Consider the following 115,343-nt stretch of genomic DNA (forward strand, 5'->3'; position numbering starts at 1 on the left):
GCGGGATATCAGTGGTTTCGCGTGCCCTCGGCGCGGGACCGGCGTGATCCACCGGGCATGGTCGGCCGGAGTGAGGGTAGGTGGGCATCCGAGACGAGGTGAGGTGGGACGATGGCGGGATCCTGGTTGCTGGGCCCGGAGGCCAGCGCTGCGGGGGAAAATCCCACGGCGGTCCTGGTGGCGGTACGCGACGACGGCGTGGCCGACAGCGGGCCCGGCTCCCAGACCTCCCTGACCGAGCTGCGCCGGCTCGCCGCGACCGACGGGCTGACCGTCGCGGACGAGGTGGTGCAGAGCCGTCCACACCCCGACCCGGCGACCTACGTCGGCTCCGGCAAGGTCGACGAACTGGCGGCGCTTGCCGAACGAGCGCACGCCGACCTGGTGATCGCCGACGGTGAACTGACCCCGGGGCAGGTGCGCAACCTGGAGGAGCGGGTCGGCCTACGCGTCGTGGACCGCACCGCGTTGATCCTGGACATCTTCGCCGAGCACGCCCGAACCAGCGAGGGCCGGGTGCAGGTGGAGCTGGCGCAGATCGCGTACCAGCTGCCCCGCCTGCGCGGTGGCGGGCGGACGATGTCGCGCGTCGGGGGTGGACGAACGGCCGGAGGAACCGGCACCGGGGTGCGGGGTCCCGGTGAGATGCGGCTGGAGACCCAGCGCCGCACGCTGCGGCAGCGGGCGACCCGACTGCGCCGTAGCGCCTCGGAACTCGCCAGGCGCCGCGAGAGGACCCGCAGCCGGCGCGCCCGCAACCAGGTGCCCTCGGTCTCGATCACCGGATACACCAACGCGGGCAAGTCGGCCTTACTCAACCGGCTGACCGGCGCCGACGCCCAAGTCCAGGACGTGCTGTTCGCCACCCTGGACCCGACAGTCCGCCGGATCAGCACCGGCGATCTGACCTACACCGTCACCGACACCGTCGGCTTCGTGCGGCACCTGCCACACCAGCTCGTCGACGCTTTCCGCTCGACGTTGGAGGAAGTCACCCGCAGCGACCTGGCCCTGCACGTGGTCGACGCCTCCGCACCCGACGCGCTGGACCAGATCACCACCGTGCACGGCGTACTGCACGAGATAGGTGCACGCGACGTTCCCGAGCTCCTGGTCCTCAACAAGATCGACGTAGCGCCCGGGGAGTGGGTCGACGCGCTGTGTCGGGTCCACCCCGACGCCGTCCCGGTCTCCGCGCGCACGGGAGCCGGCATCGACCGCCTCCGCGACGAGCTCGAAGGCCGGGTTCTTCACCGCTGACGACCCCTCCCGCTTCCTTGACGACGCCGTGATCGTCCTGGCCCCTGGCCGAACGGCGACCAGGGGTGCCTGGCCTGGGGGAACATGGCCGGGTGGGCGACGATCGAGGAGGTGCTGCGGGGGGCGGCCGGGAGAGCGCCGGCCAGTCCAACTTCCTCGAGTTGTTCTTCGATCTGGTGTTGGTGTTCGCGCTCAACGGAGTGGTCAGCCGGATCGTGCCGTCGCTGACCAGCGATGACGTCAGCGTCCGTTGGGCGTCGCTGTACGAGACCGTGATCCTGGCGCTTCCGTTGCTCTGGCTCTGGACCACCACCGGCCACATCACCAGCCGCTTCGACCCTCGGCAACGGTTGATCCAGCTGATGGTGCTTGCGAGTGCCTTCGGCATCCTGATCATGTCGACATCCCTGCCGTACGCCTTCTACGGGCGCGGCCTGGCCTTCGCCCTGCCGTACGTACTCCTCCAGGTCGTCCGGCCCCTGCTGCTCATCCGCACGCTGCCGGCCGGTGACACCGTCCGGTCGCTCTACACACGGGCGGCGATCTGGAGTGCGGGTTCGGCGATCCTGTGGATCGGCGGAGGGATCACGAAGGAGCAGTGGCGGGTGACGCTGTGGGGCCTCGCGATAGCCGTCGACCTCATCGGTGCCCGGCTCGGTTGGCCAGTGTGGGGGATGCGGCGCCGCTTCGCGAGCGCGTGGGCTGTCGAACGTGGGCGGCACCTGCCGGAGCGGTATCAGCAGTTGCTGCTCATCGCCCTCGGTGAGAGCGTCCTGGCTCTCGGCATCAGCTACACCGCCGCGTCGGTGACTGTCGCGACGACCATCGGGCTGGTGACGGCGTTCGTCACCACCGTCCTGCTGTGGCGGGTCTACTTCCACCGCTCGGGGGAGATGCTCGGCGAGACGCTGGAGGCGGTGACCGACCGGGTCGCGCTCGGCCGGGTCGCCGGGGCCGCGCACCTTGTCATGGTGTTCGGCATCATCGCGACAACCATCGGCTACGAGATCGTGCAGCAACACTCCCTCGGCCGGCCGTACCCCATGTGGGTGGTGGTGATCCTGGGCGGTCCGACGCTGTTCCTCTTCGGCCGGATCCGGTTGGAGTGGGTGGTGTTCAACAGGGTCTCCCGCCGTCGCATCGTCGGGATCGTGGTCCTGGTGGCGCTCATGGTGCCGCTCGCGTTCACCGGCGCGCTGATCGCCTCCCTGGTCGCCGCCGCCGTCCTGTTCGGCATCGCCGTGGCCGATGCCCGCCACTCAGCCGGACACCCGCCGGAGAGACCGTCCCCTCCCGTGTGAGCGGACGGCACCAGGTAAGGGGCTGCGGTAGAGGACGGCTGGCGGGGGAGCGACGGCGTCATGTCACCCGATCGCGCAGTTTCTCCCCGTTCGATGCCTCACCCGCCGGACGACTCTCTCGCGTCCATGTCGAATGCCTCCGCTGTGATCAGCACTACCCGGGGCCGCTGTGGCGAGACGATCAGCGGGCCGGCTCGACGTACGCTGGCCGGCGGCGGTTCGTCCGTCGGCCACATAGGGTGAGCGGGATCGTCGGCGTGGGGAGGCTGTTGTGGATTTGTCGTTGTCGGTCCGTCCGGGCCGCGGCTGCACAGTGCTCGAGGTGCGCGGCGAGCTGGACATGGCGACGTCCCCGCAGTTGCGCCAAGGGCTGCAACGGCTTGTCGACGCCGGTGACCGTCAGGTGGTCGTGGACCTGGCCGGGGTGGGTTTCATGGACTCCAGCGCGCTGGGCATGCTGGTGGTGATGTTCAAGGCGTTTCGGGAGGCCGGCGGCCGGCTGAGCCTCGCCTCGGCGCAGCCCGCCGTGCAGACCGTCCTGACCGTCACATCTGTGGACCGGGTCATCCGCGTCTATGAGAGTGCGGAGGCGGCCGAAGCCGATGGGGCGGACGAACCGGCAGGCAGGTGATCAGTCGGGCAGTGCGAGGCTGGCGCGCGCCTGGTCGGCGCCGGCAATGGTACGCCGGTCCTCGCTGTGCCCGCCGTGCCAGTCGAGGATGAACAGGGTGGCGTCGTCGGCGAGAGTCGGGCCGCTGACCTCGAGGACCGCGTCGGCCAGGGCCCGGACGGCCTCGCGCGGGTGCAGGCCGCCTGTCGACCGCAACGCTTCCGACAGGTCCAGGCTGGCGGCGTTGCGTTCCCGCACGCCGTCGGTCACCACCACCAGGCGGTCGCCGGGCCGTAGCGTGATCTCGCCCGCGCGGTAGTCGGCCTCGGCGAACATCCCCAGGGGGAAGCCTGCCGGTAGCGGCAGTGCCTCGGTGCCCCCGTCGCGCATGAGCATCGGCGGCACGTGCCCGGCGTTGAGCAGTGCGCACACCCCGGTGCGGAGGTCGAGGCGACCGAGGACCGCGGTGATGTAGCTGCCGGGCACTGTGGCGTTGTTCACCAGGTCGGCGTTCGCGGCGTCGGCCTGCTCCACCAGACCAACCCCGCGGCGGCGGCTGTTGCGCAGGCTGCCCACGCCCAGCGTGGCCGTCAGCGCGCTGGCCACCCCGTGGCCCATCGCGTCGGTGACGCTGAAGTGCAGCACGTCGCGGGCGAGGCTGTAGTCGAAGGTGTCGCCACCGATGCTGGCGGCCGGTTCGAGCCAGCCGGAGAGGGTGAACGCACTGCCCTCGCACGTGAACGAGCCCGGCAGCAGGCGGCGCTGAATCTCCCCGGACAGGGTGAACGGGGTCGTGCGCTGCCCCCACTCGAACAGGTCGGTGTACCGCCGGTTGGCGATCACCACGAACGCCAACGCGTGGGCCGTGCGGCCGATCTCCTCGAGCGTGGGCGCGGTGGGTTCGTCCGGCAGGATCATCTCGAGCAGGCCGATCGCCTCACCGCGGTCGGTCACCGGCGCCAACACCACCCACCCGTCGGGCTGCGGGACGACCTGCGTCGTCTGGGTCCGGAGCGCCTGCTCGGCGGGGCCGCCGTCGAACGGCATCACTACTGCGACCTCGTCAACGTCCCGGCGCCCCACACCGGCGCCGTCGGTCGGCACGTGGGCCAACCGGACCAGCGCCCGACCGCTGAGGTCCGCGATCAGGAACGCGACGCTGTGCGCCCCCAACGTCCTGCCGAGCGCACGGGTGACCGCCTCAACCGCCTCGACCGGCGATGCGTTCTCCGCTGCTTCCAGGACATCAGCCATGATCCGCCCTCGTCTGCTCGTCACTGTTGGAGCCTACGAGACCCGGACGATCATCGCCGGGCCTGAGGACCAGAGCCAGTGGCAGCCGCCAGTGCCGTGTTAGCGCGAACTGCCTTCGCCGAGCCGCTACGGCCCTTCCTGCTGATCGGGCATGAATCGGCATGTTATCGATAACCTGCTATGTTTGCCCGGGGAGTGAAGGGCACACTCCCGGTCACCTGAGCCTGCCGGCGATGACGTGTCGAGGGACGCCGACCCTCCACCGCCTACCGGTCGGTGACCAGTCCGGGCCACTCCGTCGATGCCGGCGACCCCCCTTGGTCGCCGGGCGACGTCGCTTCGGCCGCATGCCCCAGCTTCCGACGCCCCGCCGTGGGGCAGCACTCCTCGGCGTGACCAGGCATCCGGGTCCAGGTGGCCGCAGGCGACAGGCACCGCACCCCCACCACCTGACGCCCAATCGCAAGGAGTCACGCAATGCCGAAACGAAGGCATCTCCTCACATCCATTGCTGCCGCGGCGGTCCTGCTCGCGGCCACCGCCGGCGGAGCGCTGAACGGCGGCCTCCGTGAGGCGGTCGCGGCGACGAACGGCACCCTCGCGGCGACCGCCGGCTGCGGCAAGGCCCCCACGCTGGCCAGCGGCACACGCACCATCCAGAGCAGCGGACAGAGCCGTACCTACAACCTGCGGATCCCGGACGGGTACGACCGCAACCACCCGTACCGCCTGGTCTTCGCCTTCCACTGGTTGAACGGCTCGGCCAACAACGTCACCTCGGCGGGCTACTACGGGCTCCAGCCGCTGTCGAACAACAGCACGATCTTCGTGGCGCCGCAGGGTCTCAACGCCGGCTGGGCCAACACCAACGGTCGGGACCTGACCCTCTTCGACGACATCTCCCGGCAGATCGAGAACGACCTCTGCGTGGACACGACCCAGCGTTTCGCCCTGGGCTGGAGCTACGGCGGAGCCATGAGCTACGCCGTGGCCTGCGCCCGGCCCGACATCATCCGCGCGGTGACAGTCCTGTCCGGCGCCAACCTCAGCGGGTGCAACGGCGGTACGCAGCCCGTTGCCTACTTCGGCATCCACGGCATCTACGACAGCGTGCTGAACATCTCCCAGGGCCGGCAGCTGCGCGACACGTTCGTCAGGAACAACGGCTGCACCGCACAGAGCCCGCGCGAGCCGAGCCGGGGCAGCCTGACCCACATCACCACTACCTACTCGGGCTGCCGGGCCGGTTACCCGGTGCAGTGGGCGGCGTTCGATGGCGACCACACGCCCAGCCCGGTCGACGGGTCCGGCAGCCCCAACGACTCCCGGACCTGGACCTCGGGGGAGATCTGGAGGTTCTTCAGCCAGTTCCAGTCGACCACGCCTCCGACGACCCCGCCGCCCACCACCCCGCCGCCCACGACGCCGCCGCCGACTGGTGAGCCGGGCAGCTGCGCCGCCACCTACCGGACGATCAACACCTGGCCCGGCGGCTTCCAGGGCGAGGTGACAGTGGCCAACACCACCGCCACGACCCTGAGCGGCTGGACCGTGGGTCTGACCCTCGCCAGCGGCCAGGCCGTCAGCAGCCTCTGGAGTGGAACCAACACGGGCACCACCGGCAGCGTCACCGTCCGCAACGCCGCGTACAACGGCAACCTGGCGGCGAACGCCTCGACCACGTTCGGCTTCACCGCCACCGGCGACGGCGCCACGGCACCAGGCAACATCACCTGCACCAGCCCCTGAGCGGGCACTGGCCGGGTCCGGAGTCGGTTGGCTCCGGACCCGGCGGGATGGCAGGGGAGGCCTGAACCGCCGGGATGTGGTCCAAGAAAACTAGGTCGTTGCGCCTAGACATCTTCGACGGTCTGGCATACTGTTCTTCGAGTCGAGAGTAAAGATCCGTCAAGACATGGACGGGCCGTCCGGCCGTGAGGTCACGACGGGCGGTTCGGAAGGAACGATCTTGATCGTCCCTTCCGAAAGGTAGGAGCACGACCAGCCCGACGGAACACGCGTCGGAGCGCAGGTGGGGCCGAGGCGGTTTCGGGGCTCCACCTGATGTTCGCCGTAAGAGTGGGAGCCATGAAGTCGCGTGGGCTCCGACGCCGGCGGACCGCACGACCGCAAGGGAAGAAGAAGCAGAGGAAAGGGAGGGCCGTACACCGTTGGATCGCCCGCCGTCGGCCGTCATGTCAGGCCGGGCGGACACCGCAGTTTCCATCGAACGAGAGGTGGTCTCCGGTCACGCATATGCGATCCTCGCACCCGAAGCCGCCGGTTGCGGCTGGTGCGGATACGAAGAGCCGACGAACCTGTCGGCAAATGGTGTTCTGACCCGTAACCCTGGGCCCCGGCGCTTCGGCGCCGGGGCCCTCGACGTGGAGGTGACATGGCGCAGGGTCCCGACGATATATTCGGCGACGAGAACTACCCGGCCTACCCGATCGGCCAGGCCGCGGAGATGCTCAGCACGACGCAGGACTTCCTGCGCCGCCTGGACGAGGCGAAACTGATCAACCCCCACCGCTCCGGCGGCGGGCACCGCCGCTACTCCCGTTACCAGCTGCGCCTGGCGGCCCGGGTCCGCGAGATGGTCGATCAGGGCACCGCTCTGGAGGCGGCCTGCCGGATCGTCATCCTCGAGGACCAACTCGAGGAAGCCCTGCGGCAGAACCAGAGTCGGCAGCCCGGCACACCGCAACGCGACTGACCGGCTGCCTTCCACCGAGACCGTCGCACCCAGGAGTCGACAAGTCAGGCTGTACGGGCCGCCGAGGGCGGTCAGTCGGCGACGACGAAGCGCCTGGCTGAGGCGACCTCCATCCTCGTACGCAGCCATTGAGCCCCCTCGCGCCGCCGTACGACCGCGAGCAGCTCGCCGTCGCGGGCGCCGTAGGCGGCCTGGCAGGCGACCCTCGAAGAGGGGTTTCAGGCGCCGCTCGTCGAGGCCGAGGGTGTGCGCGTCGACGTAGTCGCGGTCGTACCAGCCGCGCCTGATCGTCGTACCCGTCGATGGATGCGACATCTTCGGCGACACCGGTGTGCCCGGTGATCGGTCGTGAGTCAGGTGCCTCGAACGACCTGCGTGAATGCCTTGGCAGCGACGTGCGCCTCCGCTACCGTCATGGGAACGCTCCCACGCACTTAGATACGTCAATGTGATCAGGAGGAAACACGTCGTGGCTATCCTCTCCCCCCGGCGCCGCAGATCAACGGCCATCAGTATGTCGGCCATCGCCGGTATCGCCGCCGCCGGCGTCTGCTTCGCCGTCGGTGGCGCGTCCGCCGGCACGGTGTCCGGTTCGCTCTACCGCGACCCGAGTTCGGCAGTCGTCCGCTGGGTCGCCGCCAACCCCGGCGACTCGCGTGCCGCAGTCATCCGCGACAAGATCGCGAGTCAGCCGCAGGCCCGCTGGTTCGCCAACTTCAACCCGTCGACAGTGCAGTCCGAGGTCTCCGAGTTCATCGGCGCCGCCAACGCGGCCCAGCAGATCCCGGTGGTGGCGGTGTACGAGATCACCAACCGGGACTGCGGTGGCGCCAGCGCCGGTGGAGCCCCTGACCTCAACCAGTACCAGACCTGGGTGTCGAACTTCGCCAGAGGGCTGGGCAACCGGACGGTCCTGATCATCCTGGAGACCGACTCGCTCGCCCTCCAGACGTGCTTGAGCGGAGCCGAACTCAACGCGCGCAACCAGGCGATCTCGACGGCCACCCAGACCATCAAGTCGGCCAACCCCAACGCCAAGGTGTACCTCGACGGCGGCCACTCCACCTGGAACAGCGCCAGTGAGACGGCCAACCGGCTCCGGGCAGCCGGCGTGCAGTACGCCGACGGCTTCTTCACAAACGTGTCGAACTACAACTCCACCTCCGGTGAGGCGAACTTCGGCCGCTCGGTCATCTCCGCCCTGAACGGCATGGGCATCTCGGGCAAGCGCCAGATCATCGACACCAGCCGCAATGGCGGCGCCAGCGGGGACTGGTGCGGCGACGACAACACCGACCGGCGCATCGGGACGTACCCGACGACCAACACCGGCGACAGCAACATCGACGCGTACCTCTGGGTGAAGCCGCCGGGGGAGGCGGACGGCTGCCGCTACACGGCCGGGTCCTTCCAGCCCGACCTGGCCTACAGCCTGGCCAACGGCGCGCCCAACCCGCCCACCACCGCACCGCCGACCACCACGCCGCCGACGACGACGCCTCCGACGACCACCCCGCCGACGACCACCCCACCGACCACCCCTCCGAACAGCTCGCCGCCGGCCGGTGACGGCTGCTACGCGGAGGTGGCGCTAAACCAGTGGGCCGAGGGCTTCACAGCGAACGTGACGGTCACCGCCGGCAAGTCGGACATCAACGGCTGGACCGTGACGATCGAACTGCCCGCCGGGGCCGCAGTCACCGGCACCTGGAACGCCCAGGCCACCGGCAGCAGCGGAACCGTCCGGTTCACCAACGTGGGCTACAACGGTCGGATCCTCGGCCGGCAGTCGACCACCTTCGGCTTCCAGGGCACCGGCAGGGGCCCGGGCGTGTTGGCGAACTGCGTGACCTCCTGACCCATCTGATGCCGCGGCCCGGCGTGGAGACCACTCTCCGCGCCGGGCCCGTCTCCGTCCTGCGTGCGGGCCGCACCCTTCCCCGGGCTCTCGGTGGCTTCGGCGGCGTCAAGAGCCGTGTTGAAAGACTCTGCTGGTACCCCATTTCGCAGAAACTCCGTGAAACCGGCGCGCTGATGTTTGCTGAGGCCAGGCCGGGTACGTCTTCGGCCAGCGCGGAACGGGACCCTCATCCCGAAGCCTGATCCATCCGGCCCCGCAGTCCGCAGGGAAAGCTTGGTTCCCCAACGCACACGACACGGAGGAAACACCATGCGTACCGCGAAGCTCGGTGAACTCGAGGTCGCCCGGATCGGCCTCGGCACGATGGGGATGTCGCACGGCTACAGCGGCGCCGGCAGCGACGACGCCGAATCGATCCGCACCATTCATCGGGCCATCGACCTCGGAGTCGCCCTCATCGACACCGCCGAGGTGTACGGCCCGTACGTCAACGAGGAACTGGTCGCCAAGGCGCTGCACGGCCGCCGCGACCAGGTCGTGCTGGCCACCAAGTTCGGCCTTGTCTCGCACACCGGCCGCGGCCCCGGGAAGCCCGACAGCAGCCCGGACAGCATCCGCAGCGCGGTCGACGGCTCGCTCAAGCGGCTCGGCGTCGACCACATCGACCTGTACTACCAGCACCGCGTCGACCCGGACACCCCGATCGAGGACACCATGGGCGTCCTCGCGCAGCTCGTGCGGGACGGCAAGATCCGGTACGTCGGCCTGTCCGAGGCCTGGGTCGACACCATCCGCCGCGCGCATGCCGTGCACCCGGTGACCGCGCTGCAGTCGGAGTACTCGCTGTGGACCCGCGACCAGGAGGAGATCCTGCCGGTGCTGCGCGAGCTCGGCATCGGCCTGGTCGCCTACTCTCCGCTCGGCCGAGGCTTCCTCGCCGGCACCCTACGCACGCCCGCCGACGTCGAGTCGCTTGACGACAGCGACTTCCGCAAGAACCACCCGCGTTTCACAGGCGAGAACTTCCAGCGCAATCTGCGCCTCGCCGACCAGGTGCAGATGATCGCCGATCGGGTGGGCGCGACCTCGGCGCAGGTGGCGCTGGCCTGGCTGCTCGCCCAGGGTGATGACATCGTCCCCATCCCCGGCACCAAGCGGGTGGCCCGCGTCGAGGAGAACGTCACGGCCGACACCGTCACGCTGACGGCCGAACAGATCGCCACCCTCACTGCGCTGCCCGTGGCCGAGGGCGGCCACCACACCGACGAGCAGATGCGGCTGATCGAACGTTGACCCGCCGGGGCACGGCCCTGTGGTGTTGGCTGTATTTCCGAACGTGGTCCTGGGCTGGGCGAACGGGCGTGTGGGTGACAGGGGTGGGCCACTCCATGCCACCCCTGGCGAACACCCGGTCGCGAGACTGGTCCCTCGCGCCCTCGTAGCTCCGGGGATAGATCACCGACACGTCGTACGAGTTATTAGGACCTCTAAGTGGCGAGCCCGATATGACTTAGGTGTCCGCGTCTAACAGGCGGCGCGCGGCGGTGCGAGCATCGCGGGCCGGCTCGGCGCTGCCGGTGATGGCGGCGGTGACCATCGCGCCGTTGGCGAGCAGGGCAAGCTGCGCGGCGAGCGCCGGTGGCCGGTCGGCGGCCGCGACCAGCGCCGCGAGGTGGTGGGTGAAAGCCTGCTTGTGGGTACGCACGATGTCGGCCACACCGGGCGAGGTGCCGCCCAGTTCGGCGAAGGAGTTGATGAAGGAACACCCGCGGTAGTCGGGCTGGCCGAACCAGTCGTGCAGGTAGTCGAAGACCGCCAGCACGCGCTCCACCGGGGTCGATCCTGCTGAGGTGTACGCCGACAGTGCGTCCCGGATCGCCTGGTCGCGTCGATGCAGTACCGCCTCGGTCAGGTGCTCCTTCGACGGGAAGAGCTGGTAGGTGCGTTTGAGCGAGACGCCGGAGGCGGCTCGGATCGCGTCCATCCCGACGGCCTGGATACCGCGCTCGTAGAAGAGCGTGTCAGCCGCTTCGAGCAGCCGAGCCTCGGCTGTCGTGTGGTCCATGTCAAATTCCCCTTGCCATGAGAACCATCGTTCTCCTATCGTATCAATCAGCCGGAGAACGATCGTTCTCACGAGTCTGAGGGGTATCCATGTCTTCCTTCGTCACCCGTCACCGCACCGTCACCGTCGCCGGCCAGCAGGTCTTCTACCGGGAGGCCGGCGACCCGTCGCGTCCCACATTGGTGCTGCTGCACGGGTTCCCCACCAGCTCCCACATGTTCCGCAACCTGCTCCCCGCGCTGGCCCGCGAGTACCACCTCGTCGCCCCTGACCACGTCGGCTTCGGCAACTCCTCCGCCCCGCCGGTCGGTGACTTCGACTACAGCTTCGAGCGGCTCACTGAGATCACCCTCGGCCTGCTCGATGCCCTCGGCGTCGACCGGTTCGCTCTCTACGTTCACGACTACGGCGCCCCGATCGGCCTGCGCATCGCCAGCCGGCAACCACAGCGGATCACCGCGCTGATCACCCAGAGCGGGAACGCGTACACCGAAGGGTTCACGCCCTTCTGGGACCTGCTTTTCGCACACGCCAAGGACCGGACCAGCCACGAGCCGGAGGTCCGCAAGCTGCTGGAGATCGAGGCCACCCGCTGGCAGTACACCCACGGCGTGCCGGCCGAGCGGCTCGAGCGCGTCGCCCCGGAGACGTGGCGCCTCGACCAAGCCGGCCTCGACCGGACAGGCAACAAGGAGATCCAGCTCCAGCTGTTCTGGGACTACCAGTTCAACCTCGACCTGTACCCCAATTTCCAGCGCTACTTCCGCGACCACCAGCCGCCGACCCTGATCACCTGGGGCCGCCACGACGAGATCTTCGGCGCCGCTGGCGCCGAGGCGTACGCGCGGGACCTTCCCGACGCCGAGATCCACCTGCTGGACACCGGCCACTTCGCGCTGGAAACCCACGGCGACGAGATCGCCGAGCTGATCCGCACCTTCCTGCGCCGGGTCCGGTAGCCGTGGCCTCGACGACCCCCGGTTCGCCGGCGCTACCCCGGCGGGCCGCCCAGGCCGGCGCGCTCGCCGCCGGTGCGGTACTACTCGGTGCGATGAGCACACTGGCCGCGGTGGAGGTGCTGACCCGGCAGGACGTGTTCGCCCTGCCGTTCGTCGCCTCGGCAGCGGTGGTCGCCATGGCACCCCGGGCACCGCTGGCCCGACCTGCAGCGGTGCTCATCGGGTACGCAGCCAGCGCCCTCATCGCGGTCGGGATCACCACCGCAGCTGGACCGTCGGCGGTATCGGCCACCGCCGCAGCGGTGGGCTCGCTCGTCGTCATGCTGCTGCTGACCGCGCCGCACGCACCGGCCGTCGTGTGCGCCGCCTTCATCGGCATGACCGGCCCCGGCGTCCTGCACCTGCTGCTCGCCGTAGGCCTGGCGGTGTTGATCGTGCTCGGCACGGCTCTGCTCGCCGGCCGTCTTGTGCCGCACTACGGCTACCCGGCGTCTTGGCGCTGACCCGTCCAGCTGCAGTCGTCGGGTGCCTTCACCGGCAGATGGTCAAACGACACCACGGCACGCGGCCGCAAGACCGTCAACCTCACCTCGCGCAGCTGACGGGCGTGAGGCGCGGGCTGACACGCCACGACTCTCGCCAGTTCTCGATCGGCGCTGGCGCAGTGGCGCGCCATGGTGTCCGGCGGCCCGCATCGCGCTGACCCTTGATGCTCGGCGTGGGTGCGGGCCGCGCCGCAAGCGCTCAAGCGGCGGCGATGGCGCTCCCGCAGGGGGCCCGGCGGTAGCACTCGCTGCGCTGTGGTCAGCAGCACAGCCGTGGGACGCCGACCACGGAATCGTCAATTGCGCCCTATCGGGAGTGGCTGCGCCGCACCCTCGGGTCAGCCTCCCGGCGACCGGGCTGGAGATCGTGGCGGAGCCCGCCGAGACGGGCGACGAGGACACCACGGACCCGTTCTGCCGCTGGGTCGAATAAGGAAACCTGAGCCGGTCACCGGATCGAGACACCGACTCCGCCAGACCGGCGCCGAGCGCCGACCACGCTTCTCTGGGGCAGATCAGTGCACGCCGGCAGGGCGGCGAACCGCTGAACGGCGGGCGACCCGCACGACCGAAAAGAACCGGCAGTGCGAGCCGCCCGCCGCGTGCTCAGGCTTTGATCACGTCGTAGAGGGCGGTCCAGCCGCGGGTCCCGTGACCGGCGGCGATGGCTCGGTCGTAGTGCGACTTGACGGCCGCCGGCAGCGCGCGGTCGACGCCGGCCTGGTCGCTGGTCCGCAGAATATGCTCGGCGGTGGCCCCCATCATCAGGACGGTGCTGAGGTCGCCGGGGTGTTTCCCGGCGGCGATCTCGGCGGCGATCTCGGTGCCGCTGCCGACCATCGCCGGGACGGCGGTGAGCATCGCCATCGCGTCGGGCAGGAAGTCGCCCGCCGGTGTGCCGGCCGCGGTCACCATCGCGGTGGAGTGCAGCAGACCGGACAGCGTGGTGAGGAAGACGTTCAGATAGGCCTGGTAGAACAGCTGGGCCAGTCCTGGATCGCCGCCGAGGTAGCGCGGATCGCCGATCAACCGCAGTGCCGGTTCGTGGGCGGCGAAGACCTCGCCCGGGCCGCTGTAGTAGACGTACGCACCGGGGCCGCCGACCGCCGGGGCCGGCACCATGATGCCGCCGGTGACGAAGCGCGCGCCCCGGTCGGCCGCCCAGGCCGCGGCCTCTCGGGACGCGTCGGGTGTATCGGAGCTGAGGTTGACCAGATCACGGCCGACCAGGAAGTCCGGGTGCTCGCCCAGGATCTGGTACATCGCCGCGTAGTCGGTGAGGCTGAGAATGGTCAGCGGGCTCGCGGTGACCGCCTCCGCCGGGGTGGCCGCCAGGGTGGCACCGGCTTCGACCAGGCCGTCGGCGCGTCCGGGCGTACGGTTCCAGACGGTGACCGGGTGGCCGCCGAGCAGGAGGGCGCCGGCCATGGCCCGGCCCATCGGACCAAGGCCGATCACGGTGACAGGTTCGTGGCTCATCGGGCGATCCTCAGCTCTTCGAACATGCGGGCGGTGTCAAGGTCGCCATGACCGGCAGCGATCTGCCGGCGGACGAGGTCGTGCACGGGCTGCAGCAACTCGGTCGAGACGCCCTGGCCGGTGGTCGCGCGCAGCAGGGCGGCCAAGGCCGCCTCGGTGAACCGTAGGCTCTGGCCCTCGCCGGCGTACTCCCCGGCGTCGACCGCCGCCGCGTAGCCGGCGAACCCGCCGGTCATGGCGGCCAGGAACGGCGCCTGCCGCCGGGCGAACTCGGCCGCCGGGATACCCTCGGCGGCCAGCATCGCCGCGCCGTGCAGGAAACCGGCGACCATCGTGTACATGCCGGTCAGCATCGCCATGTCGTAGACCGAGGCGAGCCCGGCGTCGGCACCGAAGAAGGTGCTCTCGCCCCACCGGTCGAGCAAGTCGCGGTGCTCGGCGAAAACGGCCTCCGAGCCGCTATAGAAGATCGCTGACCCGGGACCGCCGATCATGTCGGGGACGGCCAGGATGGCGCCGTCGAGGTAGGCGATGCGGTGGCCGGCGGCCCAGGCGGCCAGCTCCCGGGACTCGGCAGGCGTCGTCGTGGTCAGGTTGATCACGGTACGGCCGGACAGGGCGGCGGCGACCGGGTCCAGGACATCGTGGACCGAGCGGTGGTCGAACAGGCAGACGATGACCGGCCCGTCACCGGCGACGGCCTTGTCGACGGTGTCGGCGACGACCCCGCCGCGACCGGCCAAGGGCTCCGCCCGCCGCGGGTCGCGGTTCCACCCGACCGCGGGAAGGCCGGCGTCCAGCAGGGTCGCGGCCAGGGCTGTACCCATCGCGCCCAGACCCAAAAATGTGGTCATGAAGTGGTGGTCCTCAACAGACTGGAAGGAACAGATGAGCGGCGCGCCGGTCACCATGGTTTCCCAGTACAGTCGTGTCAGCAAGTAGCCACTATTTGGTGCGGTACTCACCTTTTCGTAAGTATGGAGGGGTCGGATGACAGCCGGTGCGAGGCGGGGGCCGTACATCTGCGGCATCGACGCCGGGATGGACGTGGTGACCGGCAAGTGGAAGTCGCTGATCCTCTGGGAGCTACACAACTACGGCACCCGGCGCTTCGGTGAGCTGCGGCGGGGCCTGCCGGGGGTGAGCGAGAAGATGCTCGTCCAGCACCTGCGCGAGATGGAGGAGGATGGGCTGCTTGATCGGGAGATCTACCGCGAGGTGCCGCCCCGGGTGGAGTACTCGCTGACTCCGCACGGCATCTCCCTCAACGAGGCCCTCGGCGCACTCGGCTCTTGGGGTCAGCAACGGGTCAAGCGCCTCGCCGCCGAGGGCAGCCTTATCGAGGTTCCGCCTCCAGCCTGAGCACATTTCGAGGCAGCCAGCAGTCACCGCGTACCGGTCGGCCGAGGTAACGCCTGCGGCGGGGCGAAGGTACGCCCACGAATCCGCTCAGTGCGGATCGCGCACGCTGCTCGGCCTTTCTCCGGCTCGAGGTCGGTCGCCCGCGAGCAGCGCGAACAACGCCAATGCGACGGCCAGCAGGGCCGCTACCGAAATGACGAAGCCACGATCCATGCCGCGTGGAGCCAGCGTCACCCCAGCGATCAGGACCACTACGGCGGCGGCAGCCATCGCGCGGCGGATGGCAAGCTGCGGCGCCTTGGTTCGGTTGCTCGCGGCGGCACCGTCCGGTCCGGAGTCCATGCGGACGCCTGCACTTTCCCGCATGTCGGCGCCGGTCTCCCCGCGTTGCGCACGCCAGACGGATACAGCGATGACTGCGGCGCCTATACCGCCGGCGGTGCCGGCGACGATGAAGGGCACCGCCAGTCCGTACAGGCCTGGCGCCACGGTGCTGGCACCGGACAAGGCGAGCATCGCGAAGACTACAACTGCGATGCCGTGCAGGGCCGCGCTACGGCGCATCCGCCGCTGTTCGAGATTGGTCATCGCATTCTCTCCCGGCGTTGGTCGGCGTCATCATCCCATGAGGCGACACCCGTACGGCCCGACTGTCGTCGGGTCGGTGTGCTGCCTGCGGTCGTCGTTGGCGCGGTCGGCCGGCATTCCGCTCCGGTGGTCACGGAGAAAGAACAGCATTCGGATGTACGTGATACCGCACATCGGTGGCCGGCAGCTCTACAGCCTCGACACGTGCGTCGATCCACAACCTTGGGCGGACCCTCGCCGCTGAACTGCGCCGAAGCCTCGTACATCACCGGCCAAGACCTCGTCATCGACGGCGGCCTGGTCGCGGCGATTCCGCCGACCAGCCGCTGAAGCACCGGCCGGCCGCGTCGACGACAGAGACGCTCCCGCGAAGCCCGGAGACCGCCGCGCGGCTGGCCAGTCCGTACGCCTCGATTCCGGGACGTCATCTAATCAGCCCGAGCGTGGGTATCCCTGCGAGTGCTAGGCGCCGCCAGTCACCCATCACCAATGGCCTGGTTGGGTCCGCAGAGCAGCGCGATCGTCGCTGGTATGACATCAACCGCTCGGGAACGGCTCGTTCTGGCTGTTCTGCTCACCGCGAGTTTCACGCTCGCCGTCGACTTCTCCATTCTCAACGTGGCCCTGCCGGCAATCGGCGCGGAGGTCGGCTTCTCCCTGACCAGCCTTCAGTGGATCGCCACCTCGTTCGCTCTGTGCGCGGCCGGGTTCACTCTGCTGTTCGGCCGGGTCGGTGACCTGCTCGGCCCTCGTCGTCTCTTCCTCGGTGGTATCGCGCTGCTCGGTGTCTCGTCGCTGGTCGGAGGTGTCGCCGAGACGCCGCCGGTGCTGCTGGCCGCTCGTGTCGCGCAGGGCCTGGCCACAGCGGCAGTGATCCCGGCCGCGCTGTCGCTGCTGACCACGTCCTTCCCGGAGGGGCCGCGGCGGGACCGGGCGCTCGGGCTGAATGGCGCGCTCATGGCGGCCGGTTTCACCACCGGTGCGATCCTCGGCGGCCTGCTCACTGACCTGCTGTCCTGGCGGTGGGCGTTCTTCGTCAACGTCGTCGTCGCGGTGGCTGTTCTGGCCGTTGCCCCGTTCGTGCTGGCCGAGAGTCGGCCCGCGAGGCGGCCGCGGCTCGATCTGCCCGGGGCGGTCACGGTCACCGGTGGGTTGCTTTCGATGGTGTACGGGTTGACGAGCGCTGCCGAGCATTCGTGGACCGACCCGCGCACGCTCGTGGCCCTGCTCGCCGGTGTGGTGTTGCTCGTGGTGTTCTGGCAGGTGGAGAAGCACGTCGCCGAGCCGTTGGTGCCGGTGCCCGTGCTGCGCCGCCGTACCGTCGCCTGGGGCAACCTGGCTGGCCTGCTTGCGTTCGCCACCGAGACGTCGCTGGTGTTCCTGCTCACCATCTACCTGCAGTCGGTGCTGGGCTTCACGCCGCTGAGCGCCGGGGTTTCGTTCGCGGTCCTGGGGGCCGGTACCGTCATCGGCGGCATCGCCGGGCCGCGGGTGATCGCCCGGCTCGGCAACGTCCGGGCGCTGGTCACCGGTCTGCTGGTGCAGGCCGGTGCGACCCTGTCGCTGGTTGCCCTGGGCGACTCGGCGGGCTGGCTGCCGCTACTGCTCGTCGCCACGTTCGCCGGTGGTGTCGCCAACCTGGTGGCGATCGTGGGGTTCATGGTTACCGCGACCTCGGGGCTGCCTGACGAGGAGCAGGGCCTGGCCACCGGGCTGGCCACGATGAGCCAGCAGGTCGGTATCGCGATGGGCATCCCGGTGATGTCGGCGGTGGTCGGGCTGATCCTGCACGCGGTCGGCGACGACGGGGCAGCGGCCACGCTGATCGCGTTGCGGACGGCGATCGGGGTCAACGCCGCCCTGTGCGTCGCCGCGGCTGTCTTGGCTGGCGTCTTCCTGCGGGCACCGCGCCGGCGCAGCCTGGTACTGGCAGGGTCAGGCAACGCCGCGGCGACCGCGCGACACTGAACTCATGGTCAACGAGAACAGCCCGGGCGAACTCGGCGACTTCCTGCGAAGCCGCCGGGCCCGGGTGTCACCCGAGGAAGCCGGCGTCATCTCGTACGGGCGGCGCCGCGTCGCCGGCCTGCGGCGTGAGGAGCTCGCCCAATTGGCCGGCGTCAGCGCCACCTACTACACGCGGCTCGAGCAGGGGCAGAGCAGCAACGCGTCGGCGTCGGTGATCGACGCCATCGCGCGGGCTCTGCGTCTGGACGAGGACGAGCGCAACCACCTGTACGACCTGGCCCGGCCGCGGCGCACGAAGCGCCTGCGGCCGGCCCGCCCGGAGACCGTCCAGCCGGGCATGCGGCAGCTGCTCACGGCGATGACCGACGTCGCGGCGGTCGTGGTCGGCCGGCGAACCGAGGTGCTCGCCTGGAACCAGCTCGGGCACGCGCTGCTCGCCGGGCACTGCGACGCCGGCGCACCGGACCGGCCTGCCGACCGGCCGAATCTGACCCGGATGCTCTTCCTCGACCAGCACACCCGCGAGCTGTACGCGCGCCGCCCCGAAGAGGTGAACCGGGCGATCGCCTCGCTGCGGCTCGTCGCCGGCCGGCACGCGGACGATCCCGAGCTGGCCTCGCTGATCGGCGAGCTGTCGATGAAAAGCGCTGAGTTCGCCGGGCAGTGGTCCCGGCACCCGGTGCGGACCTGTACCTCCGGCAGCAAGCTGTTCCGCCATCCCGAAGTGGGCGATCTCCAGCTCGCGTTCGAGGTGCTGCACCTGCCGGGCGACGCCGGTCAGCGGCTGATCACCTACACCGCGGAACGCGGCAGCCCGTCAGAGGCGGCGCTGCAGCTGCTCAAAGTATCGTTCAGCGAGGGCCGGGACACCGCGCCAACGGGTTCGGGACATTCCGCCGTGCACCGCTGACCGTCCTCTGCTTGCGGCCTGCAGCGATCGTCCTGGCGGCCGATGCGGACCGGGACTCTGTTCCATCCGGTCCGCACCCCTCTTCCTCCAGACGCTCGACCGCCCGACTTCTTCAACGTGACGCGTACGGCCGGACCGGCTCGCGGACGCGGGTCAACAGGCCGAGAGTGGCATGTGACGGCGTTTCCGGCTCGGCGGTCACCATGACAAACTGCTGGCCTGCGTCGCCCGGAAGGTCCATGACCTCGTGCCGCAGCGTTATCTCCCCAACCACCGGGTGCCGATAACTCTCGGTCGAGAAGCCGCACTGCAGGACCGGATGGGACGACCAGAGCGCGCTGAACTCGGGGCTTCTCGAGGTCAGTTCGCCGACGAGCTCGCCCAGCCGGCGATCGCCGGGGTAGCGACTCGCCATACGCCGCAGGCACCCGACCGCGACACGGGTGCGGCTGGACCAATCCCGGTAAAGCAAGCGAGTCCGCGGGTCGAGGAAGAGCAAGCGCTGCAAGTTCGGCCGGTCGGCGCAGCCGTACGGCGCGTCGAAATCGACGTGTCCGGCCAGTAGCGCATGCGCCGGCGAGTTCCAGGCGAGCACGTCGGCATAGCGGTCGACCACGTACGCGGGCACGTCACTGATCGCCTCGACCATGCTTTGCAATTGTGGGCGCAACCGCTCGGGCCGGGGGTATGCGGGTGGCTCTCGGGTGATCCGGGCGAGGTCGTGTAGATGAGATCTTTCGGTCTCGTTGAGCCGTAAAGCACGCGCTATCGCGTCGAGCACGGCGTCGGAGACATTACGGCCCCGGCCCTGTTCGAGGCGCGTGTAGTACGCGACGCTGACTCCGGCTAGCTGAGCCAGCTCCTCACGTCGCAATCCGGGAACCCGCCGCCGGCCGGCGATAGGGGTCGTCACGACGTCCCGCGGTCGAAGTGCCGCCCGCCGGGTCCGTAGGAACGATCCCAGCTCGGCACTCTGATCCATGTACCGATTGTGCCGTACCTGCGGGGATGTTGCCTGACCCTGGCAGTAGTAGGCAGCGCAGGCGTATGCCCAAGGGGTCTCTGGCTCCGTCCGTCACGTCAGCCCATCGTCAATGCCGTCAACACAATCACGACGTGACGGAGAACGATGATCAACTCCTGGGGGTCCGGATCCTCGCCACTCGCCGGCAAACGGGTCCTGGTGGTCGGGACCGGGAAGATGGGCGTGGCGGCCGCCGCGCACGCCCGGGCACATGGCGCCGAGGTCACCCTGTCCAGCCGGTCCGAGCAACGGCTTGCCGAGGTCGGGCCGGCCCTACCCGGGGTCATGCTGGTAGCCGCCGACCCGGAAGACGCCGAGCAGGCGGTTGACCTTCTCGAACGACTCCAGCCGCTCGACCACGTAGCTGTCCTGGCCGGCGGCGCATCGGTCAGCCGGGCATACGGGATCGCGAACACGCCAGCGGGCGAAGCGCAGCGCTCGTTCGCCCGGTTCTGGTTGAGCTACCACCTGCTTCAAGCGGCCGGGGGACGGATCCGTCCCGGCGGCTCGGTCACTCTGCTGTCCGGCTCGAGCAGCCGCAGGCCTTCGGACGGCCGGGGCTTCTGGGGCACCCTGCACGGTGCGATCGAAGCGCTGGGCCGTAACGCCGCCTTCGAGCTCGCACCCGTGCGGGTCAACACGGTCAGCCCCGGCGGTATCGGTGTCACCCCGATGAATCGTCAACTTGTTCCCCACCGGGGACAACCGGACGACGTCGCGGCGATGGTGGTGTCTCTGATGGGCAACCCTGCCGTGACCGGAACCGTCGTCGACGTCGACGGCGGCGAGTTCCTCGGGACCTTCGAGTGACCGGCGCGAACCGCGTCCAGGCTCAGCAGCGGGCGAGTTTCGAGACGCGGCGCGGACTGTCACTGGCGGTACTGGCCGGCGCGCTGGGGCTCGACCTCAGCGGCCTGGGCTTGCTGAACGCGGCGCTGCCGTCGGTCGGCGCTGAGTTCGCTCTGGCCGATGCGACCCTGCAGTTGACTATGACGGCGTACGCAGTGACGTTCGCCGGTCTGTTGCTGCTCGCCGGCCGGTCTGCAGATGTGTTCGGCCACCGGACGGTGTTCAGCCTCGGGGTGGCCGCGTTCACCGTGGCGGCATTCGTGTGCGCTGTCGCGCCGACCGTGGAGGTGCTGATCGCTGCCCGTGCGGTTCAGGGCATCGGCGCTGCCCTTTCTGCGCCCGCCGCGCTGGCCCTGCTGGCAGCGGTCTTTCCGGAGGGCCCGGCACGGAACCGCGCGATGAGCGTCTACGCGTCCGTGGGTGCGGCGAGCTTCAGCGCGGGTGTCGTCCTCGGCGGCTTGCTGACCGGATTGTTCGGCTGGCGCTGGGTGCTGGTGTTCTCCGTCGTGGTGGGTGCCGTGGTGCTGGCCGGCATCGGCGCCTTTCTGCCCCCGGGCAATCGCCGTCGCCAGCAACTCGACCTGCCCGGGACGGCGCTGGTGACCGCAGGCCTGTTGCTGGCTGTCTTCGGTGTCAGCAACGGCGGGGCGAAGGGATGGACCGAACCCGTCACGGTGGGGACCCTGGCGCCGGCCGTGGTGCTGCTCGTGGCGTTCCTGCTCTGGGAGAGGCGTGCACCCGACCCGCTGCTCCCGCTGACGATCTTCCGATCGGTCCCGCTGCGAATCAGTGGCCTCGCGGCGCTGCTCAACTACACCGCCGGTGTCGGCCTGTTGTTCTTCGCGCCGCTTTACATGCAGGGGGTGCTCGGATACTCGGCCGCCGCGTCCGGTCTCGCCGTGGTGCCGTCATCGGTGATCCTCTTCCTTACGGCCACCTTCGTGACCGGAAGGATGCTGAGCCGGTGGGGACCGCGCCCGCCGATGATCGTCGGGCTGGCCCTGATCGGTACGGCGATGACCGCTTGGACCTTCACACCGGTCGACGGTGACTACTGGCGGCATTTGCTGCCCGGCCTGTTGCTGACGGGCGTGGGCCAGGGTTTGGTGTTCCCGGCCATGACCGTGGGCTCGCTCACCAGAGTCGCGACCCATCTGCACGGCGTCGCAGGAGCGCTGAACGTGACGGCGCAGCAGATCGGATCCAGCGTTGGCGTCGCGGCCCTCGTGGCGATCGCAGCGGTCGCTGCGGCGCCGGGCACCAACGGCGCGCTCGCCGGGTACCACGCGGCTTACCTCGCGGCGGCGGCCCTGTCCTTCGCCGGCGCGCTGGTGATCGCGTTCACCCGAAGCGGATGGGGTGCGGAACAATGACGAAAGCGACGCCGACGGGCGATACGATGCTGTCCTCGATCGATGGCCTGCTTCTGGATGCCGAGATACAGCAGCCGTCCTTAGCCGAGCGGCGGGGGACCGTGATCTACGCGCACGGCATCACGGCGGACAAGGACGAGTTCGGATTCGCTGCCACCGTGGCGGACCAGCTTCTCCGGGCAGGATTCTCGACACTGCGCTTCTCCTTCCGGGGCCACGGCCGAAGCGAGGGCACCCAGCGCGGCGTGACGATCGCTGGGGAGTTGCTGGACCTGCAGGCCGCTGTGAACTACGCGGTCGCCAAGCTGGACGGACCGTTGTCCGTCGTGGCATCAAGCTTCGGCGCGGTCAGCACCCTGCTGTCGCTTCCCTGGCTGGACGAGCGACTCCACCGGCTCGTGCTGTTGCGGCCTGTGCTCGACCTGCGTCGCACGTTCGTCGAACCGGAGACGCCGTGGGGCATCGAGCACTACTCGCCCGGGCGGCGCACGCTGCTGGACCAGCAAGGTTTCCTGCTGATCAACGGTACCTTCGAGCTCGGCCGCACCATGTTCGAGGAGATCAAGCACTACGATCCCGTCGCGCCGTTCCTGGCCAGCACCGTCCCCACCCTCATCGTGCAGGGCGACCGGGATTCCATCGTCTCCTACGAGGTCGCCCGCCAGACCGCGGACAGGCGCGTCGGCTGTCGTCTGCACACCGTCACGGGCGCCGACCACGGCTTCGACGATCACCAGGAGGAGGCCGTCGAGGCTGTCGTCTCCTGGCTGCGCATGCCCTTTCCGCTGACGTGGGAGGGGCATGCGGCGATAGATCCTCAGTAGCCGGAGGGCTGATCCGGGTCGGAGGAGTGCGTCTCGGTGCCGGTCAGTGGTGGGTTGAAGATGCAAATCAAGCGGATCCCCTGCGGTCACGCCACCAGGCGATGCTCCTCGCCCGGTCGGGATGCCGGTAAGAAACGCGTCACCAGCCGCAAACGAGGGCGATCTAGAGCTTTGGAACGCGGTGCGGCAGTTGGGTGCGGGTGCGGTCGGCGGCGAGGCCTTCGCGGGCGCCGGAGACGATGAGTTCGCGGATGGACTCGGCGAGGTTACCGGCACCAGTGTGCCTCCAGGTTGATCGCGTCGAGCACGGCCACGACTTGTTGTCGGGCAGGATGCGTTCGATGGCATACGGGCTGGTGGCGGCGACGGCGGCCGCACGGTCCGGGCGAGGGTGCTGCGGGCGGCGTGTCTATGTTGGCCGTACGAGCGCGGGCATGCACTGGTCGGCCTGCTCACCGGCGAACCGATGTGACCTGATCTTGCAGGTCAGTCGCAGAAGGCGCGGTCCAGCAGCGCGCCCACAGCATCTTCGGGATCGCCGGCGAAGTTCGGCGTGAGCGCCACCGTGACCTGCCGGTGACCATCCTCGGTGGAGAAGGACCACGACTGGTACGCCAGGGCATCGCCGTCGTGGCCGTACAACCGAATGCCACACGTGGTGTCGTGCCACCAAGCCAGCCCGAGTCCGTAACGTCCGCCCTCGAGACCCGGTGTCTTCATCTCGCGCAGCAGGTTACTGGGCAGGAGCTCGCCGCCGAGCAGCGCGGCGAAGAACCGGTTGAGGTCGGCTGTCGTGGAGATGATCTCGCCTCCAGCGCCCATGACGGTCGGGTTCATCAACGTGTAGTCGACGAGGTCGCGTACGCCATCCCGGTCGATCGGCACGTAGCCGTGTGGATGAGGTCCTGGAATGGAAGGGGAGCTTCCCGGCATCGAGGTGCCGCGCAGCCGCAACGGCTGGATGATGCGGCGCTCGACCTCCTGCCGGTAGGAGCGTCCGCTCGCCTTCTCGATGATCTGACCGAGCAACAGGTAACCGGTGTTCGAGTAGGCGAACGATGATCCCGGCGGCTCGAACGTCGGTGGATTGGCCAGCGCCCGGGCTGACAACTCGGCCGAGGACCAGGTGCGCCACCGATTGTCGAGAAACCACGGGCTGGGCGGAAGCGGCAGAGTGCGCAGGTAGTCGTACAAGCCGCCGGTGTGGTTCAACAGGTGACGTACGGTGATTCTCTGCCCGTTCGGAACGACCCCCGGCAGCCAGGACTCCACCGCGTCGTCGACCCGCAACCGGCCCTCGCCGGCCAGCTGCAAGGTGACGGTTGCGGTGAACGTCTTGGTGATGCTGCCGGCGCGGAACCGGCTCTCGGCCGAAACCCTCCGGGTGGTTCCCCGTTCGGCAACCCCACTCACCCCTTGCCACTCGCCGCGTTCGTCACGGAGCCGAGCCAGCGCGCCCACGGCCCCGGCCGACACGATCGCGTTCAACTGCTCCTGCAACTCGCGGCGATCAGCATCCGCGGGCTTGGCGACAGCAGCAGCGGGAACTGCCATGACAGCCAGCGCTGCAACCGCCGCGGCCAGGGCCGGATGGCGCCGCTGCTCCACACGCCTTCGACCGGCCCGCCGACGGACCAGCTCGAAGCCGGCCCCGACAGCGAATGACACACCTAGACCAGCGGCGAGACCAAGCAGCGGGTGCTCGACGAAGACGGCGCCGCCGAGATATCCCAGACCTGCGATGTACGTGGACCAGGCCAGCGCCGCAACCGCCGAGGCGGGACTGAACTGGGCCAGCGGCAACCGGGTCATGCCGCTTGCCGCGTTCATCGCTATCCGGCCACCCGGCAGGAATCGGGATGTGACGATCAGCGGGCCGGCGTGGCGATCAAGTCGCCGGCTCGCCGCGGCCACGGCCCGGCTCACGTGCCGGGACCGGCCGATCAGTCGCGGACCGAGGACGCTGCGGCTGAGCCCGTACGCCAGATGGTCGCCGGCGAAGACGCCGAGAGCGGTGGCGCAGATGACCAGCGGCAGGCTGAGCGTGCCCGTGTGAGCGAGGACGCCGGCCGCCAGAGCGGCCACCTCCGACGGAATCATCGGGAACACGCCGTCCAGCGCGGTTAGAGCCAGTAGCACCAGGTGAGACAGCGGCGACGCCGGCAGCGGATTGGCCAAAGCGAGTAAATCCATGCGTTGAGCGTGGTCGCGGCACACGGCTCAGCGCGTCCCTCGCCGGCGCGGTTGGCCGTCACTCCCGGGTACGGGGTCGTGTACATCCGCAGAGGGACGCCGCTTGCGGATCATGTGAGTATCGTCGCCGCGTGAGGGCACGTCAGCGATGGGATCAGGTGCGCGGACTACCGGTGGTCTCGCGCCTGCGCTCGCGCTTGCGGTCGTGGTGGCGGCTGCTCGCGCCGCTGGGCCCGCTCGTCGCGTGGGTCAGCGCGAAGCTCGACAGCTCCCGACAGCGTGTCTCGCTGCCAGGAGTCGACGGGAGTCGCCGTCCAATGCTGGCGTGGCTGCTGTGGTGGCTCATCACCGGCCTGCTCACTCTGGCCGCGCTTCCCCTCAACGTGGCGCTGGCCGCCGTTAAGTTCTCCGTGCACCCGCTGGTCGCGTTCGTGGCCGGCATCGGGCAGAGCACCGCGCTGATCCTGATCCTGGTTCGGCCGAGGGCAGCCACGGTGCTGCAGTTCCTGTCCGTCGCCGTGATCGCGGTGGCCATCCCGCCCGACGCGAGGTCGACCTGGCCGCTGACGGTGCCGGGGTTGCTGACGCTGATCGCGCACATCGGCCTCGTCGCCGCCCGCGAGACCCGGCGCGTGGCGCTGCTGACATGGTGGGCCAGCACGGTGCTGCTTACCGTGCTGGTAGTGCTCGACCCGCGCGGCCGGTCAGTCATGAACGGGCTGACGATTTTGCTCCTCTACCCGATTCTGGCCGCCCTCGTCCTCGGCGCGGTGTTGATCATCCGGCATTGGGGGCAACTGCGCCGGGAGCTAGCCGATGCCCGGCACGACGTCGAAGCCCAGCAGACCAGTTTGGCTGTCGCCGAGGAACGCACCCGGATCGCCCGGGAGTTGCACGACGTTGTGGCGCACAGCATGTCGGTGATCCACATGCAAGCCACGTCGGCGTCGTACCGACTCCAGAATCTGGAGCCTGAGACGAAGGACGAATTCGCGCGGATCGCCACCGGAGCCCGGTCGGCGATGCAGGAGATGCGGCGACTGCTCGCTGTGTTGCGTGACGAAAGCTCGGACGCCGACTTGGCGCCGGTGCCCGGCCTCAGCCGCCTACCCGAGCTGGTCGACTCCGCACGACGCGCCGGTCTGCCCGTCGAGCTGCGGGAAGCCGACGCGGTGCGGGCTGCCAGGCTGTCGGAGGGCGTGTCTCTGGCCGCCTTCCGGATCGTCCAGGAGTCGCTGAGCAATGTGATCCGGCACGCGCCGGGCGCCCGTACCATAATCTGTCTTGATCTTGCCGGTCTGGACCTTGTCCTCACCGTCATCAACGACGCCGCGGCCCGGCACGCCGAGTCGATGGAGGCGTCCGGCCGAGCCGGGCATGGAGTGCACGGCATGCGTGAGCGCGTTCGGCTGGCCGGCGGAGCGCTGGAGATCGGCGCACGCCCCGAGGGGGGGTACCGGATGATGGCGCGATTGCCGATCGAGGGAAGCGGATGATTCGCACGCTTGTGGTGGACGACCAGTCGATGATCCGCGTCGGGATCAAGGCGATCCTGGACGCCCAGGACGACATTACGGTGGTCGGTGAGGCGGAGAACGGGCAAATCGCGATCCAGCGGTGTCGCAGCCTTCGCCCCGATCTGGTCCTCATGGACGTCCGAATGCCGGTGCTGGACGGTCTGGCCGCGACCAGAGCCCTGCTCGGGCCGGACCGCCTCCCGGGCCACCCACCGCGCGTGATCATGCTGACGACGTTCGACATCGACGACTACATCTATGCCTCGCTGCAGGCCGGCGCCAGCGGCTTTCTGCTCAAGGACAGCGAGCCCGACGACCTGGTGCGGGCCGTGCGGGTAGTGGCCGGCGGAGAGGCCTTGTTGTCCCCGAGCGTCACCCGCCGGCTCATCGAGAACTTCGTCGAAGCCAGGCCCCAGCAGCCGGCGAAGACCACCGCTCTCAACGGGTTGACCGACCGCGAGCGCGAGGTGCTGCGCCTGGTGGCGCTCGGTATGTCGAACAGTGAGATCGCCGCGGCGCTGTTCATCTCCGAGCAGACCATCAAAACCCACGTGAGCCGGATCCTGCAGAAACTCAGCCTGCGCGACCGCGTCCAAGCCGTGGTCCTGAGCTACGAGTCGGGCCTCGTGAAACCGGGGAGTCGCGCCCCGAGTAGCACCTCGGTGCCGGAGGCAGCCGTCACACCCGCGTCGTTGCTGTCCTGATCCAGCGGACGAGCTCAGCCGGATCGGTGACGCCTCGTTGTCCGGCGTCTTAGGGGCCTCGAGGGCCGCAGTGCGCCGCAGCCCGGTGGCGAAGAGGACGGCCATGCCCGCCGGAGGACTGCTGCCCAACAGCAACGCGGCCACGGCTATGACCGGCGGGTCTTTCCTGATCGTCACCACGCCACTAGTATGTAACCAGAATAGTTACATACGAGAAGGGTGGGCGATGCGAGAAACTACGAAGGTTGAGCCCGCGGTTGGCACAGCCCCGTCGGACGCGATCGATGTGGCACGGGTAGCTGAGCTCCGCCGCTACCTGATGCGGCCCGGCGGAGCGCCGGCGCTCCAGAAACTGTTCACGGACCACTTGATCGCCGGGCAGCGACAGGCCGGGATGCTGATCGGCCCGATTTATGAGGACCTGGACGACCCCGACCGGTTCGTCTGGTGGCGCGCCTTTGCCGACATGGAGGCTCGCCGCAAGGCATTGGAGACGTTTTACTACGGGCCGATGTGGGCGGCCCATCGCGATGGGGCAAATGCGACGATGATCGACAGCGATGACGTGCTGCTGCTGCGCCCTCTTGGCCGCCTCGGAGCTGAGACCGGCGTTGGCCGCCCTTTCCCGCGCCCGCGGGTGGGCATGTCGACGGCTCTGGTGGCTCTGCACGACCGAAGCGCGGACCCGCAGGCCAGGCCGCCCGCCGACATCCTCGCGCTCGTGGAAAGCATTCTCCCGGCTCCGATTCTGACGTGGTCGACCGAGTCCGCAACGAACACGTTCCCTGCGCTGCCGGTACGCGTCGGGTCGGCGTTCGTCTTGACTGCGGACTTCAGCGACACCAACGAAATGACCGCGGCCCTGGACCGACTCCGCGGTGACGCCGACTGGAGCGATTGGCTAGGCACGTACGTCGGCGATGTGGAACTCATGCGGCTACAGGCCGTTATCCCCGGAGAGGAGCTTTAGTCGTGATCAGAGCGCAAGAGCTGCCCGGTCTGCGCAAGCGGACGGCCGGCTTCGATTTCCTGGTTGGCAACTGGACCGTCGAGAACCTCCGTCTGCGCGAGCCGCTCTCGGAACGGGAGGAGTGGTACACGACGCACGCCACCGCATCCGCGTCCACTATGCACAACGGTGCCATCAGCATCGATGAGATGTGGTTCGCCGAGCTGGGATTCGCCGGGAGCTCGATCCGCGTGCACGACGCGCAAGCCGATGACTGGACGATCTACTGGGTCAACAGCAACACCGGACACCTACAGCCGCCCGTGCGTGGCAGGTGGGAAGACGACGGCGTGTTCGTCGCCGACGGCCCGGACACCTTCGCCGGTCGTGACATCATCGCCCGCTACAGGTGGCACTCGATCACGCCGACCTCGGCGACCTGGGAGCAGGCGTTTTCCACCGACGGCCGTGCCACCTGGCAGACCAACTGGGTAATGAACTGGACTCGGATCGCCGAGTAGCCGGCAGGTCGCCTCTTTGTGCAACTATAGTAGTTGTATAAGGAGCTGACATGTCCGCCAACAGCCAGTTCACCACCGCCGTCCACGCCCTTTGCTGGATCGAATTGGCGGCGCGTGACGGAGAGTCGCCGCTCACCTCCGAGCGGATCGCCGAGAGCCTGGCCAGTCACCCCGTGCTCGTGCGCAGAGGGTTGGCCCCTCTGCGCCGAGCTGGGCTGGTCAAGGTCAGTCGCGGGCCTGGTTCGGGATGGCAGCTCGGCAGGCCTGCCGAACGCATCACCCTTCGCGACATCTACCTGGCGCTCGATTCGGGCGCCCCGTTCGCTTTGCATCCACATGAACCGAAGCCGGACTGCCCAGTCGGGCACGGCATCCGGCCGGCGCTGACCGAGGTATACGCCGACGTCAACTATGCCATGAACCGCGAGCTCGACCGGCACACCATCGCCGGGCTGCTCGACCACATGCTGCAGGCTTACCCGCTTCCGTGATCGCCCACGAGCGTTCTGGTTGGTCCCGAAGTTGTCCGGCCCGCCTGGGCCGATTGGCCGCTCGTCCAGTCTTGGTGAGCGGCATCAAACTCTGCCGTCAGGCTGGTGATCGCGAAACGATGCTCAAGGGCGACCGAGCTGCTGCGCCCAGCGGCGGCCGGCTAAGTACGGCCCGGACGAATGGCGAAGTCAGCCACCCGTCACTTCAGGGCCGGCTCGCTGACCGTCTTCGCTGCCGCGGAATCGGACAACACATTCGACGGTAAGGCGAAGGAAACCCGATTCCGCCCACCCGCCTTGGACCGGTAGACAGCCATGTCGGCGGAGTGAAGCAGCTCGGTCAGTGTCATGCCGTGCTCGCGGAGCAGCGACGCTTCGACTGACATTGTCATGTGCAGGCCCCCGCTGGCCCCGTCGACGGCCAGGACGATTCGTCCGTCCGCATTCCGTGGCACTGCCGTCAGGGCGGTCCGCGGCCGGTCGGCGTTGATCCGGCCCTGGTTCAGCGCGGCGTATAACGAGCCGTGACCCCGCCGGTGTTCACCGCCAGCGTCAGCTCCACCAGCGACCGCACCGCCGTGTCGCTGTACAGCAAACCGTCTGCCAGCTCGAATAACGCGTCCGCCCGCGCGGTCAGGCACCGGTCTCCATGATCAGCCAGGTCGGTGGCATTCAGCAGCACGTAAAACTCAAGCTAGTCACGACGTCTGGCGTGATGCGTATGCCGGCGCGGCCCCGAATGGGCGTTCCTTGATCAATCGGCTCAGCCGGCGTGCCCAATTCTCCAATCGAGGCACACCATTGGCGCCCAACGCGAACCTGGCGCGGTCAATGCAGACCGCCGCAGCCGCAGGATCCCCTGCTGCAACATAATGCTCGGCCAAGAACAGCGACGCGCTCGCCACGCCCCGTATGTCACCGGCATCGGCCATCAATTGGCGAGCTCGGCTCCCTTCGGCGATCGCCAATGCGAACTCTCGGCGAGCAGCTTGTATCCGGCTGTGGTGGAGTAGCAGCCACGCCAAGCCGAGTGTGTTTCTGCTATCAGTATGGACCAACGCTTGGGAGTGATTTGCCTCAGCTGCCTCCAGATCACCGAGTTGTAGCGCACAGTCAGTCATCCGGACGAGGATCACGCGCTCAGGCTCCCGGTACGGCAGGGTTTGCGCGATGACGAGTGCCCTCTGCAGCAGCGGAAGAGCACCGGCAGCGCGGTCCACTATGAGCGTCTCGGCATTGGTGCGCAACGCAAGGATCAGTACCTCTGGTTCACCCGACGACTGCGCGATAGTGATCGCCTCCCGCGATGCGTCAGCGGTGGGCAGCTCCTCCCAGAATCTGGCGAAGGCCAGCCCGGTGAGACTATGCACCAGCTCCCTGGTAAGGCCGTGCCGCCGAAATGCCGGAACACACGCTTCGAACGCGGCACTGGCCTCTGTGACCCGCAGCGACAGCAGTAGGTCAGCTCGGCTGGTCTCGGACCGATAGGCGGTGATTTCGTCGCCGGCGTCGAGAGCGGCGTCCCGGATCCGCGCCCGGGCCTGCTGCAGTCGTTCGAAGTCGCCTCGCACGGCCAACGTGGGAATGACGAGATCCGCCAACAGCGCGGCCTTGGCGTACCAGCCGAGATCGCACGCCACTTGGGCAGCATGCAGCAGTGCAGCGCTCTCGGCGTGGACCCACACATCAATGTCGGCAACCAAGGGCGCCAAGTACTCCGGCGGGGCAGGGACACGGCTGAGTCGTTCGGCGGGGGGAAGCCCTTCGTTGACTCGGGTGGCTCGCGGATAACCCGCGGCAGCCAAGCTGATCAGCGTGTCGACGTAGCGGCGGAACGCTGCATGGTCCTCGTCTCCGCGTGCCAGCTCACGGGCATACAGTGCGACAAGGTCGTGCGGGCGATAGCGTGGCTGCCCGGTGGGGTCGTTGCCGGCTGGTTCGAGCAGACCCGCGGCGGCAAGCTGTTCTACGAGACGTTCGCCGTCATCGTCGCAAAGCTCGCCCAGCATCCACGCCGCGAAGTGTCCTGCGTGCAGCATGCCCATCCGGCGCATCGCCCGCGCGACCGCGGGCGGCAGTCCACGATAAGCCAGGTCGAGTTCAGCGCGGACCTGCAGGTCGCCGATAGCGAGCTCGTCCAGGCGACGACGCTGGTTGCGCAACCGATCCGCCATGTTCCGAAGGGGGGTGGTAGGAAGTGTCTGAAGGCGGGCGCCCACGATGCGGATGGCGAGCGGTAGGTATCCACACAGCTTCACGACTTCGTCTGCTGTCGCGGAATCATCGCTGACCCGGCCGTCGTTCACGATGCGTTGCAGCAGCTCCACCGCGTGGACATGCGGCAGTCGCGGCAATCGATGTGACCAGGACCCCGACAGCTCCGACAGCGTCGACCTGCTCGTCACCAGCACCGCCGCGCCAGGCGTACCGGGTAGCAGCGGTCCGACTTGCCTGCTGTCCGCCGCGTCGTCCAGGACGATGAGCACTCTGCGATCCGCCAGCCGAGCTCGCAACGCCGCTGTCCGGGCGGCGACTCCATGCGGCAGGGACGACGGAATCCAGCCGAGGGCGTGCAACAACTCACCAAGCAGCTCTGCGGTGTCCCGTTGCTGTTTGTCGGCGCCCTGCAGGTTCAGGTAGAGCTGTCCGTCCGGGAATTGTGGTCGCAAAAGATGTGCTACGTGCAGGGCCAAAGCCGACTTGCCGACGCCCGCAGCCCCGGCAATCACAACGATGGGCACGACGCCGCTGTCGCCGCCCGCCTCGAGTCGGGTCGTCAGATCTGCTATGTCGTTGGTACGTCCGACAAAGTCGCCCGGAGCCGGCGGCAGCTGACAGAGCACCGGGAACGGCCCGTACCGTGCGACCTCAACCGGCTCTTCCGCCGTGTCCGCCTGCGCTGGCAACTGAACAACCTGGCGGACGTCATACTGCTCAGATCGCGTCTCGGTACCCTCGTCGCGCAGAATCGACAGGTGGAGATGGTTGAGCGTGGCACCCGGCTCCACGCCGAACTCCGTGCGTAGAAGGGTGCTCGTCTCCCGATACACCTCGAGAGCGTCCAGGCGCCGGCCAGAACGGTGGAGGGCGACCATCAGATGCGCACGAATGCTTTCCTGGAAAGGATAAGCCATCGCGAGCGTCCTCAGCTCATCGATGAACTCGCGGTGGTAACCGGCGGCGAGCTCAAGTTCGAACCGCTTATCAGCCACCAACAGGAAACGTTCCTGCAAGGGCTGCGCATCTTCCTGTCGTAGGGCTGGAGATTCGATGTCCGAAAGGATTGGCCCTCGCCACAGTGCCGTGGCGTGGCGCAGGTCCCTCAGAGCTGTGTCAGCATCGCCATTGACCTGGGCCACTCTGGCAGATTCGACGAACCGATCGAACTGCGCTAGGTCCAAGTCGTCGGCACCGACGGTGACTCGATATCCCCCAGGGCTATGAGTGAACGGGAGATCCGCTTGGAGCACGCGGCGCAGACGAGTGACGTATGTCTGCAGGGCGCCACGCCCGTTGTGCGGCAACTCAGTTTCCCACAGTCGCCGTAGCAAGGTCTCCACCGGCACCTGTCGCCCGTACCTCATCAGCAGGGAAGCGAGGATGATGCGTTGCTTCATCGCCCCCAACTCGATGAGCTCACCGTCTCGCCACACCTCTAAAGGGCCGAGCACTCGGAACCGGAGACCGGACTCTGTGACGTTCCCACCAGACTGATGATCTTCAGTCATATCCCCAGCCATCGCGGAGCCACTCCGAATTCTCTGCGATGTGTACGCCACACAGCCACCGCTTCCTCCCCCTGCCCACCCTCGTGACAGCCTGCTACGCGACCGGACGGCGCATGTCCGATCAGTAGCGGCCCCACGTGGGGCCGAAGGTGGGCACCACGAAAGATCTTCAACCGGAGTCCAAAGTAGTGTCAATGGCATTCTCGTCGGCTGGACAAAAACCGCGGGATTTCTGCCAATGTTGCGTGACCACTTGACCTGGGTAGTGGCTGCGGCCCGGGGAAGTACGTCGCTGGGCGGTCCCAGCGTTCGGCCCGCCCTCTTCCTTACCGGCCTCCGACAGCATCGACGACTTTCAACCGGCCACGCAGTTGGGAGCGGGAGGTCGCCGTAAACGGGCACCCGTTGTCTGGACGATGAAGGCCGTAGATCGCAAGACTACGGCGCGGCAACCGGCGAGCTGCGCGTTCCCTTCGGCAGCCGGCCGGCTTGGTCGAGCGGCTCATGGCGTCGGCGTCGCGACGGCCAAGGCGCGCCCGAGTACGCTCAGGCGGCCTTTCACCTGCTGGAGCCTACGTAAACTCGCCGACTACCTGGCCACCGACGCCACCCGTCAGGTCGTGGTTGGCCGGGCACGGCTACGCCAGTGGGTGCGCGACAACGACGTCAGTTGGCAGCGGACGCGCACCTGGAGGAATCCAAGGACCCGGACTTCGACACCAAACTCGACCGGATCAAGGAAGTGACCACCCCGGTTCCGACCCGCTGTTTCGCGTTCGACCAGTTCGGGCCCCTAGCAACTGCCCGCACCACGGCCGCGGGTGGGTCGCGGAACCGCTTATGCGCGAGCACGGGCTGGCCGGCGTGGTGCGGGGCAAGACGATCCGCACCACGATCGCCGGCCCCGACGGGCAGCGGGCCGGTGATCTGGTGAACCACGAAGGCTAGCTGGAAAAGCCGGGAGTGACTGCGATGAAACCGAGCCGCGCTTCCCGGACGGCCCCGGGTTGGCCTTCGCAGTCCGAACTCGTACTCACGAAATGGTCGTAGGTCGGTGCCCGGAAGCACCGATACAATGGCTGGTGATCTGCCGACGCCTGCTCGAGGTGGATGTACCCCTCGAGCCGCACCCGCGTCAGCCCTTCGCAGTTTTCGTGCGTCGAAATGAAGTTGTTGACGCCGCCGGGGACCTGGTATGAGCAGCCATACAGCGGGACCGTCCCGGGCATGCGATGGTTCTCCAAATACCAACCGGTGCGCTGCAGGGTGTACGACCGATCGACCCGGTCGGTGGAGTCCCACTGATCCCGGCCGTCGGAGAATCGGGAGAAGGGCGTGCGGGACGTGGTAAGTGCATAACCGAGCAGTCCTTGCTGGACGGCGTCGGGCGTCTCGCAGGAGGCCAGGATCGACACGAAGTGGCTGGCTGCCTTCGGCAGGGCGCACCGATACAGCGGCGTGGAATCCTGCGCAGGCGGGGACTCGTAGATCCAGCCGAGCGTGCGCAGGATCGCGTTGCCGCGATCGTCGCAGCGGGGGTCTATCGACACGAAGTAGTCGGCGGTGCCGGCCCGGCACTCGTACAGGGGCCGAGTGCCGGGCCGCTTGGCTGCCAGAAGGCCCCAGATCCCACCGAACTGCGGGTGAACGCCCGCCTGCTGGATGGTTCCGACGGTGACCCGGTGCCGCGAGTCGGCAGACAGATAGCGGATGAGTGCGACGGTACCGACGCTCGTCCCGGCGGTACAGCTCACCCGGTGCCGGACCAACTGGACGTCCGACCAATTCGGCTCCGTCTGCATGAACTGGGTGTTGTACACGTAGAAGTCGTTGCCGACCACGGACGGATCCGCGCCGGTGCCGATCACATTGACGTAAGCGTTGTACCGCTCCGGGTCACGGAACAGCGGCACCCGGGGGCTCCAGCCCGTGACGCCGTCCGGGGACGTGGTGATGACGATCTCCCGCTCGCTAACCGCTGCGGCGAGTACCACGCCGCCTTCGGCCTTGCGTACCGCGTGCGGCGCCCACAGCATCGGCTGGCCCGGCTGCAGGTTCGTCGAGGCGCCACCGACTCCGGGCGACGTCCAGCCGCCGTCGTGGTACTTGTGCCACGACGTGACGGTGCCGGCCCGCGCGGCACGGACCACATCATCGACGCGGGCCCTGGCCACGGAGAGGGCGGTGCTCGCCGGGCGCCCGTCGCTGGCGACGTAGAAGTCCGGGAAGTAGACGTACAGGTAGTCACCAATACGGGTCAGGCTCGACGTGCCGACATCGGCAATCTGACCGAGCGCTGCAGCGGTCGGCTGGTCCATCGTCGGACGGACCATCGGCCCCAGGTACGAGGTGACGCCGCTGACCGTGTCGTGCACGCCCAGGTGCAGCTCAGCGTAGAACGTGCTGCCGCTGTGCTTTTCCAAGTGCAGAACCTTCAGCAACGTGCCGTCGGGCGCCCGCCAGACCGGGCCACCGCCGGCCCACTGGTACCCGCTGGGAACTTCGATCGTGGATGCGACCGACTGCACTCCACCGGCGAGCGGGTTCTCCAGCGTCCCTACTGTGACGATGTTGCGCTGCTTCACTGCGCCGGTTCCGCCGAACGCGTCCGGCGCGTGAAAGCGATAACGGCCGTCGCCAGTGCGTTCCACGCCCAGTCCGCTGTCCGGCCAACCGGTCAGGCCGAGCCTGGTGCGGGCTTCCTGGGATACCACCACCTCAGCAGGTCCCACCGCCACATCGGCGCACACCGGTGTCGCCACCTCGGCCTCGGCAAACCCCCGTGCGACAACAGCGAGTGACGCCGCCACAGCCACGGCGAAAGCCGCCGCGAGAATCTTCTTTCTCATCGGTCTCGGACCTTTTCGTGGATGGATGGTGCCAATGCGTAACAATATGGGCTGGCGGCCGTTAAGCCACGAGTGGTCCGTGTCACGAACTCGGACCACATTCGGTCGAATCGGCGGCCTCCGTTTGTGCACCATCGAACTCACGTTGCACGGTGTTGATAGCCATGACGAATGCCACGGAAACTCCATGCCCGATCTCCGCTCTTACGACGAACCACGAGGCGCCGCTGCTATACCGGTACAGTAAATAGGCGGGCTTTACCGGTAAAGATGGACGACTGTGGCAGCAGTCTCATACGGCTGTAGCCCCGATCGCGTGATGGTCATCGAACGCATTCTCGCCGAGCTGCACGAACAGCTGCGCCTGGCCTAAGGGTGTGAAGCCGAGCCGTCGGCCGACGTCATGGAGTAGCAGTCGGTCAAGGGCGCCGCCACCCGTGGCTATGACGCCGGTAAGAAGATCAACGGCCGGAAACGGTTTATCGTCACCGGCACGCTCGGCCTGTTGGTTGTCGTCTGCGTGATGTCGGCGTCGTGGCGGGACAGCGACGGCGCCAAGACGACGGTGCTCAGCACGTATCTGTTCTCGCCGATCCGGCATGTGTTCGCTGACCAGGGTTCGCCGGCCGGCTGGTCGACTGGCCTGCGGAAAACCTCAAGACCACCGTGCAGATCGTCCGCAAGCCCGCCGACCAGCGCGGGTTCGTCGTGCACCCGAGAAGATGGGTGGTCGAGCGCAGCCTCACCTGGCTGACCGCTCACCGACGGCTGCCCCTGACTACGAACGCGATCCCGCCGGCTCCGAGGCATTGATCCGTTGGGCCGCGATCAACACCATGGTCCGCCGCCTCGACCACACCCGCCGCGCCACCCGCCACCAACGCCGAACCCTGAGCGCGCCCGAATAACAGCTCTCTCAAACACTAACTGATGAGGAAGGTTGTCCCATCGGTATGGCCCACCTTGCCGTTGTGGTGCCTACCAGATCGATGATGCGAGCCGAGCGTCGAGAACTCAACGGCAAGATGGAATTACCTTGCTCAGCACGGCCGCGTGTAATAGGCGTAGGTGATCAGGCCACCCTGAAGCGACGGATGTGTGGACAGATTAGTCACGCCGGGCCAAACACAGATGAACCGATCCGGGTGGTACATGCTCGTTCGCCAGAAGAACTCTACTTGAATCACGACCGGTCCAGAACCGCAGTGGTTGTACCAGGCCGTCTGGACAGAGGGCGTGGACCAGCCACACGGCGTGGCTGCGGCGACGTTACCGGCAGACAGACTCGTAACCGCAACCGACCGAGGATCTTCCACGCCGCGCTGTACCGAACCGGCGGATGCCGGAGCGGACAGCGTAAGCATGAACCCGAGGGTAATGGCAAAGGCCCCCAAGAGGCGCAACAGTGGTTTCTGGCGCATACGTGACGCCCTTTCGTAGAGATCCGTGCCGAGCGGAGTGCCGTCAGCGGTCTAGATGCTTCCACCTAGCGATGTCGTACCGCTTGCGCTTCTCTGTCGCCAGAGCTTTATACCCTCGTGGACGGTCACCGTGAACCGCCCCGGGTTCTGTGGAGACTTGAGCTGTTGACTTCAACCGCCTCGCGGCGTGGGTGGCGGCGTCCCAGTCGACGATCGCCCTGGAGTAGACGTCAACGACGAACGCCGCGTAGACCACCTCGGCCCAGGTGGTGACGTGGGTGAAGTCCGCGACCCAGGTGCGGTTCCGCGCGGCCGCGCTGAAGACCACAAACGTTGGCCGGGTTGGGTGACACGCCGGGGTCGGGTCCGCGTAGCGGGCCCGTCGTCGGTCGAGGCTGTGTAGGTGGCAGAACCCGTTCCTCGGCAACGACCGCACCGCCGAATTCTTCACCATCGTGCCGCTGAGCGGCACTGGCGAGTTGGCAGGTATATCCGGTACGGGTGGTATTTCCATTGACACTGACGGTACTCGTCGAATTGGGTGAGCTGCGAACTCGAGTGAGCCTTCCGTCCTGACCTTGCAGGTCAGGACCGGCGTGGGTGCGCCGGAGATCGATGAGGACGAGGCTCCAGGTGGAACAACAGTCGGCCAAAGCCCGACGCCCTACCGGGAGCCTCGCCTGTGCTGTGTTACCCGTCCACGATCTCGTTGTCCAGCCGGACGCTGAACCACCGCGCCGACCGCATCCGCTGCCTCCGTAAGCAGCAACGATCCGGTCGGCGCGGTCTCGACCCGGGACGGCAGGCCCTGCTCGCCCTGGCCCACCTGTGCAACGGTGACACCTACGCCCGTCTCGCCGCCGGCTTCGAGATCGGTGTCGCGACCGCCTGGCGCTACGTGCAGGAAGCGATCGCCCTTCTCAACACAGCCGCAGAGGTTTGGCCTACTCCGGGAAACACAAGCGCCACGGCGTGAACGTGCAGGTCATCGCAGATGCCGGCGGGCTCGGGTGGGCCTCGGCCCACGACCTGAGTGCCGCCCGCACCCGCGGCATCATCGACGCGCTGACCTGCGCTTGAATCAGCGCTGCGCCCACCGGCCGGGGCTGGCAGAACCGCTCAATCTGCTGATAGCAGAGTGAGACCGTAATAGCGGAAACTCCGAGTAGCGTTGGGTCGTGAATCTCGTACAGTTGACTTCTAACTTGGCTTTTCTCCGATTCCCCGTCGGCCATGTCTACTTGTGGCACGATGACGACGGAATAAGCGTTATCGACACGAGCATGCCCGGCTCGGCACCACTGATTGCAGATGCCGTCCACTCACTCGGCCGCAAACTGAGCGACGTTCGTCAGGTGATCCTGACCCACGGGCACGAGGACCACGTCGGATCCGCGGCAGACATTACCAAGTGGGGCGATGTAACCGTGATGGCGCATCACGCCGACGCCGCTGCTGTGCGGGGTGAACAGAGCACCCCACCGCCCGTGCTGTCGGACTGGGAGCAGCAGCTGTGGGACCAGGTTCACGCAGATATGCCCCAACAGGACGTTCCCCCGGTCCACGTCGACCGGGAATTGCACGACGGCGACACCCTAGAACTGGCAGGCGAGGCTGTCGCGATGGCCGTACCTGGCCACACCCCGGGCAGCTTGGCACTCTATCTGCCTCGGCAGCGGGTCCTCTTCACGGGCGACACCGTCGCCCGCATGCCGGACGGATCGGTCATTCTCGGCGTCTTCAACGCTAATCCGGCCGAAGCATTTGCGTCGCTACAGAAGCAGGCTGCGCTCAAGGTCGACATCGCCTGTTTCGGGCACGGCGAGCCGGTCACCAAGGATGCTTCCCGCATGTTGAAAGCAGCCGCAGAACAGTTGCTGCCGTAGCAAACGCTGTCGCACTATGGGTCTCCGTGGCGACCGGAATCAGCTCGCCGCAGCTCACCCGGCGCGGCGAGCAGTTCGAGGATCTCGGTTACCGGCGACATCGTCGCCGATGCGCCGGCCCCGCCAAGACCGTGCCATGGTTCCCTGCGTAGGGCCGTGGGTCGTTGTTCGCCCGCCGTAGCTCGGCGTTCTACTTCAGCAGCGGGCGGTTCTCCTCCAGCGTGTCCGTGGTCGGCCGATCGGCGCGCTCGCCGGCGTCAGCCTCTGCTTGTCGGATCCAGTTGCGCAAAGCTTCGTGGTGCCCGCCGAGCTACTCAGGCCAGGATCAAGAAGCTCCATGAACACGGGGATGCCTCAGGTAAACGTCGTCGAGGTACGCAGCCATCGCAACGCGAGCTGCGCGACTCGAAGCAGGTGGCCAGAGTTCGGCACGCAACGCCGAAACCATCCGCCCGAGCCCGGGTCTTCGCCACCGGCCAGGGCCGCAAGGCCGACCCGATCGACGCCCACAGCGTCTCCGTGGTCGCCCTGCACACGCCCGACTTGCGGCAGGTCCAGGCCGACGACACCAACGGTGGCGTTGCGGCTGCTGGTCGACCGCGGTGACCAGCTCGGCCGTACGCGCGCCGAAGTTGTCTCCCGACTGCGCCACTCGCTCGTCGATCTGATTCCTCATGGAGAGAATGAATTTCTGTCCGCCCAGCAGGCTCGCGCGCTGCTCAACCCCGTCCGGCTCCGCGACATGGTCGGCAGGACCCGCCGATGGCTGGCCTCCGAGCTCATCCACGAACTCACGGTGATCGACAAGGAGATCAAGATTGGCAACACCGAGCTCCACGATCTGGTCTCTTCGACTGGCGACACGCTGCAGGAACTGACCGGCCGCTGACCTTCTTGCCAGCGTCGTAGCCGCGACTATCCCTGGACCCCGTGTCGGCAGCCTTGACCGATTGCGAGTCCATGACACCGGCTGGCGGCTCGGCTTCGCGGCCCTGCGGCAGGCGTACCTGTTCGCGCTTCTCGCACGCGTCAGCGCCACGACAGCCGGATGAGATCAAGGTATCCGATACTCCCGAGCACCGGGTTCTAGGCCCGCGCATATGCCGGAGGGCACTTCCAATGCGATATCCAAGGCTGCTAGTGACGGCTACCTTGTCGGTGGCCCTGAACGCGGTCTTCCTTTCCGCACCCGCAGAAGCGGAGCCCATCTCCAGAGCGCCAGCGAAAGGTCCGGCGGTGGATCGGCCGCAGAAGGAGCCGCTGGTACGCGGCAGCCACGCCCAGCCGGTTCCGCCGAGACGACCGCAGGCCGCGCCGCCACGCGTCCCGGCGGCCGAATGGCCAAGCGTGGCTGCCGTCGACGTGTCTGTACCGGCCACGGGGTCGCGGCGGGTTCGAGCGGGCGACCTTCCGTTGTGGGTGCAGGGAACCGGCGCGTCGGGCACGCGGGTCTCCAAGGTGCGTGTACGCAGCCTGAGCCGGAAAGGTGTGCGGCTGTCGGTAGCCCGCGCGGACGGCGGCACCACGGCTGCCGCCGCACGAGTCACCGTCGACATCAGGGATTTTCGGTCTGCGTACGGCGGTGACTGGGCTTCGCGTCTGCGGCTGTGGCGTGAGCCCGACTGCGCAGCCTCGGGCTGCCGACCGCAGCCTCTGACCTCTGATGTGGACCTTCGGGCTGGCACGGTGTCAGCCGAGGTGAGCCTCGCCGGGGCTGTCCCTGCGACGTTGGCGCTCGCTGCGGCCGACAACGGTCCGGGCGGCGACTATCGGGCTACGTCGCTGGCTCCGTCGGCGACGTGGTCGACGGGCGGAAACACCGGTGACTTCTCTTGGTCGTACCCATTGCGGGTGCCGCCGCCGACGGCCGGCCCCAGCCCCGTCATCTCCCTGGGATACTCGTCGTCGAGTGTGGACGGCCGGACGGCGGCGGCGAACAGTCAGCCGTCGTGGATCGGTGACGGCTTCGACTGGCATCCGGGCTACATCGAGCGCCGGTACACCTCGTGTTCCAAGGACATCGACGCCGGTTCCAACAACAAGGAGACGAGCGGCGACCTGTGCTGGAAGACGGACAACGCCGTTCTTTCCATGCCGGGGCGTGCCGGCGAGATGCTCAAGGATGGTGACAACGGTAGCCGTTGGCATCTGCGCCGTGATGACGGCACCTACATCGAGCGTCGTACCGGGGCCCGCAACGGCGACAACAACGGTGAGTGGTGGGTGGCTCGGACTCCGGACGGCACCGAATACTGGTTCGGTGGCCGCGACGGGTCGCAGTCCACGCTGACGGTGCCGGTCTTCGGTAATCACCAGGGGGAAGATTGCCGGCAGTCGACTTTCGCTGCGTCGTCATGTGTGCAGGCGTACCGGTGGCAGCTCGATCACGTGGTGGACACGCACGGCAACACGATGCGGTTCAACTACACCAAGGAGACCAACCGGTACGCACGTAACAACACGCAGACGGACGCGGTGGATTACGACCGGGCTGGCTACCCTGCGAACATCGAGTACGGCACGCGGCTGGACTCGGCCGACAACGCGCCGTACCGGGTGGAATTTGCTCTTGCCGACCGCTGTCTGTCCGGGTGTACCGATCCTCGCAACTGGCCGGATGTGCCGCGGGACCTGAGCTGCGCGGCGAGTCCGTGCTCGGCGCAGCAGGGCGCGCCGACGTTCTGGATGCAGAAGCGGTTGTCCGCCGTGACGACCCGGGTCTGGGACGCCGCCGCCAACGATTACCAGAACGTGGAGCGCTGGGGGTTCACCCACTCGTATCCCAATCTCTCCGACGGGCCGCTGCCTGCGCTGTGGCTGTCGAGCATTTCGCATACCGGTCTGGTCGGTGTCGGGGTGAGCACTCCAGCGGTTTCTTTCGTGCCGGTGGTGCGGGGTAACCGGGTGGACACCAACAGCGATCAGTTGCCGGCGATGAACCGGCCCCGGATTCAGCAGATCATTTCGGAGACCGGGGGCGTCACCGACGTCACCTACTCTGACAAGGAGTGCGCGACCGGTGCCACAGAGCCGGACCGGAATGCGCTGCACGCCAACACGTTGCGCTGCTACCCGGTCCGCTGGACGCCGCCGGGCCACACCAGTCCGATCACCGACTTCTTCCACAAGTACGTCGTCACCCAGGTCGCGGAGTCGGACAAGATCGACGATAGGGCGAAGTCGCCGCGGGTCTTGACGACATATGCCTACAAGGATGCGGCATGGCGTTACACCGACGACGACGGGCTCATCGACGCCGACGCGAAAACCTGGTCGGTGTGGCGGGGTTACCGGACGGTGGTCACGACGAAGGGCGAGGGCGCCGAGGCGACGCGTACGGAAACCCGCTACTTCCAGGGAATGCACGGTGACAAGACCAAGGACGGCACCCGGTCGGTGTCAATGCCCGCGATCAGCACCGGTGAAGTGCCGGCGGTCAACGACGAGGACGCGTTTGCCGGACAGGTCCGTGAGCAGATCACATACAACGGCTCGGCAGAGGTTGCCGCTTCGGTGACGGAGCCGTGGCAGTCTGATCCGACCGCGTCGCGCACCATCAACGGGTCCACGGTGAATGCCCGTTACACGGCTGTTGGCGCTGAGTACACCCGCACAGCGTTGGACGGTGGCAGGGGCCACCGCACGACGACGCAGCGGTCGACGCGGGACGCGTACGGCATGGTGTCCAAGCTCGACGACAACGGCGACAACGACGTCACGGGTGATGAGAAATGTGTGCTGACCGACTACGCCCGAAACACCGATAAGTGGATCATCGACCGAGAGTCGCGGGAGCGGACTTTCGCCGCGTCCTGCGCCGTGGTGGGTGACCTCGGCGCGGGTGGCACCGCTGAGAACGTCATCGGTGATGTACGCACCTCCTACGATCAGCTGGCCTGGAGTGTGGCTCCGACTGCGGGCGAGGTTTCCGAGGTGCGCACGCTCAAGGAGTTCAAGGGCATTGCGGGCGCGGACTCGACGTTCATCACCGAGAACCGGTACACCCACGACGCGCTGGGCCGGGTGTATGAGCAATGGGACATCCACGGCGCACGGACTGTGCACGGTTACACGACCGCCGCCGGTGGTGGCCCGGTGACCCAGCTGAAGCAGACCAATGCGCTGGGTTGGGTCACCACCACGCAGGTGGAGCCGGCTTGGGGGGTGCCCGTCAAGGTGACAGACCCGAACGGGCGGGTCACTGAGACTGCGTATGACGGCTTGGGTCGGGTCACCGGCATGTGGCTGCCTGGCCGGGCCAGGAGCACCTGGCCGACGGACCCGAGTCATCGCTTCAGCTACTCGGTGCGCGAGGACCGTGCCTCGGTAATTACGACGCAGCGGATTAATCAGGACGGGAAGTACGTAACCAGCTACGCGTTCTTCGACGGTTTGTTGCGGGCTCGCCAGACGCAGGCGCCGGACGGTGCGGGGAGCACCGGTGTCGCCGTCGTCACCGACACCCGGTACGACACCGCGGGACGGGTCAGCCGGGTCCACAACCCCTACGTTGCCCTGGCAGCGCCCAGTGCCACGCTGTACGTCGGGCAGGGCATCATTCCCTCCGTCACGGTTCGTGAGTACGACGGTGCCGGCCGGCTCAAGGTCCAGGCGCACGTCATGGACAGCTCGCCGGCCAGCCCGGGCGGTGAACGGCGCTGGCAGACGACCTACGGCTACGGCGGTGACCGGCAGGACGTCACCCCGCCGGCCGGCGGGGTCGTGACCTCCACGGTCAAGGACGCGCAGGGCCGCACAGTGAAGCTGCGCCGCTACGGTCCCGGAGTCGCGGCGGGCAGCGCCAGCGGGTACGACGAAACCACCTACAGGTACTCGGCACGTGACAAGCTGGAGAAGGTGACCGCCCCCTTGGGTGTCGTATGGCAGCGCAAGTACGACCTGCGTGGGCGCGAGATCGAAACGATTGACCCCGACCTGGGCCGCAGCGCCCTCGCCTACAACGACGAGGACGAGCTTCTGACCCGCACCGACGCGCGGGGACAGACGGAGGCCTACACCTATGACGACCTGGGCCGGCGCACGACGTCGCGGGTCGGGTCGGTCACCGGCGCCGTCCGGGCGCAGTGGCGGTATGACCAGACCATCGGCAAGGTGGATGTGCGTGGCCAGTTGGTCGGCACGACCCGCTACGAAGGCGGCGACGCGTACCAGCGGGACATCACGTCCTTCCAGGTCGACTACCAGCCGACCGGGGTGCGGTACACGATCCCGGGTACCGGTCCGCTGAGCGGAACATACGACTACGCCTTCGGCTACTACCCGAACGGCTCGCCGAAGACGGTGCGCCTGCCGGGTGTCGAGGGCGACCTGGAAACTGAGACGCTGACCTACACATACGACACGCTCGGCCTGCCGGAAACCCTCGTCGCTGACGATGGTCTGCTGGTCAAGGGTGTCGACCACACCAGCTTCTCGGAGACCGCCGCCACCCACCTCACCAACGGCGACGGTGGACCGTCCGTCGACGTGCTGAGGACGTACGAGACCGACACCAGGCGGCTGGACACCGTCTCGACCACACGCTCGACCTCCCCGACCGCCGTCACCGACGTCAACTACGACTACGACGACGTGGGCAACGTGGTCCGAGCCGCTGACACCAACTCCAGCGACAACCAGTGCTACCGCTACGACAAACTGCGCCGGCTCAGCGACGCTTGGACGCCGGCCGACGGCAAATGCACCACCGCCCCCGAGAACGCGATCCTGGGCGGCCCGGCCAAGTATCGCCACAGCTACCGGTACGACGCCGCCGGCAACCGCAGCCAGCTCGTCGAGTACGGCGCGGGCAGCAGCGGCACCAACCGGACCACCACCTACACGATCGCCGCCGGCACCCACAAGATCGCCGGCACTACCGTCACTGACGGGTCGGCAACTCCCCGAACCACCGCCTTCCAACACGACGCCACCGGCAACATCACCGGCCGCCCCGCACCAGGCGGGAACGCGCAGACGCTCACCTGGACCCTGTCCGGGAAGCTCGCCTCCAGCCAGGACACCACCGGCACCACCACGTACCTCTACGACAGCGACGACCAGCGCCTCATCCGCCAGGACCCCGCCGGGCAGACGCTCTACCTGCCGGGGCAGGAGATCCGCGCCGCGTCCGGCGCGGTGAAGGTGATCCGGTACTACAGCCACAACCGTCAGACGGTGGCCACCCGCACCGCCGCCGGAGGATTGGTCTGGCTGGTCGCCGACCACCAAGGCACCACGCAGAGCACCATCGCGGCCGGGACAGGCCAGGCCGTGGCCATCCGCAGGCAAACCCCGTTCGGCGTCGAACGAACCGGGAAGGGCGCGTGGCCTTCCTTCTTCGACAAGGGTTTCGTCGGTGGCACCGAAGACAACAGCGGCCTCACCCATCTCGGCGCCCGCGAATACGACCCCAGCCTCGGCCGTTTCATCTCCGTCGACCCGCTGATCGACGTGTCTGACCCTGAACAGATGAACGGATACAACTACGCCAACAACAGCCCGGTGACACTGAGCGACCCTGACGGCTTGATCCCCCGGTCATGCCCCGACGGCGAGTGCCCCAAGGGCCAGGTCGGCGCCCCGAAACGCGCCAACAACCCCGCCACCACCTACAACCCGCCGGTCAAGCAGCGGGTCAACCGCAAGGTCAACTGCCCGGACGGGGCCCAACGGTGTCAGGTGGCTTACGGCGCGACGACGCGGCGGCCGGTCGGCAAGCACGGCGCCGGCCCAACTCCCCAGCGGCCTAACCCGGTGCTGGAGGACAACGGCACCTGGTCGATGTCCCTGTGCCTCGGCGCTAGCTTTCAGGCACTTGTGGGTAAGGCCGCCGAGAGTTGCACCGTTATCGACTCGAAAGGGTTCGGTTGGGCAACGTCTAAGAAAAACTACTACGGACCGGGTTTTGGCATGAGTGGCACTCTGGGCTTGAAAGTAGCCAACACCGGCGTGAAAGGATTGGCCGGAGGTGAGACATCAGCCGGCGGGAATGCGCGGCTCGGAGTGGCTGATGTCGGGCTCGAAGGGGGCGTCAGCGACGATGGCTCATGGGCAGTGGGCGGAGCGGTTGGTCCGGGCCTTGGAGGCGGTTACAGCGGATTCATGGGCCGATCGGAGGCGAACTCGGATTACTACTTCAAGTGGCCTGAACCTAGAAAAATACCGTACTCACGCGAAGTAATAACCTATGGAGGTGCGTCCGGGTTGTACGGCGGAGGCAGATCAGACGCGAACTTGCCGTTCTCAGGCGGGTCGTACGTGCACGGGCTGGCCGGCCGGGGGTGAACGAGCCTGCGGCCTCCACGCCACCCGGGGCTGGGCGGCTAATCTCGGAAGTGGCGGAGTCATGGAGCTTGGGGACTACGGTCTAGTGCCGGGCCTCTAATAATTGAGTCGCTCCTTCGCTGTTGGCGCTAGCAGCGAGTGTGGCGGGAAGATACCGGCAGGCAGAGCAGCGCGGACTCATAGAGTGTCGGGCCGGACCTTGGGGTGGGCCGTTCGGGCCGATCGAGTATGACAGCCCAATTCCTTCGACCGGGACCGGATTTTTCGGGCACCACGGCGATGTCAATAAAAGACGGAGTCGGCTTGGGGGTGAGCTTCGATGGCTGCAGTAATAATGTGCCGGGGCTCTGGGCTGGCCCGCTGCCGAAGAGTCCACTCATGTGTACTGATAGCTGATAGGGAGGGTGGCCGGCGCTGCGATCGCCCCACCCTCAGTAATCCCCAGATTGCGGCAGTCGGATCAGTTGCCGGAATGGCCAGGGCAGCGACGTCGGGACTGTCTCGGCTCTTGAATGCATGAGGAAAAGAAACAAGGGGAAATAAATGATTTGTCGGGAACGCATCGCAGCCCTGCTGGTGACCGCGGTGGGCGCGACGGTGTTGTCGCCCGCCTGGGTGTCGGCGTCCGCGCCCGCAGCGGAGCGGGATTGCCGCCCTTCGGCAGCGCAGGATGCCGCGGCCGTGGTGATGGCGAAAGCCTGCAACGCTAGGGTGGAACTCGAGTCGCGGCGTAGCGCCACGCTTCAGGTGTTCGCCAACCCGGACGGTACCGCGACGATTGAGCAGTCCGCGTTCCCGCAGCGGGGCAAGCGGGCGGACGGTGCCTGGGCGCCATTGGACGAGACACTGGAGCAGAGGGCCGACGGCACGGTCGCGTCGAGGGTTTCGGCCGTGGATCTGGCTCTGTCCGGAGGCGGGTCGGGCGCCTTCGTTCGGGTGGAGCGTGCTGGTGGTGAGGTGGCACTGGCCTGGCCGGACAAGCTTCCCAAGCCCGTGCTGGACGGCACGCGTGCCACCTATCGGCAGGTGTTTCCTGGCGTCGACCTGGTCGCCACAGCGCGGCCTACGGGCGTGTCGTTCGTGCTGGTGGTGAAGGACCGCCAGGCGGCGGCCAACCCGAAGTTGCGGAAGCTGACGCTGAACAGCTCGCTGAAGGGAGGTCTGCGGTGGGACGGTAACCGCGCGGTGACCAAGGCGGGTCATGCGGCGTTCACAGCGGTCGCACCGGAGATGTGGGATTCATCCGGAGTGCGGGCGTCGTCGGTGGATGCGCCGGCGGATGGTGCTCGGCAGCGGCCGGTGAAGTTCGGTGTGGACGATTCCGGCAAGCTGACGGTAACTCCGGATGTGCGTTTGTTGACGGATCCCGATGTCAAGTTTCCGGTGTACATCGATCCAGATGTCGGCTTCCGTGAATGGACGATGATCAACGAGGCGGCACCGAATCAATCGTACTGGGCGAAGGACCGACGGGATTGTTCGGGCTCGTACAACACGGACTGCGCGAAGGTGGGTTACTACCCGTCCGGTAACGAGGGTGCGACCTATTCCAGGTACCGGTCCATGTTCGGATTCGCGACCGACGCCTGGCAAGGTAAGCAGATTCTGGAAGGGCCGGGGATCAGCCCACGGTTCACCATCGACTTGCTGCATTCGTACAGCTGTACCGCGCATACCACGCATCTGCATCCGATCGGTTCTACGTTGAACTCCGCCATGAACTGGAACAACACCGCAGGTTTGTGGCGCGGCGCGGTGTCCAGCCCGTCGATCAGCACATGCAACTATGCTCGCAAGTACACCGAGTTCGGTATGTCGGCAGCCGCGGTGACCGGTAACGACCTGGGAGGCGCAGTCGCGTTCGGGATCCGGGCGAACAACGAGGGCAACACCAACGAGTGGAAGAAGTTCGACGCCTACACGGCGAAGCTGATCGTGCACACCAACACGATTCCGGCCGCCCCGGACCGGCTCACCGTGGACGGTAAGGCCTGCGTGACCGGTGCCGAGCGGCCGTTCATCGCCACGACAGCACCGACGTTGCGGGCGTGGGCCAGCGACGGCGACGGCAACACGCTGACGCTGTCGTTCGAGCGGCAGCGGATTCGTGACGACGGTAGCGCCGGGCCGATCCTCACATTGCAGCAGGCCGGCGTGCCTTCCGGCACGCAGGCGCAGGTCGCGACGCAGTACGGTGTTCTGGAATCCGGCGACGAGTTCGTCGGGACCGGGGACTGGGACCGTGATGGTGTGCGCGACGTGCTGGGCCGCGACCCGGACGGTTACCTCTACTTGTTTCCCGGGCGGGTCGTCGGCGGCAAGTGGTCGGTGGGATCGCGGGTGCAGCTCGGTCTCGGTTGGCATGCCGGCGAGTACACGATCGCCGGGGTGGCCGACTGGGACAATGACGGGTTCCTTGACATCGTGGCCCGGGCCGCCTCCTCCGGCCAGTTGTTCCTCTATCCCGGTACCGCGACCGCTTTGGAGGCACGCGTACTTCTCGGCAGCGGCTGGAACGAGTACACGTTCGCCGGGCTGGCCGACTGGGACCGGGACGGGAAAACCGACATCGTCGCCCGTGACGGCGGCGGTGCGCTTTGGCTGTATCCCGGTGACGGTACGCGGAACTCGACGGGCCAGCCGCGCGTGCAATTAGGAGAGGGCTGGGACGAGTACACGTTCTTCGGCGCGACGGACTGGGACCGTAACGGCACGGCCGACATCGTGACCACCGATGCCGACGGATATCTGTGGCTCTACCCCGGCTCGGGCGCCCGATCCCGCTACACCGGCGACCCGCAGCGGTTTGAGATCGGCGAAGGCTGGCAGGGATCCACCGCACGCACGATCGGGGACGTCAACGGTGACGGCACGGTTGATCTGGTTGCTCGTTCGTCGACGCAGGAATGGTATGCCTACCCGGGCAGTGGTGGCCGCAGCTACGGCGGCGAGCGCTGGACGATAGCCGCGAGCGGAATCGGCGGCGGCACGTACGCGTTCCGGGCTCACGCCAGCGACGGATCGAGCACCGGCCCGCAATCGGGCTGGTGTGAGTTCACTGTCGACGCCGTGGCGCCGTCCCCGGCGAAGATCACGGCGGATGTGTATAAGGAAGGCACGGACGTATGCAGCGGCGGACCGTGTGGTTCGGTCGGCCAGACCGGACAGTTCACGTTCGAGAGCTCGCCGGACGTGGTCTCGTTCCGGTGGGGATTCAGCGACCCGCCGACCACCGTCGCGGCGCCGGCCAGTCCGGGCGTGCCGGTCACCGTCAACTGGACGCCGTACACGGGAGGGGCGAAGGCTCTGTTCGTGACCGCCGTCGACCGCGCCGGCAACGAATCGCGACGCACGTACCGGTTCATGGTGGCCTCGCCGGCGAACCCGGTGGCCCGGTGGAAATTCGATGACGCTGCCGGCGCGACATCCATCGCCGACAACAGCGGCAACGGGCACGGGTTGAGCCCGAAGGGCGGTGTGACGCTCGGCGCACCCGGGAGGTTCGTACCCGGTGCGGCAGGGGGCCGGCGCACGGCAGTTCAGTTCGACGGAGTTGACGACTACGCCGAGCGGGCCAATCTGCTGGACACCAGCAAGAGTTTCTCGGTGTCTGCCTGGGTGCGGCTGACCTCCAACGGCACCGCCGATCAGACAGTAATCGCACAGGCGGGCGGTGAGCTTTCCTCGTTCTACCTCAAATACGTTGCCACCGAGAACCGGTGGGCTTTCACGGCACCGTCCACCCGAACTGCATCGACGGCCGTGATGTGGCAGGCGTGGGGCACGTCCACGCCCCGCCCGGGGGTCTGGACCCACTTGACCGGCACGTACGACTCGGCCGCCAAGCAGCTGAAGCTGTACGTGGATGGCAAGTTGGAGGGCACTGCGAACGCCGCCACCCTATGGAACTCCACAGAGGCGTTCCGGGTCGGCCGGGCAGGCGCTTCCTACTTCAAGGGCGCGATGGCGGAAGCCCAGGCGTGGCCCCGGATGATCACGGCCGACGAGGCGGCCAGACTGGCCGACCCGTTCGCCGCCGGACCCACTGGCGACTGGCAGTTCGAGGAGGTGGAGTCGTCGCAGGCCACCGACTGGTCCGTCTTCAACAGGCCGTTGAACCTCCTCGGCGGCGCACAGATGCCGGCTGCGGACAGCGGATACATGGGCACGGGATTGCTGCTCAACGGCACCACCGCCTATGCCACCACCGGGCACCAAGTGTTGCGCACAGACCAGTCCTTCACCGTCTCGGTGCGGGTACGGCTGCGGGATACCGGCCGGGCGCAGACCTTCCTCGCCCAACGCGGATCCGGCCCGAACCCGGGTTTCCGCCTCGGCTTCGACCCGGCCTCCGGTGGGCGATGGCAGTTGTCCGTGCCCGCCTCGGCCACCGACGCCGCGCACGACACGGTCGCCAGCCTTCAGGCGGGGTCGCCTGCCACGTATCACCAGCTGGTCGGCGTGGTCGACCTGCAGCGCCGAGAGATCCGGCTGCACCTGGACGGGGCTTTCAGTGCCACCGTGGCGTTGAACCCGGCCTGGCAGGCGTGGGACGCGACCGGGGCACTGCTGGTGGGCACCACGGGCACCGACCACTTCGTCAACGGCGACATCGATGACGTCCGGGTGTTCCAGGGGGCGACCGGCAGCATCAAGCCCGTTATGTCGGGCACGAGCGAGCTCCTGCCTCATCAGCGTCTGATTGCCGACCAGGAACTGAGCTCCCCGGACGGCCGGCACGTCCTTCGCATGCAGGCGGACGGCGATCTCGTCTACCTGCGCGACGGCAACCGGGCATGGGAGTCCGGCACCGCCGGCAACCCAGGGGCGTACGCTCAGATGCAGATTGACGGCAACTTTGTGATCTACCAGGCGTCCGAGGCGCCGCTGTGGGCCACCAGCACCCACCAGACCGGAGCTGACCGTCTCGTCATACGGAACGACCTCGGCGTGGTCCTCTTCGGGCCGGACAGCCAGGTGTTCTGGCACCCGGCCGGCGCCCCACCGGTCGGGAAGGTAATCTGGCTGCGGTCCCACTCCAACGGGAAGAACGTCGTTGCCTGGGCCGACCGGCCCAACACACCCCTCGAAGCGAACACCACCGTGCTCGGGCAGTGGGAGAAGTTCGAGGTGATCGACGCCGGCGGCGGGCGGATCGCCTTGCGCGCGCTTGCGAACGGCCATTATGTGGTCGCATACGCCGACCTTGGCGGCAACCCCGTCTACGCGAACTCGACGATCCTAGGTGGATGGGAACAGTTCGACTGGGTCGGACTGGACGCAGGCGCGGTCTACCTGAAGGCGGCAGCGACCGGTGGGTACCTTCTGGCTCGTGCCGACGAACCGTCCGCGCCCCTTCGCGCAAACGGCATCGCGGGGGCCTGGGAAAAGTTTTCCTGGGGCATCTACCAGTAGAGCCTGACCTCGTACGGGTCGACCGCACCTTGCGGTCGACCCGTACGGCTTGATGATTGCTCCGTCTCCTCGACAGGAATGTCCGGAACGACATTCCTTGCCGGCGTCAACGCCGGCAAGGCACGGACATCGAGAGTGCGCTGAGTTGATGTGCAGTGGCCCCGACCCGTCCGGACATTCTGGCTCGCGCGATGGCAGGTCCGGCAAATGCTGGCGCGACGGACGCTGTCTCGCTGAGCCGGAACCAGCCGTGGCCATTCGCCGATCAGATCAGCCAGGACTCGGGCTGCCTCCTCGTACCCCTCAGTGCCAGGATACCGACTGATACGTCGAGAACGGCATCGAGACTGTCGGTATGCAAGAACGAACTGTCGAAGACAAGTCACCCCGCCGGTACGACGCGCTCAGTACCGATGTCGAGCAGGAAGTTGCCGTCCGAGAATCGGCGGCAGCAATGAACCGCAGTTCTCTGCTCGCTGCCGGCTCGACGCCGAACCCTCCGACACTGCCCGTGGCGGACGCAGCGCCGCTGAGTGGTGGGCGTGCTCCGTGTCCCCTCGGACACCTTGCAGCGTCTGAACGCCGCTGCCAGATTGCTGTATGACGAAGTGGCCCGACTACCCTTCCCGGCGCACCGGCCGTGCCGCGTTCAATGTGCGGCTCGATGATCGATGCGGTGCCGTGACGCGGCGGCGTCGGCGCACGTGGGCGGCGGTCACTGCCAGCAGCAGCGGCGGCCACAGCGCCGCCGGCAGGTAGCACGCGATCATCAGTAACGCCCAACCGGACGTCGGCCGGTCGGCGAAGCCGCTGACCGACGGCCAGTTGACGACGCTGAGCACCACGATGACGGCGACTATGGCCGCCCCGGCGACGGCGATGGGGACCACCAGCCAGAGGGGGAATAGGTCACCCCAGCGGTACACCAGGCCCAGAGTAAGCGCGGCGAAGGCGATCGACAGCACGCTTAGGGTGATGACGTACGTCGTGCCGGCACCGGGAATTCGCTCGAGTCGCAGGTGCTCGGCGGTCCATCCGAGCGGTACGCCGAGGCCCACCGCGGTACGCCACAGTGACGACGGCAGGACGCAGGCAACTGTGGCCCACGCTGCCATCACGGCCCATCGCGGCGTACCTGGGGATGGCTTCATGATCGAACCATACCGCCAGGGGGCCAGTTCTCCCTCTCCGCTGAGCGCTCCTCGATCGCTCATGTCGCTCGACATTGTTCGGCGTAGCCCTGCCCATCCCGTGCCGATCTCGAACCGGCCCCCGGGCCTCATGCCCCGGGCGTGCGCCGGGCACCGTTGCCCCGGAAACCCACAGCTGACCCGACTCGGGATCGCGTGCCACCACGTCGGGCCTGCTGTCCGGGTCCCAGTCGATGATTGTCTGGATTCGAGGTGTCCGGCTCGAAGGTTGGAACCTTAGCCGCGGCGTGGTGGTCGTATGGTTTGCCGCCTGCTCAGGCAGCGTCCGGGCGAGGCCAGGGCGTCGAACTGGAGCGCCTCGAGCTTGGTCTCGTCGACGCGCAGCGCGTAGCCGCCCGGGCCGCGGGTGATCGGGACCCCGTCCGAGCACCGACAGCAGCCGATGGACGTAAAGCCGTACGTGCTCCGCGGCGGACCGCGGTGGCGCCGGCCCATACACCCCGTCAACCATCCGCCGACCGTGACCTTTGGTGTTCGGTGCCGCCAGCAACATCGACAGCGTCGCGCGCTGCGGTACGTCAGGTCGGTCATCGCACCCGGGCTGGTAAGGATGTGTAGCGGTGGCGCTTCGCGCGGTCAGCCCTTCTTGAGCTCCTCGGCGAGCATGACAAGGATGCCGCTGGGTCCAGGCAGATAGGTGAGCTTGTAGACCTCGCCGTAGGTCGCGACACCACGCAGCGGATGGCAGCCGTGCCTGGCGGCGATCGCGAGGGCCTCGCCGATGTCGTCGACCGAGAAGGCGACGAGGTGCATGCCGATCTGGTTGGGCCGGGTGGGCTCGGTCTCGATCGCCGCCGGGTGGATGTACTCGAACAGCTCAAGGCGGCTGGTGCCGTCCGGCGCCTGAAGCATCGTGATGTTGGCGTGGTTACCGTCGAGCCCGACTGCGGTGTCGGTCCAATCCCCGCTGACCGTGCCGCGGCCCAGGAAGTGCAGACCGAGGTCGGTGAAGTAAGCAATCGTCGCGTCGAGATCGCGGACGGCGATGCCGACGTTGTCGATTCTGATGAGAACGTGCTTCTCCCATATCAAGCGCGGCGGTGAGGAGCGCGCGACGACAGTGGTGGTCCCTGATAGCCGGTCGAATACGATGAACCGCGTCGGCAAGTCCACAGACCTTCTGGTTCGACACTCGGCACTGGTGCAGCGGCTTATCTTTGAGGGGTGAGCAACAATACCGAGAGCTGACGGTCGCACTTGCGTGCGTATTCGTCGTAGAGCGGGAAGATATTAGCCATCCAGCACCCGGGCGTTTACTACGAAGGTTCTCTCCAGCGTTATCGCCCAGGATACCAAGTAACCGGCCAGGCAAGTCGCGCACGGGAGTGCCGGCGCCGTGAACGCGGCCCAGCGGTGGCCGTTCCGGGCATCGCGCACGCCCTCCCGTCCGACCGGATACTAGGACTTCACACCACTCCGAGAGTCAAGCGACGATCACTCCGCGCGATCGGACATGACTGAGATGGCGTCTCGCAGGAGCGGGGCGGGGTACATGACCATTCGACGTCAGTCGAACGTCAGTCGAACGTCAGTCACTCCCCATAGGGTCGGCGCCGTTCGGGGAGGTGTCACCCATGTCGGGGTTCAAGTCGCTCGTGGCGTATGTGCCGGAGGGCGTGGAAATGCTGGGTCTTGGGCTGGTCAGCGCCATGTTCGGGCGTAAACCGTCCGGGCCGGACGTTCGGCTGACATTTTGCACCGATCAGCCGGGACCAGTGATGACCGACAGCGGTCTGACGTTGACCGTGCCGCACGGTCTGGTGGCGTTGTCTCAAGCTGACGCTGTGGTGCTCCTGGCCGGAGCTGGGCCGTCCACCGCAGTTTTTGCCGCAGCGCGCCGGGAGCACGATCGCGGCGCTCTGGTCGCCGCGTATGGGTCCGGTGTGCTGGCGCTCGCGGCCGCCGGTTTACTCGACGGTGCTCGGGCCACAACACACCCGAAGCTGGCCGAGGAACTCGCCGCCGCGTACCCACTCGTGACGGTGGAACAGCGCGCCGTGGTGGACCAGGGCACGGTGATCACCGCGGCCGGGCCTCTCGACCTCTATCTGCATCTGCTGCGGCGCGAGCACGGCGAATCGATCGCAGACGCGGTGGCCTGCCAGGCGGTGCTACCAGCACTCCGAGACGACGGGCTGACCTCGTCGCCGGACGAATTCCTCGCCGGGGTGGTGTCTTGGGCGCTGGCCAATCTGCACCGGCCGTTATCGGTGCAGGAGATGGCGGTGCAGGCGGTAATGAGCCCGAGGACGTTCGCCCGCCGGTTCCGGGCAGCCACCGGCGTCACCCCGCACGCCTGGCTGACCAGCCGCCGGCTTGCCCGGGCGGAACATCTGCTCGCCGACACGGACCTGTCGATTGAGCAGATCGCTCGCCGTGTCGGCTATGCCAGTGGTGCCGTCCTACGGGAAGTCTTTATCAAGAGCCATGGCGTCCCGCCTCGCGACTTCCGGCGCCGGTCCCGATACTGGTACCGGCCGAGGTCGAGGGAGCGTTACCGTATGGCTGAGTGCCCGTCATGAACACCGCGAAACCCAAAGCCGGCACGGCTGCTGTGCCATCTCATTTGCCGCCGTATATTGCCTAGTTGGACGAGATAGTTGTCGACCAGGACGTGTCCGAGGGTGGCCGCGAGGGTTCCCGGCTGCATCGTCACGTCGTACCAACTGCGGCTGGCAGGCGATCTTCGCTCCTCGACGGGAGCGATCATCCTGACCGGCAGCGCCAGATCGCCGAAGAGTGGACACCCACGTAACCGCCGATGACGTCGAAGGTGTACTCGTGTCCCTCCAGGAACGCCTCCTGGCCGCAGGACACGGTCACGTGGTGCACCGCCAACCCGGGGTGGCGAGGTCCTCAGCGCTCACGCATGCGGCGTCCAGGGCGCGTTGCAGTGTCTTGTCGTTGACCAGCCAGCGGGCATGCTCGCGCTGGACGTGCATCGCGCCCGTACGGCAGGTCGGCTGCCCATCCACCGATGGCCGACAGCGGTCGCTGCCCGGCCGCGATCACGCTGACTGCGAGTAGGCTGGGCAGGGGCATGCACCCGTCCTGATCAGCGATGATGACTCCACGATCGTGGGTCTCTCGGTGTTGGATCATTCGGCCCAGAAGCCCCGATCCGGTGTATCGATCGTCGGGTCAGATCTGGGCGTGGCCACCGTTGGGATCCTCTGCCCCGGGTCAGGAGACTCGCCCGGCGCCGCCCCAGGCGTGCGTGTGTTCTCCCCGACCGAGATCGAGGTTCATCTGCTGGCCGGCAGTCATCGGCTGCTGGAGACCCGCCGTGGCGAGGTCGCCCAGCCCATCGCGACCTCCGGTTCCGGGTCGCCGCCAGCGGCATCGCCTGAGCCGCGAGCAGTAGGTGCTCGTTTCGCCGCGCCAGGCGTACGGCGATCCGCGCCTGCCAGCGTGATCGCTCGGGTCGGCTTCCGACGCGGTAGGCCGCGGCCAGCCCGACGAGGCCGGAGAGCTCTGCCCGGCGGGAGCCGACCGCCTGGTTGACGGTCAACGCCTCCCGATGGCTCGCCACCGCCTCGGCGACCTCCCCGAGTGCGCGGGTGCACCACGGCCAGGTGTTGAGGGTCTCCGCCTCCGACCGGCGCCGGTCGATGCGCCGCGCCAGTGCCAGCGCCTCGGCGGCGTAGTCCCGCGCTTTGGCGAGATAGCCCAGCTCGGCGTAGGCACCGGCCAGCCCATCCAGATCCGTGGCTTGGCCGTAGAAGGTGCGCGGGTCAAGGTCGGCGTATCGGCGGATGAGCTTGGGGCTACTGAGTCCGGTCATCGAGTCGCGCCTGGCCGGGTCGGCACCGACCAATGGCCCATGGCCCGACCTTCCACCATCGCCGTCGATCGCAGAATGCGACTAGCAATACGAGAAGGACCAGGTCAAGTCACTCGACTGGGCGGTCCGAGGCGCAGCCTCATTAGTACTGCAACGGCAGTGAACAGGTACGACGTATCGATGATCGGTTGGCTGGGCAGGTTGACCGCAAAACGACGGGCTGACCACAAGACGATTTGCGCAAGTATTGTTGTATACTTCACGCGTGCAACAACAGCCGCCGGACGTCAGGCAGATTGACCATTTGCGTGCGCTTACCGCGCTCGCCAACCAAAACCGAGCGCGGATCATGGACGCCCTGGCCGTTCACGGTCCTTCGACAACCACAGCTCTGGGACACATGACAGGGCTGGCGTCCGGCAGCGTGTCGCATCACCTCAAGGTGTTGGTCGACGCAGGGCTGATCACCCGTGCCCCTTCCGGTCGCGATCGTCGAGAGCGCCGGTGGAAGTTAATCACCCGAGGGATGAGCTGGACTATCGGCCAGTTCCGGGGACACCCCGCTACTCAGGCCGCCGCCACATCCGCCGAAGCTGCCATGCTCGAGCGGCAGTACGAACGATTTCGTGAATTCTTGGAGACCCGACAGGAGCCGTGGGGCGACAGCGCCTACAGCGGGCAAGTGTGGTTGCGACTAGCCCCAGACGAGCTCGCCGAATTGGGCCGACAAATAGACAATTTGCTGCTCGGTTGGCGACGGCGCCAAGATCCTGATGACGGGCGGGATCGGCGGACCGTCTTGGCCTTCGTTCACGCATTCCCAACAGAGCCCTGACGTCGACGCTTCGTGCGAGTGGCGGTGATGTCTGCGCGTGACCGCCGACGGCTAATGTCGTCGCGTTAACTGCTGGTCCTGCGTGGGCCTGGGGCGCATCCGACGGATCATGGCGACGGTGGCGGTCGGGTTGTGCGTGGCGCCAGATGATGATCGAGGCGTGGTCATGGTGGCGTGGTACCGGTCGTGGAGTTTGTTGTAGCGGGTGGCGACTGTTTGAGCCGGGTTGAAGGCCCGTTCGATTTGGTTGCGGTTCTTGTACTTTTCAGCGTCGAAGACCCGTGGTCGCCCGCCGCGGGAACTGCGGCGGGCCCGTCCGGCCAGCACGTCATCGCGTTCCGGAATGGTGTGCGGGATGCGGCGTGCTCTCAAGGACCGGCGATTGGCGCGGGACCGGTACGCCTCGTTCAGTCAAATGATCGAGACGTTTGCGGCCCGGCCCACCCCGGCGAGCCGGGGGACGCTGACAGCATCGAGCAACGCCACCAGTTCCTTGGTGTCCAGCAGCCTGGCCCGGAGTGATCCGGGTGCCAAGGCTGCGGCCGCGACCCTCGGCGAGCAGATGCAGTTTGGTGCTCAGGCCTCCGCATGAGCGGCCGATCCCTTGGCTGCCCGCGATCGGGCTCAGCGCCTTTACAGGGCCCGGCCGCGCTCTGGTGGGCACGATCGTCATGTCGGCCTGGGCCCGCCAGTCCACGTCACCGGCGGCGTTCGCGTCGGCCTGCAATCGCTGCCGGATACGGCTCCGTCTTCCAGGGGCCCGTATCGGTCCGGGACCTGATGCCAATTCGCGCCGTTCTCGGTGCGCCACACAATCCCGTTGATCACCTGCCGATGATCACGCCAACGGCCGCCACGCTGCAGATCCATGCTGGGACTATCGATCATGGCCACGCGTAATGATCTGTCAGATCGGCCCTAGAGGGTCATGCGATCGTGCGCAGGCAGCGTGAGGGGCCCATCGAATCGCCGGCCACCGGATCGTGGAGCACGCCGGCGCGAGTCGTTCGGCCAGCTTCTCGCCATCGATGCTGCAAGGCTCGAGAAGGCGAGCTCAAGTTCGGCACAGAGCTCGGAACGCCGACGGGTTGCTCGTCGAGGCGATAGCTGCTGTTGGGAATCCGGTCAGCCCCAGGGCTCAGCCGAATCGTGGGTCCCGGCTGGTGCCTGCGCCGAGCTGCGTCCAGCCTACGGCAAGCCGCCGGGCGGATCTCTTTCGCGACCGGCGGTATCTGGTCGCGGGCCGCTGCATGTCGGATGTCCGCTCGCCGGCCTGCAACCAGATTTGCGCAAATGTGCTTGCAGACATAGCCTGGTGGCGTGCAGCGCCTCCCATCCGCCTTCCGGATACTCTGGATCGGCGAAGCCGTCAGCCTCTTTGGTACGGCTACATCGGCGACGCTGCTGGCGTTGCTCGCAGTCACGAAGCTGAACGCGGGCGCCGGATGGATGGGGCTGCTGGCTGCGGCTACCTGGTCACCCTGGTTGATCTTGGGCCTGCCTATCGGAGCCTTGGTCGATCAGGTCTCCCCGCGCAGCGCGATGATCGCAAGTGATCTGGTCGCTGCCGGTGCGGCAGGTGTGGTACCGCTGTTATGGGCCACCGGAACCCTGTCGTTACCAGCATTGCTGGCGGTAGCGTTCGTGCTGGGTTTGTGCGCCGTCGTCTTCCGGGCTGCGTTGCCTCGACTCGTCCTCCGAGTAGTAGATGTGGCGCATTTCGGGGCCGCGAACTCGCGGCTCTACGCCACCGAATCGGCCAGTACGGTTGTTGGGCCCGGCGTGGCGGGCCTGATCGCTCAGGCAGTCTCCGCTGCGGTCGGCGTGCTGCTCGACGCCATCAGCTTTCTTGTTTCCGCTGCCTGTCTTACTCGCATCCGCATCACGTCATGTTCGTCCGGTGAGCCGGACGCCATGACGGACGACACACTCGTACGGCGGGTCAGAGCCGGCGCAGAGCTCGTCGCGCGGGATCGTTACCTACGCTACTTCGCTGGTCTGGCAGCCCTGCAGAACTTCGGTCTCACCGGTCTGCTGTCGCTTCAGGTGCTCTTCCTTGTCGACGAACTGGCCGCGCCGCAGGTGGTGATCGGGCTCGTGCTCGCCTGTGGCGGCATCGGCGGCGCGATCGGTGGGTTGCTGGGTCCACGCTTCGCGCGACGGCTCGGCACAGCGCGCGCCCCGGTCGTGCTGCAGCTCATCAGTTGCGGCAGCCTGCTTGTGCTCTTCGCAACTTCCGGTGCAGGCGTCGTATGGATGGCGGCCGGTCTACTGCTCGGCCAATTCGCCATTGTGGGAGACAACGTCGTGCGAACGACGTGGCGTCTCTCCTATGTTCCCGAATACCTCCAGGCCCGCGTGAGTACCACGATGCAGATGCTCGCATTCGCCGCGATGCCGGTATCCGGGCTCGTTTCTGGCTGGCTCGGCCAGCAACTCGGTGTCCGTATGGCGCTCGCGCTCATGCTTGGTTGCTACGTGGCGGGTGCGCTCACGATGCCGTTCGGCCCGCTCAAAGGCCGTCGCGACCTCCCAGCACCGGTTTCCCTGCGTTCGGAGCTCTGAAAACCGAAAGGATCTCGATCTCATGACCATGACCTATGCGCCGCTCGGCCGTACCGGCATCACTGTGTCCCGGTTCACGCTCGGAGCAATGATGTTCGGCTTAGCCGGAAACCCGGACCATGACGACTGCATTCGGATCATCCACACCGCCCTGGATCGGGGCATAAACTTCATCGACACTGCCGATATGTATTCGACCGGCGAGTCGGAAACAATCGTTGGGAAGGCTCTCCGTGGCCGTCGTGACCAGGTGATCCTCGCGTCGAAGGGATACTTTCCGCTCGAGCAGGGCCTCAACAAAGGCGGCAACTCACGACGTCACCTGCTCAACGCCCTTGATGCCAGCCTGACCCGGCTCGGCACCGACTACCTCGACCTCTATCAGGTGCACCGTCCGGATTGGGATACCGACATCGAGGAAACGCTCGGCGTCCTTAGTGACCTCGTGCGGGCTGGCAAGATCAGAGCATTCGGGTGCTCTACGTTCCCCGCGCACGAGATCGTCGATTCCCACCGCGTCGCCGACGCCCGTGGGCTGATGCGCTTCCGCACCGAGCAACCGCCCTACAGCCTTCTTGCCCGCAGCATCGAGCGCGACGTTCTGCCGGTCGCTGAGCGATGGGGCATGGGCGTACTTACCTGGAGCCCACTGGGTTTCGGATTCCTCACCGGCCGTTATCGGCGAGGGGTCCAACCCGCAGCCGAGGGACGGTCTGCCCTCCGGCCGGCCTGGTTCGACCCCACCGACCCGATCGTGGCCCGCAAGCTCGACGTCGTCGAAGAACTCCTGGCCGTGGCCGACGACCTTGGCCGTCCATTGCCCGCGTTAGCGATGGCCTTTCCTCTCGCACACCGGGCCGTCACCTCGGTCATCACCGGACCGCGCACGATGCAACAACTCGAATCCACACTGGACCACGCCGACCTGGTCCTCGACGAGCAGACATTGGACCGACTTGACGAAATCGTCCCGCCCGGCACGGACGTTTACCACCCGAACGGTGCCTTCGTCGAACCTTGGATCGCGGACGCGACGCAGCGCCGACGAATCGCACGAGGCAACGTCGCGCACAGTTAGTAGACTGCAACCCGATGTTGCGCGTGAGCTGCGTGGCTCGTTGACGGGCATGCTGAGTGGTGAGGTGTTCGCGGAGTGGCAGTCGGTTCTGGATAGTTTGTTCGCGGTGATCGCGGGCCGGGTTTCGCGGGTAAAACCGCGGCTTGGTCATTCGTCTATGTGCGCGGCCTGCTGGCGTCGTTGGATCGGCGCAGCGGGCGGACGGTCGCCTAGCATGCCAGCCAGTGATTATTCCGGCGAGGACCGGAGCCGTTTCTTAAGTGGGTGTTTTAGAGGTCCTAACGAAATGATCCTGAGGGTTCCTTTGTAGAGGGTGATCTACGATTTCGGACCGTGAGGCGTGGTGAGCAGCCGCCGTGGGTCGTGTCGGACGGGCTGTGGCAGCGCATCGAGCCGTTGCTGCTCAGCGGTCGGTGCGGGTGAGCCCGCCGAGGTGGCGGCGCACGTCGTGGCGCAGGATCCCGCCGGCGTGCAGGCCGGCGCGGGTGCGGTCGTACAGGTCGTCGGCGAACCCGCGCAGCCATCCCCGCAGCGGTGGGGTCGGGTGGGCGTAGCGGATGGAGGCCAGGGCGGTGTCGGCGATCAGGTCCCCGACCGGCCGGTCCAGGTGCAGCCACAGCCGCTGCTCCCCTTTCGGCCCGGTGTCGTCGGTGGTGTCGAGGGTGATCCGTCCGGCCAGGAACAGGTCGATCAGCACCGCACCGGCCAGGCCGAGGGCGAGGGCTTGGCGGTGGATGTGCGGCTGGCCGGTGTCGTCGTCGTGACCGAGCAGGAACAACTCGTCTCGCAACGGCAATTGGGGGATGGACGAGGTCATCTCGATCCCGCCCCCTACGGTGGCCCGCCGGCGTGCTGCCGCAGGCGGGCGTGCACCCCGCCGTAGGCGGCGTCGAGCTGCTCCAGGCCGGTGAGGTCACCCACCCAGCCGACCAGGTCGCGGTGCGCCATCCCGTACGCGTCTTCGAGGGATGGGCGCAGCCAACCGGCATGATCGAGGTGTCGGTCTCCAGGCGCGGCTACACCGTCGGGACGCCTTTTGAGGACCTCGATGATCAGGGTGGTGGTTGTGGCGATCTCCACCCGACGCCGCAGGCCTCACCTTCGCCCTGGCGGGCGTGGCCGTCGCCGAGGGCGAGCATCGCCCCGTGCACATTTACCCCCAGGTACAGGGTGGTACCGGCGCGCAGCTCTGGTGTGTCGAGGTTCCCGCCATGGCTGTCGGGCACGATTGTCAAATGCGACTCGAAACCGCCCGGGGCCACGCCGATGGTGCCGATCATCGGGTCCAGCGGCAGGTCGACGGTGTGGTCGCTGTCGGTGGCGTGAAGCGGACCGTGCCGGCCTGCTGGTCGATATCGTATACCCACACCCGCTCCTCGAGAGAGGGCTGCAGGGCCGCCGTATGTGAGGTGGCGGTCAGCGCCCCGAAGGGCGAGAACGTCGAGGAGACTCCCCAGTCGCGGGCCGGAACGATCGAGGCGAGGTGGACGGCGAGGGTGTCGCCTGGCTCTGCGTCCTCGACGAAGAACGGCCCGGACACCGGGTTCAGGTACGGCATGCGGCACACCTGCGACGGCAGGTCCGCCGGACCGCGCACGAGGCCGCCGAAGCAATCCTCCGTGTGCACCCGCAGCACGTCGCCGGAACGGACGTGGGCCACCGGCATCCGCCCGCCGAAGGTGTAGGCCAGCTCGTCGCGGGCGGGCCGGTAGGTGATCGTGTCCATGGTCGTCACACCCGTTCCACGTGGCGGGCCTGCGGCTGCGCGGGCGCCAGACCCGACAGGGCGGGTCTGCGGCTGGTCAGGTACAGGCCGGCGAGCACGACCACGCCGAGGGCGAGCCAGGCCAGACCGAGGCGCTGCGCGGCGATGTTCGCGTTGACCACCACGTAGGCGAGGATCGCGAAGCCGATACCGGGCATGACGAGGTGCGCCCACCAGTTGCGGCTGCGCTGGCGGATGAGATGGTGCACGACGACGGAGACGTGCAGAACCAGGAACGCGACCATCGCCCCGAAGTTGATCAGCGACGACAGCAGCGTGATCCCGTCCGCCCGGGTCGCCATGTGCAGGCCGAGGGCGAGAGACACAGCACCGGTGAGCAGGGTGGCGTTGATCGGCACGTTGCGGCGGATCGACACCTTCGCCAGGAAGCCGGGAAGCTGCCGGTCCCTGGCCATCGCGTACAGCAGTCGCGAGGTGGCGACCTGGGCGACCATCGAGTTCGGCAGTCCCCACGCAATGGCCGTCGCCACCGCGCACAGCGTCGCCAACCAGCCTCCGCCGGCCACGGCTGCAGCGTCGTAGAACGCGGTGCCGTTCGGATCGCCGTTCGCCAACAACGAGGTCGAATCGGGGACGAGCATCGCGGCCAGCCACGTCTGGGCGATGAACAACACCCCGGCCAAGATGAGGACGGCGGCCATCGCGCGGCCGATCTGCCGAGCCCCGTCTCGGGTCTCCTCGGCCAGCATGCTGATGCCGTCGAAGCCGAGGAAACTGAGCACGGCGATGGAGACAGCACCGGCCACCAGAGACCATGTGAAGGTGTCTGGATTGTAGAAGGCGTCCCAGCTGAACCTGCCTCTACCCGTTGCGAGAGCCCACGCAGCCACGGCCAGGAAGACGGCCAGGACGAGCAGCTCGCCCACGAGCATCACCCGGGTCACCACCGCGGTCATCCGGATGCCGATCGAGTTGACGATCGTGTTGACCCCGACGAAGCCGAGCAACCAAAGCCACACCGGCACCACCGGCACGGTGGCGTGCATCGCCACCGACGCCACCAGGTACAGCAGCCCCGGCACGAGGACATAGTCCAGGAGGATCACCCACCCGGCAAGGAACCCGACCGGCGCGCTGATACCCCGGCCGGCGTAGTTGTAGACGCTGCCCGACATGGCGAATGCCTTCACCATCTGCGCGTAGGAGAACGCGGTGAACACCAACGCCACCACACCGACCGTGTACGCCAGGGCCACCATGCCGCCGGAACCGGCGTAGACGCTGCCGAAGATCGCCATCGGCGCGATCGGCACCATGTACACCAGCCCGTACGCGACCAGGTCCCGGAACCGCAATTGCCGGCTCAATTCCTGGCGATAGCCGTATCGTGCAAGGTCATTCTGCTCGTACATAGAATTCCTCCCCAAATGCGATAGGCTCAGATCAATCTCTTTAGAACGTTGCAACAGCACTCTTCCTCAATCGAAGGAACTGACGGAAAGAGCCTTTCCGCCGACTTGAAGCCGGTGCATGACTCGGTTGGACACTCAAACCTCGTCTAGGCCGGGGGCGAGTCCGCCCTCAGGACGAACGGAGTCCCCCCGCCAAATGGACGATCTCGCGACGTGGTGCCGAGGGGCAGCCCAGGATGGGGGTCCACGGTGATCCTCGTGAGCTGCGGCGATTCGTGGCGCGGCCGTCGCCGGCGATCGTGGAACTACAGCTGGTAGCACCAGAGGCTCGGCCGCAGGCATCGGCTCAGGGTCCGTAAGCGAGGCCCATCAGCCCTCGGGGAATCCTCAGACCTTCAGCGACCCGTTCGAGCACCTCGTACGAGGTGACCCGCCGACGACCTCGGACTATCGCCCGGACCTGGTTCTCGGTCGTTCCCGTTGCCGCAGCGATCAGCGCCTGGCTCCACCCGCGAGACTTGAGGAACCGGAAGATTGCGCAGACGTCGCGGTCGCGCAGCAGGTCGGGTAACGGGCGCCCCTCGAAGGAGCCGTTGATCCACCAGACCGGATCGGCCAGACCGCGGGTCTGCCGCCGGCTGCCGTGAGCAGGAGGCGCCTCCCCTCCAGCAGCACCGCCGACGCGGGCGTTCGTGGCCGTCATGGGCAGCATGATCCCTCCGAACCTTGAGCTGGCGCCGACGCGATCACTCACGCGGCCTGACGCTGAGAACGAAGACGCCGCTCCTGCGCGTCCGTCTCGAGCTCCATCCGATCGCTCATCGTGGGGATTCGGCCACCACGGGTCAGGGACTATCGCGGACGTCTTGATGGCGGTATAAACGCCCCTATGTGTCCCTCTGACTGCCTCGAGTCCTGATGCCGAACGAACGTCTGCGCGGGACGATGTCGGCCAAGGGGCTGACCACGCAGCGGTGCGCGGAGCTCATCGGGGTGGACCCGAAGACGGTGGAACGATGGATCACCCGCGATCGTGTCCCGCACCGCGCCCACCGCACCGCCGCCGCGGACTTGCTCGGGGTTGACGAGACATATCTGTGGCCGTCGGTGGTGGATGACCCTCGAATCGTGTCTGCCGGACGGGCAGAGATGGTCGAGTTCTACCCGTCCCGCTCAGCCGTGCCGCTCGAACTGTGGCGTTCGCTGATCCACCAGGCGCGGGAATCGGTTGACATCCTCGTCTACGCCGGGCTCTTCCTGCCCGAGCTCCACGACATCACCCATCTCGGCGAGCGGGCACGCAGCGGCTGCCGAGTACGGGTTTTGTTGGCCGACCCCAACGGAGCAGGGGTACGTCGGCGGGGAGAGGAGGAAGGCTTCGGGATCGGACTCGCCCATCGGGTACTGCTGAGTCTCCGGTACTACCAGCCTGTCCTGGCCATCCCCGGTGTGCAGTTGCGGCTGCACGACACGACCCTGTACGCGTCCATCTTCCGAGCGGACGAAACCATGCTGGTCAACACCCACACCTACGGGTCCACCGCTGCGCACAACCCGGTGCTGCACCTACGGCGCGTTCCCGGTGGCAGAGTCGTTGACCACTACCTGGCCAGCTTCGACCGCGTTTGGGCCGGAGCAGAGCCGATGACAGATGCCGATGCGGTGATAGCCACGTTTGATGAGAGGTGACGCATGCCGCGCCGCGACTACTTCAACGACCCGGACGCGCCAAGGGCCAACAGTGTTGTGCCGTCGGTTGTGGCAGCAGTACGCAACCAGCGCGGCGAACTGCTGATGATCCATCGCACCGACAACAATCTGTGGGCACTGCCGGGCGGAGGCCACGACATCGGCGAGTCGATCTCCGACACGGTGGTGCGGGAGGTGCGCGAGGAGACCGGCATCGAAGTCGAGGTCACCGGCCTGGTCGGCACCTACACCGATCCCCGACACGTGATGGCCTACGACGACGGCGAGGTGCGCCAGCAGTTCTCCATCTGCTTCAGCGCCCGACCCATCCGGGGGGAGCCGACGCCCTCCAGCGAATCCCGCCAGGTCCGCTGGGTGGATCCTGCCGATCTCGACCAGCTGGACATCCATCCGTCGATGCGGCTGCGAATCGACCACGCGCTGGCCGACCGAGGCGTCCCATACCTGGGCTGACCGCAGGGGCGTTTCTGGCGCCGAGGGGACGTCTCGACTGTCCTGATGACGGGATGAGGCGTGTCGCTCGTTGTGCGGCTACCGTTCGAAGCGTGTCAGACCTCGTGACCACCGCCCGCGACCTTGCCGCCGACCTGCTCGACTCCCCGGTACTGACCCAGCGATGGGCGCACGTCCAGGGTGTCGCCAGGCGGGCCGCACAGCTCGTGGCGGCGGTTGAAGCCGGTGATCGCGACCTGCTGGTGGCAGCAGCATGGCTACACGATGTCGGTTATGCCCCGGGCGCCGTGGAGACCGGCCTGCACTCTCTCGACGGTGCGCGATACCTCCAACGTCGGGACTTCCCGCCGCGGCTTGTCAACCTGGTTGCCCACCACACCTGCGCCCGGGTCGAGGCAGCCGAGCGCGGCCTGGAAGACGCTCTCGCCACCTTCCCGCTGGAAGACGGACCCCTGATGGACGCGCTCGTCACCGCCGACCTCACCGTGGGGCCGCAGGGACAACGTCTCGACGTCTGCGAGCGTATCCAGGAGATCCTGCGGCGGTATCCCGTTCAGAGCCCTGTACACCGCGCCATCCAGCGCGCCGAACCCCTGCTCGTCGCGCACGTCCGCCGGACGCTTGAGCGACTGGGCCTCCCCGGGCACCCGACCCAGTGACGGTGGAAGCGACAAACCGGTGCGGTGCAGCCGGCACGCGGACACGAGGCAGGTACCGCTCAGCGTCGTGACCAGGTGGGCTCACTCGTAGCAACCCCACGAGGGGGTCCCACGGTGGACCCCCATCATGGCCTTCCCGGTGCAAGCTGCCAGCGACCACCCTATGAATCGGCCGTCATCGAAGGATTCGGTTGGGCGGTCGACTCTGGGAGGTGGAACCTTGCGTATCTCAGCAATGACGTCCGATCCGGTCCCCTGGGAGTGGGAGTTCGACTGGCACCTGACCAACAGGTGCAACTTCCTCTGCGAGTACTGCCACCCACAGATCCGTTACGTCCTGAACAAGGTGCACCTAACCGAGCCGTCTCCGGAGCTCGTGGTGCGACGGTTCGAGGATCTCGGCCACCCCTGCCTCGTGCACATGTCCGGCGGCGAGCCGTTCCTGTTTCCCGGCTTCGCGGATCTGTGCGCTGGCCTGACAAGGAAGAACTGGATCAGCATCAACACCAACCTGGCGTCGCCGGAGTTGGTTGCCGACTTCGCAGCCAAGGTGGACCCGACCCGGGTCGCGAAGATCGTCGCGGCGCTACACGTCCCCGAGCGGGAGCGTCTCGGCCTGCCGTTAGAGACCTACGCCAAGTCGTTCCGGATCCTGCGGGCGGCCGGATTCGACGTGGTGTCCCTCTACGTGCTCTATCCGCCGCTGCTGTCGCGGCTGCGCGAGGACCTCGCCGTCCTCGCCGGGCTGGGTGTCGAGCCGTTGCGTGCGAAGGTGTTCAAGGGGGTGCACGAGGGCCGCCGCTACCCGGAGGCGTACACCGACAAGCAACGCAGGCTGATTCTCGCCAACTCCGGCGAGTACGTGTTCAACCAGCCGTACCTCGACGGCATGCTCGCATTCCGGGGCCAATCCTGCACAGCTGGCATGACCTCGTTCAAGGTCACCGTGACCGGAGAGGTCCGTCGCTGCGCCTCCGTGCCGACCGCCTACGGCAACCTGTACGACGGCACCTTCCGGCCGGCCCAGAGCGCCGAGCCCTGCCCGGCGCGCAGAGTACTCGTGCTGTCACAGTGCCTGGCCTACCTGGTCGATCCGCCCAAGGCCGCCGCAGCACCGGCCGCGACGGAGGCCCAGGCATGAGGATCGTGACCAGCCTCGGCGCCACCCACCCTGATCGCGCACTGTTCGACGTCGCCGAACGCAAGGGCATCGGCCACCCGGACAGCCTCGCTGATCTCGTAGCCGACACCTTCTCCCGCCGTTACGCGAACCTGTGTCGCGAGCGGTTTGGCGCGGTTCCGAATCACTGGGTCGACAAGGTGAATCTGGTCGGCGCCGCCGCCGACGTGCGTTTTGGTGGCTTCGACATCCGCAAGCCGGTCGACTGCTACCTCTTCGGCAAGCTCACCGAGCGGATCAACGGCGCTGACCTGCCGATAGCCGACCTGTTCGACGAGGTGCTGCGGGAGGTCTTGGCGGAGGCGCTCGGCGACGACGCGGCTCTCGGCCACCTGCGTGCCTACGTCAACAACACAGCCGGTACCGCGGTGGACCACGACGAGCAGTTCTACCAGCCACGGACGGCGGGGGCGATTCACCGGGTGCTGGCGGACGAGTCCGTGGCAAACGACACCGTCCTATGCGCAGGAACTGGTGCTCCGGGTGTGGCGGCGGCGGTCGCGGTGTGGCTGGAGTCGTTGGTAACCAGGAGAGCCTTCCGGGATCGGTACGACACGGGAACCGATGTCAAGGTCATGGCGGTTCGCGCCCAGGGCGAGCTGGACGTGACCGTCGCCGTACCGTTCCATCCCGAACGCGTACCCGACTGGCCGGCGTACCAGGAGCGCCTGGACGCCATCCACGGCGAACTGACCGCAGAGCTGAAGAGGTTCCTGGACGGGACACCCTTGGTCAGCGAGGCACGTCTCTGCCTCAACACGAAGGACCTGCCGGGCCGGGGGTATCTCACGCCGTTCGGAACGTCCCTCGGCAAGGGGGACTGCGGCGCCGTGGGCAGAGGCAACCGCTACAACGGGGTGATCGAGCCGCTGCGCCCCTCCAGCGGCGAGGCCCCGGCCGGAAAGAACCCGCTGCACCACGTCGGAAAGATCTACACCGCGATCGCCGACGATCTGGCCCGTCGCCTCCTCGTCGAATTGGGTGTCTATGCCGAGGTGGTGATCGCCGCCCGCAACGGTGACCAGCTCGACAGGCCCGCGTACGTGCTGATTCGGGCGGAGGAACCTCTTGGGTCCGCCGGCGAGGCGCTCGCACGAGAGGCGGTGGGAAGTGCTCCCGGCTATCACGAGCGATTCCTGTCCGTCGACCCGATCACGCACTTCCGAGGCCAGGGAAGGCCGTGACTACCACCGCGCTGGACCAAGCCCACATTCGTCATCTCGACGACCTGCGAACTCGTTCCGCTGTCATCGACAGCCAGGGCCTGCGACTGGGCGACACCTACGTCATGTTCTTCGCCGAGGACGACCTGATGGCCGAGCACGCCCGCCGCCTCACTGCGGGCCGTGAGGGCGCCCGGGTGCTGGAGGTCGGTTTGGGACTGGGGGTGTTCGCCGAGCAACTCGCCGCCTGCGACCCCGGCACCTACCTCGCCGTGGAGCCGCACCCGGGCGTGGTCGACCTCGTCACGCCACGGGTCAGGTCGGCGCTCTCCTGCCCGGTCACCGTCCTGACGCAGCCGTGGCAACTGCTCGATCTCCCTCCCAAGAGCGCCGACGCGATCATGTACGACACGTGGCCGCCGGAGGGCCACGCTGATCCGGACTTCGCGGCGTTCGTGGAGCGGGTCGCCGTACCTGTGCTGCGGCCGGGTGGGCGGTTCAGCTTCTTCCAGAGCGGAACTCGTCTCTCGCCCGCTCGAGTGGAGGTTCTCGACCGCCACTTCCCAGGGTGGACTGTCTCACCGTACCGACTGCCGGCGGCACGCTTGCCCGGCGCCTGGACCAAACCATCCAACGAGTTCCTCGTGCCCATCGCGGAAGTCGGGGTGAACTGATGCGCCACCTACGGATCAGCCGGTCCATGCGGGCAGCGTTCGACGAGCACGGATACCTTGTCATCAGTGAATTCATCGACGCCGCGACCCTGACCGGGCTTCGCGCCGCCGCAGACCTCGCCTTCGACACGGTCGTGGGTGCCACCCTTGCCCAACAAGCACCCCATCCTCGCCTCACGTGGTGGCGGCTGCCCGACGGACGGCCGTACGTCTTCAAGCTGAAGCCTGTCGCGGACTTGGCACCGCTGTTCGGCGAGGTGGTCGCCAGCGACGCAGTCCTCGGCGTCGCGTCGGCCGTGCTCGGCGGCGCCTCAACGGTGATGGAAGACAAGATCACCTATAAGGTCCCGCTCGAAACCGAGGCCGGATGGGCGACGTTGCCCGTGCTCGGAGAGGAGGTCCGGAAACACTCCGATGCGGCGTACTTCGCCGCACGCGGCTTCGGTCGCGTCCTGACGGTCGCGCTGTGTCTTGACGACTGCCCCGCGGAGGCGGGCGCCCTACGGGTCTGGCCGGGCAGTCATCATCGACCGGTTGCCCACGTCATGACGCCGGAGCAGGGCCCGGTGGTGCCTGACGAGTCTGCGCCCGACCATGCGGCTGTGACGTTGGAAGCCGCTGCGGGATCGCTGCTGGCCTGGGACTCCGCTCTCGTGCACGCCAGCGACCCGAACCGCACGGTCAACCCCCGGCGGTTGCTCGTTCTGGGCTACACCACGGGACGGCCCTGATGGGCAAAGGAGTGCTCCTGATCGGCGGTTCCGGGTTCATCGGTCGGCACCTACTGGAGGCCTGTCTTCAGAGAGGCTACGAGGTGACTCTGCTCAACCGTGGTCGCCGGGCGACCAGGTACGGCGTCGGCGTGACGCACATCGTAGGTGACCGTCGACACCTCGACCGAGCGGTACTCTCCGGGCTCGAAAGCGGCTGGGACGCCGTCATCGACACCTGCGCGTACTCGGCCGAGGACATGAGCATCGGTCGCTGCATACCTACGCGTCGCTACCTGCTGCTCTCCTCCTGCAGCGTGTACGGATCCGTCACCGGCTCGCAGCTCACCAGTGAGCGGTCGCCGGTCGACTCGAGTGGTCCGGCACGTGGCAAGCTCGACTGCGAGCGTCTGGCCAGCGAGCTGCCCGCCGAGGTTCTGGTCGTCCGACTCGGCCTCGTGACCGGGCCGGGCGACCCCTCCGGCCGACTGACGTACTGGGTTGAGCGCTGTCTGCGTGGTGAGAGCGTCCTGGTGCCCGCCGAACCCGACCAGCCGGTACAGATGATCGACGTGCGGGACGTGGCGGCGTTCCTGGCCGTGGCCGCCACGTCGAGTCTCTGCGGCACCGTCAATGTCGCGGGCGCGGTGGCCACCTTCGAGGAGACGCTCCGTCTGGTCTCGGACGCGACACGCACCGCCCCGTCACTACGGTGGGTCGCTGGGCCCGTGGTGCTGCGTCACGGCGTGCGGCCCTGGCGTGAGGTCCCGCTGTGGCTTCCAGCCGGCCATCCGTACCGCCCGCACATGCGAACGAACGCCGGGCGCGCACGCGCCGCCGGGCTCACCCTGCGTCCGCTCGCCGCGACCGTCGAGGACGTGACGCAGTGGCACCGCTCCGACAGGACCTGGCACCCGGAGTGGCTCCCGACGGGACGGGAACGGGCCGTTCTCGCCGAGGCCGGGTGAGTCGACGTGCTGCCGTACACCCAGGTCGCCCCCTACTTCGGTCAGTGGGGTGAGGACCGTTGGCTCGTCGAACACCTCCGGGTTCCCGCCCTCGGCGTGTTCGTTGATATAGGTGCGGGAGACGGCGTCCGAGGCAGCAACAGCCGGTACTTCGAGGACGCCGGTTGGACCGGCCTCTGCGTCGACCCCGATCCGCGCAACCAGGCAGCGCTGGCTCGGCGCCGATGTTCCGTCCGTACCTGCGCCGTCGCTGACAGTGCGGGAAGAAGGGACTTCAGCATGTTCGACGCCAAGCCCTCCTGGTCGGGGCTCGGTGAGCGAGGCGAGGGTTACACGCTGACCACCGTCGAGTGTTGCACTCTCGATGGTCTTCTCGGTGAGGCGGGCATCGAGCGGATCGACCTGCTCAGCATCGACGTGGAGGGCAACGAGCTTGACGTCTGGGCGTCCTTCGACGCAGATCGACACCAGCCCGGCATCGTGATCGTGGAGTACGACGACGACCGACCCGAACGCACCGCCCGACGCATTCGTGAGGTCCTCGGTACAGAACGATACGAGCTGCGACACCGTACGCCAGCCAACCTCATTCTGCGAGGACGGGACGCCGAGAGTCAGCGGCGGTGGCCTGATGCGCGATGAGGTGAACGACTCGATCGTTCGGGCGCTCAGCCGAGTCGTTGGCGGTCAGAGGATCATCGTCTTCTGCTCCCAGCGGGCAGACGAGCCAGAGTGGCAACGGTTGTGCCAGGCCGCCGGCGCCGAGGCGCTGGTGCTGGCGTTCGACGCACCGGCGGTGGCGGAGCTGTTGCCGCCGCCGAGAAGGCAGAGTGCCACGCAGCTCATCGAGGACCGGCACGCTCTCCTGGCGACGCTCGGCAGCGACTCACCGCTGGCAGGGCTGGTCAAGGAGTTCGACCCGGCGGAGCAGGCTCTCCTCCTGGTGACCGATCCCCTCGACCCGAGGGAGTTCGGCGCGCGCCGGTGCCTCGGCCGGAAGCATCCCAGTTGGGAACTGTTCGAGCACAAGAGCGTCGTCGACACGCTGTGGGACACCATCGGACTCGAGCGATCCGAGTCGCTCGTCTTCGACGACGCCAGCGTCCTGTTGCGGCGCGACACGCTCGTCACGACCGCAGACGTCGTGGTGTCGGTCCAGCCGCGGGGCGGCACACCGTCGGCAGGCGGAGAAGGTGTCCGCCGAGTCACCAGCGCTGCGGAGCTGTCCGGCGGTCCCTTCCGAGTGCGGGCCATGCCCCGGCTGGCCGGCTTGCCGTGTCGCCTGCACGGTCTGGTCCTCGCGGAGACGACCGTGGTCTTCCCACCGCTGGAGCTACTGGCTCCGCTCCGGTTGACCGACGGTACGTACCTGTGCGCCGGAACATGGCCGATAGCCACACCGGACCGCGGCAGGCTCGGCGAGTTGACGCGGTGGCTTGGCGACCGCCTGCGGGATCGTGTGGCCTACCGAGGTGGCTTCTCCGTGGACGGCGTACTGACGGCAGGAGGTTTCCGTCCGACGGACCTCAATACCAGGATCACCTCCGCGTTCGAGGGCGTTCCACCCCCGCTGCGGGTTGCCGTTCAGATCTCTGCGGCGCTGGCGCGCGCTGACCAGCCCGAGTGGGGTGCACCAGCGCTGGGAAAGCACGCCGCCCGTGCGTTCGGCGAAGCGGACACCCTGGTGTTGCGGTCTCCCGTCGAAGGCGACGCCATGCCGACGGTGCGGCCGGTCAGTTGGGACGGCCACGTCCTTGTGGCCACCGACCAGGCTGACGGAGACGGCAACCTCAGGATCTCCACGGCTGCGCGTGGGACTGTCCTCCAGGCCTCGCTGGGGCGTGCACAGCTGCCGTCGGCGCTTGCCCCCCAGGCTGTCGCGGTCGCGGTGTTCGAGGCGGCGGACAGACTGCTCGGAACGACGTTCGGTCCGCTGGAGTCACCCGGTGGTCACCGTCGCCCACTCCCGGTGCCGCGGGCGGCACGGCTCGGCGAAACCGTCACGCGAGCCGAGTGATCGCCGCTCGGAGCCGCCTCAGGGTTCGCTCCCGACCGAGGACCTCCAGTGACTCGAACAGCGGCAGGCCGACGGTTCGGCCGGTGACGGCCACCCGTACGGGCGCCTGGGCCTTACCGAGCTTCAGCCCGCGTGCGGCGCCAAGCTCCTCGACGGTGCGCTTCAACGAGTCGGCCTCCCAGGTGATGTCCTCGAACGCGGCCACCACCTCGCCCAGCAGCGCCCTCGCCTCACCCGTCATGGCCTTGGCCCAGGCCGTCTCGTCTGCCGGCGGCTCCGGGAGGAACAGGAAGTCGACCATCGCCACGATCTCCCCGAGTACGGCGACCCGGGTCTGTGCCAGCGGCGCGACGAGGGCGAACGCCTCCTCGTCGTACTCCTCCGGCTGCCACGGCGTGAACTCCCCGCGCAGCCACGGCTGACAGGCGGAGATGAACTCCTCGACACTCATCGCCCGGATGTACTCGCCGTTGAACGCTCGCAGCTTCTTGACGTCGAAGAACGCCGGCGAGGGGTTGACGTCGGTCAGCCGGAACTCGGCCACGATGTCGTTCCAGGGGACGATCTCCCGGTCCCCCGAAGGTGCCCAGCCGAGCAGCATCAGGTAGTTGCGCATCGCCTCCGGGAGATAGCCCTCCGCGCGGAAATCCTCCAGCGCGACCCGGTCACGACGCTTCGACAGCTTCTGTCGCTTCTCGTTCACCAGGATCGGCGCGTGCGCCCACACCGGGGGCTCGTGCCCGAGCGCCTGCCACAGCAGCTGCTGCTTGGGCGTGTTCGGCAGGTGCTCCTCCGCCCGCAGCACGTGCGTGACGCCCATGACCATGTCATCGACAACGTTCGCCAGCAGGAACACCGGTGACCCGTCACCCCGCGCGATCACGAAGTCCTCGATCGTGGCGTTGTCGAACGTCGGCTCACCTCGGACGAGGTCCCGCACCACCGTCTGGCCCTCGTCGGGCGTACGGAAGCGCGCGGCCCGGCCGGGAGCGGCCCCCAGGCCACGGTCACGGCAGAACCCGTCATAGCCTCGGTGTTCGCTGCCGGTGCGCGCCACCACCTGCTCGCGGGTGCAGTCGCAGTAGTAGGCGCGGCCAGCGGCGAGGAGCTTGCCAATGGCATCGCGGTGGTGCTGCACGTACGCGGACTGGAACAGTGGCCCCTCGTACTCGTCCGGTCCACAGCCCAGCCAGGCCATCGCGTCGAGGATGCCCTGCACCCACTCCGGCTTACTCCGTTCGGCGTCGGTGTCCTCGACCCGAAGCACGAGGGTGCCACCGGACTGCTTTGCCAGCACCCAGTTGTAGAGAAGGGAGCGGGCGTTGCCCACGTGGAACATCCCCGTCGGTGAGGGGGCGAATCGCACACGAGCGCCGGAAGGAGCAGACGTCATGCCTGCAGCGTACCGATAGATGTCGGACGGGCACGCGGCGTATCGGGGCGACGCGCTCGCCCCGGCTGGACGGCGCGTCATCGGCTCGCGGTCAGGTGGTCGAGGTGCTCCTTGAAGGAGCTGACCAGGTTGTCGAGGATGGTGCGGCCCTTTTCGGCTGATCCCGCCGACGGCGTACCGATCACTCCGGTCCGGGTGTAGGCCGCCATGCCGTGCATGAGCAGCAGATTCCGGTCGATCGCGTGGTGGTCGGTCTCTTCCACCCCCGGCCGCACCAGGTCGGGACAGACGTGACGTAACAGAGAGACCTCCAGCTCGCCCGCGTGCATGTCGTCGTGGCCGTCGCTCGCGAGCCCGGCCGCCCGGCGGGCGGACGTCCAGTCGTCACGGGTTGGAAACAGCGTCATCGCTGGGCCGTCGACGTTGGCCTCCTGGACGATGTTGCTCAGCACGTAGTTGCCCCCGTGCCCGTTGACCACCGCGAGCCGCGCTGGTCCTGAACGCCGCAGCGACGCCATGATATCCGTGATGATCGAGCTCAGCGTGGTGTGGCTGATGCTCACGGTGCCCGCCCAGGCGCTGTGCTCCTGCGAGCACGAAATCGTCACCGGCGGCAGTAGGAACAGGTCGTACGCAGCCGCTACGCGCTCGGCGATGGCGCAGGCGACGATGGTGTCGGTTGCCAGGGGCAGGTGAGCACCGTGCTGCTCGAAGCTGCCGACAGGCAGCACCGCGACCGGCGCGGCGCGCCGCCGTTCTTCGTGACTTGTCGTGGTCGGCAGCAGCGTCATGAACTAATCGTGACAGGCATCGAGGGCGGCGCGATAGGCGTCAGTCAGCGCGGGAACGGCCACGAGATCGCGATGCCTACGGAGTCGTGGCAGCAGCCGCCCAACAGCGCGCAGAGTCCTGGTCGACGACGTCGCCTGGGCCACCTGAAGAGCCGACAACCCCTCCGCTGCCGCCCGCTCCGGCTCGCCCTCGTCGAGATACGCCAAGGCCAGGTCGGCTCGCCACAGCCCCTCATCCAGCCGCCCATCATGCCGCCACCCGGCGAGGATCTCCTCGTAGACCCTGGTCGCCGCTGCGCTCTCGCCGAGGACCTGGCGGCACCGTGCCTCGTACGCCCGGACGTAGTTGACCGTGCAGTGCCCACCGAGATGATCTGCGGTGTCCTGCACGGTGGAGACCAGGCGAAGCGCCAGGTCGATGCTCTCGTGGCAGGCGGTCGCGTCGTCGGCGAGGGCATGTGCCTCGGCTTCCCGGACGAGGCACAGAGCCGTCGTCAGAGGTGGCACCGCACGTACCTGGCGGGCGCGTCGTGCCAGGCCAACGGCCCGTACGGCGTCACCGTTGTCGAGGGCCTGCTGGCTCTGCCGCATGAGGATGTACGAGGTGAGGTGCTGATCCCCAGCCTCGACCGCGAGTTCGTGGGCGCGGTCCAGGAGCGCATCGGCACGAGCGGGGTTACGGCCGTTCGCCTCGATCCAACTGAGAAACTCGGTCCACCGTGCCTCGGTCGCGGACAGACGCCGCCGTTCGGGGCCTGACGCCGTCTCTCGGATAGAGGCGATCAGTCGGACCTGACCTTCTGCCGGCCGCCGAAGGTCAGCACAGCCGAGGGCGTTGCTCCTCACCGCGAGCACGTCGAGCAGGTCATCCCACGACTCCCGAATCGACGGGTCAGTTGCGGCGGGTGGGTCCCGCCACGCCGCGCCCCTCACGACCGCAGCGGGCTGCGCCTTGTCGGCCAGCCCGAGATACCGGCGAGGAATGCCAAAGCCCTCCGCGATCCGGTCGAGCACGTCGTACGAGGTGACCTTCTGACGCCCCTGAGCGATCTGCCGCACGCGCGTCTCCGACAGCCCGGTCATCCCGGCCAGGCGGGCGCGGGAGAAGCCCCGAGCACGAAGAAACCGCAGGAGGGCAGAGATGTCCCGCTCGGCGAGGAACGCGCTGATCGGCCTGCCCTCGAACGAGGCCGACTCCCACCAGCGGGCATCAACATCCATAAACTGGCCCCGCCCCTCCCAACCCGTAGACGACACACCGTACCGTCATGACCACGCTGCGAGAAGCATGAATATCCGCGCGTGAGGTAGTCGGCGCGTATGATGTGGCGCGAACGGCCGCGCTCAACCTTCGCGGCCCGCGCATCTCAGGCGGTGGACATGGATCTGGTGCTCGTCACCGTCCGCCGCGTCCGCGTGCGACGACGATAGTCCGCACGCCGCCCGACAGCGCGTTCAACCGGCCGCGCCCTTCCGCGGCACAGCTCGGCATCTGTCACCTGCCGATGCTGCCTGCATCCCGCCCGCCCTGAACCGGGAGTACCCCGTGATTGTGCCCTCGCTCGCCTCGATGCTGTCCGAGTCCGTGATCGCCGCCGCGACGTCAACCCTCGGCCCGGCCGACTTCGTCCCACAGGTCCGTCGCTCCGAGCACGCCGACTTCCAGGCGGACGGGATACTCGCCAAGGCCCGGACACTGAGGCGCAGCCCTAGGGACCTCGCGTCGGCGGTGGTCGCGGTCTTGGCGAGCGACGGTCTCCTGACCGCCGCGCAGGTCGCCGGCCCGGGCTTCGTCAACCTCCACCTGCGCGACCGCGCGTTGCTCGCGCAACTCGCGGCCCGGCTGACCGACCCGCGCCTCGGGATCCCGACCCCAGAGGCGGGCGTCACCACCGTGATCGACTACTCGCAGCCGAACATCGCCAAAGAGATGCACGTCGGCCACCTGCGCTCCACGATCATCGGCGACGCGCTCGTGCGGATCCTCGAACACCTGGGCGGCACGGTGGTACGCCGCAACCACGTCGGCGACTGGGGCACCCAGTTCGGCATGCTCATCCAGTACCGCCTCGAACACCCCGACACGCCGGCCGCCGCCAGCAAGGCACAGACGGTGAGTGATCTCGCCGCGCTCTACCGGCAGGCCCGAATCGCGTTCGACGCCGACGCGGCGTTCGCCGAGCGGGCCCGGCGGCGAGTGGTCGCCCTCCAGGGCGGCGACCCCGAGACCCTGGCAGCCTGGCGGGACATCGTGGCCGAGTCGACCAGGTACTTCACCGAGGTCTACGACCGGCTTGGTGTTCGGCTGACCGCAGCAGACGCGGTCGGCGAGAGCGCCTACAACGACGCGCTGCCAGACGTGGCCAACGATCTCGAACAGACCGGCGTCGCGGCGGTAAGCGACGGCGCGCTCTGCGTGTTCTTCGACGCTATTCGCGGACCGGACGGCGAGCCGACACCGCTGATCGTCCGCAAGCGGGACGGCGGCTTCGGCTACGCCGCCACCGACCTCGCCGCCGTTCGGCAGCGCGTCGCTGACCTGGGTGCCAACCGAATCCTGTACGTGGTCGACGCTCGGCAGGCACTTCACTTCCGGATGGTCTTCGAGACCGCGCGTCGGGCCGGCTGGCTACCGTCGGCGGTGGACGCCGTGCACGTCGCGTTCGGCACCGTACTCGGACCGGACGGACGCCCCTTTAAGACCCGCGCCGGCGACACCGTACGCCTCGTCGACCTGCTCACTGAGGCAGTTGCCCGCGCCCGCGCCGTCGTCGCCGGCAAGAATCCCGAGCTCAGCGGCACCGCGTTGGAGCAGAGGGCCCGTCAGGTCGGCATCGGCGCCGTCAAGTACGCCGACCTGGCCACCGGTCGAACCCGCGACTACACCTACGATCCCGACCGGATGCTCGCGCTGACCGGCAACACCGGCGTCTACCTCCAGTACGCCCATGCCCGCGTCCGCTCCATCCTCGCGAGGGCAGGCGGCCCCGCTCCGGCAGTCGACCTGGAAGCCCCGCTGGAGCCGACGGAACGGGCGCTCATCATGGACCTGGACGCCTTCGACGACACCCTCATCGAGGTGACCGCCACGTACGAGCCGCACCGACTCTGCGGCTACCTATACCGCCTGGCGCAGACTTTCACCGCCTTCTACGAACACTGTCCGGTGCTGCGCGCCGACCCGGTGCAGCGCGGCAACCGGCTGGCCCTGTGTCAACTCACCGGCGACACCCTGCGAACCGGCCTTCAACTGCTCGGCATCGACGCTCCCGATCAGCTCTAGGCGCTTTGCTCAACAGCCGCGGCCAACTGGTCGCGGCGACACCCCCTGACGACCTCATCACCCAATGAACCAGCCGAGCGCGGGTGACCCGCTGACGAACGAAGCGGCTTCGACCCGCCGTCCGTGCGCGACGTCGACGTCGCTTCTCTCGACCCGACGGACCTGACCCGCGACAACGACGACCGGGCCGCCGCAGGGCTGATGGCGACGTGGCCGGACCCCATGTGGGAGGCGCCGCCAGCCGGGGAAGCGGGTAGCCCCACATGATCTTCGATGATGTGCGCGGTGTGTGCTCTCCAGTGGATGCCAACCGGGGTGAACCGGTGCCAACGCGGGTCACTGCGGCCGACCGCCGGTCGCAACCCGGGGCTCGTGTGCTCCGGCTGTGCTCCTGGGCTGCGACAACGGCGGTCCGGGGAACGCGGGCTACTCCCTGCCACCCCAGGCGGTCTCCGACACGGTGGTGCGGGAGGTGCGCGAGGAGACCGGACCGACGCGAACACCCGCGTCGCCGTTCCGTCGATGCTGACACGCCGACGACCGGACAGAACAGCCAGAAATTCCACCCCGTGAGCTGGAATCTGGACAGAAGCCGTCTGTGCGAGTGCTCACTGACGGTGGCTGTCTGCCACGCCGACCGCTTCACCGGTGTCTGGTTGCCTCGCGAGTAGCCCGGTAGGTTCAGGCATCAAGCACTTTCATTACCCTCGATTGGGGTTCCGGCATCGTGTCGCAGATCGAGAAGATCACCGGTGAGTTCCGCGCGTTGATGACCGGGGTCGAACGCGCGCAGGGGTTGGCAGCCGCCGCCGACAGTCAGGCGCAGGAGGTGGCGTTGAGGGCCGCGGGCGCCGGCTTCGTCGCCGTGGCGGCGGGTGTGGCGCGGGTGCGTAACGCGATCACGGGCATCCAGGGTGCCCTGGGAAGTCTTGCCGGGTCGATCGGTGAGGCGGCGAAGGTCGCCGCCGCAGTGCCGAACGAGGCCACTCCGCAGGAGACGATCGCCGGGCTGGCGCCTGTGGTGAGCGCCGTGGACGCTGCTCGTGACGCGGCGGCCGGGGCTATCACCGGAGTCGGGGAAGCGCAGCAGCTCGTCGCCGTGGTCCTGCAGGGTGGGCAGCCCGGGCCGCTGTTGCAGGCGCTGGAGGCCATCAAGCAAGTCCTGGTGCTGGTCGTTCAGCGCACCGGCGGGGCCCGGCAGGCCATCGAAGCGGCGATCGCGCAGGCGCGGCAGCTGGGGTCGTCGGGAAATTGACGGGGGCTGGCGGTCATCCACCGGCCAGCCCCGCCCCTGCTACCACCGGCGGCCCACCCCGGACGACCCCCACCATGGGGGAAACTGTGTTCACGGACACTGACGGGGCAGTCCCGTGGGTCAGGCGTCCCACCGGCGTCGCCAGCGGGTTGCCCACCGGACGTCGAACCCGGATCTCGCCGAACGAGAAGCCACGGGAGCGGCGTGCCTTGGAGTTGGAGAACGAGTGTGCTGACAGGGTCGCCGGCAAGGGGTACCGGGTTCACCAGAACCCCACGTGGCAGGAAATCGCGGACGCGCGACTCGAAACCGGGGATTCTGGGAGGCCGGAAAAGGCACCCGACTTCCTCATCGAGGGGCATGTCTTCGACTGCTACGCGCCCACCGCTCCTGTGCCGCCCCGCGCCGTCTGGAGCGCCGTGTCCAGGAAGGTCGACGCGGAGCAGACCCAACGCGTGATGTTGAACCTCCACGACTGGCGAGGAGACCTCGCCGCCCTGCACAAGCAGTTCCACGACTGGCCCATCACCGGGCTGAAGGAACTGGCGGCGGTAACGCGCGACGGTGCGATCATTCAGATCATCCGGCGAGACTGACGAAGGGGTGCAAATGGCTGTCGAGTACCGGCTGACGCTGGCGGGCAACATCCCACTCGAACAGGTGGCGGAGCTTGCTGCTCCCGGAGCAGTCGAGACGTCCACGGCGTCCGGCGGCAGGATGCTCAGCGCCGACCTGAACGACGAGCACGGGTACGTCGTGGACATCACCGGCGGCCGGCACGGTTACTACAGTGCCGAGGACGACGGTGGCGCTCTGTGGGAATGGGAGCCGGAGACCTACGTCGACGTCAGCTTCTACATGCGCAAGGACACCCTGGTCGACAAGGGCAAACCCCACATGCTGGCAACCGTGGCCAGAATCCTCACCGGCAGGGCCGAGGACGCCGCCCTGACCCTCAACGGCGACGTGCTGATGCTGACGCGCGTCGCGGGCACCCTGCAGAAGCACAACACCGACGGGTGGTACGACGAAGATTACGACAGAATTCTCCACCTCTGACGCGCCCATGAACCGATTCGGCGAGGGCGTGTTCTGCCTCGCCACCGTGATAGGCGTCGTCTGCAGCAGCATCGCGCGTAACCGCGAAGGAACTCAGAACGGTGACGGTAACGCTGAGTGAGCGCGATCATGCAGATCTTTCGTCGAGGCTGAGGAGAGGCGTCAGGGTGGCTGTCGCGTTCAGGTTGACCCTGGCGGGTGACCTCCCTCCGGAACACGTGGCTGACCTCGTGGCGGCGGAACCCGCTGAGAGGCCGAGGCCGACCGCCACCAACCCGCGGCTGTTCAGTGCTCGCCTCTGCGAGACGCGCGGTACGCGCTGAGCGTCTACTCGGGGAACCAAGGCCACTTTGATGCCGAGGGCGACGACGGTGCCCGCTGGAAGTGGGAGCCGGAGACGTACGTCGACATCGACTTCACCATGCGGGCGGACGACGCGGTCGACAAGGGGATCCCGAACATGACGAAGGCCGTCGGTCGTGTGCTGGCTGCTCGGCAGGAGGACGCGGCGCTGGTCCAGAACGGCAACTGGCTGCTACTAACCCGCGTCGGGGGCAATCTCCGCAGACATCGGCCTACCTGGTGGAGCCACTACGGCGTAGACGACCTCATCAACCAGTGAGCGAGCCGAGCGCACGGTGACCCGCTGACGACGATGTGAAGCCGCGTCGGCGAATGGACCAGTTTGGTGCAGTGCGTGTGGACTCAGCGCGGAGATGGCTCTTGGCCTGGGCGTGGTTAAAACCCTCGCGGTTACTGCAGTACTGATGTACTGCTCTGCAAAATTGCTGACCCCATGGATTCGCCGTGTCGCTCTACCCTGCGGGGATGGCCTTGAGGGAGGACGCGAGAAGCCGACCGCCGCGTCGATGGGTGCTGTACCTCGCCGTCGTCCTTGCGCTGTGCGCCGGTGCGCCGGTGGCCGTTGCGGGGACGTGGGTGGCGGTCAAGACCTACCAGGCAGGCAAAGGGGAACCAACGCCGGTCGCGGCCGTAGACGTCTTCATGTTGGCCATGTCGTCCGGCGATGAGCTGGGGATAGGCGGAGCGCTGGCACCGCAGCGCCATGACGAACTACTCGACGAGTGGCGCAGCATCCGGCGCGATATTGAGCGGACCGAACCCATCGTGTCGAAGGTGGCCGCTGAGGATTTCGAGGTCGATAACCAGGACGACGACCGCGCCCAGGTCGTGACCCAGGTCCACGGTATGTGGTTTCCGACCGATGGCAGCGGCCTTTTCATACACGGCACCTCGCACCCGTGGCGGTTCCAGGTGCGCCGTGACGCCGGCGGGTGGCGTGTGTGGTCTGTCGACGCATACCCGTGGTGCGGTGGGCATGTCCGAGCCGATGCGTGTCGATGATCAAGGAGGGCGGTCTGCCGCCAGTGGAAACCAGCCCTCTACGAAAGTGCTAACTGCGGAACCTGGTCCAGCGCAGCCCGTGGCTGTACCGGGCGCTGGACATCAATCAGGACTCCGGCCCGACGGAGTCCTGGATCAGCGCGGGGCACCGTCCGCGATCTTGTCTGCGTGAGCGGTACGGCGACCGCTTTGACTCGTCATCGGTGCGTGACGCTGATGCCGGCTTCCTCGGCCCGGACCTGAGCGTGAACAACGAGGACCAGGTCACCTCGCTGCTCGTGGCGAAATGATCGGAGCCGCCCTGGGAGGTGAAGAACCAGGTCCTGGTAGCCGGCAAAGTTCGGAGGAGGCGGGTGTCCCCGTTGCGGGTCATCGCTGACGCGGTCGCTATCTGGTCCGAGTACGCCAACCCCGTGGCGGTACGCCACGACGCGTCGCCCAGGTCGTGGTCTGTGCGCCGCACGGCCTCGACCGACCTGCTCGACGTGGTGTGGCGGCGCATCCGGACCAGATTCAGCCCGGAGATCTTCGGCAGCGACCGGCCTACTAGCGCGCCACCGAACGCAGGCTCCGGTTCGGTTCATGCGCTGAGCCGGCGCTCGAGCCCGGGAACGCCTCCCCGGGCCGGCGAGACCCGACCTGGGAGAGCGCGAGGGTTATTCGTGACCTTGAATGATGCGCGCGGTGTGTGCTCTCCAGCGGATGCCACCCCGGGTGAACCGTTGCCAACGCGGGTCACCACGGCCGGCCACCGGTCGCAAACGGGGGTTCGTGTGCTCGTGCTGTGGTCTTGGGCTGCGAGAACGGCGGCCCGGGTGACGTGGGTAAACGTCGGCCACTCCCTGCCAACGCGGGTCAACCCGCAGGTCGTTACACTGGCCACTCGCGCCCTCGTAGCTCAGGGGATAGAGCATCGGTTTCCTAAACCGTGTGTCGCAGGTTCGAATCCTGCCGGGGGCACCAGGTCACAGTCGCATCACCGTGCTACTTCCGGCGGTACGACGCCACGCCGGAACGACGGGAACTGCTAGAAGACGCGATGCGGGCCAGCGGAGCCAGTGTCGTACGGGGTGCCGCTGTCGTGCTCGATCATGTGGCGCACAAGTTCGGGAGCCACATCGGGCCGGCAGTAAGAGGTGATGTCGACTCCGCCAGGGCCCACGATTCGGAAGTCCACCCGGTGGTCTACAGCCGTGACCGGTCCTGCCGCCACGTTGCGAGTGGGCGGCGAGTTCGATGAGGGCCGCCAGTTGTGCGCCGGTAGACCACAGGCCGTTTCCGACCGATGCACCTCGATGCCGCGCGTCCGCACCAAGGGTGCAGGTGTCACCCTGCTCATGGCCGGTGAGCCCTGACCGGCGAAATATGAACTGTGCCGTCCGGGCCACGTCGATCAGGCGGAGCCGCGACGTCAGCGAGATCCGTACGAAGCTGGCAGCGGGTGCTTCACCGGTCATCAACAGCCCTACGACGAGCTGGCGAGGACGCGGACGTCCGTAGGATCTGGATCGGGCGAAATGTGTCACCGGGTGCGCGGCGGATAGGCTCGGGGGCTGTTGTCATTCGGACGGAGTACATCGATGTTGACCATGCAAGACGCGCTCGCGCGGCTCTCTGAGTACTGGGCGGGGCAGGGCTGCCTGAGCGTCCAGCCGATGAACACGGAGGTCGGAGCCGGCACCTGGAACGCGGCCACCTTCCTGCGTTCTCTCGGTCCCGAGCCGTGGCGGGTCGCCTACGTGGAACCGTCGGTACGGCCAGATGACTCCCGCTACGGTGACAACCCGAACCGCCTGCAGACCCACACCCAGTTCCAGGTCGTGCTCAAGCCCGAGCCGGGCAACGCCCAGCAGCTCTACCTGGACAGCCTCGCCGCGCTCGGTATCGACGTCGCCGCCCACGACGTCCGTTTCGTCGAGGACAACTGGACCTCGCCGGCGCTCGGCATGTGGGGCCTGGGCTGGGAGGTCTGGCTGGACGGCCTGGAGATCACCCAGTTCACCTACTTCCAGCAGGCCGGTGGCATCAACCTCGAGCAGTCGGCGGTGGAGATCACCTACGGTGTCGAGCGGATCATCATGGCCCTGCAGGGGGTGACCTCCTTCAAGGACATCGAGTACGCCCCCGGCGTCAGGTACGGCGAGATGATCGGCCAGGCCGAGTACGAGATGTCGCGGTACTACCTGGACGACGCCGACATCGAGACCAACCGTTCGCTGTTCGAGCTGTACACGGCCGAGGCCAACCGGATGCTCGACGTCGGGCTGCCCGTTCCCGCCCACGGCTATCTGCTCAAGAGCTCGCACGCGTTTAACGTGCTGGATGCGCGTGGCGCGGTGGCCACCGCCGACCGGGCTGCCGCGTTCGGTCGGATGCGCCGGCTCTCCCGGCGCATCGCCGACCTGTGGATCAGCCGCCGTGAGGAGCTCGGCTACCCGCTCGGCGTCGCCCCGGTGGTTACCGCCGCCGTCCCGGTCGCGACGGAGCAGACCGAGACGTCCGGAGTCCGCCGGTTCGTGCTGGAGGTCGGCTGCGAGGAACTGCCTCCCGCCGAGGCGCCCGCTGCGGCCGCCGCCCTGGGTCGCGAGGTGGAGGCCCGACTCGATGCCACCCGGCTCGCCCACGGCGCGACGCGTGTGTACGCGACGCCCCGCCGGCTCGTCGTCGTGGTCGATGACGTCGCCGCCCGGGAGGAGGACTTCACCCGTTCAGTGAAGGGGCCCAAGCTGGCCGCCGCGTACGACAAGAACGGTGAGCCGACCGGCGCCGCGAAGGGCTTCGCCCGCTCTCAGGGCCGTGAGGTCGCCGAGCTGGACCGGATGGATCTCGACGGCGTCACCTACGTGGCGGTCACCCGCCAGGAGCAGGGCCGCACCGCCCTTGAGGTGTTGGCCGAGGTCACCGGCCGTGCGGTCGGCACCCTGCGGTCCGCCAAGAACATGCGATGGAACGACCCCGCCCTGGCCTTCAGCCGCCCGATCCGCTGGCTGCTCGCGCTCTGGGGGCCCGACGTGGTGCCGATGACCGCGTCCGGTCTCGCCTCGGACCGGCAGACCCGCCTGCTCCGTACGAGCGAACAGCCGGTCGTGTCTGTCGCCACCGCCGAGGAGTACCTGGACGTGGTGGCCGCCGCCGGGATCGTGGTGGATCCGGCCGAGCGCCGGCGGATCATCGGCGAGCAGTGCGCCGAGTTGGCCGCCGCCGTCGGCGGTAGCGTCGATCTGGCCGGCGAGTCACGGCTGCTGGACCAGATCACCTACCTCGTCGAGCAGCCGACGCCACTGCTTGGGGCGTTCTCCGAGGGCTACCTGGAACTGCCCGAGGCGGTGCTCACCACGGTGATGCGCAAACACCAGCGCTACCTGCCCGTCCGGGACGCCAGCGGCGGCCTGCTGCCCTCGTTCGTCGCGGTGGCCAACGGCCCGATCGACGTCGATCTGGTCCGCGCCGGCAACGAGGCGGTGCTGCGCGCCCGGTACGAGGACGCGGCGTTCTTCTACCGTGCGGACCGCAATACGCCGCTGCCCGCGCTGCGTGACCGTCTGGAGAACCTCACCTTCACCGAGGAACTCGGCTCGATGGCGGACCGGGCGTCCCGGGTCGGCGCGTTGGGTACGCGGCTGGCCGGCCTGGTCACCATGGCCGACGACGAGCGCAAGACACTGGAGCGCGCGGCCGGCCTGGTGAAGTTCGACCAGGGCTCGCAGCTCGTCACCGAGCTGACCAGCCTGGCCGGCATCATGGCGGAGGACTACGCCAGGCACGGCGGCGAATCGGAAGAGGTCGCCGTCGCGATCGCCGAGGCGGAGATGCCACGGGCCTCGGGCGATGCGCTGCCCGCGTCACTTCCCGGCGCTCTGCTCTCCGTGGCCGACCGGCTCGACCTGATAGTCGGTCTGGCCGCCACCGCGGGACTGCCCACCGGGTCCAGCGACCCGTTCGCCGTCCGGCGTGCTGTGCTCGGCGTGCTCGCCGTGCTGCGTTCCCAGTCCGCGCTTGCCGCTCTGGACCTCCGCGCGGTCCTCGCCCTGGCGGCCGAGCAGCAACCGGTACCGGTCGCGCCGGAGAAGCTCGATGAGGTGCTCGAATTCATCAGCCGGCGTTACGAGCAGAGCCTCACCGAGGCGGGCACCCCTACCCACCTGGCCCGCGCCGTCGCCGTACGGGCCGGGCGCCCATGGCTGGCCGACCTCACCCTGAGGCAGCTCGGGGCGGCCATGACCGACGAGGACTTCCAGGCCTTGGCGACAGCCCTCGGGCGGTGCAGCCGCATCGTTCCGGCCGGTCACCCCGCCGGATACCAGCCCGATGATCTGGTGGAGCCGGTCGAGCTCGACCTGCACCGGGCCGTGACCCAGGTCCGCTCTGAGCTGGACCCGGCGGCCGACCTGGACACGTTCCGGAGCGTCGCCGGCCGCCTGGTCGTACCGGTGAACGCCTTCTTCGACGAGGTGTTCGTGATGGCCGACGCGCCGCAGCTCCGGGCGGCCCGGCTCGGTCTGCTCGCCTCGATCCGCGACCTGGGCGAGGGCGTCCTGGACTGGTCCCAGCTGCGCGGCTGAGGCGTTGGCGTGCGGGATTCCTGCTGGTCCGACGGCCTGTCACGCACGACGGCCTAGCTGAAGGCAGAAAAGATCCGCACAACGTCAGGGAAGGTGCCGCCTCACCATTGCCGGAGGCGGCACCTTCCCCGAACCGCGCGGATCTCGCAAGACGCGGCGAGCGGCGTCAGAAGTACTTGTACATCTCCTCGGCGGCCGCCTCGGTGTCCTTGGCGGGCGGGGCGGTCACGGTGACTGGTTCGCCGAAGCCGCTCATCTTCATGTCGGTGACCAGGTCCCCGAGGCTCTTCGTGGCGATCGTGTACGACAGCTTGGTGAGGCGGCCGTCGGCGTCGACGGTGGCCTCGAACGGGATCGCCGCCGGATCCTTCGCGAGCTTCGCGGACGACTCCAGGCCCTCGCGCATTCCGCCGTCGGTGCCGGCGGCCGCGGCTGCCTTGTTCAGGTCGGCGGTGCCCTTGTAGCTGCCGTCGCCGGTCTCCTCGGCGGAGACGATGCCGCCGACGATGCCGGTCTGCGTCTTCAGGTCGAAGGACTGCCGCAGGGAGCTGCCCGGCTTGAGTTTGGTGAGGTCGAGCTTCTGCCACGGCTTCCCGCCGTCGCCCGAGTCCATCTTGATGTAGGCGGTGTCGCCGATCAGCCGGGCCTCCATCGGCTCCGGTGCCTCGCCGGTGACCTGGAGCGCCTTGGCTGCCGGGTCCATCTTGCCGCTGAGGGTGAGGGACTTGGTGCCGGCCTTGACCGAGGCGTCCATCGTGACAGTGCCGGCGAAGCTGCGGTTCATGGCCTGCTGGATGGTGGCGACCGGGTCGAGCTTGGACGGGGTCGCGTTGGGTGCGGTCGCTGCGGAGTCGCCCGAGGTGGTGGTGCCACAGCCGGCTACGAGAGCGGCGAGGGCTATCGACAGGACAGGGATCAATCGACGCATGGAGGTGACCCTAACGGGCCGCCGCCACTTATTTTGCCCGCCGGATCGACGCGTCAGGCCCCCGGCAACTGTTCGGCCCGGGCGAGCACCTGGTCGATGAGCCCGTACTCCCGGGCCTGCTCGGCCGTGAACCAGCGGTCCCGGTCCCAGTCCCGCTGGATCTCGTCAAGCGTCCGTCCACTGTGCTGGGCGATCAGCTCCTGCATGGTCCGCTTCACGTGCAGCATGTTCTCGGCCTGGATGGTGATGTCCGAGGCGGTGCCGCCGATCCCGCCGGACGGCTGGTGCATCATGATCCGCGAGTGCGGCAGCGCGTACCGCTTGCCTGCCGTTCCCGCGCACAGCAGGAACTGCCCCATCGAGCCGGCGAACCCGAGGGCCAGCGTGGCCACGTCGTTGCGGACGTAGCGCATCGTGTCGTAGACGGCCATCCCCGCGCTCACCGAGCCGCCAGGCGAGTTGATGTAGAGGTAGATGTCGCGATCGGCGTCCTCGGCGGCGAGCAGCAGGATCTGCGCGCAGATCTGGTTGGCCGACTCCTCGGTCACCTCGGTGCCGAGGAAGATGATCCGCTCCCGCAGCAGCCGCTCGAACACCTGATCACCGAAGGACGGCTGCCCGCCGTCCAGCATCCACACGCCGTACCCGATCATGTGCCGCCACCCTCCACCGTGCCGGCGGGCGGGGAACCGCCCGGGGGACCGGCTCCTCCAGCCTCCGGCGGCGGCCGGCGCCCGGCCAGGGATTCTGCCGCCGGCAGATCCGCCGACGGCAGAACCCGGCCGACCTACACCAGGGTTAGCCGCCGTCGGCCCGCCCGGGCCTGACGGCAGGCCAGCATCTTGGAGGTACGCGGGCCGGGGCGCCGGGCCGGCGCGGAGGCGATCAGCCGGACCCGCAGCCCTGCCCCGCCGACGGTCGACCCGACCGGCGATGCCGGACCGCCGACGTGCAGGATCGGCCCGCCCAGCCGCAGCACCGGCCTGGCCGGCTGCCGGACGGGGGCCGGGACGGCGGCCACGGGTGGCGTCGACCCACTCGGCTGGAAGCCGATCCGGAAGGCCGAACCGGTCTCGGTGCGCGCCGACGGCACCCGCTCCAGCCGGGCCAGCGCCGTCCGGGGCGCGGCGGGCATGCGCGGCTCGACCCGGCGCAGGTCGTCGCGGGCCTCCTCCAGCAGGTCGGAGAGGCGGATGCCGAGCGCCCGGCAGATCGCCGCGAGCACCTCCGAGGAGGCCTCCTTGCGGCCCCGCTCGACCTCGGACAGGTAGGGCACGGAGACCCCGGCGGACGCGGCCACCTCACGAAGGGTGCGGCCCTGGCTCTGGCGTAGTCGGCGGAGCACTCCGCCGATCACTCGTCGCAGCAACGACATGCCGGCCTCACTTTCGCGGTCGCCGTCGGGGAACACCCCCATCATGCCCGTCTCGGGCGTTCCGGACCGACCCCTGCGGCCCCGGCGTGCGATGTGCGGCGTACCCGCTATGTTGTGGGCGTGCAGGCGACGGCGGGGGAGCAGGTTCGACGGTGATCCATTTTCCCGCGCAGCGTCGGGGCCCACTGAGCGCGCTGAGCCTCCGGCTCGCCGCTGCCCTGGGCCTGGTCTTCGCCGTGGTCGCCGCGGTCTATGTGGGCCGGGACGGCTACCGTGACGTCAACGAGGACGGGCTGACCCTGCTCGACTGCTTCTACTACGCGGTCGTGTCGCTTTCCACCACCGGCTACGGCGACATCACGCCGGCCTCCCAGTCGGCCCGGATGGTCAACGTCCTCTTCGTCACGCCCGCCCGGGTGCTCTTCCTGATCATCCTGGTCGGCACCACCCTTGAAGTCCTGACCGAGCAGTACCGGACCGGCCGTCGCCTGTCGCGGTGGAGGAGAACCGTGAAGGACCACGTCATCATCTGTGGCTACGGCACCAAAGGGCGTAGCGCGGTCTCCGCCCTGCTGGAGAACGGTCTGGACCGCTCCCGCATCGTCGTGGTGGAGCGCAGCGCAGCCGCCCTGCGGCAGGCCACCTCGGCCGGTCTGGTGGCGATCGAGGGGTCGGCGACCCGGTCGTCGGTGCTGAACGAGGCGCACGTCCGCACCGCGAAGGCCGTGATCATCGCGACTGACAGCGACGACGCGTCGGTGCTTGTGGCGCTTACCGTACGGCAGCTCACCGCCGGGCAGGTCCGGATCATCGCGGCGGCCCGTGAGGCGGAGAACGCGCCGCTGCTCAAGCAGAGCGGCGCGCACCACGTGATCGTCTCCTCGGCCACCGCCGGTCGCCTGCTCGGCCTGTCCACCTCGGCGCCGCCGCTGATCGACGTGGTGGAGGACCTGCTCACTCCCGGTCAGGGCATGGCGTTGGCGATGCGCTCGGCGGAGCGGGACGAGGTGGGTCGTTCGCCGCGCGAGCTGGAGTCGCTGGTGATCGCCCTGGTACGCCGGGGCAAGGTGGTCACCCTCGCCGACCGGGCCGGCGCGGTGATCGAGACCGGCGACATGCTGGTGCACGTACGCGACGACCGCCCGCAGTCGACCGCGACGGTCTGACCCCTTTCCGGGGCGTCAGCAGTTGTCGACGTCCGCGCGGAGCGCTTCGGTGCAGATGACAGGTGTCGTGGAGGCGGCCCGCCGGAGCAGCTCGTAGAGCGTCTCCCGTTCGGCGGGGGCCAGTGCGGCGAGCACCTCGTCCTCGGCGCTGGCCAGGGCGCATTCGGCCTCTTTGAGGTGTTTCGCACCATCTTCGGTCAACTCGACGACGTGTCGACGTCGGTCCTCGGGTGAGCGTCGCCGCTCGATCAGGTGCTTCGCTTCCAGGTCGTTGAGCAGCCCGACGATGTTCGTGCTGTCCATTTCCAGGGTGCTGGCGAGTGCCTGCTGACTGCTGCCGCCGCCCTCACGCAGCACGGTGAGCGCGACCAGATGCCGTGGTCGCAGGCCCAGTGGCGCCAGCACCGACTCGGATCGCAGTCGCATCCGCCGGGCTAGGTGGTCCAGCAGCGCGCCCGAGCGGTGCTCCGAGGGATCTGGGGCCAGGGCCGACATGTGACCCAGTCTACCGATGGTCTGGAACATCTGCCTGCTATAAATAGTTGGCGTAACACAGACGATCCCTAGAGAGGTAACCATGCATCTGCTGCATATTGATTCGAGCATCCGCGGTGAGTGGTCGATCAGCCGTCGGCTCACCGCCCGAGCGGTCGCCGCGTGGCGTGCGGCCCACCCGGACGGCACGGTGGACTACCGGGACCTCGGCGCCGAACCGCTTCCGCACCTGGACGCGGACGGCGGACTGGCTCGGATGACGCCACCGGACCAGCACACCCCGGCCCAGCGCGAGTCCTGGGCGCTCAGCGAGCGGCTGGTCGACGAGGTGAAGCGGGCCGACGTGGTGCTGCTCGGCCTGCCGCTCTACAACTACGGCGCGCCCAGCAGCGTCAAGTCCTGGGTCGACCACCTGATCGTCGCCGGCCTCAGCTACGACCCCACGACACAGGAGGGCCTGCTCGGCGGACGGGAGTTCGTGGTGCTGGCCAGCCGGGGCGGCGGCTACGGCCAGGGCACTCCGCGCCACGGCTGGGACCACGCGGAGCAGTGGCTCCCGCACGGCCTCTCGATGACCGGCCTGGAGCCGCGCTTCATCCACGCCGAGCTGACCCTGGCACCCTCGGTGCCGGCGATGGCCGAGCTGATCCCGCTGCACGAGGCGAGCCTCGCGGCGGCCGAGAAGGAGATCGACGACCTCTGGGTGCCGGCCTCGGCCCAGCGCTGAGGCGGCGCCGGTCAACACGTAAGCGGCCGTCCCCGGATCGGGGACGGCCGCTTACGTCAGATCGGGCGGGTCAGAGGATGGTCCAGGTGTCGCCGCTGCCCAGCAGCCCGGCGAGCTGCTGCTCGGGAGTCTCGGTGACCTCCGCCTTCGCGGCGGCCAGCTGGCTCTGCACCACGCTGTCGTAGGACGGCCGGTCCACCGAGCGGAACACCCCGATCGGGGTGTTGCGCAGGTCCAGACCCGGCAGCCGGGACAGCGCGAACGCGTACGCCGGGTCGGTGACCGTCGCGTCGTGCACGACGATCTCCTCCGGACGGACCGAGCTGGTCTCCCGGACCTCCAGGCCGAAGCCACCGGGCGGGTGCACCACGCAGAACCGCCCGTCGGCACCGAACGTGATCGGCTGGCCGTGCTCCAGGCGGATCAGGTAGTCGTCCCGGGTGGTCGGGTCCTTGAGCTGGTCGAACGCGCCATCGTTGAAGATGTTGCAGTTCTGGTAGATCTCCACGAACGCCGAGCCCTGGTGCTCGGCGGCGGCCCGCAGCACCGACTGGAGGTGCTTGCGGTCGGAGTCGATGGTCCGGCCGACGAAACTTGCCTCCGCGCCGAGGGCGAGGGAGAGCGGGTTGAACGGGGCGTCCGCCGAGCCCACCGGGGTCGACTTGGTGATCTTGCCGACCTCGGAGGTGGGCGAGTACTGACCCTTGGTCAGACCGTAGATCCGGTTGTTGAACAGCAGGATCTTGAGGTTGACGTTGCGCCGCAGCGCGTGGATCAGGTGGTTGCCACCGATGGAGAGGGCGTCGCCGTCGCCGGTGACCACCCAGACCGACAGGTCCGGACGGGACACCGACAGGCCCGTCGCGATCGCCGGGGCGCGACCGTGGATCGAGTGCATCCCGTACGTGTTCATGTAGTACGGGAAGCGCGACGAGCAGCCGATCCCGGAGACGAAGACGGTCCGCTCGCGGGGGATGTTCAGCTCCGGCATGAACTGCTGGATCGCCGCCAGGATCGCGTAGTCACCGCAGCCGGGGCACCAGCGCACCTCCTGGTCGGACTTGAAGTCCTTCGCGGTGAGCTTGAGGGCGACGGGCTCAGACATTCTTCAGGACCTCTTCCAGCGTCGTCTCCAGCTCGGCGGACGTGAACGGCAGGCCGCGGACCTGGTTGTAGCTGATCGCGTCGACCAGGTAGCGGGCCCGGATGACGTGGGCGAGCTGGCCCAGGTTCATCTCCGGGATGACCACCCTGTCGTAGGAGCGCAGCACCTCGCCGAGGTTGGCAGGCATCGGGGCCAGGTGCCGCAGGTGCGCCTGGGCGATGGACAGGCCCCGCTGGCGCAGCTGCCGGCACGCCGCGCCGATCGGCCCGTACGTCGAGCCCCAGCCGAGCACCAGCACCCGGGCGTCACCGTCCGGGTCCTCCACCTCGATGTCCGGCACCGGGATCGTCTCGATGCGGGCGGCCCGGGTACGCACCATGAAGTCGTGGTTGGCCGGGTCGTACGAGATGTCACCCGTCTTGTCGGCCTTCTCCAGACCGCCGATCCGGTGCTCCAGCCCCGGCGTGCCGGGGATCGCCCACGGGCGGGCAAGCGTCTCCGGGTCGCGCAGGTAGGGCAGGAAGGTGGTGCCGTCGTCGCCGTTGGGCCTGGTGGCGAACTCGACCCGCAGGTCGGGCAGCGACTCCACGTCCGGCAGCAACCACGGCTCGGAGCCGTTGGCGACGTAGTTGTCGGACAGCAGGATCACCGGCGTGCGGTAGGTGAGCGCGATCCGCGCCGCCTCCAGCGCCGCGAAGAAGCAGTCCGACGGTGACTTCGGCGCGATCACCGCGATCGGCGCCTCGCCGTGGCGACCGTAGAGCGCCATGTTGAGGTCTGCCTGCTCGGTCTTGGTCGGCATACCTGTCGACGGGCCGGCGCGCTGCACGTCCACGATCACCAGAGGCAGCTCCAGGGCCACCGCGAGGGAGATCGTCTCGCTCTTGAGCGCGACGCCCGGGCCGCTGGTGGTGGTCACGCCCAGCGAACCGCCGTACGACGCGCCAAGGGCGGCGCCGACGGCCGCGATCTCGTCCTCGGCCTGCATGGTGAGCACGCCGAACCGCTTGTGCTTGCTCAGCTCGTGCAGGATGTCCGACGCCGGCGTGATCGGGTACGCCCCGAGGAAGACCGGCAGGCCAGAGCGGACCCCGGCGGCCACCAGGCCCAGCGAGAGCGCCGCGTTCCCGGTGATGTTGCGGTAGGTGCCCGGGTGCATCTTCGCCGGCTTGACCTCGTAGCGGACCGCGAAGTCCTCGGTGGTCTCGCCGAAGTTCCAGCCGGCCTTGAACGCGGCCACGTTCGCCGCCACGAGTTCCGGACGGGACGCGAACTTGCGCTCCAGGAAGCGCAGCGTCGACTCGTACGGACGGGAGTACATCCAGGAGAGCAGGCCCAGCGCGAACATGTTCTTCGAGCGCTCGGCGTCCTTCTTGGACACCTGGTACGCGGCCAGCGCGCCGACGGTCATCGAGGTCAACGCCACCGGGTGCACGACGTAGCCGGCCAGCGAGTCGTCGTCGAGCGGGCTGGTCTGGTAGCCGACCTTCGCCAGGTTGCGCTTGGTGAACTCGTCGGTGTTGACGATGATGTCCGCGCCGCGCGGCAGGTCGGCCAGGTTGGCCTTGAGCGCCGCCGGGTTCATCGCCACCAGCACGTTCGGCGAGTCGCCAGGGGTGAGGATGTCGTAGTCGGCGAAGTGCACCTGGAAGCTGGACACGCCGGGCAGGGTCCCGGCAGGGGCCCGGATCTCGGCGGGGAAGTTGGGCAGCGTGGAGATGTCGTTGCCGAGCTGCGCCGTCTCCGAGGTGAACCGGTCGCCGGTCAGCTGCATGCCGTCGCCGGAGTCACCGGCGAACCGGATGACCACCCGGTCGAGTTGACGGATCTGCTTGGTCACTGTGCCTGCACCTCGCTTCGCTGCGCGCGGTCGCGCGGGCGGCTGAACATGATGGTGACCTCGCCTTGCCCGGCCACGGGACCTCCTTGACGCAACGTTGCACCGCACCGCCCCAGGTGGTCCGGTCGCTGTCGTTCCTCACCTGAGAGCCTACGTCGAACAGACCCCCGAGCTTCCCCGGAGGTCCGCCGACTGGGACCGGAATGGGCCATGATTTGCGCAGTAATGCGACGTTTCGCCCGGCACGCCGTAATCCAGATCACCCGGATCCCAGGTCGAGCGACGCCCGTCAGTCCGTGGGCGGGGGGCTCGGATCCGGCGCCGGGTCGCGCAGCCGGCGCCGCAGCGAGGCGGTGGCGAGAGTGAGGGCCAGCACCACCAGGAGCCCGGAGACCGCGATCAGGATGATCGCGGTGCGCTGCACCGACGACATCCCGCCGTTGCCGGTGGCCCCTCCGGCCGGGAGTACGCCCTGGGAGCCGGTCGGCGCGGGCGGCGACACCACGGGAGTGGCCAGGGCCGCCGCGGCGGTGATCCGGAAGCTCATCTGCACCTGACGCGTCGGGCCGCTGCGCGGGTCGAGCTGGCCGATCACCGCGCCGGACAGCGGCGCCTCGCGCTGCGCCTCGGGCGTCGCCTCCACCGGGAGCCGCAGCTCGCTGGTCCCGTCCGCCGGCACCGTGCCGGCGTCGCAGCGGACCCGCGTGGGGCCGACCGCCACGCAGCCAGCAGGTGGGGCCGGAACGCTCACCCCGGCCGGCAGGACCACCTCGATCCGGCCGGCGGCGTCCACCGTGCCGGTGTTACCGAGCTGGACCGCGAGGGTGCTCGCCGCGCCACTGATGTCGAAGGCCACCTCGTCGGCGTCGAGCGAGATCCCGGGGACCGGCGGGCCGGGCGGGAAGAGCACCGCGAAGCCCTGGTTGTCGGTCACCTCGCCGGTCACCCCCGGCGCGCTCGCGGTGACCCGAACCGTCCCGCTCAGCGGCATCTGCTTCCACGCGTCGCCGGTCACCCGGAGCCGCAGGAGGCTGCTGAACCGCGCGCCCACGCCTGCCGTCCAGGCCCCGCACCGGTAGGTGCCGCCACCGACGGCGGTGCATCCCTTCGTCCCGGCGTCGCTCAGGCCGGGGGGCACGGTGTAGGAGAGCCGTACCCGCTGCGCGGTGGTGCCGGTGTTCGTCACCGTGACGCGCAGCGTCGCGGTCGTACTCGCCGCGTTCCAGTACGCCCTGGTCAAAGTGATGTCCCCGGTGGTGACCTGTACGCCCAGCGGGCTCGGCGGCGTTCCCGGGGGCGCTGGTGGGGCCGGCGGCCGGGGGGTGGACGGCCCGGTCGTGCCGCCCGGCGCGGGGGCGGTGGTCGTCTGCGCCGGGGGCACCTCCGGAGCGGTGGTCACCGCTGCCGGCGGGGTCGTCTCGGGAGGCGGCGCGGTGGTCTCCGGGGCCGGTTCGGTGGGCGACGGGTCGCCTCCCGGGTCCTCGGTCGGGGTGGGCTCCTGCGCCGGCGTGGTCTCGGGGTCCGTCTCCGGTTCGGTCACCGGGTCGGTCGCCGCGGCGGCCATCGGGTACGCGCGCGGCACCGCCGCGCCGGCGAACGTCGGGGCCACGGCGAGCGCCGCCGCCAGGCCGAGCGCCAGCGAGGTCACCAGCAGAGTTGTCGGGCGCGGCCCTGCAGCCCGGCGATCGGGCGAGACCTTCACGCGGGCCATCTGTCCTCCGGTGACATGAGTGGGATTCCAATATTCGGTAACAGTTGCCCCAGTGCACTAGTCCCGTCCGGAAACAAATCCGTAACGTGTTCGGATCGGCCGCCCCGCTTGGGCGCTAGGCTGCCCATGTGACCGGTTACCTGGGCTCTTACGCGACGCTCGGGCTCCTCCTGCTCGCGAGCGTCCTGTTCTTCGTAGTGGCGTTCTCGGCCAACCGGGTGTTACGTCCCGCGCGTCCGGCCGACCCGCCCGGCAAGCGGACCAGCTACGAGTGCGGGCTCGACCCGGTCGGCGCGGACTGGGCGCAGATGCAGATCCGCTACTACGTGTACGCGTACCTGTACGTGCTGTTCGCGGTCGAGGCGGTGTTCCTCTTCCCGTGGGCTGTGGTCTTCGACCGCCCGGGGTTCGGCCTGGTGACGGTGGTGGAGATGGCGGTGTTCGTGGCGGTGCTGGCGCTGGGCATCCTCTACGCGTGGCGTAGGAACATCCTGCGCTGGACGTGACCGCCGAGGGCACCGGCGATCGCGCCGGTCCGCCGGACCGTTCGCGGCCGGTTACGGCGACGACCGGTCAGGCCAAGCCCCGACGGGTCGCCGCGGGCGGGCGGTCACCGCGGATCGAGGCCACCATGTCCAGCACCCGACGGGTGGGCGCCACCTGATGGGCCCGGAACACCCGGGCACCCAGCCAGGCGGAGATCGCGGTGGCGGCGAGCGTCCCCTCCAGCCGCTCGGTCACCGGCAGGTCGAGCGTTTCGCCTATGAAGTCCTTGTTGGAGAGCGCCACCAGCACCGGCCAACCCGTCCCGGTCAGCTCGTCCAGCCGACGGGTGATCTCCAACGAGTGCCTGGTGTTCTTGCCGAAGTCGTGCGCCGGGTCGATGAGGATGCCGTCGGGGCGTACCCCCGCCGCCACCGCGCCCTCGGCGAGCCCGGTCACCGTCGCGACCACGTCGGTGACCACGTCGTCGAACGCGGCCCGGTGCGGACGGGTACGCGGCACCAGCCCGCCCGCGTGTGAGCAGACCAGGCCCGCGCCGGTCTGCGCGGCCACCCGGGCCAGCGCCGGGTCGGCGCCCGACCAGGTGTCGTTGAGCAGGTCCGCGCCGGCGGCCACGGCCTCCGTCGCCACCTCGGCGCGCCAGGTGTCGATGGAGATCACCACCTCCGGGAACGCGGCCCGGACGGCGGCGATGGTGTCCACCGTGCGCCTGATCTCCTCGGCGACGTCCACCTCGGCGCCGGGGCCGGCCTTCACCCCGCCGATGTCGATGATGGCCGCGCCCTCGTCCACCGCCCGCTCGACGGCGCGCAGCGCGCTCTCGGCGGCGAAGGTGGCACCCCTGTCGAAGAACGAGTCCGGTGTGCGGTTGACGATCGCCATCACCACCAGCTCGTCCGGGGCGAACGTCCGCCCGCCCAGCCGAAGCGCCCCGGCCATGCCCGCCTCCTGAGGATCCGCACCGGCGCCGCCGCGTCGGTGCGTCCCGACGCTAGCCGGTCGGACTGCCGCGCCGCAGTGCGGCCGTGGGCGCCGATCGTGATCGGGGTGGTGGGGTCGCTACCGGCCGGCCGTCGTGCCACGATCAGTGCATGGGTCAGCTTCTGCTCCTCCTGGTCGTCGCGTTGACCGTCGCGGCTGTCGTTTTCGGTGTGACGGTGCTGGTCAGCGGTCGCGACCCCGGCCTGGTGCCGGTCGAGCCGGATTCCCAGGCCGTGCCGCTGCCCGGCACCCGGCCGCTGCGCGAATCCGATGTGGGAGCTGTCCGTTTCGACACAGGCCTGCGCGGGTACCGAATGGCCCAGGTCGACCAGGCGATGCGCCGCGCGGCGTACGACATCGGCTACAAGTCGGAGCTGATCGGCGTACTGGAGTCGGAGGTCATCGCGTTGCGTGAGGGCCGTACCGCCGACGCGGACGTGCTGCGCAAGGCCCGCGAACAGTCGGCGAGCGCGGCTGAGCAGCCGGACGCCACCTCCTCCCCGGCGGACGCCGACGGCGTGGCTCCCGTCGACGGGGCGACTTCTGCCGACGACGCCGAGCCGGCGGCCCCGCTCGGCTCGACCGACGCCGACGAGCGGGCCGACGCCACCTCCTCGACCGCGGACGCGGACGGCGTGGCCCCCGCCGCCGACGACACCAGCAGGAACGACGCGGTGGTCCGGTCGGAGTCGGCGTGACCGGCCCGGAGGGCGCCGACGATCTGCGGGAGGCGGCCCAACCCGGCGCCGGCGAGGTGACCGCCACGGTGATCGTCGACGCCCCGGCGGAACGGGTCTTCGCCGCGTTGCTGGCCTGGGAGCGCCAGTCCGACTGGATCCCCTTCACCCGGGTGCGCGTCGTCGAGGGCGACGGTCGCGAGGGCAGCCGGATCGAGGCGGTGACCGCGATCGGCCGGGCGACCCTGCGGGACGAGATGCGGGTCGTCCGGGTCGACGAGCCGTACGAGATCGGCGTGGTGCACTACGGCCAGTTGCTGCGCGGCCCGGGTGTGCTGCGCTGCACCCAACTGGACCGGGCCCGCACCCAGGTCGTCTGGCACGAGTGGTTCCACCTGCCGGGCGGCCCGGCCGGCCGGCTGGCGTGGCCGGTGCTGTGGCCCGGTTCCAAGCTCGGCCTCACCCAGGCGCTGAAGAGGTTCGCCCGTCTGGTCGAGCAGGGCCGGCTGCCCTGAGCACGCCCGGCGTCGGCTGCCATCCCGGTGCCCTGAACAGGTGGCCGGCGCGGTGCCGCCAACTCGCCGCGGAGCGCACGTCCCGGCCGATCGACGCGTACTCGTGGAAGGCCACCCGGACCGGGTTGTAGCTGCCGACGTTCTTGGTGAGCCCGTACACGCAGCGTTCCCGCTCCGGCGCGAACGAGCCGAACAGCCGGTCCCAGACGATCAGGATGCCGCCGAAGTTGCGGTCCAGGTAGCCGCCCTGCGAGGCGTGGTGCACCCGATGGTGCGACGGGGTGTTGAACACGAACTCGTACCAGGGCGGCATCCTGTCGATGCGCTCGGTGTGGATCCAGAACTGGTAGAGCAGGTTGACCGACCCGCAGAACGCCACCACCGCCGGGTGTACGCCCGCCAGGACCAGCGGGATGTAGAAGATCCAGCTGGTCAGGCCGGTCCACGGTTGGCGCAGCGCGGTGGAGAGGTTGAACCGCTGCGACGAGTGGTGCACCACGTGCGACGCCCAGAGGATCCGGATCACGTGGTGTCCCCGGTGCGACCAGTAGTAGAAGAAGTCCTGCGCGAGCAGGACCAGTGGCCAGGTCCACCAGACCTCGGCCACCCGCAGCGGGGTGAGCGCGTAGAGCAGCGCGTACGCGGCGGCGATCGGCACCTTCCAGAGCAGGTCGGTGAAGACGCTGCCGAGCCCCATGGCGAGGCTGGTGGCGGTGTCCGCGCCGGCGTAGCCGACCTCGTCGTCGTCGCTGTGCAGCAGGTAGGACACCCGCTCCAGCACGATGAGCAGCAAGAAGGCCGGGATCGACCAGGCGATGACGTCCGGGAACTCCTTCATCGCGCCACCTCCAGTGCCGTCGGCGGTGGGGGAGCACCGGTGGGTGACCCGGTCCTACCGGTCGGTAACAAGCACCATAGGCAGCCGGGCGGCCGGTGGCAATGGGCTGTCGGTGCGATGCCCTAGCGTGGTCGAGGTGACTGACCTGGTGATCGGCGCCGACGGGCTGGCCCGCTGCGCCTGGGGGGCGAGCACCCCGGACTACGCCGTCTACCACGACACCGAGTGGGGGCGGCCGCTGCGCGGCGACGACGCCCTCTACGAGCGGATGACACTCGAGGCGTTCCAGTCCGGCCTGTCCTGGCTGACCATCCTGCGCAAGCGTCAGGCGTTCCGGCTCGCCTTCGACGACTTCCACATCCCGACCGTCGCCCGGTACGACGACGCCGACGTGACCCGGCTGCTCGCCGACGCGGGCATCGTCCGCAACCGGGCCAAGATCGAGGCGGCGGTCGCCAACGCCCGCGCCGCGTTGGAGCTGCCCGAGGGGCTGTCCACGCTGCTGTGGTCGTTCGCCCCGGAGCAGCGGCCAGCCCGTCCCTCCTCGTTCGCCGAGCTGGCGCCGATCACCCCGGAGTCGACGGCGATGGCCAAGGCACTCAAGAAGCGCGGCTTCCGGTTCGTCGGCCCCACCACCGCGTACGCGCTGATGCAAGCCACCGGAATGGTCGACGATCACATCGTCGGCTGTCACGTCACCCTCCCACCGGCGGCGTGATGAGATGGCAGGCATGACGACCGAGACCGCACAGCGGGCCGGTGCGGCCGGCAACGCCGACGAGACGGGCACCTGGGCGGTGCTGCTGCCCGCCGAGCGGTACGAGGCCGAGCGGCTCGTGCACCACGACACGCTGGAGCTGACCGGGCTGACCGACGTCGCCCGGCCAGGGCCGGGCGACCAGGTGGCAGTGCTGGTCGACGCGCCGCCACGGCTGGTGGCCCTCGGCCGGGTCACCGAGCCGGGACGACGCCACCGCGAGGACCCGGACGACCCGCAGTCCCCGGTCGAGCCGGGCACGCTCGTCGTCGCGTACACCCGGCGGGCCTTCGACGAGCCGGTGCCGGCCGACCTGCTCACCCTCGACGGGCCGGTCACCGCCCTGGAGCCGGCGGCCTTCCGGGCGCTTGCCGACCAGCTCGGCCCGCCACAGGCGCGACGCACCTGGCTGGTCAGCCTCGACCTGCCCATCGAGGCCGACACCCCGGCCGAGGCGGTCCGCCTGTTCTGGTCCTACGTGCAGGAGCTGGGCCCGCGCGAGCTGCCCGCGTTCGTGTCACCGTCCGGCGACGAGCTGGCAATGCAGGCGTTCGTGCTGGGCGCCGAGGCCAACCAGGACCCGGAAGAGGACGACTAGAAGAGCTTGTCCAGGCGTCCCCGCCAGTCGGCGAGCACCGGGCCCGGGTCGGCGCCCAGCACCCGTTCCAGAAGCGTCGCGTAGACGTCCCGGAAGTCGGTTGTGTATTTCAGGTCGCCGTCGTCGAGGTCGGTGAGGCTGGGCGCCTCGCCGTGCCAGCCGCCGCGTACCCCGGCGCCGAGCAGCAGCATGTCCGACGCGGTGCCGTGGTCGGTGCCGTCCGAGGCGTTGGCCTTCACCCGGCGACCGAACTCGGAGTAGACCGCCACCACCACCCTGCGGCCCGCCTCGGTGCGGGCCATCCGGTCGGCGAACCCGGTCAACGCCCGGTCCACCTGTCCCAGCAGGACGGCCTGCAACTGCTTCTCGTCGGCGTGCGTGTCGAAGCCGCCAAGCGACACCGAGAAGGCCCGGGTGGACACCCCCGCCTCGACGCACTGGGCTACGAGGTCCAGCTGCGCGTCGAGCGGTGTGCGGGCACCGCCGGTGGCGGTGGCGGGCGCCTGCTCGCCGTCCGGGTCCGCCGCGTCCGGGTCGGCCGAGTCGCGTACCTGGCGGATCATCTCGTCCACCGAGCGCAGGTCGGCGAAGCAGGCGGCCGCCCGCCCCCGGGCCGCCGACTCGCCCGCCTCGGGGGCGGCGAATGCGGCAAGCGTCTCCGCCGACAACCCCTTGGCGGCCTTGCGGTCGGTCACCGGCACCGCGGCGCCGGCGCTACGCTCCCCGGCCAGCAGCGGCGGCAGCGCAGGCTCGAAGGAGACCGCCAGCCGGGGGTCGCCACCCGCCCGGTCCAGCCAACGGCCCAGCCAACCGGTGGTGCCCGGCCGGTCCGGTTGCGCCGTGTGCCAGATGTCCATCGAGCGGAAGTGGCTGCGGTCCGGCTTCGGGTAGCCGACGCCGCGCACGATCGCCAGCCCACCGTCGGACCAGCGCTGGTGCAGGCCCTCCAGGGCCGGGTTCAGGCCGAAGTCGTCGTCCAGGCGCCGCACCTCCGAGTCCGGGTACGCCAGCTCGGGGCGGGCCGCCCGGTAGGCCGGGTCGCCGTACGGGATGACCGTGTTCAGGCCGTCGTTGCCGCCGTACAGGGTGACCAGCACCAGCGTGCGCGACTGCGGGTCGCTGTCGCCGGCGGTGTCCAGCAGGTCCCGCAGGCTGTACGCGCCGGCCCCGGCGGCCAGCGCGCCCGCGCCCACCACTCCGCTGGTGAGCAGGAACCTCCGTCGGGTCAGGGTGTCCATCTCTCGACTCCTCCGCTCAGCTGACTGTGTACTCGGGGCTGACCAGGCCGGCGGCCAGCAGCTTGCGGGGCTCGCCGGCCAGTGGGGTCAGGGCGGCCCGGGTGCGGGCGCCCCAGCCGTCGACGACGAGCAGCCGGGCCAGCGCGTCGGGTCGGCCGGCGGCGGGCGCGGCGGTCAGCCGGTCCAGCACCGCCGGTGCCGTGGCGGCGGCAAGCATCCCGGCCAGCCGGAGTCGGGCCTGCAACGACGAGGTGGTCAGCCAGGCCGCCCCGGCCGGCCAGCCGCCCACGCTGGGCGGGCGCAGTGGCACCTGGTCCAGTGCGTTCAGCCCGCCCAGCAGTTGTTTGCGCTGCTGCTCGGGCAGCGCCGACGGGCGGATGCCGAGCTGGCGCAGCGCGCCGACCAGCCACTCCACCGGCTGCTTCACAAGCGTGCCCCGGCTCTGCGCGAAAGCCGGCGCGGACAGGACCGCGCGCAGGGTCGCGTCGGTGTCCGCACCGGCCAGGCCGTCCGGCGCCGGGACGTCGGCGCCGGCGTAGCGGAACCACAGCCGCCCGGCCACGAACGTCGCGGCCCCGGGCTGGGCGGCCAGCAGTCCGGCGTACGCCTCGGCGTCGAACCGGCCGCTGCGCCCGAGGATCGTCTTCTCCCCGGGGTCGTGCCGGCGCGCCTCGAATCGGGCGGTGCCGGCCCGCCGGTCCACCACCCAGCCGGTCAGCGCCCGCGCGCCGGCCTTCACGTCGGCCTCGGTGTAGCCGCCGATGCCGAGGGTGAACAGCTCCATCAGCTCGCGGGCCAGGTTCTCGTTCGGCGCCTTTCGGGTGTTCTTCTGCCCGTCCAACCAGATGATCAGAGCCGGGTCGCGCACCATGGCGGCGACCAGTGGACCGAGCGGCCCCCGACCGTGCCGGCGCAGCGTGGCCAACTGCCCGAGCATCATCGAGGCCGAGCGGACCTTCTGCGCGCTCGTGGCCCAGTGCCCGTGCCAGAAGAAGAGCAGCTTCTCGCTCAGCCCGTCCTCGGCGACCACCATCCGGTCCAGCCACCACTCGGTGACCTGCTGGAGCTGCCTGCGGCGCTCCGCGTTGGCCTTCTGCCGCTGCTCGCGGGTGGACTCCCTGGTCAGAGCGGCGTACGGGTCGGCGGGCAGCGCCGGCGGCGGGGTGGCCGCCGCGCCCCGGTCGGCCCGGCCCGGGGCGAGCAGCCGATCCAGCGTCGCCGCCGGCCCGGCGGGCTCGGCCGCGTCCACCTCGTCGGCGGTCGGCCCGAAGGTGGCCCGGCGCAGCAGGTGTGCCACCGCTTCACGATCGCTCATGGGAGCCGACGCTAGGCGGCAGGTGTTCGAGGACGGTAAGGCCGAGGTGCGAATCGCGTTCAGTGTCCCTCGAAGACCGGTTTCTGCTTGGCGACGAAGGCGAGGGTGGCCGCCCGGTGGTCGTCGGTGGCACCGCAGATCGCCTGCGCCTGCGCCTCGGCCGCGAGGGCGTCGGCGAGGGTGCCGGCGTCGGCGATGGAGAGCTGCCTCTTGATCGCCCCGTACGCGACAGTGGGGCCGGCCGCCAGCCGGGCGGCCAGCTCCTGCGCGACCGGCAGCACCTGCTCGTCGTCGTCCGTCAGCCGGTTGAGCAGGCCCAGCTGGCAGGCCTCCTGGGCGCGTACCGGCTCGGCGAGCAGCAGCAGCTCCACCGCCTTGGCGTGGCCGACGAGCCGGGGCAGCGTCCACGAGGTGCCGGTGTCGGCGGCGAGGCCGACCTTGGCGAAGGCCATCAGGAAGCTGGTGCTCGGGCCGCCGATCCGGATGTCGGCGAGGAATGCCAGGGAGGCCCCGGCTCCGGCGGCCATCCCCCGGACGGCGGCTACGACAGGCTTGGGCAGGTTGGCCAGCCGTGCGGCGATCGGGTTGTAGTGCGCCCGGACGGTGCCCAGCGGGTCGGCGGAGCTGTTCTCCAGGGTCGACACGTGCTCGCGCAGGTCCTGACCGGCGCTGAACGACCCGCCCGCCCCGGCCAGCACGACCGCCCGGCAGGACCTGTCGGTCTCCAGCTCCGCCAGCGTGTCCCGCAGCGCCTCCTTCAGCGCCACGTCGAGCGCGTTCATCGCGTTCGGCCGGTTCAGCGTGAGGGTGACGACGGCGTCGGTCCGGTCGACGAGCAACGGCTCGGTCACGTGTCTAACGACCCTTCTGTCTGACGAGGCGGCTGCCGGCGTCGAGGCAGTGCTCGACGTACCGGTCGGCGGCCGGACGCAGGCGGGCCGCGTGCCGGTCGAAGAAACTGGCCGCGGCGGTTCCGGGCCAGCGCTCGGGCAGCAGCGCCGGGGGCAGCTGCGGGTCCCGGAACAGGAAGGTACGCCACGCGTGCACGAGCCTGAACCGGGCCGCGTACGCCTCCTCGTCGCTGCTGCGCACGGTGACCGCGGCGAGCAGGGGGCGCTGGTCGGCGACGAAGCGTTCGTACGCGTGGCCGATCTCGGTGAGGTCCCACGCCCGGCGGACCACGCCCATCGCCCCGGGCGTGCCTGAGTAGTGCGAGGCGGTGAACCGCTCGAACCGGATGCCGGCCTCGGCGAGCAGCAGGTCGACGTCCTCGCCGGGCCGGGTGGCCACCCAGGTCTGCTCGTCGAGGGTGCCGTAGCCGAGGAAGCTCAGGGTGGCGGCGAGCCGCTGCCGGTCCCGGCGGGAGCCGGGCGCCTCCAGGACGAGCAGATCGAACCGTCCGTCCCACGTGACCCGGCCGGTCCGGTAGATCCGGGCGGCCGCCTCGTCGAGTCGGCGGGCGGCTTTTGGCGTGATCGAATATCCCGGTCCGGATGCCAGACGGAGCGGGTCGAGCCAGCCCTGTCGCACCATCCGGGACACGGCGGTGCGAACTGCCGGCGGTGCGATTCCCAACGGTGCCAGTAGCTTGACCAGGGCGGCGACGGGTGCCCGGCCACCCCGGGGCCTGAGGTGGTCGCCGTACAGGTCGAAGAGTGCCGACCGTGCCTGCATGACCGCACATTGTGACAGGCCTTCTCAAGATAAGCTAGATGCTGTTACATCAATGCTGCTCCGGTTTGGGTCCGGCGGTGTTTATCAGGGAAAATCGTTGGTCGACACCTCCGCGACGGTTGCGGGCGGTCGAGACGAAGTGGCTGTGGGGCAACCCACCGACCCTGGTGTAGGTCTGAGGGGAGACAACATGGCGGCGATGAAGCCGCGGACGGGCGACGGTCCGCTGGAAGTCACCAAGGAGGGTCGGGGCATCGTCATGCGGGTCCCGCTGGAGGGCGGTGGCCGGCTCGTCGTCGAGATGACTCCCGACGAGGCCAACGCGCTCGGTGACGCGTTGAAGGCGGCCGCCGGCTGAGTGAGGAGTGGCCCGGGGGGTGCACGCCGCCCGGATCGTTCCCCAGACCCTGAGCCACCGGTACCACCGGTGGCTCAGGGTCTTCATCGGTGCGGGCCGGCAGGTCCGGTCCCGCTCCGCGACATTTCCTGGAGGTGCGGTTCCGCGTGCTCGACATCCGTCTCGTCGCCGAGTCCGACCGGCTCGACGTCCTCGTCCTGCCCGTCCGTCCAGCCGGTCAGGCCACCGGGGGTGAGGCGTCGGCAGTGCCGGCGCCGACCGCCGTGGCACCCCCGGACGGCACCGCCGACGAGGCGGACGCACTGACGCCTGTGGCCCGGCTGACCGGTCGGGCCGGCGAGATCCGCACCCAGCTCCGACCCGGGCGTACCCCCGGACGACTGCTGCTGCTCGGCATCGGCGACGGCGACGAGGCGGCCTGGCGTACCGCCGGGGCCGCTCTGGCGCGCTCTTGCGCCGATGAGACGCACATCACCATCGCGCTGCCGACCGAGGTGACCCCGGCGGTCGTCCGTGGCCTGTCCGAGGGCCTGCTGCTCGCCTCGTACCGGTTCCGGCTCACCGAGGCCGGCGACACACCAGTGCTCGGCGGCGTCGACCTGCTGCTCACCGACCCGGCCGCGTACGAGTCGACGGTCGCCACCGCCCGGACCACAGCGGCGATGACCCGCCTCGCCCGCGACCTGACCAACATGCCGTCCTCGGAGAAGAACCCGCAGTGGTTCGCCGAGCAGGTGGCGGCCGCCGCAGCCGACCTTCCGGGCCTGGGACTGCGGGTCCGTGGCCCGGCCGAGCTGGCCGCCGAGGGCTTCGGTGGGATCCTCGCCGTGGGCGGCGGCTCGGCGAGCGGTCCCCGCCTCGTCGAGCTGGACTGGCACCCCGCCGGCGCGCGCACCCACGTGGTGCTGATCGGCAAGGGCATCACGTTCGACACCGGCGGCATCTCGATCAAGCCGGTCCCGGCGATGAAGCTCATGCGCAAGGACATGGCGGGCGCGGCTGCCGTCGTCGCGGCCACCCTCGGTGCCGCCGAGCTGGGGCTGCCGATCCGGATCACCACGCTGGCCCCGCTCGCGGAGAACATGGTCAGCGGCTCGGCATTCCGCCCCGGCGACATCGTCCGGCACTACGGCGGCATCACCAGCGAGACGACCAACTCCGACGCGGAGGGCCGGCTCGTCCTGGCCGACGCGATGGCGTACGCGGTGCAGCAGCTCAAGCCCGACCTGCTACTCGACCTGGCGACGCTCACCGGCGCCAACGCCGTGGCGCTGGGCAAGCGCACCGCAGCCCTCTACAGCGACAACGACGAGCTGGCCGCCGACGTGCTGGCGGCCGTCGAGGCGGCCGGCGAGTCCGCGTGGCGGATGCCGCTGCACACCGACTACGTCGAGTACCTGGGCAGCGAGATCGCCGACCTGTACAGCGCGCCCGCCCAGGGCGCCGGGTCGGTGCTTGCCGCGCTCTACCTGCGCGAGTTCACAGGTGACCTGCGGGACCGCTGGCTGCACCTGGACATGTCGGCTCCGTCCTGGGCGGACGGCGACCAGGCCGAGGTCAGCCGCGGCGCCACCGGCTGGGGTGTGCGCTCGCTGCTGCGCTGGCTGGCCAGCGTCGCCTGACGGGTCAGCACTTCACCGCGGCGAGCACTCCGTGCCCGACCGGGAGCAGCGCCGGAATCCAGTGCTCCGACTCCCGGACCGCCTTGATCGTCTCGCGGACCGTCACCGTCTCGGCGTCCCGGGCGGCCGGGTCACCGATCCGGCCGCCGGCCAGCATGCCGTTGAGCGCGAGCACGCCGCCCGGGCGCAGCAGTCGCAACGCGGCCTCCACGCAGGCGTGGAATCCCGTCGCCTCGGCGTCCACGAAGACCAGGTCGTACGCGCCGTCGGCGAGCCGGGGGAGCACGTCCAGCGCGCGACCGGTGATGATCCGGGTACGGCCGGCGGCGAAACCCGCCTCGGCGAAGATCCGCCTGGCGATCCGCTGATGCTCCACCTCCAGGTCGATGGTGGTGAGCACACCGTCGGCGCGCATGCCGCGCAGCAACCACACACCGCTCACCCCGGTGCCGGTGCCGATCTCCACCACAGCCCGGGCGTTGCCGGCGGCGGCGAGCAGCCGCAGCGCCGCGCCGGCGCCGGGAGTGACCGCGTCGAGGCCCACCTCGTGGGCCAGGCTGCGGGCGGTACGCAGGACGAGATCCTCGGTGACGTACGACTCGGCGAACTGCTGAGCCTGGGTCGTCGAATTGCCGGAACCGGCGACCGTGGCGATGGGGCACCTCCGGGGGCGGTGCGTGGTGCGGGGGCGGGTTGGCACTGTGAGCGTAGAGGCGACCGTTCCGGGACGCAGCCGCGGCTTCCGTCGTACGCGATCACCGGGGGCAACCGCTGACTCCACCGCGCGCATCCGTGCAATCCTGGAGGCGGTATCCCGTCAGCCGCGCCCACACCGGACCGTGGGCCGGGCGACGCGGCGCGGGATCCGGGGACGGACTGGGAGGCACCGACGTGACCGACGGCTGGGACTGGCGCCGGGGCGGTGAGACTCCGGCGCCGGTGCGACCGACCGGGGCAGGGGTCCCGCCTGCGGGGCCACCGGGCGCGCCGGGGGCCGGCAGCGCCCCTGTGGCGGCGCCGGGCGGCGTACCTGCGGCAGGGGGCCCGCCACCGGTGGCTGCCCCGTACGCCGGGTCGCCGGCACCTGGTGGGTCCGGCGTCGGCCCGTCGCCCTGGTGGTCGGACGCGCTCGCCGATCCGTGGCGGGATCCGGCGGCACCTGCCGCGGTGGTGGTGCCCGCGGTGGTGGCCGCCGGCACCGAACCGGAGCCGGTCACCGATCCGGACGCGTCGCCGGGCCGCCCGGCGCTGCGTCATCTGCTGCTCATCCCGCTGATCACCGCTCTGCTCGCGGGCGCCCTCGGCGGCGCCCTGGGGTACACGTTCGCGGTGCGTGGCGGGGCGGGCGCGACGGTCCTCGGTCAGGAGGCGGCGCAGCCGCCCGCGCTGGCCCAGCGCAAGCCGGAGTCGCTGGCCGGGGTCGCCGAACGGGTGCTGCCCAGCGTGGTCACGGTGCGGGTGAGCAGCCTCGGCGGCACGAGTGAGGGTTCCGGGTTCATCGCCAGCGCCGACGGCCACGTGATCACCAACGACCACGTGCTGGCCGGAGGCAGCGGCAAGGCCTCGGTGGTCTTCAACGACGGCAGCACCGCGCCGGCGACAGTGGTCGGTCAGGACCCGGAATCGGACATCGCGGTGATCAAGGTGAGTCGGACGGGACTGCGACCTGTGGAGTTCGGCAACTCCGACGCGCTGGCCGTGGGCGACCCGGTGCTCGCCGTCGGCTCGCCGCTCTCGTTGGCAAACACGGTCACCGCGGGCATCGTGAGCGCCCTGGACCGCACGATGCAGGCCGGGGAGCCGGGTGGGCCGGTGCGGTACTACGCGGCGATCCAGACCGACGCGGCGGTCAACCACGGCAACTCGGGTGGCCCGCTCGTCGACGGGGCCGGACGGGTGGTCGGGGTGAACTCGACGATCAAGTCGTTGGTCGCCGAGGGGCAGGAGGCCGGCAACATCGGCCTCGCGTTCGCCATCCCGATCAACCAGGCCAAGCGGGTGACCCAGGACATCATCGGCACCGGCAAGGCCCGGCGTACGGTGATCGGCGCCCAGGTGGGTGGCCCGGGCGCGGGTGCCGGCGGCGGCGTACGGCTGGCGGCGGTCGAGCCGTCCGGGCCGGCGGCCGGCGCCGGGCTGAGGGTCGGTGACGTGATCCTGAAGCTCAACGGCCGGCCGATGACCGAGCCGACCGATCTGATCGCCCTGGTCCGCAAGTTCGCGCCCGGTTCGGTGGTGACTGTCGAGTTCCGGCGTGGGTCCGATCGGCAGAACACGTCGGTCACCCTCGCCGCGGACGCCAAGTGAACAGCGGCGCACCCCCTGCCCGAAAGCGGCCTCACGTGCGTAGTCTTGCTGCTGACGCCGAGAGGAGGCCCGCGGGATGCTCGACAACCTGAACTGGTGGGAGATCGGTGCGCTGCTGCTCCTGGCGCTGTTGATCTTCGGTGACCGGCTGCCCGCCGTGATCACCGACGGCCTGCGGTTGGTGCGTAACCTGCGCAACATGGCTCGCAACGCCACCGGCGACCTCAGTCGCGAGCTGGGCACCGACATCCAGCTGGAAGACCTGCATCCCAAGGCGTTCATCCGCAAGCACCTCCTCAGCGAGGAGGACGAGGCGGCGATCCGCAAGCCGTTGCAGGGCGTCTACGACAACCTGCGCGCGGACGTCAGCGGCGTGCACGACGACCTGAAGGACGTGGCGAACGCCGCCGACATCAGGTCCACCGGCACGCGTCCCGGCACGGCCACCGGCACCCCCTCGGCGCCGGCCCCCCGGGTCAGCTACGACGACGCCACCTGACCGACAGGGCACCTCGACGAACGCGCCCCGCAGGCTCGAGTGGCCGGCGGGGCGTCGTCGATAAGGGGTGCTCAGCGCCCGGCGGGCTTGAGACCGAGCGGCTTGCCGAGCAGCGACTCGCGGCGGAGCGCCAGCCGGTCGGCGACCGTGCCGAGCGCCCGCGCGGCAGGCGACTCCGGCTCGGCCAGCACGATCGGGTTACCGGCGTCGCCGGCCTCCCGCACGCGGGTGTCCAGCGGGATCTGCCCGAGCAGCGGCACCTGCGCGCCGATGGTCTTGGTCAGCGACTCGGCGACCTGCGCGCCACCGCCGGCGCCAAAGATCTCCATCCGGGAGCCGTCCGGCAGCTCCAGCCAGGACATGTTCTCGATGACGCCGACCACCCGCTGGTGGGTTTGCAGGGCGATCGCGCCGGCCCGCTCGGCCACCTCGGCGGCGGCGGCCTGCGGGGTGGTGACCACCAGGATCTCCGAGTTGGGCAGCAGCTGGGCAAGCGAGATGGCCACGTCACCGGTGCCCGGCGGCAGGTCGAGCAGGAGCACGTCCAGGTCGCCCCAGTAGACGTCGGCGAGGAACTGCTGCAACGCCCGGTGCAGCATCGGGCCACGCCACACCACAGCGGCGTTGCCGGAGGTGAACATGCCGATCGAGATCACCTTCACGCCGTGCGACTGCGGCGGCATGATCATGTCTTCGACCCGGGTCGGGCGGGCGTCCGCGCCCAGCATCCGGGGCACCGAGTGGCCGTAGATGTCGGCGTCGACCACACCGACGGAGAGCCCCCGGGCGGCGAGCGCAGCGGCCAGGTTGACAGTCACGCTGGACTTGCCGACGCCGCCCTTGCCGCTGGCCACCGCGTACACCCTGGTCCGTGAGCCGGGCTGGGCGAACGGGATGACCGGCTCCTCGCTGGCACCGCCACCGCGCAGCTGCGACTGCAACGACTGCCGCTGCTCCGGGGTCATCACACCGAAGTCGATCTCCACACCGGTCACCCCGGGCACCGCGGCGACCGCAGCGGTGATGTCCGTACGCAGCTTGTCCTTCAGCGGGCAGCCGGCGACGGTGAGCAGCAGCTCGACCCGTACGACCCCGCTGTCGGCGATCGTGGCCGAGCGGACCATGCCCAGCTCGGTGATGGGCCGGCGGATCTCCGGGTCGTTGACGGTGGCCAGGGCGGCCTGGATCGCGTCCTCGACGGTGCTGACGGGTGCTGACATGCCCGCAATGCTACGTCGAGGGGCATCCGCTGCCGCCTCTGCCCGGCGCGGTGTGAGCCAATCGATTACCTGCCGGTCAGCCCTCCGACCGGCGCGGGCCGGTGCCGTCCGGACGGGTGTCACGGGCGAAGTCGCCGTCCAGGTCGTCGCGCGGCTCGTCCAGCCCCACGGCGTCGTCAGCCCGCTGGGCACGCCGCTCCTGCCGGCCGTCCCTCTCCTGCTGGCGGCGCTCCAGCCGCTGCCGGCGCTGCCCCGCCTCGTCCAGCTCCTCGGCGAGCCGGGTCAGCTCGGAGCGCAGGAAGTCGCGGGTGGCGACCTCGCCGAGCGCGATCCGCAGCGCGGCGATCTCCCGGGCCAGGTACTCGGTGTCCGCCTTCTGCGCGGTGGCCCGCCGCCGGTCCTCCTCCAACGCCAGCCGGTCCCGGTCGGCCTGCCGGTTCTGCGCCAGCAGGATCAGCGGCGCCGCGTAGCTGGCCTGCAACGACAGCACCAGGGTGAGGAACGTGAAGGTGTACGGGTCGAAGCGCAGATCCGCCGGGGCCAGCGTGTTCCACAGGAACCAGATCGTGATGACCACCGTCATGATCACGATGAAGTTCGCGGTGCCCATGCCCCGGGCGATGCCCTCCGACCACCTGCCGAACGCCTCCGCGTCGAAGCGGGGCAGCTTGACTCCCCGGGGCTCGCGCGGCTGGTCGAGCCGCTCGGCCCGCCGCTGCTCAGCCATCCGCGCCGTCCAACGCCGCGTCGGTGACACCCGGCGCGGTCAGGGCGTCCCGGTCGCGCCAGTCCCGGGGCAGCGAGTGGTCCAGCACGTCGTCCACTGTCACGGCGCCGACCAGCCGGTTGTTCCTGTCGATCACCGGCATGGCGACCAGGTCGTACGTGGCCATCCGGCGGGTGATCTCCGGCAGTGGGGTGGTGGGCCGCAGCGGGTCGATGTCGTTGACCACCACCTTGCCGAGCAGGTCGGCAGGGGGTTCGCGCAGCAGCGCCTGGAAGTGCACCATGCCCAGGTAGCGGCCGGTAGGCGTGTTCTGCGGGGCGCGGGTCACGAAGACCTGCGCGGCGACGGCGGGGGAGAGCTGCGGTTCCCGGATCCGGGCGAGCGCCTCGGCGACAGTGGCGTCCGGCGGCAGGATGACCGGTTCCGAGGTCATCACGCTGCCCGCCGTGCCAGGCGTGTACTTGAGCAGCTGACGCACCGGGTCGGCCTCGTCCGGCTCCATCAGGTCCAGCAGGACGTCCTGCTCCGGCGGGGGCAGTTCGTTGAGCAGGTCCGCCGCGTCGTCCGGGTCCATCTCCTCCAGGACGTCGGCGGCCCGTTCCCGGTCCAGCGCGGCGAGGATCTCCACCTGGTCGTGTTCCGGCAGCTCGCTGAGCACGTCTGCCAGCCGCTCGTCGTTGAGGGCCGCCGCTACCTCGTTGCGTCGCGAGTCGGGCAGGTCCTGAAGGGCGTTGGCCAGGTCGGCCGGGCGCATGTCCTCCAGGACGGCGAGCAGGTTCGCCGTACCCCTGTTGTCGGCGATGCCGCTGAGGCCGCGCACCCGGTCCCACTCGACCTGGTGCAGGTGGCCTCTGCGGCTGAGCCGGCTGGTCTGCTCGCGGACGGCGACCCGGCTCAGCGACCACTCGCCGCCCCGGCTGCACTCCATCGCAACGTCCACCACCGCGCCGGGCTGGCCGCCCGGATCGAGGTTCACCCGCCGGTCCAGCAGCTCCTGGAGCACGAGCAGCTCGTTTGGACGCTTCTCGAACCGGCGCAGGTTGAGGGTGCCGGAGCCGAGCACCACGGCGTCCGCGTCGATGGACGTGATCCGGTTGATGGACAGGAAGATCCGTCGACGCATCGGCATCTCGGCGACGAGACCCACCACCTCCGGGGGACGTTTGGTCGCTCGGAGCCGGGCCACGGCGTCACGAATCCGGCCCACCTGGTCACCGTTCGGATCGAAGACGGCGACTCCGGCGAGGCGGGCGATGTAGACCCGGGTCGGCGTGCTCACGGGCACCAGCCTAAGCGCCTAGTGTTTATCAACATGTCGACCTTGGCGTACGAGATCGTGGACGTCTTCACCGACCGCCCCTTCGCCGGCAACCCGCTGGCCGTGGTGTTCGGCGCGGAGGCGCTGGCGACGGAGCAGATGCAGGCGCTGGCGCTGGAGTTCAACCTTTCCGAGACGGTGTTCGTGCTCCCCCCGACGCAGGTCGGCGCCACCTACCGGGCCCGAATCTTCACCCCGGTCGAGGAGTTGCCGTTCGCCGGGCATCCCAGCGTCGGCGCGGCGGTGACCGCGAGCCGGCGCGGAATGTTCGGTGTGGGGCGGATCACCCAGGAGTGCGGTGCCGGGGTGCTGCCGATCGAGGTGACGGCGTCCGGCGCGACGCTCACCGGTGGCACCCCCACCCTCGGCCCCGAGTTGGACGCCGAGCCGTTGCTGGAGATCGCCGGCCTGGACGCCGACGACCACGCCGGACCGGCACCTCGGGTGGCCGGCTGCGGGTTGGAGTTCCCCTATCTGCCGGTACGGCCGGAGGCGCTGGCCCGGGCACGGGTGAACCCGGCTGCGGCGGAGCGGTACGGGGTGGCGCACGTCAGCGTCTTCTCCTGGGACGCCGCCGCGCAAACCGCGCACGCCCGGGTCTTCGTGCCGGGGCTCGGCGTACCGGAGGATCCGGCGACCGGTTCGGCGGCGCTCGGGCTCGGTGTCTGGTTGGTGGCGAGTGGCCTGCTGCCCGGTGAGGGCATGTCGGAGTACGCGGTCCGCCAGGGTGTGGAGATGAACCGTCCCTCCGCGCTGGCCTGCACGGTCACCGCCTCGGGTGGCGTGGTGGTCGGCGCGACGGTCTCCGGCCAGGTGATGCCTGTGGCCCGTGGCGAGATCGCCGTGCCGCCCTTCGTGGGCTGACCGGCGGGCAGCCGTCCATGCGGGAGAATGCCTGTGTGACGGACGAGGATGCCCCCGGCGGCACGCCGCTGGTCGACGAGGCGATGAAGAAGGCCGCCGTGGCCTGGGTCAGCGTGGCCGGTGGGCCGGCGCTGGCGCTCTGGTGCGCCCCGCTGGAGGGGGCGCTCTTCGTGGTAAGCGGTCCCGGTGAGCAGGCCGCGCCGGGCCTTGCCGACGCGACCG

97 protein-coding genes, 1 tRNA gene and 9 pseudogenes (1 of these 107 only partly in view) are annotated in these 115,343 nt (G+C 68.8%); 63 read left to right on the plus strand and 44 right to left on the minus strand.

The window, feature by feature from the left end:
* Positions 1-111: 111 nt before the first annotated feature.
* The 3 genes from hflX to ACFY1S_RS00555 all read left to right on the plus strand — a co-directional run bounded on the left by hflX (position 112) and on the right by ACFY1S_RS00555 (position 3,192).
* Positions 112-1,260 (plus strand): GTPase HflX, encoded by a 1,149-nt coding sequence (hflX, locus tag ACFY1S_RS00545; RefSeq protein WP_387111170.1) that lies wholly within the window; start codon positions 112-114, stop codon positions 1,258-1,260.
* A gap of 92 nt (positions 1,261-1,352) precedes the next feature.
* Entirely contained in the window at positions 1,353-2,561 is a 1,209-nt protein-coding gene (locus tag ACFY1S_RS00550) for a low temperature requirement protein A (RefSeq protein ID WP_387111172.1), read from the plus strand.
* A gap of 271 nt (positions 2,562-2,832) precedes the next feature.
* Positions 2,833-3,192, plus strand: a complete 360-nt coding sequence (locus tag ACFY1S_RS00555) for an STAS domain-containing protein (RefSeq protein WP_387111175.1) — start codon at positions 2,833-2,835, stop codon at positions 3,190-3,192.
* Here ACFY1S_RS00555 and ACFY1S_RS00560 read toward each other — a convergent pair whose 3' ends face one another.
* A complete protein-coding gene (locus ACFY1S_RS00560) occupies positions 3,193-4,449 on the minus strand; it encodes a PP2C family protein-serine/threonine phosphatase (RefSeq protein ID WP_387111178.1) in 1,257 nt (418 codons plus the stop codon). It abuts the gene before it with no gap.
* Between the two features lie 453 nt (positions 4,450-4,902).
* Between ACFY1S_RS00560 and ACFY1S_RS00565 the strand changes: the two genes are divergently transcribed.
* The 4 genes from ACFY1S_RS00565 to ACFY1S_RS00580 all read left to right on the plus strand — a co-directional run bounded on the left by ACFY1S_RS00565 (position 4,903) and on the right by ACFY1S_RS00580 (position 10,295).
* On the plus strand, positions 4,903-6,174 hold the full coding sequence (locus ACFY1S_RS00565; RefSeq protein WP_387111181.1) for a cellulose binding domain-containing protein: 1,272 nt from the start codon (positions 4,903-4,905) through the stop codon (positions 6,172-6,174).
* Between the two features lie 646 nt (positions 6,175-6,820).
* Entirely contained in the window at positions 6,821-7,141 is a 321-nt protein-coding gene (locus ACFY1S_RS00570; RefSeq protein ID WP_387111183.1) for a helix-turn-helix domain-containing protein, read from the plus strand.
* Positions 7,142-7,655: 514 nt separating this feature from the next.
* Positions 7,656-8,999: a glycoside hydrolase family 6 protein gene (locus ACFY1S_RS00575; RefSeq protein WP_387111186.1), complete on the plus strand. Its 1,344-nt coding sequence runs from the start codon at positions 7,656-7,658 to the stop codon at positions 8,997-8,999.
* Between the two features lie 312 nt (positions 9,000-9,311).
* Positions 9,312-10,295 (plus strand): aldo/keto reductase, encoded by a 984-nt coding sequence (locus ACFY1S_RS00580; RefSeq protein WP_387111188.1) that lies wholly within the window; start codon positions 9,312-9,314, stop codon positions 10,293-10,295.
* Positions 10,296-10,512: 217 nt separating this feature from the next.
* On the opposite strand, the gene ACFY1S_RS00585 is transcribed toward ACFY1S_RS00580, so the two are convergent.
* Positions 10,513-11,067, minus strand: coding sequence for a TetR/AcrR family transcriptional regulator (locus ACFY1S_RS00585; protein ID WP_387111190.1), 555 nt, complete (start codon positions 11,065-11,067; stop codon positions 10,513-10,515).
* A gap of 89 nt (positions 11,068-11,156) precedes the next feature.
* Here ACFY1S_RS00585 and ACFY1S_RS00590 point away from each other — a divergent pair, with 89 nt between their 5' ends.
* Positions 11,157-12,026 (plus strand): alpha/beta fold hydrolase, encoded by an 870-nt coding sequence (locus ACFY1S_RS00590; protein WP_387111192.1) that lies wholly within the window; start codon positions 11,157-11,159, stop codon positions 12,024-12,026.
* Positions 12,027-12,028: 2 nt separating this feature from the next.
* Positions 12,029-12,529 carry an HPP family protein gene (locus tag ACFY1S_RS00595; protein WP_387111195.1) on the plus strand — a complete coding sequence of 167 codons (501 nt, stop codon included), beginning with the start codon at positions 12,029-12,031 and terminating at the stop codon, positions 12,527-12,529.
* 648 nt (positions 12,530-13,177) lie between these two features.
* Here the strand turns inward: ACFY1S_RS00595 and ACFY1S_RS00600 are convergent.
* Together ACFY1S_RS00600 and ACFY1S_RS00605 are read right to left on the minus strand one after the other, a co-directional pair.
* Positions 13,178-14,050, minus strand: coding sequence for an NAD(P)-dependent oxidoreductase (locus ACFY1S_RS00600; protein WP_387111197.1), 873 nt, complete (start codon positions 14,048-14,050; stop codon positions 13,178-13,180).
* Positions 14,047-14,988: an NAD(P)-dependent oxidoreductase gene (locus ACFY1S_RS00605; protein WP_387111201.1), complete on the minus strand. Its 942-nt coding sequence runs from the start codon at positions 14,986-14,988 to the stop codon at positions 14,047-14,049. Before ACFY1S_RS00605 ends, ACFY1S_RS00600 begins: the two co-directional genes overlap by 4 nt.
* A 52-nt stretch (positions 14,989-15,040) precedes the next feature.
* Between ACFY1S_RS00605 and ACFY1S_RS00610 the strand changes: the two genes are divergently transcribed.
* Positions 15,041-15,412, plus strand: a complete 372-nt coding sequence (locus ACFY1S_RS00610) for a winged helix-turn-helix transcriptional regulator (protein WP_387111204.1) — start codon at positions 15,041-15,043, stop codon at positions 15,410-15,412.
* A gap of 87 nt (positions 15,413-15,499) precedes the next feature.
* Here the strand turns inward: ACFY1S_RS00610 and ACFY1S_RS00615 are convergent, their stop codons facing one another.
* Entirely contained in the window at positions 15,500-16,000 is a 501-nt protein-coding gene (locus ACFY1S_RS00615; protein WP_387111207.1) for a hypothetical protein, read from the minus strand.
* A 531-nt stretch (positions 16,001-16,531) separates the two neighbouring features.
* Between ACFY1S_RS00615 and ACFY1S_RS00620 the strand changes: the two genes are divergently transcribed.
* Together ACFY1S_RS00620 and ACFY1S_RS00625 are read left to right on the plus strand one after the other, a co-directional pair.
* Positions 16,532-17,968, plus strand: coding sequence for an MFS transporter (locus ACFY1S_RS00620; protein WP_387111210.1), 1,437 nt, complete (start codon positions 16,532-16,534; stop codon positions 17,966-17,968).
* A 4-nt stretch (positions 17,969-17,972) separates the two neighbouring features.
* The gene (locus ACFY1S_RS00625) at positions 17,973-18,878 is read left to right on the plus strand and encodes a helix-turn-helix transcriptional regulator (protein ID WP_387111213.1); all 906 of its coding nucleotides are present in this window, start codon (positions 17,973-17,975) and stop codon (positions 18,876-18,878) included.
* Between the two features lie 112 nt (positions 18,879-18,990).
* On the opposite strand, the gene ACFY1S_RS00630 is transcribed toward ACFY1S_RS00625, so the two are convergent.
* Positions 18,991-19,860 (minus strand): helix-turn-helix domain-containing protein, encoded by an 870-nt coding sequence (locus ACFY1S_RS00630; RefSeq protein WP_387111216.1) that lies wholly within the window; start codon positions 19,858-19,860, stop codon positions 18,991-18,993.
* A gap of 147 nt (positions 19,861-20,007) precedes the next feature.
* Here ACFY1S_RS00630 and ACFY1S_RS00635 point away from each other — a divergent pair, with 147 nt between their 5' ends.
* Genes ACFY1S_RS00635 through ACFY1S_RS00645 form a run of 3 tightly spaced genes read left to right on the plus strand, consistent with a single transcriptional unit; the run spans position 20,008 to position 22,948 of the window.
* Positions 20,008-20,712, plus strand: coding sequence for an SDR family oxidoreductase (locus tag ACFY1S_RS00635; protein WP_387111218.1), 705 nt, complete (start codon positions 20,008-20,010; stop codon positions 20,710-20,712).
* Positions 20,709-22,124 carry an MFS transporter gene (locus ACFY1S_RS00640; RefSeq protein ID WP_387111222.1) on the plus strand — a complete coding sequence of 472 codons (1,416 nt, stop codon included), beginning with the start codon at positions 20,709-20,711 and terminating at the stop codon, positions 22,122-22,124. Before ACFY1S_RS00635 ends, ACFY1S_RS00640 begins: the two co-directional genes overlap by 4 nt.
* Positions 22,121-22,948 (plus strand): alpha/beta hydrolase, encoded by an 828-nt coding sequence (locus ACFY1S_RS00645; RefSeq protein ID WP_387111225.1) that lies wholly within the window; start codon positions 22,121-22,123, stop codon positions 22,946-22,948. Before ACFY1S_RS00640 ends, ACFY1S_RS00645 begins: the two co-directional genes overlap by 4 nt.
* Here the strand turns inward: ACFY1S_RS00645 and ACFY1S_RS00650 are convergent.
* Together ACFY1S_RS00650 and ACFY1S_RS00655 are read right to left on the minus strand one after the other, a co-directional pair.
* Positions 22,942-23,025 (minus strand): ectoine synthase, encoded by an 84-nt coding sequence (locus ACFY1S_RS00650; RefSeq protein ID WP_387114161.1) that lies wholly within the window; start codon positions 23,023-23,025, stop codon positions 22,942-22,944. The genes ACFY1S_RS00645 and ACFY1S_RS00650 overlap by 7 nt on opposite strands.
* A 409-nt stretch (positions 23,026-23,434) precedes the next feature.
* Complete coding sequence (locus ACFY1S_RS00655) at positions 23,435-25,126, minus strand: serine hydrolase (RefSeq protein ID WP_387111227.1); 1,692 nt, start codon at positions 25,124-25,126, stop codon at positions 23,435-23,437.
* 146 nt (positions 25,127-25,272) lie between these two features.
* On the opposite strand from ACFY1S_RS00655, the gene ACFY1S_RS00660 reads away from it, so the two are divergent.
* The 5 genes from ACFY1S_RS00660 (at position 25,273) to ACFY1S_RS00680 (ending at position 29,323) form a co-directional block, all read left to right on the plus strand.
* A complete protein-coding gene (locus tag ACFY1S_RS00660; protein ID WP_387111230.1) occupies positions 25,273-26,637 on the plus strand; it encodes a sensor histidine kinase in 1,365 nt (454 codons plus the stop codon).
* On the plus strand, positions 26,634-27,362 hold the full coding sequence (locus ACFY1S_RS00665) for a response regulator (protein ID WP_387111232.1): 729 nt from the start codon (positions 26,634-26,636) through the stop codon (positions 27,360-27,362). The genes ACFY1S_RS00660 and ACFY1S_RS00665 overlap by 4 nt, the downstream gene beginning before the upstream one ends.
* 226 nt (positions 27,363-27,588) lie before the next feature.
* Complete coding sequence (locus ACFY1S_RS00670; RefSeq protein ID WP_387111234.1) at positions 27,589-28,332, plus strand: putative quinol monooxygenase; 744 nt, start codon at positions 27,589-27,591, stop codon at positions 28,330-28,332.
* 2 nt (positions 28,333-28,334) lie between these two features.
* Positions 28,335-28,832, plus strand: a complete 498-nt coding sequence (locus ACFY1S_RS00675) for a hypothetical protein (protein WP_387111237.1) — start codon at positions 28,335-28,337, stop codon at positions 28,830-28,832.
* Between the two features lie 50 nt (positions 28,833-28,882).
* Positions 28,883-29,323, plus strand: a complete 441-nt coding sequence (locus tag ACFY1S_RS00680) for an Rrf2 family transcriptional regulator (RefSeq protein ID WP_387111240.1) — start codon at positions 28,883-28,885, stop codon at positions 29,321-29,323.
* Positions 29,324-29,736: 413 nt separating this feature from the next.
* On the opposite strand, the pseudogene ACFY1S_RS00685 reads toward ACFY1S_RS00680, so the two are convergent.
* Together ACFY1S_RS00685 and ACFY1S_RS00690 are read right to left on the minus strand one after the other, a co-directional pair.
* Positions 29,737-29,963 (minus strand): annotated as a pseudogene (locus tag ACFY1S_RS00685) (transposase); the annotation flags it as partial.
* Between the two features lie 58 nt (positions 29,964-30,021).
* Positions 30,022-32,940, minus strand: coding sequence for a BTAD domain-containing putative transcriptional regulator (locus ACFY1S_RS00690; RefSeq protein ID WP_387111243.1), 2,919 nt, complete (start codon positions 32,938-32,940; stop codon positions 30,022-30,024).
* Between the two features lie 626 nt (positions 32,941-33,566).
* Here ACFY1S_RS00690 and ACFY1S_RS00695 point away from each other — a divergent pair.
* Positions 33,567-33,876: pseudogene (locus ACFY1S_RS00695) on the plus strand (IS630 family transposase); the annotation flags it as partial.
* Between the two features lie 119 nt (positions 33,877-33,995).
* Here ACFY1S_RS00695 and ACFY1S_RS00700 read toward each other — a convergent pair.
* Positions 33,996-35,900 carry a hypothetical protein gene (locus ACFY1S_RS00700; protein WP_387111246.1) on the minus strand — a complete coding sequence of 635 codons (1,905 nt, stop codon included), beginning with the start codon at positions 35,898-35,900 and terminating at the stop codon, positions 33,996-33,998.
* Between the two features lie 373 nt (positions 35,901-36,273).
* On the opposite strand from ACFY1S_RS00700, the pseudogene ACFY1S_RS00705 reads away from it, so the two are divergent.
* Positions 36,274-36,751 (plus strand): annotated as a pseudogene (locus ACFY1S_RS00705) (transposase); the annotation flags it as partial.
* Between the two features lie 189 nt (positions 36,752-36,940).
* On the opposite strand, the gene ACFY1S_RS00710 reads toward ACFY1S_RS00705, so the two are convergent.
* Both ACFY1S_RS00710 and ACFY1S_RS00715 read right to left on the minus strand, forming a co-directional pair.
* Positions 36,941-37,321: a DUF6355 family natural product biosynthesis protein gene (locus tag ACFY1S_RS00710; protein WP_387111249.1), complete on the minus strand. Its 381-nt coding sequence runs from the start codon at positions 37,319-37,321 to the stop codon at positions 36,941-36,943.
* A 43-nt stretch (positions 37,322-37,364) separates the two neighbouring features.
* Positions 37,365-37,775: a DDE-type integrase/transposase/recombinase gene (locus ACFY1S_RS00715; RefSeq protein WP_387111252.1), complete on the minus strand. Its 411-nt coding sequence runs from the start codon at positions 37,773-37,775 to the stop codon at positions 37,365-37,367.
* Between the two features lies 1 nt (position 37,776).
* On the opposite strand from ACFY1S_RS00715, the gene ACFY1S_RS00720 reads away from it, so the two are divergent.
* From ACFY1S_RS00720 to ACFY1S_RS00730, 3 genes and pseudogenes are all read left to right on the plus strand, one after another.
* A complete protein-coding gene (locus ACFY1S_RS00720; RefSeq protein ID WP_387111254.1) occupies positions 37,777-37,866 on the plus strand; it encodes a DUF3224 domain-containing protein in 90 nt (29 codons plus the stop codon).
* A gap of 137 nt (positions 37,867-38,003) precedes the next feature.
* Positions 38,004-38,398 (plus strand): annotated as a pseudogene (locus tag ACFY1S_RS00725) (transposase family protein); the annotation flags it as partial.
* A gap of 101 nt (positions 38,399-38,499) precedes the next feature.
* Positions 38,500-39,207, plus strand: a complete 708-nt coding sequence (locus ACFY1S_RS00730; RefSeq protein WP_387111256.1) for an MBL fold metallo-hydrolase — start codon at positions 38,500-38,502, stop codon at positions 39,205-39,207.
* 190 nt (positions 39,208-39,397) lie between these two features.
* On the opposite strand, the pseudogene ACFY1S_RS00735 reads toward ACFY1S_RS00730, so the two are convergent.
* Positions 39,398-39,505: pseudogene (locus tag ACFY1S_RS00735) on the minus strand (hypothetical protein); the annotation flags it as partial.
* A gap of 276 nt (positions 39,506-39,781) precedes the next feature.
* Here ACFY1S_RS00735 and ACFY1S_RS00740 point away from each other — a divergent pair.
* Positions 39,782-40,096 (plus strand): hypothetical protein, encoded by a 315-nt coding sequence (locus ACFY1S_RS00740; protein ID WP_387111260.1) that lies wholly within the window; start codon positions 39,782-39,784, stop codon positions 40,094-40,096.
* Here ACFY1S_RS00740 and ACFY1S_RS00745 read toward each other — a convergent pair.
* Positions 40,086-40,211, minus strand: a pseudogene (locus ACFY1S_RS00745) (IS5/IS1182 family transposase); the annotation flags it as partial. The gene ACFY1S_RS00740 and the pseudogene ACFY1S_RS00745 overlap by 11 nt on opposite strands.
* A gap of 232 nt (positions 40,212-40,443) precedes the next feature.
* Here ACFY1S_RS00745 and ACFY1S_RS00750 point away from each other — a divergent pair.
* Entirely contained in the window at positions 40,444-46,494 is a 6,051-nt protein-coding gene (locus ACFY1S_RS00750) for an RHS repeat domain-containing protein (protein WP_387111262.1), read from the plus strand.
* Between the two features lie 543 nt (positions 46,495-47,037).
* Positions 47,038-51,909, plus strand: a complete 4,872-nt coding sequence (locus ACFY1S_RS00755) for a LamG-like jellyroll fold domain-containing protein (protein ID WP_387111265.1) — start codon at positions 47,038-47,040, stop codon at positions 51,907-51,909.
* Between the two features lie 617 nt (positions 51,910-52,526).
* Here ACFY1S_RS00755 and ACFY1S_RS00760 read toward each other — a convergent pair.
* Together ACFY1S_RS00760 and ACFY1S_RS00765 are read right to left on the minus strand one after the other, a co-directional pair.
* Positions 52,527-53,060 (minus strand): hypothetical protein, encoded by a 534-nt coding sequence (locus ACFY1S_RS00760; RefSeq protein ID WP_387111267.1) that lies wholly within the window; start codon positions 53,058-53,060, stop codon positions 52,527-52,529.
* A 636-nt stretch (positions 53,061-53,696) separates the two neighbouring features.
* Positions 53,697-54,227 (minus strand): VOC family protein, encoded by a 531-nt coding sequence (locus ACFY1S_RS00765; protein WP_387111270.1) that lies wholly within the window; start codon positions 54,225-54,227, stop codon positions 53,697-53,699.
* Positions 54,228-54,694: 467 nt separating this feature from the next.
* On the opposite strand from ACFY1S_RS00765, the gene ACFY1S_RS00770 reads away from it, so the two are divergent.
* Positions 54,695-55,642, plus strand: coding sequence for a GlxA family transcriptional regulator (locus ACFY1S_RS00770; protein WP_387111272.1), 948 nt, complete (start codon positions 54,695-54,697; stop codon positions 55,640-55,642).
* A 297-nt stretch (positions 55,643-55,939) separates the two neighbouring features.
* Here the strand turns inward: ACFY1S_RS00770 and ACFY1S_RS00775 are convergent, their stop codons facing one another.
* Entirely contained in the window at positions 55,940-56,062 is a 123-nt protein-coding gene (locus ACFY1S_RS00775) for a hypothetical protein (RefSeq protein ID WP_387111275.1), read from the minus strand.
* A gap of 1,107 nt (positions 56,063-57,169) precedes the next feature.
* On the opposite strand from ACFY1S_RS00775, the gene ACFY1S_RS00780 reads away from it, so the two are divergent.
* Positions 57,170-57,739 carry an ArsR/SmtB family transcription factor gene (locus tag ACFY1S_RS00780; RefSeq protein ID WP_387111278.1) on the plus strand — a complete coding sequence of 190 codons (570 nt, stop codon included), beginning with the start codon at positions 57,170-57,172 and terminating at the stop codon, positions 57,737-57,739.
* Positions 57,740-58,150: 411 nt separating this feature from the next.
* On the opposite strand, the gene ACFY1S_RS00785 is transcribed toward ACFY1S_RS00780, so the two are convergent.
* Entirely contained in the window at positions 58,151-58,273 is a 123-nt protein-coding gene (locus ACFY1S_RS00785) for a hypothetical protein (protein ID WP_387111280.1), read from the minus strand.
* 135 nt (positions 58,274-58,408) lie between these two features.
* On the minus strand, positions 58,409-58,627 hold the full coding sequence (locus tag ACFY1S_RS00790) for a transposase (protein ID WP_387114164.1): 219 nt from the start codon (positions 58,625-58,627) through the stop codon (positions 58,409-58,411).
* Positions 58,628-59,059: 432 nt separating this feature from the next.
* Between ACFY1S_RS00790 and ACFY1S_RS00795 the strand changes: the two genes are divergently transcribed.
* Positions 59,060-60,304: an MFS transporter gene (locus ACFY1S_RS00795; protein ID WP_387111282.1), complete on the plus strand. Its 1,245-nt coding sequence runs from the start codon at positions 59,060-59,062 to the stop codon at positions 60,302-60,304.
* Between the two features lie 28 nt (positions 60,305-60,332).
* Positions 60,333-61,382, plus strand: coding sequence for an aldo/keto reductase (locus tag ACFY1S_RS00800; protein ID WP_387114167.1), 1,050 nt, complete (start codon positions 60,333-60,335; stop codon positions 61,380-61,382).
* A 409-nt stretch (positions 61,383-61,791) separates the two neighbouring features.
* Here the strand turns inward: ACFY1S_RS00800 and ACFY1S_RS00805 are convergent.
* The 4 genes and pseudogenes from ACFY1S_RS00805 to ACFY1S_RS00820 form a co-directional block, all read right to left on the minus strand.
* A pseudogene (locus tag ACFY1S_RS00805) lies at positions 61,792-62,199 on the minus strand (GPP34 family phosphoprotein); the annotation flags it as partial.
* A gap of 14 nt (positions 62,200-62,213) precedes the next feature.
* Positions 62,214-63,117 (minus strand): annotated as a pseudogene (locus tag ACFY1S_RS00810) (acetamidase/formamidase family protein).
* Entirely contained in the window at positions 63,114-64,520 is a 1,407-nt protein-coding gene (locus ACFY1S_RS00815; protein ID WP_387114170.1) for an APC family permease, read from the minus strand. The pseudogene ACFY1S_RS00810 and the gene ACFY1S_RS00815 overlap by 4 nt, the downstream one beginning before the upstream one ends.
* 346 nt (positions 64,521-64,866) lie before the next feature.
* Positions 64,867-65,223, minus strand: coding sequence for a helix-turn-helix domain-containing protein (locus ACFY1S_RS00820; RefSeq protein WP_387111284.1), 357 nt, complete (start codon positions 65,221-65,223; stop codon positions 64,867-64,869).
* A gap of 215 nt (positions 65,224-65,438) precedes the next feature.
* Between ACFY1S_RS00820 and ACFY1S_RS00825 the strand changes: the two genes are divergently transcribed.
* The 10 genes from ACFY1S_RS00825 to ACFY1S_RS00870 all read left to right on the plus strand — a co-directional run bounded on the left by ACFY1S_RS00825 (position 65,439) and on the right by ACFY1S_RS00870 (position 74,054).
* Positions 65,439-66,209, plus strand: a complete 771-nt coding sequence (locus ACFY1S_RS00825; RefSeq protein WP_387111286.1) for an XRE family transcriptional regulator — start codon at positions 65,439-65,441, stop codon at positions 66,207-66,209.
* A 3-nt stretch (positions 66,210-66,212) separates the two neighbouring features.
* Positions 66,213-66,683: an NUDIX hydrolase gene (locus ACFY1S_RS00830; RefSeq protein ID WP_387111289.1), complete on the plus strand. Its 471-nt coding sequence runs from the start codon at positions 66,213-66,215 to the stop codon at positions 66,681-66,683.
* A gap of 92 nt (positions 66,684-66,775) precedes the next feature.
* Positions 66,776-67,342, plus strand: coding sequence for an HD domain-containing protein (locus ACFY1S_RS00835; RefSeq protein ID WP_387111292.1), 567 nt, complete (start codon positions 66,776-66,778; stop codon positions 67,340-67,342).
* Between the two features lie 235 nt (positions 67,343-67,577).
* Positions 67,578-68,483 carry a radical SAM protein gene (locus ACFY1S_RS00840; protein ID WP_387114173.1) on the plus strand — a complete coding sequence of 302 codons (906 nt, stop codon included), beginning with the start codon at positions 67,578-67,580 and terminating at the stop codon, positions 68,481-68,483.
* Positions 68,480-69,706 carry a methionine adenosyltransferase gene (locus tag ACFY1S_RS00845; protein WP_387111295.1) on the plus strand — a complete coding sequence of 409 codons (1,227 nt, stop codon included), beginning with the start codon at positions 68,480-68,482 and terminating at the stop codon, positions 69,704-69,706. Before ACFY1S_RS00840 ends, ACFY1S_RS00845 begins: the two co-directional genes overlap by 4 nt.
* Complete coding sequence (locus ACFY1S_RS00850; protein WP_387111297.1) at positions 69,703-70,359, plus strand: class I SAM-dependent methyltransferase; 657 nt, start codon at positions 69,703-69,705, stop codon at positions 70,357-70,359. The genes ACFY1S_RS00845 and ACFY1S_RS00850 overlap by 4 nt, the downstream gene beginning before the upstream one ends.
* Positions 70,360-70,385: 26 nt before the next feature.
* Positions 70,386-71,090, plus strand: coding sequence for a phytanoyl-CoA dioxygenase family protein (locus tag ACFY1S_RS00855; protein ID WP_387111300.1), 705 nt, complete (start codon positions 70,386-70,388; stop codon positions 71,088-71,090).
* Positions 71,090-72,037, plus strand: coding sequence for an NAD-dependent epimerase/dehydratase family protein (locus ACFY1S_RS00860; protein WP_387111301.1), 948 nt, complete (start codon positions 71,090-71,092; stop codon positions 72,035-72,037). The genes ACFY1S_RS00855 and ACFY1S_RS00860 overlap by 1 nt, the downstream gene beginning before the upstream one ends.
* 6 nt (positions 72,038-72,043) lie before the next feature.
* Positions 72,044-72,679, plus strand: a complete 636-nt coding sequence (locus tag ACFY1S_RS00865; protein ID WP_387111304.1) for an FkbM family methyltransferase — start codon at positions 72,044-72,046, stop codon at positions 72,677-72,679.
* Positions 72,669-74,054, plus strand: coding sequence for a hypothetical protein (locus tag ACFY1S_RS00870; protein ID WP_387111307.1), 1,386 nt, complete (start codon positions 72,669-72,671; stop codon positions 74,052-74,054). The genes ACFY1S_RS00865 and ACFY1S_RS00870 overlap by 11 nt, the downstream gene beginning before the upstream one ends.
* On the opposite strand, the gene gltX is transcribed toward ACFY1S_RS00870, so the two are convergent.
* The 3 genes from gltX to ACFY1S_RS00885 form a co-directional block, all read right to left on the minus strand.
* Positions 74,038-75,447 (minus strand): glutamate--tRNA ligase, encoded by a 1,410-nt coding sequence (gene gltX / locus ACFY1S_RS00875; protein WP_387111310.1) that lies wholly within the window; start codon positions 75,445-75,447, stop codon positions 74,038-74,040. The two genes, ACFY1S_RS00870 and gltX, sit on opposite strands and share 17 nt — an antisense overlap.
* 77 nt (positions 75,448-75,524) lie before the next feature.
* Complete coding sequence (locus ACFY1S_RS00880; protein WP_387111313.1) at positions 75,525-76,238, minus strand: creatininase family protein; 714 nt, start codon at positions 76,236-76,238, stop codon at positions 75,525-75,527.
* A gap of 3 nt (positions 76,239-76,241) precedes the next feature.
* Positions 76,242-77,459, minus strand: coding sequence for a helix-turn-helix domain-containing protein (locus tag ACFY1S_RS00885; RefSeq protein ID WP_387114176.1), 1,218 nt, complete (start codon positions 77,457-77,459; stop codon positions 76,242-76,244).
* A gap of 349 nt (positions 77,460-77,808) precedes the next feature.
* Here ACFY1S_RS00885 and argS point away from each other — a divergent pair, with 349 nt between their 5' ends.
* The 8 genes and pseudogenes from argS to ACFY1S_RS00925 all read left to right on the plus strand — a co-directional run bounded on the left by argS (position 77,809) and on the right by ACFY1S_RS00925 (position 87,762).
* Complete coding sequence (gene argS, locus ACFY1S_RS00890) at positions 77,809-79,521, plus strand: arginine--tRNA ligase (protein WP_387114179.1); 1,713 nt, start codon at positions 77,809-77,811, stop codon at positions 79,519-79,521.
* 727 nt (positions 79,522-80,248) lie between these two features.
* Positions 80,249-80,776 carry a DUF6244 family protein gene (locus ACFY1S_RS00895; RefSeq protein ID WP_387111316.1) on the plus strand — a complete coding sequence of 176 codons (528 nt, stop codon included), beginning with the start codon at positions 80,249-80,251 and terminating at the stop codon, positions 80,774-80,776.
* 173 nt (positions 80,777-80,949) lie between these two features.
* The gene (locus ACFY1S_RS00900; protein WP_387114182.1) at positions 80,950-81,372 is read left to right on the plus strand and encodes a hypothetical protein; all 423 of its coding nucleotides are present in this window, start codon (positions 80,950-80,952) and stop codon (positions 81,370-81,372) included.
* Positions 81,373-81,385: 13 nt separating this feature from the next.
* Positions 81,386-81,835 (plus strand): SitI3 family protein, encoded by a 450-nt coding sequence (locus tag ACFY1S_RS00905; protein ID WP_387111319.1) that lies wholly within the window; start codon positions 81,386-81,388, stop codon positions 81,833-81,835.
* A gap of 167 nt (positions 81,836-82,002) precedes the next feature.
* Positions 82,003-82,457: pseudogene (locus tag ACFY1S_RS00910) on the plus strand (SitI3 family protein).
* A 251-nt stretch (positions 82,458-82,708) separates the two neighbouring features.
* On the plus strand, positions 82,709-83,200 hold the full coding sequence (locus ACFY1S_RS00915) for a hypothetical protein (protein ID WP_387111322.1): 492 nt from the start codon (positions 82,709-82,711) through the stop codon (positions 83,198-83,200).
* Positions 83,201-84,087: 887 nt separating this feature from the next.
* Positions 84,088-84,163: transfer RNA gene (locus tag ACFY1S_RS00920), tRNA-Arg, on the plus strand.
* A gap of 617 nt (positions 84,164-84,780) precedes the next feature.
* The gene (locus ACFY1S_RS00925; RefSeq protein WP_387111325.1) at positions 84,781-87,762 is read left to right on the plus strand and encodes a glycine--tRNA ligase; all 2,982 of its coding nucleotides are present in this window, start codon (positions 84,781-84,783) and stop codon (positions 87,760-87,762) included.
* 166 nt (positions 87,763-87,928) lie between these two features.
* Here the strand turns inward: ACFY1S_RS00925 and ACFY1S_RS00930 are convergent, their stop codons facing one another.
* The 3 genes from ACFY1S_RS00930 to ACFY1S_RS00940 all read right to left on the minus strand — a co-directional run bounded on the left by ACFY1S_RS00930 (position 87,929) and on the right by ACFY1S_RS00940 (position 90,065).
* Positions 87,929-88,690, minus strand: a complete 762-nt coding sequence (locus tag ACFY1S_RS00930; RefSeq protein ID WP_387111327.1) for a hypothetical protein — start codon at positions 88,688-88,690, stop codon at positions 87,929-87,931.
* 53 nt (positions 88,691-88,743) lie between these two features.
* Positions 88,744-89,343: an ATP-dependent Clp protease proteolytic subunit gene (locus ACFY1S_RS00935; RefSeq protein ID WP_387111330.1), complete on the minus strand. Its 600-nt coding sequence runs from the start codon at positions 89,341-89,343 to the stop codon at positions 88,744-88,746.
* A gap of 134 nt (positions 89,344-89,477) precedes the next feature.
* On the minus strand, positions 89,478-90,065 hold the full coding sequence (locus ACFY1S_RS00940; protein ID WP_387111332.1) for a helix-turn-helix domain-containing protein: 588 nt from the start codon (positions 90,063-90,065) through the stop codon (positions 89,478-89,480).
* A 152-nt stretch (positions 90,066-90,217) separates the two neighbouring features.
* Between ACFY1S_RS00940 and ACFY1S_RS00945 the strand changes: the two genes are divergently transcribed.
* Positions 90,218-91,231 carry a potassium channel family protein gene (locus ACFY1S_RS00945; RefSeq protein WP_357984000.1) on the plus strand — a complete coding sequence of 338 codons (1,014 nt, stop codon included), beginning with the start codon at positions 90,218-90,220 and terminating at the stop codon, positions 91,229-91,231.
* 15 nt (positions 91,232-91,246) lie between these two features.
* On the opposite strand, the gene ACFY1S_RS00950 is transcribed toward ACFY1S_RS00945, so the two are convergent.
* On the minus strand, positions 91,247-91,726 hold the full coding sequence (locus tag ACFY1S_RS00950; RefSeq protein ID WP_387111337.1) for a MarR family winged helix-turn-helix transcriptional regulator: 480 nt from the start codon (positions 91,724-91,726) through the stop codon (positions 91,247-91,249).
* A gap of 82 nt (positions 91,727-91,808) precedes the next feature.
* On the opposite strand from ACFY1S_RS00950, the gene ACFY1S_RS00955 reads away from it, so the two are divergent.
* Entirely contained in the window at positions 91,809-92,453 is a 645-nt protein-coding gene (locus ACFY1S_RS00955) for an FMN-dependent NADH-azoreductase (protein ID WP_387111339.1), read from the plus strand.
* A gap of 70 nt (positions 92,454-92,523) precedes the next feature.
* Here the strand turns inward: ACFY1S_RS00955 and ACFY1S_RS00960 are convergent, their stop codons facing one another.
* The 3 genes from ACFY1S_RS00960 to ACFY1S_RS00970 all read right to left on the minus strand — a co-directional run bounded on the left by ACFY1S_RS00960 (position 92,524) and on the right by ACFY1S_RS00970 (position 97,046).
* Complete coding sequence (locus ACFY1S_RS00960) at positions 92,524-93,558, minus strand: 2-oxoacid:ferredoxin oxidoreductase subunit beta (protein ID WP_357984008.1); 1,035 nt, start codon at positions 93,556-93,558, stop codon at positions 92,524-92,526.
* The gene (locus ACFY1S_RS00965) at positions 93,551-95,398 is read right to left on the minus strand and encodes a 2-oxoacid:acceptor oxidoreductase subunit alpha (RefSeq protein ID WP_364368577.1); all 1,848 of its coding nucleotides are present in this window, start codon (positions 95,396-95,398) and stop codon (positions 93,551-93,553) included. The genes ACFY1S_RS00960 and ACFY1S_RS00965 overlap by 8 nt, the downstream gene beginning before the upstream one ends.
* Positions 95,399-95,687: 289 nt before the next feature.
* Positions 95,688-97,046 carry a hypothetical protein gene (locus ACFY1S_RS00970; RefSeq protein ID WP_387111343.1) on the minus strand — a complete coding sequence of 453 codons (1,359 nt, stop codon included), beginning with the start codon at positions 97,044-97,046 and terminating at the stop codon, positions 95,688-95,690.
* Between the two features lie 191 nt (positions 97,047-97,237).
* Between ACFY1S_RS00970 and ndhC the strand changes: the two genes are divergently transcribed.
* Positions 97,238-97,615 carry an NADH-quinone oxidoreductase subunit A gene (ndhC, locus tag ACFY1S_RS00975; RefSeq protein ID WP_139587019.1) on the plus strand — a complete coding sequence of 126 codons (378 nt, stop codon included), beginning with the start codon at positions 97,238-97,240 and terminating at the stop codon, positions 97,613-97,615.
* A gap of 67 nt (positions 97,616-97,682) precedes the next feature.
* Here ndhC and folP read toward each other — a convergent pair whose 3' ends face one another.
* A complete protein-coding gene (gene folP, locus ACFY1S_RS00980) occupies positions 97,683-98,552 on the minus strand; it encodes a dihydropteroate synthase (protein WP_387111347.1) in 870 nt (289 codons plus the stop codon).
* Between the two features lie 152 nt (positions 98,553-98,704).
* Between folP and ACFY1S_RS00985 the strand changes: the two genes are divergently transcribed.
* Positions 98,705-99,292: a DivIVA domain-containing protein gene (locus tag ACFY1S_RS00985; protein WP_387111349.1), complete on the plus strand. Its 588-nt coding sequence runs from the start codon at positions 98,705-98,707 to the stop codon at positions 99,290-99,292.
* Positions 99,289-99,786, plus strand: coding sequence for an SRPBCC family protein (locus ACFY1S_RS00990; protein ID WP_364368562.1), 498 nt, complete (start codon positions 99,289-99,291; stop codon positions 99,784-99,786). The genes ACFY1S_RS00985 and ACFY1S_RS00990 overlap by 4 nt, the downstream gene beginning before the upstream one ends.
* On the opposite strand, the gene ACFY1S_RS00995 is transcribed toward ACFY1S_RS00990, so the two are convergent.
* A complete protein-coding gene (locus tag ACFY1S_RS00995) occupies positions 99,731-100,624 on the minus strand; it encodes a sterol desaturase family protein (RefSeq protein ID WP_387111353.1) in 894 nt (297 codons plus the stop codon). The genes ACFY1S_RS00990 and ACFY1S_RS00995 overlap by 56 nt on opposite strands.
* Positions 100,625-100,760: 136 nt before the next feature.
* Between ACFY1S_RS00995 and ACFY1S_RS01000 the strand changes: the two genes are divergently transcribed.
* On the plus strand, positions 100,761-101,342 hold the full coding sequence (locus ACFY1S_RS01000) for a DNA-3-methyladenine glycosylase I (protein WP_387111356.1): 582 nt from the start codon (positions 100,761-100,763) through the stop codon (positions 101,340-101,342).
* A 13-nt stretch (positions 101,343-101,355) separates the two neighbouring features.
* A complete protein-coding gene (locus ACFY1S_RS01005) occupies positions 101,356-101,979 on the plus strand; it encodes a hypothetical protein (protein WP_387111359.1) in 624 nt (207 codons plus the stop codon).
* Here the strand turns inward: ACFY1S_RS01005 and ACFY1S_RS01010 are convergent.
* From ACFY1S_RS01010 to ACFY1S_RS01025, 4 genes are read right to left on the minus strand one after another with little or no spacing between them, the layout of a single operon-like run.
* The gene (locus ACFY1S_RS01010; RefSeq protein ID WP_387111362.1) at positions 101,976-103,217 is read right to left on the minus strand and encodes a DUF1501 domain-containing protein; all 1,242 of its coding nucleotides are present in this window, start codon (positions 103,215-103,217) and stop codon (positions 101,976-101,978) included. The two genes, ACFY1S_RS01005 and ACFY1S_RS01010, sit on opposite strands and share 4 nt — an antisense overlap.
* A gap of 16 nt (positions 103,218-103,233) precedes the next feature.
* The gene (locus ACFY1S_RS01015; RefSeq protein WP_387111365.1) at positions 103,234-104,532 is read right to left on the minus strand and encodes a DUF1800 family protein; all 1,299 of its coding nucleotides are present in this window, start codon (positions 104,530-104,532) and stop codon (positions 103,234-103,236) included.
* A gap of 59 nt (positions 104,533-104,591) precedes the next feature.
* Positions 104,592-105,383, minus strand: a complete 792-nt coding sequence (locus ACFY1S_RS01020; RefSeq protein ID WP_387111368.1) for an enoyl-CoA hydratase/isomerase family protein — start codon at positions 105,381-105,383, stop codon at positions 104,592-104,594.
* A gap of 4 nt (positions 105,384-105,387) precedes the next feature.
* Complete coding sequence (locus tag ACFY1S_RS01025) at positions 105,388-106,206, minus strand: PaaX family transcriptional regulator C-terminal domain-containing protein (protein WP_387111371.1); 819 nt, start codon at positions 106,204-106,206, stop codon at positions 105,388-105,390.
* Positions 106,207-106,396: 190 nt separating this feature from the next.
* Here ACFY1S_RS01025 and ACFY1S_RS01030 point away from each other — a divergent pair, with 190 nt between their 5' ends.
* Positions 106,397-106,564: a DUF3117 domain-containing protein gene (locus ACFY1S_RS01030; RefSeq protein ID WP_007455245.1), complete on the plus strand. Its 168-nt coding sequence runs from the start codon at positions 106,397-106,399 to the stop codon at positions 106,562-106,564.
* Between the two features lie 146 nt (positions 106,565-106,710).
* Positions 106,711-108,186 carry a leucyl aminopeptidase family protein gene (locus tag ACFY1S_RS01035; RefSeq protein ID WP_387111373.1) on the plus strand — a complete coding sequence of 492 codons (1,476 nt, stop codon included), beginning with the start codon at positions 106,711-106,713 and terminating at the stop codon, positions 108,184-108,186.
* 4 nt (positions 108,187-108,190) lie between these two features.
* On the opposite strand, the gene ACFY1S_RS01040 is transcribed toward ACFY1S_RS01035, so the two are convergent.
* Positions 108,191-108,760, minus strand: coding sequence for an O-methyltransferase (locus ACFY1S_RS01040; RefSeq protein WP_387114185.1), 570 nt, complete (start codon positions 108,758-108,760; stop codon positions 108,191-108,193).
* Positions 108,761-109,062: 302 nt separating this feature from the next.
* Between ACFY1S_RS01040 and ACFY1S_RS01045 the strand changes: the two genes are divergently transcribed.
* Positions 109,063-110,493: a S1C family serine protease gene (locus ACFY1S_RS01045; RefSeq protein ID WP_387114188.1), complete on the plus strand. Its 1,431-nt coding sequence runs from the start codon at positions 109,063-109,065 to the stop codon at positions 110,491-110,493.
* 76 nt (positions 110,494-110,569) lie between these two features.
* Positions 110,570-110,992, plus strand: coding sequence for a preprotein translocase subunit TatB (locus tag ACFY1S_RS01050; protein WP_387111376.1), 423 nt, complete (start codon positions 110,570-110,572; stop codon positions 110,990-110,992).
* Between the two features lie 71 nt (positions 110,993-111,063).
* Here the strand turns inward: ACFY1S_RS01050 and ACFY1S_RS01055 are convergent, their stop codons facing one another.
* From ACFY1S_RS01055 to ACFY1S_RS01065, 3 genes are all read right to left on the minus strand, one after another.
* The gene (locus ACFY1S_RS01055) at positions 111,064-112,212 is read right to left on the minus strand and encodes an Mrp/NBP35 family ATP-binding protein (protein ID WP_364368529.1); all 1,149 of its coding nucleotides are present in this window, start codon (positions 112,210-112,212) and stop codon (positions 111,064-111,066) included.
* Positions 112,213-112,288: 76 nt separating this feature from the next.
* Positions 112,289-112,939 (minus strand): DUF1003 domain-containing protein, encoded by a 651-nt coding sequence (locus tag ACFY1S_RS01060; protein ID WP_387111380.1) that lies wholly within the window; start codon positions 112,937-112,939, stop codon positions 112,289-112,291.
* A complete protein-coding gene (locus ACFY1S_RS01065; RefSeq protein ID WP_387111382.1) occupies positions 112,932-114,218 on the minus strand; it encodes a magnesium transporter MgtE N-terminal domain-containing protein in 1,287 nt (428 codons plus the stop codon). The genes ACFY1S_RS01060 and ACFY1S_RS01065 overlap by 8 nt, the downstream gene beginning before the upstream one ends.
* 33 nt (positions 114,219-114,251) lie before the next feature.
* Here ACFY1S_RS01065 and ACFY1S_RS01070 point away from each other — a divergent pair, with 33 nt between their 5' ends.
* Both ACFY1S_RS01070 and ACFY1S_RS01075 read left to right on the plus strand, forming a co-directional pair.
* Positions 114,252-115,121, plus strand: a complete 870-nt coding sequence (locus ACFY1S_RS01070) for a PhzF family phenazine biosynthesis protein (protein WP_387111385.1) — start codon at positions 114,252-114,254, stop codon at positions 115,119-115,121.
* Positions 115,122-115,138: 17 nt separating this feature from the next.
* A protein-coding gene (locus tag ACFY1S_RS01075; protein ID WP_387111388.1) for a hypothetical protein crosses the window boundary here: on the plus strand, positions 115,139-115,343 show its 5' portion. 326 nt of this gene lie beyond the right edge of the window; only the first 205 of its 531 coding nucleotides appear in the window; its start codon is at positions 115,139-115,141; the stop codon falls past the right edge of the window.

The organism is Micromonospora sp. NPDC000663, assembly GCF_042898105.1.
GTDB lineage: Bacteria > Actinomycetota > Actinomycetes > Mycobacteriales > Micromonosporaceae > Micromonospora.

Coding starts and splice junctions, on each gene's coding strand:
- ACFY1S_RS00935 (WP_387111330.1), bottom strand. CDS start 89,343: ATGATCGGGTACGGCGTGTGGATGCTGGACGGCGGGCAGCCGTCCTTC.
- ACFY1S_RS00870 (WP_387111307.1), top strand. CDS start 72,669: ATGCGCGATGAGGTGAACGACTCGATCGTTCGGGCGCTCAGCCGAGTC.
- ACFY1S_RS00955 (WP_387111339.1), top strand. CDS start 91,809: ATGCATCTGCTGCATATTGATTCGAGCATCCGCGGTGAGTGGTCGATC.
- ACFY1S_RS00775 (WP_387111275.1), bottom strand. CDS start 56,062: ATGCACGTCCAGCGCGAGCATGCCCGCTGGCTGGTCAACGACAAGACA.
- ACFY1S_RS00590 (WP_387111192.1), top strand. CDS start 11,157: ATGTCTTCCTTCGTCACCCGTCACCGCACCGTCACCGTCGCCGGCCAG.
- ACFY1S_RS01005 (WP_387111359.1), top strand. CDS start 101,356: ATGACGACCGAGACCGCACAGCGGGCCGGTGCGGCCGGCAACGCCGAC.
- ACFY1S_RS00680 (WP_387111240.1), top strand. CDS start 28,883: ATGTCCGCCAACAGCCAGTTCACCACCGCCGTCCACGCCCTTTGCTGG.
- ACFY1S_RS00905 (WP_387111319.1), top strand. CDS start 81,386: ATGGCTGTCGAGTACCGGCTGACGCTGGCGGGCAACATCCCACTCGAA.
- ACFY1S_RS00760 (WP_387111267.1), bottom strand. CDS start 53,060: ATGAAGCCATCCCCAGGTACGCCGCGATGGGCCGTGATGGCAGCGTGG.
- ACFY1S_RS00985 (WP_387111349.1), top strand. CDS start 98,705: ATGGGTCAGCTTCTGCTCCTCCTGGTCGTCGCGTTGACCGTCGCGGCT.
- ACFY1S_RS00820 (WP_387111284.1), bottom strand. CDS start 65,223: ATGACGGCCACGAACGCCCGCGTCGGCGGTGCTGCTGGAGGGGAGGCG.
- ACFY1S_RS00610 (WP_387111204.1), top strand. CDS start 15,041: ATGACAGCCGGTGCGAGGCGGGGGCCGTACATCTGCGGCATCGACGCC.
- ACFY1S_RS01070 (WP_387111385.1), top strand. CDS start 114,252: ATGTCGACCTTGGCGTACGAGATCGTGGACGTCTTCACCGACCGCCCC.
- ACFY1S_RS00845 (WP_387111295.1), top strand. CDS start 68,480: ATGAGGATCGTGACCAGCCTCGGCGCCACCCACCCTGATCGCGCACTG.
- ACFY1S_RS00700 (WP_387111246.1), bottom strand. CDS start 35,900: ATGAGAAAGAAGATTCTCGCGGCGGCTTTCGCCGTGGCTGTGGCGGCG.
- ACFY1S_RS01030 (WP_007455245.1), top strand. CDS start 106,397: ATGGCGGCGATGAAGCCGCGGACGGGCGACGGTCCGCTGGAAGTCACC.
- ACFY1S_RS00995 (WP_387111353.1), bottom strand. CDS start 100,624: ATGAAGGAGTTCCCGGACGTCATCGCCTGGTCGATCCCGGCCTTCTTG.
- argS (WP_387114179.1), top strand. CDS start 77,809: ATGCTGTCCGAGTCCGTGATCGCCGCCGCGACGTCAACCCTCGGCCCG.
- ACFY1S_RS00885 (WP_387114176.1), bottom strand. CDS start 77,459: ATGGATGTTGATGCCCGCTGGTGGGAGTCGGCCTCGTTCGAGGGCAGG.
- ACFY1S_RS00715 (WP_387111252.1), bottom strand. CDS start 37,775: ATGGTGAAGAATTCGGCGGTGCGGTCGTTGCCGAGGAACGGGTTCTGC.
- ACFY1S_RS00645 (WP_387111225.1), top strand. CDS start 22,121: ATGACGAAAGCGACGCCGACGGGCGATACGATGCTGTCCTCGATCGAT.
- ACFY1S_RS00825 (WP_387111286.1), top strand. CDS start 65,439: ATGCCGAACGAACGTCTGCGCGGGACGATGTCGGCCAAGGGGCTGACC.
- ACFY1S_RS00670 (WP_387111234.1), top strand. CDS start 27,589: ATGCGAGAAACTACGAAGGTTGAGCCCGCGGTTGGCACAGCCCCGTCG.
- ACFY1S_RS00950 (WP_387111337.1), bottom strand. CDS start 91,726: ATGTCGGCCCTGGCCCCAGATCCCTCGGAGCACCGCTCGGGCGCGCTG.
- ACFY1S_RS00570 (WP_387111183.1), top strand. CDS start 6,821: ATGGCGCAGGGTCCCGACGATATATTCGGCGACGAGAACTACCCGGCC.
- ACFY1S_RS01060 (WP_387111380.1), bottom strand. CDS start 112,939: ATGGCTGAGCAGCGGCGGGCCGAGCGGCTCGACCAGCCGCGCGAGCCC.
- ACFY1S_RS00930 (WP_387111327.1), bottom strand. CDS start 88,690: ATGCGTCGATTGATCCCTGTCCTGTCGATAGCCCTCGCCGCTCTCGTA.
- hflX (WP_387111170.1), top strand. CDS start 112: ATGGCGGGATCCTGGTTGCTGGGCCCGGAGGCCAGCGCTGCGGGGGAA.
- ACFY1S_RS00630 (WP_387111216.1), bottom strand. CDS start 19,860: ATGGATCAGAGTGCCGAGCTGGGATCGTTCCTACGGACCCGGCGGGCG.
- ACFY1S_RS00790 (WP_387114164.1), bottom strand. CDS start 58,627: ATGATCGATAGTCCCAGCATGGATCTGCAGCGTGGCGGCCGTTGGCGT.
- ACFY1S_RS00710 (WP_387111249.1), bottom strand. CDS start 37,321: ATGCGCCAGAAACCACTGTTGCGCCTCTTGGGGGCCTTTGCCATTACC.
- ACFY1S_RS00925 (WP_387111325.1), top strand. CDS start 84,781: ATGTTGACCATGCAAGACGCGCTCGCGCGGCTCTCTGAGTACTGGGCG.
- ACFY1S_RS01015 (WP_387111365.1), bottom strand. CDS start 104,532: ATGAGCGATCGTGAAGCGGTGGCACACCTGCTGCGCCGGGCCACCTTC.
- ACFY1S_RS00615 (WP_387111207.1), bottom strand. CDS start 16,000: ATGACCAATCTCGAACAGCGGCGGATGCGCCGTAGCGCGGCCCTGCAC.
- ACFY1S_RS01025 (WP_387111371.1), bottom strand. CDS start 106,206: ATGCAGGCACGGTCGGCACTCTTCGACCTGTACGGCGACCACCTCAGG.
- ACFY1S_RS00940 (WP_387111332.1), bottom strand. CDS start 90,065: ATGTCGTTGCTGCGACGAGTGATCGGCGGAGTGCTCCGCCGACTACGC.
- ACFY1S_RS00600 (WP_387111197.1), bottom strand. CDS start 14,050: ATGAGCCACGAACCTGTCACCGTGATCGGCCTTGGTCCGATGGGCCGG.
- ACFY1S_RS00635 (WP_387111218.1), top strand. CDS start 20,008: ATGATCAACTCCTGGGGGTCCGGATCCTCGCCACTCGCCGGCAAACGG.
- ACFY1S_RS00580 (WP_387111188.1), top strand. CDS start 9,312: ATGCGTACCGCGAAGCTCGGTGAACTCGAGGTCGCCCGGATCGGCCTC.
- ACFY1S_RS00840 (WP_387114173.1), top strand. CDS start 67,578: ATGACGTCCGATCCGGTCCCCTGGGAGTGGGAGTTCGACTGGCACCTG.
- ACFY1S_RS01010 (WP_387111362.1), bottom strand. CDS start 103,217: ATGGACACCCTGACCCGACGGAGGTTCCTGCTCACCAGCGGAGTGGTG.
- ACFY1S_RS00960 (WP_357984008.1), bottom strand. CDS start 93,558: ATGTCTGAGCCCGTCGCCCTCAAGCTCACCGCGAAGGACTTCAAGTCC.
- ACFY1S_RS00770 (WP_387111272.1), top strand. CDS start 54,695: ATGTCGGGGTTCAAGTCGCTCGTGGCGTATGTGCCGGAGGGCGTGGAA.
- ACFY1S_RS00575 (WP_387111186.1), top strand. CDS start 7,656: ATGTCGGCCATCGCCGGTATCGCCGCCGCCGGCGTCTGCTTCGCCGTC.
- ACFY1S_RS00755 (WP_387111265.1), top strand. CDS start 47,038: ATGATTTGTCGGGAACGCATCGCAGCCCTGCTGGTGACCGCGGTGGGC.
- ACFY1S_RS00690 (WP_387111243.1), bottom strand. CDS start 32,940: ATGAAGCAACGCATCATCCTCGCTTCCCTGCTGATGAGGTACGGGCGA.
- folP (WP_387111347.1), bottom strand. CDS start 98,552: ATGGCCGGGGCGCTTCGGCTGGGCGGGCGGACGTTCGCCCCGGACGAG.
- ACFY1S_RS00620 (WP_387111210.1), top strand. CDS start 16,532: ATGACATCAACCGCTCGGGAACGGCTCGTTCTGGCTGTTCTGCTCACC.
- ACFY1S_RS00815 (WP_387114170.1), bottom strand. CDS start 64,520: ATGTACGAGCAGAATGACCTTGCACGATACGGCTATCGCCAGGAATTG.
- ACFY1S_RS01055 (WP_364368529.1), bottom strand. CDS start 112,212: ATGTCAGCACCCGTCAGCACCGTCGAGGACGCGATCCAGGCCGCCCTG.
- ACFY1S_RS00860 (WP_387111301.1), top strand. CDS start 71,090: ATGGGCAAAGGAGTGCTCCTGATCGGCGGTTCCGGGTTCATCGGTCGG.
- ACFY1S_RS00830 (WP_387111289.1), top strand. CDS start 66,213: ATGCCGCGCCGCGACTACTTCAACGACCCGGACGCGCCAAGGGCCAAC.
- ACFY1S_RS00800 (WP_387114167.1), top strand. CDS start 60,333: ATGACCTATGCGCCGCTCGGCCGTACCGGCATCACTGTGTCCCGGTTC.
- ACFY1S_RS00855 (WP_387111300.1), top strand. CDS start 70,386: ATGCGGGCAGCGTTCGACGAGCACGGATACCTTGTCATCAGTGAATTC.
- ACFY1S_RS00625 (WP_387111213.1), top strand. CDS start 17,973: ATGGTCAACGAGAACAGCCCGGGCGAACTCGGCGACTTCCTGCGAAGC.
- ACFY1S_RS00665 (WP_387111232.1), top strand. CDS start 26,634: ATGATTCGCACGCTTGTGGTGGACGACCAGTCGATGATCCGCGTCGGG.
- ACFY1S_RS00585 (WP_387111190.1), bottom strand. CDS start 11,067: ATGGACCACACGACAGCCGAGGCTCGGCTGCTCGAAGCGGCTGACACG.
- ACFY1S_RS00565 (WP_387111181.1), top strand. CDS start 4,903: ATGCCGAAACGAAGGCATCTCCTCACATCCATTGCTGCCGCGGCGGTC.
- ACFY1S_RS01050 (WP_387111376.1), top strand. CDS start 110,570: ATGCTCGACAACCTGAACTGGTGGGAGATCGGTGCGCTGCTGCTCCTG.
- ACFY1S_RS00880 (WP_387111313.1), bottom strand. CDS start 76,238: ATGACGCTGCTGCCGACCACGACAAGTCACGAAGAACGGCGGCGCGCC.
- gltX (WP_387111310.1), bottom strand. CDS start 75,447: ATGACGTCTGCTCCTTCCGGCGCTCGTGTGCGATTCGCCCCCTCACCG.